The following is a 115,343-nucleotide window of genomic DNA, read 5'->3' as shown; positions in this document are numbered from 1 at the left end:
CGGGGATCCCACTAACAGCTGGTTTCATCGGTAAATACCTGATGTTCCTAAATGTGATGCACGATTATCACTTTTATTTAGTTGCTTTCGCAATTTTGAATGCTTTAGTCGGGTTTTACTATTATTTCAAAGTTATTGTAGCGATGTATTTCAAAGAAGGTACAGAAGTGGAGCTGGAAATGCCTGTGCAGTATAAGGTTGTATTGGCTTTATCCCTGATCATTACAGTTTTCTTAGGGATTTATCCAACTGTAATTTTAAATCTGATATAGTCATTATCTGTAGATAATTATATGTAGTTTTACGAATAATTGAACTATGCAAGATTTCTGGAACTCATTACAGCAATTCATTGATCCTGAAAAACTACTTAAAGAAGGTGGTTTTTATGTTGTAATGTTTGTGATCTTCGCCGAGACAGGTTTGTTTTTTGGTTTCTTTTTGCCAGGGGACTACCTGTTGTTTCTTGCCGGCATGTTCGTCGCTACAGGCAAATTAGACGTCAACCTTTATGTGTTGATTCTAGGATTAATTCTTGCCGCCGTGTCTGGTAATTTTACGGGTTATTGGTTTGGTCGAAAGACGGGCCCAGTCTTGTACGAAAGAAAGGACTCCTTCTTCTTTAAAAAACGCTATTTAAAGGCTGCCGAAGATTATTATAATAAACAAGGCGCCTTTGCACTTATTATGGGACGCTTTGTTCCGATTGTAAGAACTTTTGCACCGATTTTTGCGGGGGTAGTAAAACTAGACTTTAAAAGATTTGCATTATATAACTTTGCAGGTGCAATTATTTGGATTGCTTCCTTAACTTTGCTTGGTTATTTCCTAGGCAAAAGATTTGAAAAAGAAATTAACGATTATTTATTATACATTATTATAGGTTTTATTGTCATCACCACCATTCCACTGGTTTACACGTTTGTAAAGAAGCAAGTGGTGAAAGAAGACAATGACGATATATCAAACACTGAACATTAAAAATGATTAAAGACGAGCGTCATCCGTGGCATTTTGTTTCTCCAGGTGAAAACTTACCTGAAACAGTAAATGCAATTATTGAAATTCCTAAAGGATCTAAAGCAAAATACGAAATCGATAAAGATTCCCACCTGATTAAATTAGATAGGGTACTTTTCTCTTCGGTAATGTACCCAGCTAACTATGGTTTTATCCCACAAACTTATTGTGATGATAATGATCCTCTGGATATCCTTGTACTTTGTTCTGTTGACGTTTATCCAATGTCAATTGTTGAAGCAAAAGTTATTGGTGTAATGCACATGGTGGATAATGGTGAACAAGACGATAAAATTATTGCAGTAGCAAAAAATGATATGTCTGTAAACTATATCAACGATTTAGCAGAATTGCCTCCTCATACTATGAAGGAAATTGTGAAATTCTTCCAGGATTATAAAGCCTTAGAAGAAAAACAGGTTACTATTGAGCACCTTTTAGGCGTTCGATATGCGCATAAAGTGATACAGGAAAGTATCCAACTTTATGACCAAAAGTTTAGAAATCAAACATCTTAATGGAAGGATTCAAGATATTTTTAACTTTCTTCTTAGTAGCACTGAACGGATTTTTCGTTGCAGCAGAGTTTGCAATTGTAAAAGTTCGGGCATCACAAATTGAAATTAAAGCAAAATCAGGTAGCAGGGTAGCCAATATTGCAAAATATATTACCCAGCATCTGGACGGATACCTGGCTGCCACGCAGCTAGGTATTACTTTAGCCTCTCTGGGCTTAGGTTGGGTGGGTGAATCTGTCATGCACAGTCTTATTCACGACATGCTATTGAGCTTTAACTTCTCTGAAGTTCTCATCTCTTCTATCTCTACCGCAATCGCTTTCTTATTGATCACTGTTATGCACATTGTGTTTGGTGAATTGGCGCCTAAATCGATAGCGATTCAGCGCCCTGTAGCGACAACATTGTTTATTGCAGTGCCATTACAGGCATTTTACTTGATCTTCAGACCCTTTATCTGGGTGTTGAACGGATTTGCAAATATGATCCTTAAAATATTTGGGATCTCAACTGTAGGAGGCCATGAGTCTGTACACAGCACTGAGGAACTTCACTATTTGTTAGATCAGGGTAAGGAGAGTGGTGCTTTAGATACTAATGAGCATGAATTGATTAAAAATGTCTTTGACTTCAACGAAAGAGTTGTAAAAAACATTATGGTTCCCAGAACCAAAATATCAGGAATTGAATTGTCTACTCCTCCAGCAGCTGTGATTGATAAAATTATTGGCGACGGTTATTCAAGATTACCGGTCTATGATGGAATTATCGATAAGATCATTGGTATTATTCATGCCAAGGACATTTTACCGCTATTGGCCTCTCATAAGGATTGGGTCTTACAAGACATCATCAGAAAGCCTTATTTCGTTCCTGAGACAAAAAAAATAAACGACTTGCTGAGCGAGCTTCAGCAGAAACGCATCCAAATCGCAATTGTAATCGATGAATTTGGCGGTACCGCAGGTATGGTGACACTCGAAGATATCGTAGAAGAGATCGTTGGAGAAATCCAGGATGAGTATGATGAAGAAAAACCAACAGTAGAAAAAATCTCAGATACTGAATTCATCATTAATGCTTATGCCACTGTTTACGATGTGAATGAGCATTTACCCCACGATCTTCCCGAAGATGAGGATTTTGATACTGTAGGTGGCTTGGTATCCCATGCTTTTGGTAAAATACCAGAGGTAGGAGATAGCGAAGAATGCTATGGGTATTTATTCACTATCCTAAAGAAAACCGAGCAAAATATTGAAACCATAAAGCTTGAACTGGTGATTGATAAAAGCGATATGGTGGACCTCCACTAAATCTGTTAAGCAATGCACGTTTTTTATACCCCTGATATTGATTCGACTGAGTATTCTTTAAATGAAGAGGAAAGTAAACATTGCCTTAAGGTCCTGCGGTTAGGAAAAGGTGATGTTGTCAATCTGATTGATGGAAAAGGAGGCTTTTATGAAGCCGAAATCATAGGTGAAGGAAAGAGAAATGTCCAGCTTCATGTGATCAAAGCAGTTCAGGAGTATCAAAAGCGTAATCACCACCTGCATATTGTGGTTGCACCTACAAAAAATATTGATCGCTTGGAATGGTTTCTTGAAAAAGCAACTGAGATAGGCATTGATGAGATCACCCCAATCATCTGCGAGCGTTCCGAAAGAAAGATCATCAAGGAAGATAGACTGAACAAAGTGATCACATCTGCAGTTAAGCAGTCTTTACAAGCTTATCATCCGGTATTAAATCCACAGGTTTCTTTTACAGATTTTCTGAAGATAGAAAATAACTCTATTAAAATGATTGCGCATTGCATTGATGGAGAACCTCGATTATACATTAGTCAGGTGGCAGAACCGCATCAGAGCTATACCGTTTTGATTGGTCCGGAAGGTGATTTTAGTCCGAAAGAGATCGAACTCGCTTTGCAAAACGGCTTTAAACCCTTAACTTTAGGTAATACACGTCTGAGAACAGAAACTGCTGCATTGGCAGCCTGCTTTGAAGTGAATTATTTAAACAGATGAAATTAAAAGCAGGCTTAGTTGTCGGATTGATATTCTTGTTGTGTGGCTTTAAGCCGCCAACATACAAGATGGCTAAGTTGAAATATAACGGAGGAGGCGATTGGTATGCCAACAGAACCGCTCTTCCTAACCTCATCGAATTCTGCAATAAAAACCTGAATACCAATTTTGCTCCAGAAGATGCCACTGTTGAAGTAGGTAGTGCAGAGCTATTCAACTATCCATTTGTTTATCTTACCGGACATGGCAATGTGGTTTTTAGCGATGCTGAAGCTCTGAATTTAAGAAAATACCTTAGTGGTGGAGGCTTTCTTCATATCGATGATAACTACGGACTGGATAAATTTATCAGAAAAGAGATGAAAAGGGTTTTTCCTGAACTTTCTTTTGTCGAGCTGCCTGCAAATCACCCACTCTATCAGCAAAAGTTTAAATTCCCAAAAGGGTTACCGAAAATTCACGAACATGATGGCAAAGTCCCTCAGGGTCTTGCTTTAATAAAGGAAGGTAGAGTTGTCTGCTATTACACATTTGAGTGCGATCTGGGTAATGGTTGGGAGGATTTTGGAACATACCCGGGGGACACACAAGATAAGCGCTTGAGCGCGCTAAAAATGGGCGCCAATTTGGTTCAGTATGCACTAACACAATAACGATGAAGGTAAAAGTAAATGAGCAATACAATTTCGAAGTAGCGATTTCAGCGCAGGCATTAAAAGTGAATGGGCAAGCGCTTGGGATTGATGCCAAGGCGCTATCAGGCAGTACCCAACATATTATTTACCAGAATAAATCCTATACAGTAGAGGTTGTAGAACGGGAAGAAGGAGGAAAACAAGTGACTATTAAGGTAAATGGAAACTTGTATCAGGTGAACATCGAGGATCAATATGACGAATTATTGAAGCAATTAGGTATGGACAATGCTGCTGCACAAAAAGTTCAGGAAATCAAGGCCCCGATGCCAGGTTTGGTACTCCAACTTGTAGTTTGCGAAGGTCAGGAAGTAGCTAAAGGTGACAGTTTATTGGTCCTGGAAGCGATGAAGATGGAAAACATTATTAAATCGCCTGCTGCAGGTATCGTAAAAAGGATCATGGTGCAAAAAGGTGATAAAGTAGAAAAAAATGGTATTTTAATACAGTTTGCCTAGCTTTCAAAATTCTCTGGTACAAAAAAAGGGAGCGGTTTATTCGCTCCCTTTTTTATAAGTCTGTTTTTTAATTTCTAGCCTTGAATGTCCTTGCTGCTTTCGGTGTAAATTGCGGTTTCCCAGTAGATCTGATCTCTGAGGCACCTAACATCGTCATTGCGCAACGGAACCCGATATCAGCCGTAGATTCGTCTTGTTGTAGGAATCTTCTGGTTGCTGGATTTAACCATAACGCCTGATCATCCCATGATCCGCCTTTATAGACTCTTGATTTATCCGTTACCAGAGTAATTTCTCCATATAAATCATTTGCTTTATCACGAAATCCTCTTTGATCCGCATAAGTATTTATCTTACTCTCTGCAGGCGCTGCTGCTTGTTTCTCTGCCCAGGTTTGTTTCTTGTAAGCTTTCGCATCGGTTAAAACTGGTCTATTATACTTATCTATTTCAATTTTGCCACTGATTGGATCAGCTACCTTCTTGTCTTTGTAATAGTTACCTCTATATGGATTGAAAGCATCTGCAGCTTCAAATGTTTTGGCACGATAAACGTCCGCAACCCATTCATTTACATTTCCAGCCATATTGTATAGACCAAAATCATTAGGCATGTAAGACCTCACCGCAACAGTTAAACCACCTTTATCATTCAGGGAGCCACCAACACCCATATAATCTCCTTTAGTTCGCTTAAAGTTGGCTAAAATCAATCCCCTGGTCTTTCTGCTCGGTGAACTTAAACCCATGCCATTCCATGGATAGATTTTGTTAGCGTTTATGTTTTCATACTGTGTATTGCCAATTAGTCCTAGGGCTGCATATTCCCATTCTGCCTCTGTTGGCAGACGATAAGGTTGTTTGATGATCCCATCTTCCAGTCTAACATTTCTAGTGGCTCCATTTCTACCATTAGCCCCAGCGGTAGCATTACCAGCATTTGATGGATTAAGATCCCTCATTGCTCTTTTTCCTTTGTCGTCATACTGTCCGCTTAGGTAAACGTCAGTGTTAAACGCGCCTTTCGCATTGTTGGTTGATGCAGCAGTTGCTGTATTGGAACCTGTACCATTCAGATCTTTGAAGCTGGTCATGTATCCTTTTTCGCGGAGTAAAAGCTCATTCACACGATCCGTTCTCCAGGCGCAATATCTTTCTGCCTGTTCCCAAGTTACGCCTACTACTGGATAATCCTGGTAAGCAGGATGCCTCAAATAATTATCTACGTAAGGTTCATTGTAAGATAGAGGTCTTCGCCACACTAATGTGTCGGGGAGTTCGTTGTAATAGTATTCGTGATCTGTAGGATAGTTGGTGCGAATCCAGTTCAGGTACTCCAACCAGTTGGTATTTGAAACTTCAGTTTCATCCATATAAAAAGAGGAAACAGTGGTTTCTCTTTTGTGGTTGTAATTGCTAAGCTCTTCACCAGCAACATTAATTGCGCTGCCACTCATTACAAAAACACCGCCTTCAATTTCCACTAATCCTGGTCCAGGGCCGCGTTTAAATTTATTATTTACTGCAAAGCCACCAAACTCGCGCTTGTTATACGCCATTCCTGTCTTCTCAGAAGTTCCTGATTTTGACTTACAGGAAGATAAAGAAGCTACAATTACAATGGATGCAATCGAATAATATAAGTATGATTTTTTCATATTGAGGGATCTCATAGTGCTTTGACTGTTAAAATTACATAAAAAAAGAGTTACTGAGCAAGAAAAAACACGAGTTAGATAAAAAATAATCTTTTGTAAAATATGTTTAGCGCATATCTGAGGCAGGTTTTGCAATAATCTGTTCGGAATTGCTTTGAATTTTTTATCAGATCACACCAAGTAAGTGATATGTTCGGAATTCAACAAGTTTGACTTCGTCTTAGCATATTTGTTCTTGAACAGGGAAAAATTCCTCTGGAAGTACATTATGATTCGCTTTAATGCTTAATTTCGGGGAGATCCGATCAGTAACTAAAAACTGGGAGGTAATAGAGAATAAGTATAAACTAATAGATAAGGAAATGAAGATTAAGGTAGGATTTGGCTTTGATGTACACCAGTTGAAGGATGGCCATCCTTTTATCGTAGGAGGAGTAAATTTAGAACACCATAAAGGAGCTTTTGGTCATTCAGATGCGGACGTGTTACTTCATGCAATTTGCGATGCATTACTGGGAGCCGCAAATCTTCGCGATATCGGTTACCATTTTAAAAATACAGATCCTCGTTGGAAGGGGATTAGTAGTGTGATTCTATTGCAGGAAAGTGTGAAACTGGTAAAAGAAAAAGGATTTGAAATTGGGAATATTGATGCGATGCTTTGTTTAGAAGCACCAAAAATCAATCCACATATTCCGGCGATGCAACAGCACATTGCCACTGCTATGGGAATGGACATAGAAGATATTTCAATTAAAGCTACCACAAATGAGCAAATGGGATTTATTGGTAGAGAAGAGGGGGTTGTTGCTTATGCGGTTTGCCTAATTCAAAAATTATAAAATAAGAAATCGATTAATTGCAATGCCCTCAAAATTTAGATCATTTTGAGGGCATTTTTATAAATGTCTAAAAGCCGCATTATTCTTCTAAATAGCCGAATTTTCCTTGGTTATAATCTGCGATTGCTTGTTGGATTTCTTCTGGTTTATTCATTAAAAACGGCCCGTAATGAGCGATAGGTTCGTTTATGGGCGCTCCGCTTAAAATAAGTACGATGCTATCCTGAAGACCTGTTACAAGGATCTGTTCACCTTCGTTTTTGAAGTGTACCAATGTGTCAGCTTTGGCGATTTCCCGATCATTCACTTTGATTTCTCCTTCAATCACCATAAATGCGGTATTGAAATTTGCAGGGAAATTGAAACTAGCCTCTCCACTTTTATTCAAGCGTAAATTATAGACATGAATTGGTGTAAAAGTATTGGCTGATCCTTTTGTATCGAGGTATTCTCCGGCAATTACCTCTACCTGACCAGAGTTATTCGGTAATTGATGCCTCGCAATTTCCGCATGAGTCAGCGCCTGATATTTCGGTTTGCTCATTTTATCTTTAGCGGGTAAATTGATCCAAAGCTGCACCATTTGGAAAGCACCACCTTTTTTACTAAAAGCCTCTTCATGATACTCCTTGTGTAGAATGCCACTCGCTGCAGTCATCCACTGTACGTCGCCAGGGTAGATTACCCCGGAATTTCCTGCACTATCATGATGTGCAACTGCTCCATGATAGGCAATGGTAACCGTTTCAAAGCCCCGATGTGGATGCACCCCAACCCCTCTAGGTTCATTCCGGGCAGAAAATTGGATTTTAGAATTGTAATCCAATAGGAAAAAAGGACTCATTTTGAGTTTATACCCATTAGGAAAGAAGTTATGAACCCTAAAGCCATCTCCAACCATATGAGGTGCCGGCGGATTTAAAGTTGCCGACACCTGTTTTATATTTTCATTCATTACGTCTCCATTCTAAATTAAGATGGACGTGTTGTTTTTAAGCCTGTTTTACAAACTGTAATTCGCCTAATATTCTTACGTCCTCGCTTACCATCACTCCACCAGTTTCCAAAGCTGCATTCCAGGTTAAACCAAAGTCAGTTCTGTTGATTTTACCACTGATGGTAAATCCAGCCTTAGTATTTCCCCAAGGATCTGTAGCCATGCCACCAAATTCTACATTTAATTTAACAGATTTAGTTGTTCCTTTTATGGTTAAATCACCTTTTAGAACGTAATCACCTCCATCTTTTTCAAAAGAACTAGAAGTAAACGTCATTTTAGGAAATTGTTCCCCGTCAAAGAAATCACCACTTTTCAAATGATTATCCCTATCTGTATTTCCGGTATCAATTGAATTGATATCCGCTTCAAAAGTAACCTTCGCATTTTCAAAATCTTCGGTATCAGAAGTTAAAGAGCCTGTTAACGTGTTCAAGCTACCAGTTACTGTAGTGATCATTAAGTGTTTTACTTTAAACTGTAGTTCACTGTGAGTTGGGTCTAATGACCATTGAGTAGTTGCCATAGTATTGTTGTTTTTAGTTGTTCTTTATTTACAACACAAAATTACGGCCACAAACCCAGGCTTACATTGATGTATGATAAGAAAGTGTTAGACTTTAAAATGCTTGTGCGCGAGGTCTTTACGAACTCTGCTGAGCGATTCTGGGGTGATGCCCAAATAGGACGCAATCATCCATTGTGGCACTCTTAAGGTGAGGTTTGGGTAAAGCTGAATGAAGTTCAAATACCTTTCTTCGGCCGTAGCACTAAGCAACATATTGATCCTTTTATGCATAAAACGAATAGAATTGTTCAGCATGGTGTTATTAAAATCATACATGCATGGAACATGCTTCGCTGCATCATCAATGAAATTTTTTGGCATTACAATAGCTTGGGTAGGCTCAATAGCATCAATAAAAAACTCAGAGGCCTCATTAAACATCCCATTACGATCGGACAGCCACCACTGTTCAGGGGCAAACTGGATGATATGAGTTTTACCTTTAGCATCTATTGAATAGCTGCGTAGTAAACCGTTAAGCACAAAATAACCATGAGGGGAGACTTCCCCCTTCATCAAAATCATTTCATTTTTATCAAAGCTCTTTACTTTAAGCCGACCGGAGATTAAGTCGAACTGTTCATCGGTAATGGCGACTTTTTTCTGTAAATAGAGTTTGAATTGCTCAAGCATAGGTAGTTATATGAAATCTATTTTTTATTAGGTTCGATATTTGAAAAATCTACACCGCATTTGCAGTTCGAAGCACAGCCTCCTTTTTTAGGGGATATTGATCTAATAATCATACGTCCTATATAAAATATAGCAGCGATGAAAAGAATGACAACTAATATGGTTTGAATATCCATGGTTACAAAACTAAGTAAAGCCTGCTTCGTGCAGGTCTGTTCAATGTAAATTTACTTTTCCATTAGGCCAACAGTTCCGCCAACCCAATCAAAATCGTTATTGTATCGGACACCTATCATTTTTCCCCTGCTTAATCGCACAAGACTGATACAAAGTACTGGTTCTTTTTCTTCTGGCCATAAATACATTAGTCTGATCTCCACTTTAATACCGCCATCTGGAGCTTGAACAGCGGGCTCATAATCCACTTTTTTTTGCAGGATCCAATTTTCTGGATCTGAAATATGTTCAATATCCTTCTTTTCAACATCAATAATTACCCCTAGTCCTGCAAAAGAAAATAGAGGTTTTAATACATAGTTTTCTAGATCTTCTGGAATTTCCTTCAAATCGTTAAGGAAATGAGTAGTGGGAACAAAATCGCCTTTTAAAAAGGGCATGGTGTACTTGCTGATCCGATAAAACCAGTTGGGATGTGTAATCCACTCTATATCTAGTGCTTCCCTTGGATCAAAATTATCCCTGAAAACCTCGGTGTTGTCGCCAATCTCATCAAAAATCAATCGGTTATAAATTCTTTTTAAAACCACTTTTTTGCCATCTTCTAGGTAATAAAGATGGTTACCTTCTTTTTTTAAGTCGGAAAGGCTCAATATTTTTAGGCCTAGGTATTTCGCTGTGAGGAGAAAGTCAATTGCCGTTTTCTGCTGAGGGGCATTAATGTCCATCAAGGCAACTTCATGAGGTTTATGTTTTCCAATTATGACCTCTTTGAGTAGATCAAGATAGCTTTGTTCATTAAGCCCCTCGAAATATGGCGTTAGTTCCGATGATAATTTAAAAGATTGCTGAATGGTCTTTGCTAAATGAGACTGAAAACCATATAATGAGGGGAAACCCTGAAGCTCAATTAATTTTGGACTCAGTTTTCCCGATTGATCTTTACAAATTCCAAAGTCGAAAGTTAGGAAATGAGGATGGGCACTCTCATTTGGAACTTTCCATTCCATCGGAATGGATTTCTCAGTCAGACTTTTAAAATTTGGATCTTTAATTATGGCAATGATTTCTGCACCGGCAGCAATAAGTTGATCTTTTAACATGGTGGGAATAAATACAGGAGTCTCTGCTATTCTAAAAGGAATTTCGACAAATCCTTTTTCCAATTCCTTCAAAAACAAGTTGTATTGTTCTTTTGAAAATTGCTCGTTGAAAGAGACCCTATAGCTATTGATCATATCTCATGCAGTTTTTCCGTGTTTTATAGGACAACTTGTTACTTTATGCTTCTTGCAAAGCATTTATGGCCTCGTTTAGAAAGTTCGGTAAAATTAAGCTTTGGGTCAGTGAGATTCTATTTGGATCGTCTACGCTATTCAGCATATCGAGATATTTTTCCTCTCCATGGTTTTCTATAATTGCCTTTTTCTTGTCTTCCTGAAGCAGATATAGCTTCATGCCAACAGGATCTGCTTCCGGGTGAAATTGTGTGCCTACAATTTCTGGAGTAAAGCGAATAGCCATTACACAGCGCTCCAAATCAATATGCGGGCGTTCTTTTTCTATGGCCAACACTTCAGCTTCATGATTAGAAAAGAAAATATCTTCCGGGTTGATGACCTGCCAGTCTCTACTATCCACTGTATAAAAAGGATTTGGGAGCCCATTAAAAATAGGATCATTTTCACCCTCTTCAGTTAGAAATATCGGAAATATGCCGAAGGCAGTAGAACGTCTCTTGATCACTTTACCTACACCAAATTTTCGACAAGCCATTTGGAAAGAATGACAGATTAAGAAAACGTGTTTCTTTTGATGTTCATTTCCCAAATTAAAGGCCTCCAATTCGTCCATCAGTGTGAAAAAATCGTTTTCCCAGGTTGCTCCAATCCCATCAAAGGGACTCCCCGGCCCACCGCTGGAAATGTAAATGTCATAAGTAGCGTCAGGAATTTCACCCTTTAACCTCAAATCAAATATCTCAAATGACAGGCTGTTTGCTGTTTCTTTTTGATAACGAATTAAGATTTCTTGTATCCCGCGCATTCCTTGATTTGCAGCTCCATTATTCATGTCAATTACAGCAACTCTAATGTTATTTTTATCCCTGGTCATTTTATTTGGCACCTATTAATGTTTGTGTGGTAATGTAGTCTACCACTGATTCAAAGTTACCATTTTGTTCGTAAACAGCCAATTGTCGGTCAGCGCCAGTGCCATTGGCGAGGATGGTATGGACATATTTAAGGTCTTCTCTACAACCTAGATCATCTACTACGTCGTCTACAAAATCGAGTAGTTCCAACACCAGATTTCGACAATTTACCTCCATTTCTTTTCCAAAATCAATCAAATTTCCATCAATTCCATATCTGGCTGCCCTCCATTTATTTTCATTAATTAAAGCTCTGGAATAACTGATGAATTTCATGTTCTGCAAACGGAGTTTGTATAATTTAGCACATAGTGCCTGGAATAGGGCTACAAATGCCATCGTCTCATCAATTAGCATCGGACAATCGCAAATTCTGAATTCTATGGTTTCAAAAAAGGGATGAACTCTAATGTCCCACCATATCTTTTTAGCATTATCAATACTGTTGGTTTTGATCAATAATTTAACATAGTTATCATAATCCTCAATGCTATTGAAAATGTCAGGAATTCCTGTCCGTGGAAACTTATCAAATATTTTTGTTCGGAAAGATTTATACCCAGTGTTCCTGCTCTCCCAAAAAGGTGAGTTAGTAGACAAGGCAAACACATGCGGTAAAAAATAACGCACCTGATTGGCAATGTGAATTGCTAACTCTCTGCTTTGGAAACCTACATGCACATGCAAGCCAAAGATTAAATTAGACCTGGCGGCTTCTTGAAGCTCATTCACAATCTCACTGTACCTGGGATGTTCTGTAATCAATTGTTTCTCCCAATGTGAAAAAGGATGGGTACCTGCTGCGCCAATTCGCAATCCTTGTTCTCCTGCCAATTGTGCGACTGTATACCGCAATTGGGAGATTTCTGCACGTGCTTCTTCTGTGTTTCTACAGATGCCAGTCCCAACCTCTACTACAGCTTGATGCATTTCTGCCTTGACCTGGTCTTTATGTATTTTTTGTGCTGCCTCTACAATTTTCTGATCGTGTGAGGTCAATTCGCGGGTTACAGGGTCGACAACCATGTATTCTTCCTCAACACCAAGGGTAAAAATATTCATCGTTTAATTTTTAGCTTTTGATACCTGGTTATTTGCGGCTAAATATTGTGGAGGCAGGTATTTAGCGTTTTCTTTTATACTGTTTTTAAGCTTATACTTTGTCAATTAATGGAATTCCGATAGCTGAAGCTTTGATATACTCACCCCATGTTAGGTTATCCTGACCTGTTACATGTGCTTTTGCGCGGTCTATGGCATATCTGGCTGATGTTTCCACGACCCATTCAAAGTTTTCCAAGCCAACGCTTGATACATCAGCATCCGGGGCGGGATTACAAAAATCGATGGCATAAGGAATACCATTTCTAACAGCAAATTCTACCGTATTAAAGTCATACCCTAAGAATTGATTCAGTTGAATCACGTAGTCATGAATGGTTTTTAAGAGTTTTTCACTTGATGGAGGTGCATCTACTACGTACCTTAAATGCACAGGATTTCTCGGCTCATATTGCATAATTTTCACATATTTTCCACCAATACAGTAACACCTGAAATATTCATCGAAAATGATTTCTTCCTGAAGCATCATGACGGTTTGCTTGGTTTTACTGTGCTTGTCGAAGAAATCTTCTTTGTCCGTTAGCTTATAAACGTCCTTCCATCCGCCACCATCAAAGGGCTTCATGTAAGCTGGGAATCCAGTATATTCAAAAATGCCTTCCCAATCCATTGGAAAAGCAAGGTTGCTAAAAGAGGCATCAGAGGTGTCCTCAGGCTGATCGTATGAAGGTATTAAGGCTGTTTTCGGAACTGGGATGCCGAGTTTTATAGCCAATGCATTGTTAAAGAACTTTTCGTCGGCACTCCACCAAAATGGATTATTGATAACTGCGGTTCCGGTAATTGCTGCATTTTTCATCGCAGCACGATAAAAAGGGACGTCCTGTGAAATCCGGTCAATAATTACCACATAATCTAAAGGGTTGGCTTGAAAAATCTTGTCGATATTTACCGATTCTGCGATGATCTCTTTTCCGTCAATTTCATTTACCCGCTTTATGAAGGCCGCCGGAAAGGATCTTTCCTGCCCAAATAAGATTCCGATTTTTTTCATTCGTTTTTCGTTTTATAGATTTTGTGCTGAAAAAACCTTTTGTTATAAACAATAGAATAATGTTAATGTTCTGTGTTTGTGTTTCTGTGGGAGGGCACTGGGTTTATCCTTAGGTTTTTCCCTTACAATTGGGAAATATATGCTGAAAACATTTCCCGCCAAATGGGCCAGTCGTGATCAGCATTTTCGCGGATATCTAGCCAATGATCGATCCCTTTCGCCATTAATATTTCCGAAAGTCTTTCATTATCCTCTTTACAGGGATCTCTATCTGTTGTCCCCAACGCAATTTTCATATTCCATAGTTCGCGGTTTTGATCATGGGGGAGGAAGTCTACAGGGTTATTAAAATAGACATCATCATTATAAAAGCCGTCCAGCTGACCACGAATATCAAATATGCCACTCATACTAAAAAGATGACTTACCAACCAAGGATGGCGAAAGGCAAAATTTGCCGCATGGTAACCGCCAAAACTACAGCCTGCGGTGATGATTTTTCCCATCCCGGTTTCCTGTGTCGTGATGGGAACAACCTCTTTCAGTAAGAGTTGATCATACCAAATGTGGTTTCTTATGCGATCAGCGGGAGCGATATTTTTATTATACCAGCTAAGCTTGTCGATACTGTCTATACAGTAAATTTTTACTTTTCCTTCTTCTATATATTGTTGTACAGCCCTTATTAAATCGAAATCTTTAGGTTCGAAATACCGCCCCATACTGGTTGGAAATAGTAGTATTGGATAGCCACTTTCTCCGAAGCTCAGTAGCTCAAAATCTGCACTTAAATGCGGACTATACCATTTTTTATAGGATTCAACCATAATAAGGAAATTATCTCCTTTAAGGTATAGAAAACTATTTTCAATCACAAGAAAAAAATGTCATGTCTTTCTGTAAATCTGCTAGTTAAGTAAAAACATTTCCAAGCGCAGGATGTTTTGTGAAGAATGGTACCTTTGTAGGCTATACCCTTGTTATGTTACTTTCCAAAGTTTTTCATTCGCAAAATTCCATTCCTTCTGACATTTTAAAAAGAGAAGTTACACTTGAGATTTTTATTCCCAGGAATCTACTCGGAAATGAAACTTTAAATCTGCTGATTTTAAATGACGGACAGGATGCTCAAGCATTCGGTCTTGAGGAGACTTTGAATGAGCTCTATGAAAAGAACAGGCTGGAACCTTTGGTGGTGGTGGCCATTCATGCCGGAGATAACCGTATTCAGGAATATGGAATTGCAGGGCTACCAGATTTTCTTGGTAGAGGATTATCGGCAAAATTATACAATGGTTTTGTGTTAACAGAGTTGTTGCCTTATATTGAGCGACAGGTGAAAATCCCAGTCAAAGGAAAAAAGGCCTTCGCTGGATGTTCTCTGGGAGGGATTTCCGCATTTGATATCGCTTGGAACAACGCTTTCCAGTTCGACCTCATAGGAGTATTCTCCGGAGCATTCTGGTGGCGAGGCAAAGATCTTAAAGAGGGGTATACTGACGACGATCGTCTGGTTCACAAAATGATTAGGGAAAGCAGGATAAAGCCGGAGCTTAAATTCTGGCTCATGACCGGGACTGAGGATGAAACGGCTGATAGAAACCACAATATGATTATCGATTCTATCGACGATACGATCGATGTCATCAAAGAATTGTTAAAAAAAGGATACAAACGCCCCGAGGATATCAACTATTATGAAATGGTGGGGGGAAAGCATAACGTAGCAACCTGGTCTAAAGTGATGCCCAGCTTTTTATGTTGGGCATTTGGCCGGAAAACCTATTTGTTGTAATTCTTTCCTAGGATAGCCTATTTAAGTGGTATTTGTAGCAATTTTTTCAATCTTATCCGAAGGATAAATAAATACACCTTCATTGTCTTTTAAGGATACTTTTAACATTGCTAATGCTACATTTTCAATTTTTATACTTCTGTATTTACGGAGAGCTCCGATTAAAATAGGGTTTAAAACACGCATAACACCAATCATCAGCCGCTCTGCGCTTCGGTGTTCTTTTCTTTCGCCATCAAGTAACGAGGGTCTATAAATATGGATACTTTGGAAAGGAATACTCTGCAGGTCACGCTCAGTTTCCCCCTTGGTACGTGAATAAAAGATGCTGGAATTTGGGTTGGCGCCTATCGATGAAATCAAATGATATTGCTTGGCTCCGTTTGCCTGGGTAATGGCGGCAGCATCCAAAGGGTATAAATAATCGATTTTACGGTACAGGTCTAAATCTGGTGTTTTACTTTTTGTAGTCCCCAGGCAGCAAAAAACGACGTCACCAGTTATTTCCTTAGCAAAATCATTGAGTCGCTCAAAATCAACAACCAACTGTTTTAGTTTTTGGTGTTCCATGCCCAGTTTTTTTCTGACAATTACTAAAACCGCCTCGTATTCCGGACTGTCAAGCAGTTGTGTTAACAAACTCGATCCGATTAAGCCACTGGCGCCAAGTAGTATTGCTTTTTTTTTCATGCTGAATTTATAGTGAGATAATGGGATACTTGACAAAGTACGAATTCCCCCTTGTAGCTGCAATAAACCTTTATAATAAAACGGACGTAACGATGGCATTATAAAAGACTCGTTATTTTTCATTATTTGGTCTTAACTAATTGATTGATATGTCGATAATAAACTGTATCTTTGCGCAAAAATTTACACGCATTTTATGCAAAAAATAAGAAATATAGCTATCATAGCACACGTTGACCACGGCAAAACTACACTGGTTGATAAGATCTTACACTCTTGTTCAATCTTCCGTGATAACGAGCAATCAGGAGATTTAATACTTGACAATAACGATTTGGAACGTGAACGTGGTATTACCATCGTTTCCAAAAACGTATCTGTTATGTACAAGGATGTAAAAATCAACATTATTGATACCCCTGGTCACGCCGATTTTGGTGGTGAAGTAGAACGTGTATTGAAAATGGCTGATGGAGTATTGTTATTGTGTGATGCGTTTGAAGGTGCAATGCCTCAAACTCGTTTCGTTACACAAAAAGCTTTAGCCCTTGGTCTAAAACCAATCGTTGTTGTAAACAAAGTAGATAAAGAAAACTGTCGTCCGGAAGAAGTTTATGAGCAAATCTTTGAATTGTTCTTCAATCTTGAGGCTACAGAAGATCAATTAGATTTCCCTGTAATCTACGGTTCATCAAAACAAGGATGGATGAGTACAGACTGGCAAAAACCTACTACCGACATCTTCGCATTATTAGATGCTGTAGTAGCGAATATTCCTCCTGCACCAACAAATGAAGGTACATTACAAATGCAAATCACCTCTTTAGATTATTCATCTTTCGTAGGTCGTATTGCAGTTGGACGTGTTCACCGCGGTTCAATCAAAGAAAACCAACCGGTTACTTTGATTAAACGTGATGGTAAAACTGTTAAATCAAGAGTAAAAGAACTATATACTTTCGAAGGTTTAGGAAAAATCCGTGCTACTGAAGTAAAATCTGGTGATATCTGCGCTGTTGTAGGTATTGAAGGATTTGATATCGGTGATACTATCGCTGATTTTGATGCACCAGAGCAATTGCCTGTTATCAAAATTGATGAGCCAACGATGAACATGTTGTTCACTATTAATAACTCACCATTCTTCGGTAAAGAAGGTAAATTTGTAACGTCTCAACGTATCAAAGAACGTCTATACAAAGAAATGGAGAAAAACTTAGCCCTTAAGGTAGTTGAAACTGAATCTCCAGATGCTTATTTAGTATATGGTAGAGGTATTCTCCATTTATCAGTATTAATCGAAACGATGCGTCGTGAAGGTTATGAGCTTCAGGTAGGTCAGCCTCAGGTTATCATTAAAGAAATTGATGGTAAAAAATGTGAGCCTATTGAAACTTTAATCGTTGACGTTCCTGGTGAAGTTGCTGGTAAAGTAATTGAATTGGTAACACAACGTAAAGGTGAATTGTTAATCATGGAGCCTAAAGGTGATTTACAACATTTAGAGTTTGAAATCCCTGCACGTGGTATCATTGGATTAAGAAATAACGTGTTAACTGCTACTGGTGGTGAAGCGATTATGGCACACCGTTTCAAAGCTTATGAGCCTTGGAAAGGTACAATCCCTGGAAGATTAAACGGTGTATTAGTTTCAATGGAAAAAGGTAGTACTACTGCTTATTCAATTGATAAACTACAAGATCGTGGACGTTTCTTCGTTGATCCAGGTGTTGACGTTTATGAAGGTCAGATTATGGGTGAGCACATCCGTGACAATGACTTAGTAGTAAACATCGTTAAAGGTAAAGCTTTAACCAACATGCGTGCTTCAGGTACTGATGATAGCAACCGTATTGCTCCGGCAATTAAGTTCTCTCTGGAAGAAGCTATGGAATACATCCAGGCTGATGAGTACATTGAAGTTACTCCATTGAGCATGCGTCTACGTAAGATTCATTTAACTGAAGCAGCACGTAAAAACAACAAAAACTCATAATTCTTTAGAATTATCAATACATTAAAAAGCCCCTTAACTCCATGTTTAGGGGCTTTTTCTATTTATAAGTCATAAGTCAATTACAGATCCTTCAGTGGGCTTCTTTTTTCTTAGTTTTGTATATTATAAAACCTAAATACAAGATCACATGGAATCATTGAAAGGAAAAAATGCAATCATTACCGGTGCCGGAAAAGGACTTGGACGGGCTGTTGCTATCGCTTTAGCACAAGAAGGTGTGAACGTAGGTTTGGCCGCAAGAACAATAGCTGATTTAGAGAAAGTTGCTGCAGAACTAAAACAATATGGTGTTAAAACTGTAATTGCATCCATGGATGTTTCTGATATCAATGGGGTAAATACTGCAATAGCATCTTTAAAATCAGAGCTTGGTGCAATTGATATCCTGATCAATAATGCCGGAATTGGTGCTTTCGGTTCTTTTATGGAATTGGAACCTGCGAAATGGGAAGAGATTATAAAAGTTAACCTTTTAGGACCTTACTATGTAACCCGTGCCGTACTTCCTGAAATGATAGAACGAAAAACCGGTGATATTATAAACGTGTCTTCTACGGCAGGTAAAAATGGTGCAGCAGTGACAAGTGCATATAGCGCTTCCAAATTTGGACTTATCGGAATGTCTGAATCTTTAATGCAAGAAGGCCGTAAACATAATATTCGTGTCACTACTTTAGTGCCGAGTACGGTAGCTACGGATATGGCAATCGACTTAAAATTAACTGATGGTAACCCTGATCGCGTGATGCAGGCAGAGGACTTTGCAGAACTGGTAGTTTCTCAATTGAAACTAAACCGTAGAGTTTTTGTGAAAGAAGCAGCTTTGTGGTCCACCAATCCTTAATCAAGATATATTAGTAGGGATGAGCCTAAAAACTTATCCCTTTTTTATGTACTTAATCGTTGGTACGACGGTGGCGAATATAATACTGTCCTAAACTAACCGCAATGAAAAGATGGTTGATCACATTGGGAACGAAACCATAATACTTGGTGAATATTTTGAAACGCTCTTTCAGACTCGCCATGTGTTTCTTTTTAGAAATTCCGCCCACCAAATACTTGGCCACATAACTGTGGGTATTGACAATACTTGAAGCGTTTTTAGCCGCTCTGATAATCCAATCGATATCCGCACTATATTTATATTGCAAATCGAAAGGTCCCGCCAGACTCCGTTTCACATAAATTGCCTGGTGACTGATGCACATGCCATACCTAAAGCTTCTCCAGCTAAATGTTTCTGGTGCCCGATGTCTTCTCTGACCTAGACTATGCCAGTTTTCATCGTACATTTCCGTCTCCCCATAGTATATATCCGCAGCAGATGCACTTTCAAAAACCTCAGCAACCGTTACCGGCGCATAAATCTCATCACCAGAATTCATGAACAACACATAATCACCGGTTGCCAAGGCAAGCCCTTTGTTCATGGCATCATAAATCCCTTTATCGGGCTCAGAAATAAACTGCGCTAATCGAGATTTATAATTGTAAATCGTGTCTTTAGTGCCATCGGTAGAGGCCCCATCGATCAAAATGTATTCAATATTCGGATAAGTTTGGTTTAACACAGAAAGCATCGTACGCTCAATATCCTTTACATTATTATAAACGATGGTGATGACGCTGAGCTTTGGTTGCATAGAGTAAATGCTAAAATTAATGTGGGTGTAAATTAATCAGGGATTGATACAATAATAGGTGTTTTTCTGCAATAACCGCTTCTGAGAATTCAGTTAATATGGTTCTTCTCGCTTCTTTTTGAATATCAGGGGCATTTTCATCATGGTACAACCACTCAATTCCGGTAGCGAGGTCTTCTGAGGATCTATAATCTGCTAGATATCCATTCTCAAGATGTTTTACCATATCTGGGATGCCACCAGTTTTAAAGGCCACTACAGGCGTCGCGCAAGCTAGACTCTCCATAACCGTATTTGGTAGATTGTCTTCCAGAGAGGCCGTGATAAAAACATCTGCGGCAGAGTAACATTTGGCCAAGTGGTGGTCATTGTCAATGGTTCCTAAAAATGTGGTCTTGAAAGGGAATTCCGGCATGTCCACGTTGTCTTTATTACCGAAAATCACCAATTCTATGTTTTCTTTTATGATCCCTGGTCTGGTCGCCAGGTCATTTAAAGCCTCAATCAGGTAGGATGTACCTTTGTGTTTATCGTTTTTTGAAGGCATAAAACCACTCATCATCACAAATTTATCCGGATTGATCTTTAATATTTTCTTCGCTTCCGATTTAACATAAGGCTTAAATACCTTAGTTTCTATGGTGTTTGGGATTACGCTAATGGCCCTTGTCCCTAATAAACTGCTCAATTTTACAGAGTCCGCCATCCAATGACTTGGTGCCACGATGTGACAACTTAACTCAGAATAGGCCTTTTTCTTTTTTAACCAATTTCTATGGGAAAAATCATCCTTGCCGCTAAATTTTAGCAGTGGGCAATTCCCACATTCTTTATGATAATTTTCGCAGGAATAACGGACATGACAACCACCAGTAAATGCATTGCTATCATGAAAAGTCCAAACCACTGGTTTATCTAGCTCGTCTAGTTGTGCCAGGAACTTTGGCGACAAAAATCCATGATTGATCCAGTGTAAATGAATAATATCTGCTGCTTTTACTTTTGGGTGATGAATGACAGACCTCCCAAACCATTGTAAGGAAAAAGGAGTTTTTAATGCTTTAGAGAAAGCTTTCGACAAGTAACGCTCAGCAAGAATTTTAAAAATAGCAATTGCTTTCTGAAAAATATTTCGGTTAAAAGCAGTAGTGAGCTTACTTTCTTTAAATTGAAAATAAACCATCACTTCAGAATTTACATCATGTGCATTTAATGCATCATTTAGCCTTAAGCAAGCCCTTCCGGCGCCGCCATTTCCTTCGTATGTATTTAGGTGAACTACTTTCAATCTATCAAAATTAGCGGTTATTGTTAAATTCTTCTGTATTTTCGTTCCAAACTTGAAGAGCTGGTTCGTATGCCGTTAAAATTAATTTAAAAATTGAAACAATCCTAAGCTGTAAGCTTACAAATGGTTTATGATCCTAATATGACAATAAATCAGTTGTTTGAAAATGATTAATTCGGGAACAAACCACTCGTTAAATACTAAGATAGCTAAAAATATCATATGGAAAACCTGTTAACCGACAGACAGTTTTGGGTAAATTATTGGGAAAGTAAGGACGGTTTGACGGTCAATATTCCATCAAATTACTTGTTTCATCAGGAACTTGGCGAAATTATTAATAAGCAGGGGGTAAGAACGGCAATTGAATTGGGCGGTTTTCCCGGCTATTATGCGGTGTTTTTAAAGAAATATTTTAAGCTTGATGTTACGTTACTAGATTATTTCGTACATCAACCAGTTACCAATGCGCTTCTGGAGGCCAATCATTTAAAGCCAAGCGATATAAATATCATCGAAACGGATTTGTTTAACTACCAGCCAATCCAACAATTTGACCTGGTTTTATCTTGCGGATTAATCGAACATTTTAATGATACCACAGACATTATCAATCGCCATATTGCCTTTGTAAAGCGAGGAGGAACCCTATTCATTACCCTCCCTAATTTTAAAGCCCTGAATGGCTGGTTCCAAAAATCTTTTGACCGCGAGAATTACGATAAGCACAACATCGATTGTATGGATCCAAAGCTGTTAGCAGACATTTGTAAGAAAGCAGGACTTGAGGTGGTACAATCCAGGTATTTTGGAAACTTTAGCCTATGGTTAGAAAATGAACAGCAAAAACCGATAGGAATTCGTCTTTTAAAGAAAACCATGTGGTTTGTAGGAAAAGTTTTTACTAAAATATTTCCTTTTAATTCGAAAATGTTATCTCCTTACATTATCTTAGAAGCAAGAAAAATGTAAAGAAATATGGGTTTAAGCTGGGGATACTCGCCAAAAGTTGAAAAATACATACCGCTTGGTGATTACCCGGCAGATCGATACCTCATCATAGCGCAGCAAACCATCGAAAATCTGGGATGGAAACTAAGCCATATTTCCGAATCTGGCTTAATTGCCTATACGGGGATTTCCCTTCAATCTTATGGGGAAGAAATTTCTATTCGTATCAAATTGAATTTTGCCGTTTTCAAAAGCGAATGTATAGGAATACAGCTCCTATTCAATGATTATGGGAAAAATGACTTGAATCTTCAGAAATTTTTTGATGAATTTGAATATGTGCAGTTTCATTTGAAAGATGTTTGGGAAGAACGACTCGCAAAATTCCATGAGCACATTGCAACTCAGGATGACCAGTATTTTGAAAAATCTCCTTTAGCCGTAAAAAATAAAATCAAAAACGTATTGTACCTCTTTATTCCTAGAAAAGGTTATCTGGTAACGCCCATTCTTTTGATTTTGAATATTCTATATTACTTATTGGCTTTTGCCATGCTCAGGAACCTTTATCAGCAAATAGTAGGTGTCTATATGGATCCAATTATGGTTGTAGGAATCAAGGAGAAGGTTTTCTTAGAGCTAGGCGCGAACTCCAGAGCCCCTGTGTTGGGAGGGCAAATCTGGCGGTTAATCAGTCACCAATTTATTCACCTTTCCTACCTTCATCTGTTTTTTAATATGTATGCGCTCGTTTATATCGGGTTGATGATTGAAAATAAACTTGGAAGCTGGAAAACATTCGCTGTTTATCTATTGAGCGGTATCTGTGGTGGATTAATTAGTGTCATTCACCATCAAATTGGCTATATGGCAGGTGCGTCAGGAGCAATTATGGGGATGTTTGGAGCTTTTCTTGCCCTACTCATCAGTAAGGCATTTGAAAAAAATGCAAATAAGGCACTCCTGATCAGTACACTCATTGTGGTTGCTTTTATGCTGCTAAATGGTTTGCTTGGGAAGAATGTCGACAATGCGGCTCACTTTGGTGGATTAATCGCAGGCTTTATATTGGGCTATTTATTATATAATCCAGTTCTTTTTAAGCGAAGCGTTCCCATCTACTGGAGATCTATAACTGCCTTTTTATTGGTGTTTGCCTTTGGTCTTGGTGTGATGCTTTTCTCACCCATTTATCAGGTCAAAGAATACCGCCAACTACAGGAAGAATTTATTAAAAATGAAGACCTTTTTAAAAAGGTCTATAACATCAACTGGGCGATGTCTAAAGAAGAGAAGCTCAAACTTGTAAAAACATGTGCAATTGATTCCTGGAAAGACAACCAGAAAATTCTAGCTAAAATGCAAAAACTAGTTTTGATGGATGAAGATAGGGCTGATCTTAAATTCAGAACCAAGTTAACCAATAGGGGATTACAGATTGGATTGATGATGTATAAAGATTATCAATTGGAAGACAGGCCTTTAAAATATAAAATTCAACAGAAGCTAAATGAGTATGTTACGTTTAAAATGGCAGACAGAGATCAACTGGTTATCTGGGATTAAGACAGGAGAACCCTCATTTGGGTTTAAAGCTAAGCCAGACGCTGCTTAAGGTATCTTTTAATCCTTTCCCAGAAACTACCCTTCCTGGTGGATAAAAAACTCTTAATCGTCTCGTAGGCGGCTTTATTTTCTTTAATCTCCTTTGGGAATTGTTCAATACGTTTAGGATTGATGATCACATTGTAGATGTCATTTATTCCAGAATGAATTCCTGTCCCATCATGTCCGATATTATTAACTAATGACTGTGAAGGATTCAAGGTCAGACCTCCTTTTAAAAAGATGGAAGCATACCAGCGGATAGCCCAGGAATTATTCTTCCCTTTTTTAAAATCTTGCATCTGTTTCCAGAAATTCATTTTGTGTTCAATTGAAAACTCAGATTTCTTCCGCCCATCAAATTGATTCATTAAGGTATCAATATTTGGCTCAAAATGTAACCAGGCACGTTCCCATGTGGCCCATCCCCAACTGGTTGCTGCACGGTAGAAGAACGTTTCAGGTAGCTCGTTTTCTTGGAGTGGGTACATATAAGCGCCAATGTGCATCACTTTATCCTCTGTACGGTAACGGGCTAGCGCATCATTGAAATAGGTCAGTGTATGGGGAGAAGTAATCAGATCATCTTCCATTACAATCACCTGCTGATAATCTTTAACCAGTCTGCTGACACCCGCAATTACTGAATCTGCCAGCCCCATGTTCTCAGAACGTGAGATCACCTCCACAGATTTAAATCCTTCTATGTTTTTTAACAATTCGCGAACTTCCAAAACCTTAGCTTGGTCTTCCAAGGATTTTGGGCCATCAGAAAACACGAATAACCGGCTTTCTGAAGCCAATTGGTTCTGTTTAAGGAATTTTAGCGTACGTTCTGTGTGCTTTGGACGATTGTAAACGAATAAAGCAATGGGTGCAAACACTTGCATAGTTAGAAGATCTCCAGGTTTTGGTTTGATTTTTTACTAAGAACGGTATAGGCGTTCCCAAATTGTTCCCGCTTATTTTTTCCTAGAATATAGCCCAGACTTTTTTTAATACGGTGCTCCAATTCAATTCTTAAAACATTTAGCAGGGTTTTGGGTGTTTTCTTGACCTTAAATTCACAGAATTTAATGGTGTCAATAGGGGTAAGAGAGGTTTTATCGGCTTCAATCACAAAGCCTTCACTTTGTAAAAGGAATCGAATCAATGTAGGCGTGTACATATTGATATGGCCATAATCGAGGAAATGCTTCATCCTACGGTCTACACCAAAACGATAATCCAGGGGTACCTCAATCACCAGATACTTAGCCACCCTTTTTAACTCACGAAGTAGGACGCGTTCATGCTCTACATGCTCTAAAACATGGGCCAGAATCACCAGGTCAAAGCTGTTGTCTGCATAAGGAATGCTATAGCCATCAAAACGGTTAACTTCCTTAAGCTTGTTCAACTTTCGGTTTTTGATCAGTTCAACACCACTATCCGCAATTTCCAACGCATAAAGCTCCTCACCAAAATTCCACTCATTTAAATAGTGTAAAATACTGCCATCACCAGCGCCTACTTCTAATACCTTCTTTGGCTGAATTCCCTGACACACCTCTATCAGGTTTTTTGCTTTGGATTTTGCACCAAGCATACGCCATTCTACATCGCTATCGGTGTAAAAGTCGTTGTAAGAGGCTACAATATCTTCTGTGATGATGGCCATATAATTAATCTTTTATACCGTCAATAATTAAAGAAGAATAGCCTAGTGGCTCATTAAAGCGTTTGTCGAATCTTCTGGATCTTAGAATATGGCCGTCCTCGCTTTTCCAATCTACAAAATGAAACTGTTTATTTTCATCGTAGTATTCCAATAAATTTACGCTGAAACCTGCATTTTCCAACACTTTGGTTAGTTTCTGGTAGTCATATAATAGCTTGTGATCATGTGAGCCCTCACCATGTCCACCGGGTTTTACCTGCTCGATATAGTCTTTATTAGGGTGAAAACCATCTGGAACAGCAATTCTGATATGACCACCCTTTTCCATAAAGGCATAGCAGTTTTTAAGCGCAATTAGTGCATCAGCATAGCTTATGTGTTCAAATACGTGTTCTGCAAGGAATTTTGAGGCTTTCTTATGGCCAAACAAATTTTCAAAAGATTGCTTTTCCAATAAGTTTAAACTTTCAATATTGGTCGGCAACCATTGGTCATAGGCGGTATTCTCTGATCCAATAATGATGTTCAAAGGACCTGTCGAATTTTTAATTTTGGACTTCAACTGCATGAGATCCAGTATGTTTTTTGGTTTTAATACGATTGCTCTTACTACCTTTCTTAAGGAATTCATCTGTAAATATGTGTTTTTTGTAAGATGGAACGGTCATGGTCTCATGTATCGGCTCACCTGTATTGTCTATTTTTATACCTAATCGGTCTTCAGTCATGGAGTCTTTAGCGAAAGGATCACCGAATTTCAGCCAATTTATACCCCATAGCATAACGATATGAAGGAGGTCATTTGAGTGTCAAAGTTAAAATGTTAAATGCAAAAAGCTAATATATCCGTATAATTATTGGGAAAGATAAATTATTTAGCCGCCGGGGTTCTATTTTTGATCTTTTCAACCAGTGTAATCAGGAACAAAGATTTGAGCATCATGAGGCCTTGATGGCGTGTTTTTGGAATGAGTAAAATCATGAAATTGGAACTGGCATAGGCAATTAATGTGGCCACAGCAGCACCGCTAATCCCGTATTTCGGAATCCACCAAATGTTCAAAACAATGTTAACAACTGCGCCTGCCCCAGTACGGAGCATGGAAAGCTTAGTATACCCTTCTGCAATTAAAAATTGTCCGCTGGCAGTGCCTAGAAAAGTGAAAATTCCAGCCCAGATATGTATGGTTAACACATGGGCTGCCGGCCAATATTCAGGGGTATACACTATTCTATAGATAATAGGAGAAGCAAAGCTGATAAACAGTGCGATGCTCATACTGATCCAGACCATTAAATCATACATGTTTTGCATTCTTCGTTGGTACCTTTCCGGATCGTCTCTTTTGGCATTCATAATGGCCGGAAAAACAGCAGTTACGATTGCTACAGGGATGAAATACCAAGCTTCAGAAAGCTGTACTACAGAAGAATAAATTCCTTGTTGCTCGGAGCCTAAGTATCCCTGGATCATGAGCGCATCAATTTTCATGTAGATAGAAATCAGAATCGCAGAGAAGGCGATTGGCCAGGAGTTTTTTAGTAGAAACCGGGCTAAAGGGCTTTTAAATTTCCATTCAAAGATAGAGCCTCCTTCTTTTTGATACACGTAAATGTAGCCTGCAGCAAGTGCAATTACGTCCATTAGCAATGCGGCAATGAACCAATTTAAGCTCATCCCTAATACAATCAAGAGTAGTTTAAAACCGGCGGATAAGAGGTTTCCCATCACCTGTACAGTCATAATGAACTTCCCTTGCGCTTTGGACTGGAAATAGCTGTCGATGATATTAAATGCCTGGACTATTCCAGTAAAGCTAACGACCAGGATATAAGAGAGTGGGGCATCGATGGTGGTGATATCCATCGCGAGATGATAAGCGATATAAACCAGAGGTAGCACAATGATACCACCAATCAGTTTTAAAATGAATGCAGTACCAAGTAATTCGTTTTTCTTTTCAGGGAAACGTAAGAGTTCTCGGGTTACAAAGCCATCTAATCCCAAAGCCGCTGCAGCGATGAAAAACGTAGTAAATACAAGCGGATAGTTGTATATCCCAAATTCTTCGGCGCCTAGGTAGTTGCCCACACATATGCTGGCCACGATTTTTATCGCCAGACTACCCACACGGGCAATCAATAACCAGCCTGCATTTTTTGCGTATTTCTCTATCGCTCCCTGGTCAAAACCAGGAATACTTGGGATTTTCATGGTCGCCTGTTCCTTGCTTAAATTAACTTAATGGTGCACCAACAGGGATCGCGCAGTCGTGACCTGGAAGGCCATGCGCAGGGTTTAACTTTGCTTCAGCTTGATTTACAGGAGCGCTTGGAGCGGTAGCGGGGGCAGTTTGAGGAGCCACAACAGGGGCTCCTGGAGTTGGATTTACATTAACAGGGCCATTAGCCGGTGTTGATGTTTGAGCATTTAATGGCGCGCCAACTGGTAATGCACAATCATGAAAAGGTTGTCCATGTGCTGGGTTGTTCGCTGGTTTTTCTCCGCTGACCATCGTTGGACTAGCAGAAGGGAGACCACCAGGGGTTGGGGTAACCACATTCTGACTCTGTTTAGGTTCACTGTTACAGGCAGAAAGTGCCAGGACAAAACAACTGATATAAAGGATCCTTTTCATATGTTATACATTTATTAACCTTTTAATAGAAATAAAAGATAGGCAAAGATGTGAAATTTGTTGGGTTATCGTTGATAGCTTTGATCAATCCTATGTAATTGTTGCAAATGGTGATTTAGGTGAATTCTAATAAATCGTAACCACTGAAAGGCATTCAGGTAACCGAATCTTGGGTGCGGCATTTTTAAGTCTTTATCCGCGTTTGGGAGTAATAAAACGTCTTTTTCTAATTGTTTAACAAATTGATCCATTAAAGCTATTGCCTCTGTTTTGCCGATTTTTTTAAGTCTTTCTGCCAATCTTCTAGGTGCTTTATACTTTCTTCCGGGGGGAAGACTGCCGATAAACAGAATCAATTTTGCGATAAAGGCGGTAGGTTGCTGCTCCCCTTTGCCCTTAATTGCATCCGACATTTGCTTTAAAGAAAGAATACTGGAATCAAAAATATGAAAGTATACTTCACTGTAAGACCAGCCGCCGATAGGAGGGGTTTCAAGAAAACGATCTTCCTCCAGTTCCACTAATTTCTTTTGATAGGCCGATACGATTTGTTGGATCTTTTGATAGTTTTTGCCAATACTCATTTGTTTAATTATTTTGTTTAGCTATAAAATCAAAGAATGTTGGTTTGTCTAGCGAAAAGCGAAATACATTAGCTATTTTCATCGCATTCTTTTTGTCAGCAATGAAAGGGTAAGCATATTTTGCCAATTCCAACTGATCTCCGCCAAGTTTTAATACCCTCACCAATTCATAAACTTGATCTGTAGTCATCATCGAGTTCTTCAAAGCTATTTTTATTAATTTCAGTTGTTCATCAGCCCAGGTTTCCCTATTTACCATGGACAGTAATTGCTTGAATTCATCAGGAGTCATGACTTCATTAAAGTTTTTAGTTGGACCTTGGCCTGAACCCGGACGGTCATTAAAAATTGCGCGATCCCAATTGTCTAAGGCATATTGTCCACGGTCATATAAATTTAGGGTAGAGATGTTTCTCCAGCCAGCACGGGTAGAGTAACGAGCTAAAAAACGGGCATTTATCGGTAAATTGATGCGCCTGCGGAATACCTCAGCATTGTCTTTCATTACGACCACAGTAGGGGAACTATTGCGAACTTCATAAAAACGGAATCGCCCTTTTGAGGATCCGGCAAATTCATCATCTAGATAAACAACGTAATTTCCCCGGTCTGGAATCTCAATAAATAGTTCTGCAGTACCGCGGGTATTTTGTGCAAAGGAAACTGTGCCTTGTAAGAGGATTATGAATAGGAAAAATAATTTCTTCATTTGATTTTGTTGCTGGTGGTTGTTAATTGCGGCTTATTTTACTTGTTGGTTATTAAGATAAGAAGTAATTCTTTAAAAATGATGCAATAACTCTTCTAAGTGGTTAATTTGCCAGGCCACATCTTCTGGTTTTTCTTTATGCAATGGATTAAAGAAGATCGCTTGAATCCCGAAATCCTGTGCACCACGGATATCTGCTTCCAGGCTATCCCCAATCATGATACTTTCTGGTTTTGTGGCTTTTGCTTTATCCAATGCGTATTCAAAAATGGCTTTGTCGGGCTTGTTCACACCCACATCTTCTGAAATGATCACATTTGTAAAGTAAGGATTTAAACCAGATTTATCCATTTTAGTCAGTGTACTCTCTTTAAATCCATTGGAAATAATATGTAAGGTGTATTTCTCTTTCAGGTAGGTCAACACTTTTTTGGAACCCTCAAATAAATTGGTTCTTATTGGTGTAAGGCGTACATAATCATCTTCAAATTGCGTAGGAATAAGTTCAGGTGCGATACCGAGCTGCTTAAAAGTCTTGCTGAAACGTTCCGAACGTAAAGTCTCTTTACTGATCTTTCCCAGGTGATAATCTGCCCACAATAGATGATTATTTTCGGTGTAAGTAGCAATGAATGCTTGCGGCGACTTTAATCCCAATGCCTCAAGTTCGTAATGATGGTATAGCTCCATTAACGTCTCTTCCGCATTTTTGTCAAAATCCCAAATCGTGTGGTCTAAATCAAAGAAAATATGTTTAATCATAGTGTTGCTTTTTTTGCTGATCATCAATAATGAATAGTAATGCTGATGAGTGTGGCAAAGATAACAACAACCAGAACTTTTAAGTACCGAAGTAATCTGGTGGCCAGTAGATACTGTCTATGAGCATTTTCTGGAGTAATTGGGGTTAAATAATTGAAATATTGAGGAAAATTATTGACCACGGTTAACAAAATATAAAGTGCAGTAGCCACCATTGGGAGGCTATAAATATCGGATCTGTGACCAAAACTATTCGCCGCCCCAGAAAAATTAAAGTGAATAGGGATGTATTTTGGCAATCCCGCATACTGTACATATACGCATAACCACAGAGCCGTTAGCAGTAAAAAGCCGATTCCTTCAATGATTTTATCGAATAAGGATAGCTCAAGTTTAATAACGGGTCTTTTTGTGGTAGTCATGGTTTACTGTTTGACGCCATAAGCGAGGTCTCCTGCATCACCTAATCCAGGTACAATATAAGATTTACTGGTCATTTCTTCATCAATTGCACCAAACCACAGTTTTGCCTTAGGTAGATTGGCTTTCACATGGTTAATGCCTTCTGTGCTGGCAATTGCACAAACAATGTGGAGCTCTTTAATGCGGTATCGATTTAACAGTTCTTTGCAGCAAAGAACCATACTCAAACCAGTAGCCAACATTGGATCGGCTATGATCACAATTTTATCGTTCAAGTCGGGCGAATATATATTCTCCATCTGCACGACAAAATTCCCATTCTTATGTACCTTTCTGTAGGCAGTGATAAAAGCCGACTCCGCCTGATCAAAGATGTTCAATAAACCCTGATGTAATGGAATTCCCGCCCTTAGTATAGTCGCCAATACAGGCTGTTCCTTAAGATGCGCAGTTTTTGCCACGCCCAATGGTGTCTGTGTTTCTTTTCTATCATACTCCAGCGTTTTACTGATTTCGTAGGCGAAAAACTCACCTATTCGCTCCATGTTTTTACGGAATCGCATGGTGTCTTTCTGAATGTTTTCATCACGAAGTTCAGCAAGGAAAACATTGGCAATAGAGTTGGTGGTGTCTAGGTTGAAAATCATCGGGCTAAGCATAAAAAGTGTAAGTATAAGACGGAATTAGGCAATGGACATTGTTTTATGCTGCCAAAGGCTATAAAAACTGCCATTAACTAGTTTCACATGATCCATTAACTCATTAAGTAACAACAAGGGGTCTTTATTAGTTTTCTTTCCTGTAGCAATTCCTGCATAGCTAACCGCAAATGGAAATATTTTCAATTGAGACTGCTTCTCCATTTGCAAGTCATACCAGAAAAAAGGACTGCAAGTGCCTGCCCTAAATCCCGGGGTATCTGAATAATACATGCTATAGTCGCGGTTGATATTTTTTGTGGAAAGCTTTACATAGCTTTTCGGAAGCGTTAATGTTTCTTCCCAATTGGTCCGTTGCTGGGTATTTGGCAGTAGAAACTCAGGCTTTGTTGCATGGCCTGTTTTTTGCATTTCCGCAATCAATTGACGAATGTTTTTAAGCTGCTCCTCTTTTCTTTTTCTGCCAAACCGGTCTTTTACCATTTGATTCATATAACCAATTGCCTGTTTAATTTGATGTACGCCAGGAACAAGATTTGACTGGGCCGCTGTGTCTAATGAATATGCGACCTTAAAACTGAAATCTCTTTTCTGAAATTTAAGGTTTGGAAAGTGAAGATGTAAGATGTTTTTTAAAATGATTGCCCATTCGTCAATTACAGGAGTTTCCAATAATCCAAGTTTATGCTGCAAACTTAAGCTTGCCCGAAATCCTGGTCCTTTCCGATCGTCAAAAGGGAGGTACTCTTCATATCTGCTTAGAAAATAAAAAGAAGCAGCGAAGGGATCAAATGGTAAAGTGCTACCCTCGATGGCAAATGGTACGCTCTGCGATCCAAAAGTTGTGGTTTTGATCTTCTGAGGCTTAATGGAGTGATCGCTGAGCAATCCCGCACTCCTAAAAAACAAGATGTTTTGAACTGGATTCTTTGCATAACAAAGTTTTGGAGCATCGGTGTTGAGGAATTCCTTCAGGTTTCTAGGGTATTCTAATTCCAGGCCTAAAATATCTTTAAACATGAAGTTGAAAATGTATTTGATACGTGGGGTGATTAATGGAGCATAAACCAGAAGCCTCATAGTGTTTGATTTTTAAAAATAACAAAACAATGGCACCTTTCCTTGTGGTCGCGTGGAAGAGGGGAAAGGAACAGACACAATTTAAATGTTAATTAGACACTTGAAATTCCAAATTGTTTTATCTGGTTATATTATTGTATGTTAATGTTTTAAGTATTTGTTTTTGATCGATTTCCTACCTTGATCGAAGCTTAAACTTCTCCTTAATAGAGAGTATGATTGCTGTTTAAAAAGAGGAGTGTCAGCATGGAGTAAAGGGTTTTCGCGTCCTCCTCCTCCGCAAATAATTCCTTATCTTTACATCTTTCGAACTCAATATCACTGATAAATAGAAAATCTACACATGAAGTTTCAGCTTGTATCAGACTATAAACCAACCGGAGATCAACCCAATGCGATTAAGCAACTGGTTGATGGCGTAAATAGCGAAGAGAATTATCAGACCCTTTTGGGCGTAACAGGATCAGGTAAAACTTTTACTATTGCGAATGTGATCGAACAAACTCAAAAGCCAACGTTAATTTTAAGTCACAATAAGACACTGGCTGCGCAACTTTACGGGGAGTTTAAACAGTTTTTTCCTGAAAATGCCGTAAATTACTTTGTTTCCTATTACGATTATTATCAGCCTGAGGCATTTATGCCCAGTACAAATACCTATATAGAAAAAGACCTGAGTATAAATGAAGAAATAGAAAAACTCAGATTACGAACTACCTCCGCCTTAATGTCGGGTCGTAGAGATGTGATCGTAGTTTCCTCCATTTCTTGCATTTACGGTATGGGAAATCCAGAAGATTTTTCGAGATCAGTATTCCGTTTTTCAGTGGGAACCAAAATCTCCAGAAACAGTTTTTTACACAGTCTGGTGGAAATCTTATACGCCAGAACGACTACCGAATTTAAGCGGGGAACATTCCGGGTAAAAGGAGATACCGTAGACATCTTCCCAGCTTACCTGGATGAAGCTTACCGCGTTTCTTTTTTTGGTGATGATATTGAAGAGCTGAGCTTGATTGATCCGGTAACTGGAAAAACATTGGATAAAATGGAAGATATGGCCGTTTATCCTGCCAATCTTTTCGTAACGCCAAAAGATCGTTTTACATCCTCCATTTGGGGAATTCAGGAAGAATTGGAAATCCGTAAAACACAATTGATTTCTGATGGGCACATGCTGGAAGCAAAAAGACTCGAGGAAAGAGTTACTTTCGACATAGAAATGATGAAAGAACTCGGCTACTGTTCAGGAATTGAGAACTATTCGAGATTCTTTGATGGACGTTCTCCAGGAATGAGGCCCTTCTGTTTGCTGGATTATTTTGCAGATGATTACCTGATGGTGATTGATGAAAGCCATGTCACCGTTCCGCAAATCCGTGCCATGTATGGTGGTGATAGGTCGCGTAAGATGTCACTGGTAGAATATGGCTTCCGTTTGCCATCCGCATTGGATAACAGGCCGCTAAATTTTGATGAATTTGAAAACCTTGCGCCCCAAACTATATATGTAAGTGCTACCCCCGCAGATTATGAACTGCAGAAAACTGATGGGGTAGTGATTGAACAGGTTATTCGTCCTACGGGACTATTGGATCCACTGATTCAAGTTAAACCTGCCGTTAATCAAGTCGATGATTTACTCGATGAGATTGATAAAACCATAAAAATGGGAGACCGTATTCTGGTAACTACCCTGACCAAAAGAATGGCGGAAGAGCTTACCAAATATATGGACCGCCTAAACATCAAATGCCGTTACATCCACTCTGAAGTCAAAACTTTGGAAAGGGTAGAAATCCTTCGCGGACTTCGACTCGGTGAATTTGATGTGTTGATTGGAATCAACTTACTAAGGGAAGGGTTGGATTTACCCGAAGTTTCCTTAGTTGCGATTTTGGATGCCGATAAGGAAGGTTTCCTGCGTTCCGATCGGGCCCTAATCCAAACCATCGGAAGGGCTGCACGTAATGATAGGGGGAGAGTGATCATGTATGCCGATCGAATTACGGACTCTATGGAAAGAACGATCAGTGAGACCAATAGACGTCGCGAACGTCAAATTGCCTATAACTTGGAACATGGCATCACCCCTAAAACAGTAGGAAAAAGCAGAGAAGCGATCCTGGAGCAAACCTCTGTATTGGACTTCTCTGGAAACGCTACAAGAGCAAAAGCATATGTCGAAGTGGATGAAGTAAGTATGGCCGCAGATCCAATTGTTCAGTTTATGACCAAAGCGGAAATGCAGAAATCTATTGATAAAACACGTAAAGATATGGCCAAAGCAGCCAAAGAAATGGACTTCCTGATGGCTGCACGATTGCGTGATGAGATGTTTGCCATGGAAAAAGTATTTGAAGAAAGATTTAGTAAATCAGCAACAGCTGATCAATTGAAATAACAATGGACGGAAAAAATAGAAAAGACATATATCCAGGATTGGAAGTAGAAATTATCCTTAAAAAGGACCAAAGAACAGGAAAATTAACCAGAGGGATTGTAGCCAATCTGCTCACTTCATCCGCTTTCCATTCCAGAGGAATAAAGGTGCGTTTGGAAGATGGTCAGGTAGGTCGTGTGGCCGAAATTGTAGAAGATTAAGCCGCTTATTGTAATGAAAAAGCAATAATCTACGGAATTTTGTAATAATGAAATTCTAATTCCGTCTATATTTGTAAATATTAATTTAACACAATGGCATTTTTAAAATTTATTGTAGTCACTTTTTTAGTACTATATCTCCTGCGCTTAATCTTGCGCCTGATATTCCCTATGGTATTGAAAAGTATGTTTAGCAAGGTACAGCGTCAAGCTGAAAACCAAGCCAGACAAGCTCAAGGCCAGGCCAGACAGCAAGACAGCAAGCCTGAGGGCGCGATTACTATCGATTATATGCCGCCTCAAACAAAAGGTGGTAAAACAGATAAACTGGGTGATTTCGTAGATTACGAAGAGGTGAAATAAAGTATTTTATTCTAATCCATAAATTTCCTTCCTAATCTGTATCAATTTTATATTTTTGGGGTTAGTTTAAATCTTAAACAAACCTTAATGAATAATTGGTTAAAAGCGAATGGCATCCACCTGGCCATCATTGGATTTTTTGTGATCATCTGTTTTGTCTATTTCAGTCCTGTAATGCAAGGAAAAGCCCCTGCACAAAGTGACGTCATCCAGGCAAAAGCTACTGCTAAAGAAATTATGGATTATAAGGCTAAAGATGGCAAAGGCCCTCTTTGGACGAATCAAATGTTTGGCGGTATGCCTGCCTATCAGATTTGGGTGCAACACCCAATGAATGTAGGAACATATGTGATCTCGACAATTAAAGCCGTTTTCCCTGATCCTGTAGACGCAGTTTTATTGTACCTGGTTGGTGCATATCTACTATTTTGTGTACTTCGGGTAAACCCATGGCTAGCCGCTGTAGGCGCTATTGCTTTCGCCTTTACCTCCTATAATTTTATTATTATCGCCGCCGGACATAGCAATAAGGCTTTAGCCATTGCTTTTATTGCGCCAATTATTGCAGGTGTAATCCTCACATTAAGAGGACGATATTGGTTGGGAGGAAGCTTAACCGCTCTATTCATGGCGCTGGAAATCAGAGCCAACCATATCCAGATGACTTATTATCTGATGATCGCATTATTGATTTTCATCGGTATCGAAATTTATCATGCCGTTAAAGAGAAGAAATTAGCGGCGTTCGGTAAGTCAATGACGTTCTTAGGCATCGCCTTAGTGGTTTCACTCATGGTAAATGCAGGTAAACTATGGACGACTTATGAATACGGATTAGAGTCTAACCGTGGAAAATCTAACATCACCACAGATAAATCTGAAGAAAAGAATGGCTTATCAAAAGAATATGCTTACGGATGGAGCCAAGGAGTAGGAGAAAGTTTCACCTTCCTGATTCCTAACCTTTATGGTGGTGCAACAAGCATTGACCAGATGGTGAAACCGGAAAGTCATACTTATAAAGCATTACAAGGAATTACCGGTGGAGACCCTACTCAGGCAATCCAACAATTGGCAGGACAAATTGGTCTGCAACAATATTGGGGCGAAAAACCTGGTACTTCAGGTCCTTATTACTTCGGTGCTATCGTATGTTTCCTTTTTGTATTCGGTTTATTAATCGTTAAAAGCAGACTGAAATGGTGGATCGTGGGTACTACAGTGCTCTTCATGCTACTATCTTTCGGTAAGAATGCACCGTTCGTGTCCGATCTATTCTTCGAATACTTCCCGATGTACAACAAATTTAGAGCAGTAGAATCTATTCTTGCCCTGGTTGGATTGTTGGTGCCAATATTGGCTGTTCTTGCGATTAAAGAAGCTCAAGAAGGAAGTTACGACCAAAAAACATTGACTAAAAAGCTAACCATTGCCGCTGCAATTACCGGCGGTTTTGCATTGCTAGTTGCGATTATGCCTACCGCTTTCTTTAGCTTCACTTCTTCTTCGCATCCTCAAATGCTACAGGCATTGACTCAAATGTTGGAGAATAACCGTGGCGTAGCAGAAAGCATCACCAATGCTTTAATTCAGGATCGTGCAGATATCGCACGGGCCGATGCTTTACGCTCGTTAATATTGATCCTGATCGGTTATGCACTGGTGTGGGCTTTCATCAATAAAAAGCTGAACGCACAAACGACGATAATTATCTTAGGTTTAGTAATCTTGACTGACCTTTGGCAGGTAGATCGTCGTTATTTAAACAATAACAATTTCGCAAGTAAAAGCGATTTAACTAACCATTTTCAACCTCGTGATGTAGATACATTTATCATGGCAGATAAAGACCCTAACTTTAGGGTACTTGATTTGACCATTTCTACTTTCTCTGATGCGAGTGCTTCACAGTTCCATAAAACAATTGGAGGTTATCACGCTGCTAAATTGAAACGTTATCAGGAGTTGATTGATAATCAGCTGACAAAGAGCGTAAATCAGGATGTGTTGGATATGTTGAATACAAAATATATCATCACACAAGATCCGAAAAATGGTTCGTATAAAATGCAACGCAACCCAACGGCTGCGGGTAATGCCTGGATCGTTCAGAATGTGCAATATGCACAAAATGCTGACGAAGAGATGAAAGCCATCAGTAGCTTCGATCCTAAGAAAGAGGCGATTGTGGATATTAAATACAAACCTTTAATTGATACTAAACGTTTGGGTGCAGATCCTTCTGCCTCGATTAAATTAGATAGCTATCATCCAGATCACCTGGTTTATTCTTACAGTGCGCCAAGAGATATCATCGCTGTATTCTCCGAAATCTACTACGATAAAGGATGGAATATGTATGTAGATGGGGTTAAAAAGCCTTATTTCAGAGCAGATTACGTATTACGTGCAGCACAGTTAGAGGCAGGAAATCATAAAGTGGAATTTAAGTTTGAGCCGGTTTCTTACTATATGGGCGAGAACATCTCTTTAGTAGGGTCAATCTTACTAATTGCTGGTTTAGGTTTCGCTTTCTACTCAGAAAATAAAAAGAAAAAAGCAGCTTAACGCTTTTAAAATGTATATGAGGCCCGATGTTGAAAAGCATCGGGCCTTTTTTATGCTTGTTCTTTTGCAGATTATCATAGATAATGATTTCTTAACAGTCTCTTCATCTTGGTGTTGCATTTTTGTATCATAAACTGTTAAACCTATGCAGGAACTATTGTTGATCATTTGTTTAGTCGTTGGGATTGCTTTCTTTTTCAGTCCTTACGATCTCTGGTTGGAGGAAGATGATGTCTAAAAGAGCAGTGGATATCGTGGTCATCTCCGACGTTCATCTTGGAACGTATGGCTGTCACGCTAAAGAACTCTTGAAATACCTGAAAAGTATCAAACCAAAGCAGATTATCCTCAATGGCGATATCATTGATATCTGGCAATTTAGCAAACGCTATTGGCCAGAAACACACATGAAAGTACTGCGGAAGCTCATGAAATTTGTGGTGGAAGGCGTTCCTGTCTATTACCTGACTGGCAACCATGATGAGCTGTTAAGGAAGTTTGCGGATATGCACTTGGGTGCTTTTCACCTGCAGAATAAACTTGTTTTGGAGCTTGACGGTAAGAAAGCATGGTTCTTCCATGGCGATATTTTCGATGTCACCATGCAACATTCGAAATGGTTGGCCAAACTCGGCGCCGTTGGTTACGATTCCCTGATTCTTATCAATAGTTTCGCCAATTGGTTCCTGGAATTTTTTGGAAGGGAGAAAATGAGCTTCTCAAAAAAAATTAAAGCAGCCTTTAAAGATGCCGTTAAATTCATCAATAGCTTCGAAAGTACAGCTGCCGAACTGGCCATACAAAACGGTTATCAATATGTGGTATGCGGACATATTCATCAGCCGGAAATGAAGATCATTTCCAGCGAAGAAGGAGAAGTATTATACTTAAACAGTGGAGATTGGGTAGAAAACCTGACCGCATTGGAATACTCCGAAAAAGAATGGAAGATCTTTAAATATGATCCGAAAGATTTTGAAGAAGAAGAACTGGAGGAAGGCGAATTGTCCGACAGTGAAGATCTCCACAGCAAACTGGATATCAATGTCCTGCTCCAAAAGATTAAATTAGAAATTGTCTAAAGCGTAAAAATTGTAGATATTCGGTGCGGATGAAAATACTATACGCTATTCAGGGTACAGGAAATGGACATATTAGCAGAGCAAGGGAAATCGTTCCACTATTGCAGCAATATGGCGATGTAGATTTACTGATCAGTGGTACTCAAGCAGATGTTCAATTGGTGCAAAAGGTGAAATATCAGCTGCATGGATTCAGTTTTGTTTTTGGTAAAAAGGGTGGAGTAAATCATTATGAAACCTGGAAATCTATGAATCTCCCTCGTTTTTTAAAAGACATGAAGACCATTCCTTTGAAAGAATACAACCTGATTCTGAATGATTTTGAGCCGGTAACGGCATGGGCTTGTCGGTTGCAAGGGGTGGAAAGCGTTGGCTTAAGTCACCAAGCCTCTTTTCAATCTAAAAAAGTTCCTAAACCTAAAAGTATCGACTGGGCACAGTTGGTGATGAAATATTACGCACCAGCAAGTCATTATGTAGGGTTTCATTTTGAACGCTACGACGATTTTATTTATACACCAGTTATCCGTGCAGAAATCCGAAACATGAAGGTCAGTAACCTTGGCCATTATACCGTTTACCTGCCTGCAATTGACGATAAATATTTGGTGCCTATCTTGAAACAGATTCCCCAAGTGAAATGGCAGGTGTTTTCCAAGCATACCAGACTTAGCTATATTGATGGTAACGTAGAAGTTAGTCCGATTAATAACGAGTTGTTCAATAAAAGTTTGGCCTCTTGTACAGGATTATTTACCGGAGGTGGTTTTGAAGGTCCCGCAGAAGCTTTGTTCCTGGGAAAAAAATTACTGGTTGCTCCGATGAAATTTCAATACGAGCAGCAGTGTAATGCTTTCGCTTTGAAGAAATTCGGACTGCCAGTGATCTGGGCTAGCAATAGGAATTGGCTACCCATCATCAAAGACTGGGTACAACGACCTCAGGAACATCAGTTCCATTTCCCAGACGAAACCGCTGCGGTTATTGAGAAAGTAGTAAAGGATTTTGCCAGATAAATTGCTTTACTTTGCCCTAATATACAGGCATGATCAATCAATTTAGAAATTTAAACCCTATTAACCTGCTCCTGTTATTCGCATATACTTTTTTTATGCGTATGGCGATTTTTGCAGACCCGCCAGAACACCTGAATTTTGAATTCCTGGAACCTTATACTAAGTTCTTTATTCAGATTCCGGTTCAAAATACTTTTTCACCAATTGGTAATGCATTTTTTGCAGCCATTATCATTTATATCCAGGCGATTTTATTCAATAGGGTAGTGAATAACCATGGTTTGTTGAATAAACCAAATTTCTTACCTGCGCTGATGTATGTGACTGCTGCAGGTTTATTCATGCCCTTTTTGGTCTTAAGCCCAACGTTGATCTGTAACTTTTTGTTGATCTGGATTATGGATAAATTGCTGAAAGTCGGCAAGTCTCCAAATGCTTTAATGATCATGTTTGATATCGGAATGCTCATTGCGATCGGTACGCTCATCTATTTTCCTTTCATTGTCATGTTGGCTATGATCTGGTTTACGCTACTTTTATACCGTTCTTTTAACGGGAAAGAGTGGATTGCAGGTCTGGTAGGCTTTCTAACAATATTTTTCTTTGTCTGGGTATTCTATTATTGGAATGATAGTCTTTCCATGTTTTATAAAATCTGGCTGCCTTTAGGGAATAAATTTCCTTCCGTATTCAAGATCAATTACAATGATTATCTGGTATTAGTACCGGTATTGGTGATGATGGTTCTGGCGATTATTCAGTTGCGGGAGAATTTTTTTAGAAGTTTTATCAGCACTAGAAAAGCATTTCAGATGTTGTTTATCATGTTTGTGCTGGCCATCCTCAGCTTTTATACCAAGCCGGATTTCAGGCTTTATCATTTCCTGCTTTGCGTACCACCGGGATCGGTGTTGCTAGCCTATTATTTTTCAAATGCGAAAAAGCGTTGGTTTTATGAGAGCTTATTCCTGATTTTGGTTTTGGCAATCCAGTACTTTTTGTTTGTTTAACTTTTTTTAACAATTTGAACCCTTGAAACTTGCTAAAGATTAATAGCTTTGTGGCATGAAGGTTGGAGTCGGAGCTCAATTATTAGAACAATTATTTGGTGCATAATCTGGTTATAGATATCGGTAATACAAATAGTAAGGTTGCTGTTTTTGACGACAGGACGATTCTTCATACTCAGGTATTTAAAACGCTTGATCCGGAAGTCTTGTTCGATTTGATTGCAAAATACCAGATCGATTATTCCATCATTTCCAGTGTAGGCCCCGAATTAGAAGAAGTGATCCAGGTGTTGAAAAATAAGACCGTTTACATTCCCTTTTCTACCGCAGTGAATACCGGAATAAAGAATTTTTACCAAACTTTAGCTACCCTGGGACTGGATCGATGGGCAAAAATCATTGCTGCTAATCATTACCACCAAGGGGAGAATTGTTTCATCATAGACGCAGGAACTTGTATTACCTACGACCTGCTGAACGCCAAAAGTGAATATTTTGGAGGTAGCATCAGTTTGGGAATAGATATGCGTTTTAAAGCATTAAACCATTATACCGGGCGTTTGCCATTGGTAGATTGGGATCGGGAAGAAGGGATAGTGCCGGATGGCACCGATACAACTACCGCCATTCAGAATGGAGTTTTACAAGGAGTAATTAATGAAGTGGAGGGCTTTATCGCTCAACAGAATAATAAAAATAAAGACCTTAGGGTACTGATCACAGGGGGTAATGGGGCTTTTTTGCTGAAACAATTAAAAAACAGCATCTTTGCGCCTCAAATTATTCACGATCCGTATCTGGTTATTAAAGGATTAAATGAAGTCATTGCTTTCGAATATGTACAAAAAAATTAATTATATAGCAGCGGTATTGGTATTGTTTACCGGAATTACTGCCCAGGCACAGATTACATCTCAATCTCCATATTCTAGATATGGCCTTGGAAATGTGAAACAATTAGTGCTTCCTCAATTAAGGGCAATGGGTGGGATTTCTGCCGGTGTGTATAAGCCGAATGGATACAGTAATATCAATATGCAAAATCCCGCTTCTTATGTGGGAATTTCCATGACTACCGCTGATATGGGAATATCTGGTACATTTAATAACTTAAGCCAGGGCAATCTTTCAGAAAAAAGCTTTAACGGCTCTTTAAGTCATATCGCATTTGCATTCCCTGTGGTACAAGGAAAAACAGGACTGAGCTTTGGCTTGATGCCATTTACCCAAGTAGGTTATGATTATAAAACAAGCAGCACATTAGATACCGTAAATGCCATCAGTACATTTACCGGACAGGGTGGTTTGTCGAAAGCTTATTTAGGGATAGGTCAGGCAATTGGTGATAACTTCAGAATCGGTGCTAACGTAGAGTATATCTTTGGGGATCTGCAAAATACAAGCACCTATGAATTGCAACGATTGAATGCCGTTTATTCAAGAGAACAAGATAAAAACAGTGTAGGTGGCGTAAGTTTCTCTTATGGTGCACAATATGAGATTAAATTAGGTAGTAAAAAGAGAATCACTTTAGGGTACTCTGGATCAGCGTCTTCCAATATCAACTCTACAAGAACTTTTATTGCTTCGCAATTTGTTAGGGCAGCTGACGGCGAAGATTCTGGAGTTTCAGATACTCTTTCTATCGTGAATGGTGCAAAAACAAAATTAAAACTTCCATTAACACATAATTTCGGCTTTACTATCCAAAAGGACAATAAATGGATGTTCGGTGCCGATTATAGAATGGGTGGTTGGAAAAAACTAACGATTGCGGGTGTGAATCAGGGATTACAAGACAGCTGGGGAGTTTCTGCCGGTGGTCAATACACCCCGGATATCTCTTCGATCAATAACTATTTTGCCCGTGTAGATTACCGTTTAGGTTATACTTACGACAAAACCTACATTCAAAAAGGTGGTCAGGACATTAAACAGCAAGCCGTTACTTTCGGTTTAGGTTTACCAATGTCTTCCAGCAGATACTCAATTTATAAGATGAATGTCACTGCTGAAGTTGGACAAAGAGGTACCCTGTCAAATGGTTTAGTAAAGGAAAATTATGTTAACGTCCACCTGGCGTTCACACTTAACGATACCTGGTTCATTAAAAACAAGCTTTATTAAGCAGCGAATGAAATCCTTAGGCATCACCACTGGTCTGGCTGTACTTTGCTTATTCCAGCTTTGCTTGAGTTCCTGCGGGGATGACGACTTGAAAAAAGCCGCTCCCCTGGCTAAAAATGAACTGATCAAGAATCGGGACCGTACCATCGGTGTAGAAATCATTTATAGTGATTCCGCTGTGGTGAAAGCAAAAGGTACGGCACCCATCATGGACAAGATTACTCCTAAAAATGGTGCCACCTATCAGGAGATGCCAGAAGGAGTAAAAATCAATTTCCTAAATGATAGCTTGAAGGTCAAAGGCTCCATCGTTTCCGATTATGCCATCTCCAAAGACGTAGAAAAAATTATCATCTTTAAGCGGAATGTTGTGGTCGTAGATGAACAAATGACCTTCAATACCGAAGAACTTACCTGGGATCAAAACAAGCATATGTTTTACTCGCCAAAAGGCGTGATCACGAAACCTGATGGCACGGTAATCAATGCCGTAAATTTCAGCGCCAAGCAGGATTTTAGCGTTTTTAACTTCGAACAAGGCTTCGGAGAGACTTACGTTGACAAAAATTTCGGCGAATAATCTGCCCTTTTAAAAGCCCATATTTCCTTAATTTTTAAATACTTAATCAAAAACAATTTTATATTTTCTTTTTTTAGCAAAAGTTGTATCTTGCGACCTCTTAAAAAAGAATTATAAATAAGGATATTATGGGATTAATGACATTTTTGCGGAATCGCGCAGGGTACATTTTGATCGGTGCCATCGGTTTTGCAATTGTTGCATTTTTAGTTGGTGATGCAGTTAACGTAGGTAAGCCTTTCTGGGCGGAATCTCAAAAGGTTGTCGGATCGATTGACGGTGAAGATATTAGCATTGATACTTTTGGTCCTAAAGTAGACCAGAGTTTAGCGCAGTTTAAACAACAATATGGTGGCTCAGGAAATGCCCAAATGCAGGCAATGGCTGTAGACAACGTATGGAACGGTGAAATTGCAACTGTTCTTTTAGGTAAAGAGTATAGCCGTCTTGGTTTGACGGTATCTGGTGATGAATTATTTGATTTATTGCAAGGTAGTAACCCAAGCCCACTGATCGTTCAGTACTTTGGTAACCCTCAGACTGGTCAGGTAAACCGTGCTGAAGTAATCGCTTCTCTTAAGCAACAAGCAAAAAACCCTCAGTTGAAACAACAATGGGATATGTTGCAAGCAGAAATCGAAAAACAAGCTTTACAACAAAAATATACGAACCTGGTTCGTAATTCAGTATATGTTACCACACTGGAAGCAAATGACGAATATATCAACCGTAATAAATTGGCGAACTTCAAATATGTAGCCCTTGATTATGCTGGTATCCCTGATGCAAGTGTGAAATTAACAGAATCAGATTACTCTGATTATTACAATGCCAATAAAGCGCGCTTTGAAAGCCCTGCAGAAACTCGTTCATTCGAGTACGTAACTTTCAGCGTTAACCCAACAAAAGACGATTCTGTTGCGGTAAGAACTCAGGTAGAGAAATTAGCCGCAGATTTCAAAACTGCTGCCAATGATTCTTTATTCGCTGCATTAAATTCAGATGTTAAAGTTCCTTATACCTATATCACAAAAGGTAAATTAGATCCAGCACTAGATTCAGTAGTTTTTAATCTTCCTGCAGGTAGCTATTATGGCCCTAAATTCTCTGGTAACTCTTATAAATTGGTAAAAGTTGTTGATACTCGTTTCTCTCCAGATTCAGTAAAAGCAAGTCATATCTTAATCGATCCAGCTAAATTAGGTGGTGTTGATAAAGCCATCAAATTAGCAGATTCGTTAAAAGGATTGATTCAAGGTGGTGCGAACTTCGCAACATTGGCTAAACAATACAGTGTTGATGGTTCAAAAGATAAAGGTGGTGACCTTGGTACTTTCAGCCGCGGACAAATGGTTCCAGAATTTGAGAACGCTGCCTTCAATGGTAAACCAGGTGATCTTAAAGTGGTAACTTCTCAGTTCGGTGTTCATTTGATCAAAGTAGAGAAACAAGTAGGTAATTCGAAAGTTGCTAAATTGGCTTACATCGAGAAAAACCTTTCTCCAAGTAATAAAACTAAAGATGCAGCTTACAAAAAAGCTAGTGGTTTCCTAGCCGAAGTGAAAGAAAATAACTTCAGCGAGTTGGCACAGAAAAAAGGTTACACTGTTGGCGTAGCCGATAAAGTAACTTCTTCTCAAGGTTTCGCTCCAGGTTTAGACAATCCTCGTCAGTTGATCCGCGATGCATATGCTGCTGATAAAGGTGATATCCTAAAAGAAATTTACCAAATGGATAACGCTTTTGTTGTTGCCCGCGTAACCGGTGTAAATCCTAAAGGTACGCTACCATTAGAAGCGGTTAAAAAAGAAATCGAGCCATTGGTTCGTAATGCTGTAAAAGCAAAACTATTGACAGAAAAAGCAAATGCAGCTGTAACAGGTGCAGGAAATATTGATCAGGTAGCACAGAAATTAGGTAAACCGGTAAACCCAGTTCAAAATATCGTGTTTGCTAACCCAATCATCCCAGGTGGTGGACAGGAAAATAAATTGGTAGGTTCCGTATTCGGTTCTCAACCAGCTAAAGTTTCTAAACCAGTAGATGGTGAGCGTGGTGTTTATGTATTCTCAGTAGATAATTTCATCAATCCAGCGCCTTTAGCGAATACCTACAAACAAAAAGAAGCAATGATGCAAGCAATTGCACAACGTTCTTTAGGTTCAGCTTTCCAGGCATTGCAGGATAAAGCCAAGATAAAAGACAATAGAGTGAAATTCTATTAATCTTATTTTACGTAATTTTGTAACCGGAAGTATTTTTGCTTCCGGTTTTTTTATTTTATAAGCATGGACATTCAAGAAAACTTCGTTAATAAAGTAGCTGCAAGTGGCTTGATCACCTTCAACCTGGAAGAATACTACCATTCTGGCGAAAGGGTGGTTTATGATATCAAAGAAAATCTCTTTCATGGCCTGATGTTGAGAGAGAAAGATTTTAGAGAGTTTATTAAAACCCACGACTGGGCCAGTTATACCGGGAAAAATATCGCAGTGATCTGTAGTGCAGATGCAATCGTCCCTACATGGGCCTATATGCTATTAGCCAATAAATTAAAACCTTATGCCAATGAAGTGGTATTTGGAAGTTTGGAAACGCTGGAATCGGTATTGTTTACCAAGGCCCTGGCTAAAATAGACCTGAATGCCTTCGCAGATGAACGTGTAGTAATCAAAGGTTGCGCAGATATCGATGTGCCTATCTCTGCCTATGTGGAGATTACAAGCCTGCTAACGCCGGTGGTGAAAAGTATCATGTATGGTGAACCTTGCTCTACTGTGCCGATTTATAAGCGAAAGGATTAAGTTTGGAGTGTTTTTTGATTAAACCCTGATATGAAGAAATCATTATTGATCATCATTATTGTATTGTTAAGCTTCAGGGGTATGGCTCAAGAGCTTCCTTTTGTGAAAGAACCTGTTTTTCAAGTGGGGGAAGTGCTGAAATATAAACTCAGATATGGCTTCATTACCGCCGCTGAAGGCACACTAAAAGTGTTGGATTCTGATCTGAAGTTTGATGGTAAACCGACTTACCGTTTATCTGTAGATGGCGAAACCTCTGGTTCCTTCGATATTTTTTATAAGATAAGAGACCATTATGATTCGTATATCGATCAGGTAAACCTTAAACCTTATTTCTATCAGGAGAAGATTCGTGAAGGAAGCTATCGCAGAGAAGATAAAGCCAGGTTTTTTCAGAATGAACAAAAGGTAGTCGCCACAAAAGGGACTTTTAAAACGCCTGATAAACAAACATTTGACCTGGTATCTACCTATTATTTTGCCAGAAGCCTGGACATCACTAAGCTGAATCCTGGTGATGAGGTTAAGTTGAACTACTTTTTAGGCGACGAAATCAATCAGTTGCAAATACAGTTTGTTGGCCGAGAAGTCGTGAAAACAAAGATGGGCAAGATAAGGTGTTTAAAATTTAGTCCTTCTATTAAGCCAGGAAGGATCTTTAGAAAAGATAGTAAATTATACCTGTGGATTACAGATGATGGAAACAGGGTGCCTGTAAAGGCGCAAGTTGAGATCTTAGTGGGCGCAGTGACAATGGAAATTAAATCAGCCGAAGGATTGAAGTATCCTTTAGCGATCGTAAAATAAATAAAATGATAGAAGTACAAAATACACTCGTTCACGAGGACCTGATCAGCGAAAGCTTCGTCTGTAACTTAAACAAGTGTAAAGGCATTTGCTGCGTCGAAGGTGATGCAGGTGCCCCTTTGGATGTCGCAGAAACCGCTATTCTTAAGGATATTTATCCTAAGATTAAACACCTGCTCGAAGAAAAAGGAATCCAGGCCATCGAAGAGCAGGGGACTTCAGTGGTGGATGCTGATGGTGACCTCACTACGCCTTGTGTAGATGGGAATAAAGAATGTGCCTATGTGACTTTCGAAAACGGAATTACTAAATGTGGTATTGAAAAAGGTTATGAATTAGGCCTGGTAGAATGGCAAAAACCGATTTCCTGCCATTTGTACCCGATCCGAATTACGCAATACCCGGAATTTGAAGTGTTAAACTACGATAGATGGCACATTTGTCATGATGCTTGTTCTTTCGGTAGGGAGCTAAAAGTACCAGTATATCAGTTTCTGAAAGGTCCGCTGATTAGAAAGTATGGTGCAGAATGGTATGCTGAACTGGAAAACAGTGTAGCGGAAAATAAAGAAGGCTAATTGGCCTTGAATTTTGTTGAAGATTGATCTAAACATATAATTACAAAAACCAAAACGAATTGAAAGGAATAATTTTAGCAGGAGGAAGCGGGACTAGACTGCATCCTCTAACTCTGGTAATGAGTAAGCAAATGATGCCGGTTTATGATAAGCCGATGATCTATTATCCACTGTCGACTTTAATGCTTGCAGGGATCAGGGAAATTCTGATCATTTCTACGCCACATGATTTACCGAACTTTAAAAAGTTATTAGGTGATGGTAAAGAGCTGGGTTGCGAATTCTCCTATGCAGAACAAGCTGTTCCTAATGGTTTAGCACAAGCATTTATAATCGGTGCAGATTTCATCGGTACAGACAAGGTAGCCTTGGTATTGGGAGATAATATCTTCTACGGTGATGGAATGTCAAACCTGTTACAAGCAAGCTCCGATCCTGATGGTGGGGTGGTATTTGCTTACCGTGTTTCTGATCCGGAGCGTTATGGTGTGGTAGAATTTGACGAGAATAACCACGCCATTTCTATTGAAGAGAAACCAGTAGCGCCTAAGTCAGATTATGCGGTCCCTGGACTTTATTTCTACGACAATAGTGTAGTGGAGATTGCCAAAAATATTCAGCCTTCTCCTCGCGGTGAGTATGAAATCACAGATGTGAATAAGGTCTATCTGGAGCAAAATAAACTGAAAGTTGGCGTGTTGAGTAGAGGTACAGCCTGGTTAGATACCGGAACTTTCGCTTCTCTAATGCAAGCCGGGCAGTTTGTTCAGGTTATAGAAGAACGTCAGGGATTGAAAATTGGATGTATCGAAGAGGTCGCTTACCGCATGGGCTTTATCGATAAAGAACAGTTACGTAAAGTAGCTACACCTTTAGTGAAAAGTGGTTATGGCGCGTATTTGTTGAAAATGATCAAGTAATTCCACAGCTGAAATCTATAAATTTAAGGCTAAAATGAAGGAATATTGATTTACAATATACTTTAGAATAAATAAGAAACCTGGCAATAGCCGGGTTTTTTTATGTCCATTATTGTCGCCAACGAGGTTAGGTAACATTTTTACTGTTGCCAAAATCGTTTAGTCTTTTGACAAATACATCAAGTTTTCTCGCTAACAAACTGCTTTCTTTGACTTTAGGTGCTTTTAGCTATCTTAACCGGCTAATACGCCTCCTGAAACCAAATAATAAATCAAATGACAAGTAAAAAGAAATCAGGGTTATTGCTACTCCTGCTCGTTTTATGTAGCAGTGTTAGTTTTTCGCAACATGATCCTAAAGCATTGAAAGCCTGGCAAGATCAGAAATATAGTATGTTCATCCATTATGGAATTTATTCTGTGTTAGCTGGGGTATGGGAAGGGAAAGAGATTAGCAAAGGTTTAAGCGAACAGATTCAGGCCCATGCAGGGATTTATAGCGATACTTATGCAGGAGTTGCTAAAAGGTTTAATCCTAAGGATTGGAATGCAGATTCCATCGTCTCTTTAGCCAAAAAAGCAGGTATGCGCTCTATTGTGATTACCTCCAAACATCATGATGGCTTCTGTATGTTCAAGACGGCAACAACTGATTTCAATGTGGTAGACGCAACACCTTTTAAAAGAGATATTTTGAAAGAACTTTCGGAAGCCTGTAAGCGTGGCGGACTGCGGTTCGGGTTATACTTTTCCCTGATCGATTGGCATTATCCGCAAGCATCGCCGATTTCGAGTAGCAATTCCGATTACATCACGCCGGAACATGTACAATACAACAAGAAACAAATCACAGAATTGCTGAGTAATTACGGTCCGATCTCCGAATTGTGGTTCGACATGGGTTCTCAAAATGCTGCTGAAAGTAAAGAGCTGAGAGATTTGGTTCATAAACTACAACCAGATTGTATGATTGGCAGCCGTATTGGGAATGATATGGGCGATTTCAATGTGATGGGCGATAACCAAGAGCCAGATTATGCGATTGGTGTACCTTGGCAGTCGCCAGCTTCTTTCTTCGATGATACCTGGGGCTATAGGTCATGGCAGGACAGAGGGAGTGAAGCCGATAAAACCAAAGAGAAATTAACGAGTCTGATTCGTGTAGTGAGTAGAGGTGGTAACTTTTTGTTGAATATCGGTCCGAAAGGAGAGGGCTCGGTAGTCGGCTTTGAAAAGGATGTTTTACTCAACATCGGAAAATGGCTAGATAAAAACGGAGAAGCAATTTATGGTACAGATGCAGATCCTTTTCATATTGCTTTCAAATGGGGCAGCTTAACTTCAAAACCAAATAAACTTTATTTACAGGTGATGAGTCATCCAGAAAATGGACAGATCATGTTGCCTGGGCTCAAAGGAAAGATTAAAAGTATAGGGGTATTGGGAGAGAAAATCCAAAAGATCAGCTTTAGCCAAAGCGATCAAGGGGTTAAAATCAATGTGCCATCTAGTATAAATCCAGATCAAGAGTTTAAGGTAATTGCGATTACTTTTGTAAATGGTTATACGGTACCTCCCGCCAATGTGATCCCAATGTCTGCAGCGGTTTTAAACCTAAATTCTCACAATGCTTTTAAACATTATAGCAGCTCTGGCGTAGATTATAATACCCGGTTCCAAAGCACAGTTAAAGAGTCCTGGACGGTAAAACCTTCGCAAACGGGAAATTATATCCCTGGAATTTATTATTCTACACAGGAAAAAGGAAAGTCTATAGATCTGGAACTGAATGGTAAAGTGATTCCGCTGTCTTTATCCGGAGGTAAAGCAGCCGCCATAAAACAGGTTGGAAGCCTGAACTGGGGCCCTATCTATTTGACCGATGCTCAGGAAACCGGAATTGAAGGTTTTCCAGGGGAGATAAAAGACATAGATCCAACACAAGCATGGGGCAAAAGAAGACCCTTAACCTGGACGAGGAAAGCCGATTGGAAAAACAATGAAAAGTATACCTTGGAGGCAGATCGGAGTACTGCAGTTTACCTGCTACAGGAAATTATCGCTACCGAAGACCAACCTTTCCTGGCCGGATTCACAAGTACCGATGGGGTAATGGTGGTACTCAATGGCGAGGTATTGGCAAAACACAATAATCCTTTCAAAGAAAATCAGTTAAATGATCTGATTTTACTGTCGCTAAAGAAAGGTAAGAACCAGTTACTAGTTAAGCTTTATAATGGTTATCAAAAAAAGATAGACCTTGGAATTCAGACCGGACAACCACAGGAATTATTCTATAAAGAACTTCCTGCTATTTCTTTTGAAAAGGGTAAATATTATCCCTTCAGCTGGCAGCTCCATAAACCGAATTCTCCACATAGTACGCTAGGATTGTCAAATGTTACCCTGGTTTTTACCAAAAACTAGCCAAAATCATTTAATGATATGATAATATCATAAAATAAAATGTAAGAGAATTCGCGTCCTTTGGGTAACCAAATAAACTAAACCAATGACTAAAAATAAATACCTGTTTCCGTTTATCATGATTACGTCCCTCTTTTTTATGTGGGGCTTCGTTCATAATCTAGATCCGATTTTAATTCCCCATCTGAAAAAGTCTTTCAGCCTTTCAACTCTGCAAGCTTCTTTGGTCGATTCAGCAGTATTTATTGCCTACTTCGTAATGGCTTTGCCTGCAGGTTTCCTAATGAAAAAGTTCGGGTATAAATCCGGAATCATCATGGGACTCCTTTTGTTCGCCTTAGGCTCTTTTTTATTCATTCCAGCAGCAAATATGCAATCTTATGTTTTCTTTTTGATTGCACTTTTCATCATTGCCTGCGGGTTAACCATTCTGGAAACAGCCGCAAATCCCTATGCTTCCTTACTAGGACCTGAGGAGACTTCCACCTTCCGTTTAAATTTTGCGCAATCGTTCAATGGTTTAGCGGCTACTTTAGCCCCTATTATCGGTGCTAAAATCATTATGACCAAGGGAAATACCGAAGAAGAATTGAATGCCATGACGGCCTCAGCCAGAGAAGTTGCCTTAGCTTCCGAAGCCTCCAGCGTGAAAATGCCATACCTGATTCTTGGTAGTATCATCCTGGTGATTGCCATTATCTTTGTCTTCCTGAAACTTCCTGAAATTAAAGAAACAGAACAAAAGAAAGGGGAAAAAACAGGGATCATTCATGCTTTAGCACATAAGCACCTCAGCTGGGCAGTAGTCACTCAGTTTTTCTATGTAGGCGCACAAGTATGCGTGTTCAGTCTTTTCATCTTATATGCCACTAAAGCGGCCGGAATTGATGAGCAGGAAGCGGCAAATTATGCTGGCGTTGGCGTAGGAATGGCCTTCATGATCGGTAGGTTCTTTGGAACATTCCTGATGAAGTTTATTGCCCCTCCAAAATTGCTGTCGATTTATGCGGCAATTTGTATCCTGCTATCCGCGGCAGCAATGACAGTTACCGGTATGATAGCCGTTTATGTCGTAATTGGTATCGCATTTTTTATGTCAATTATGTTTCCGTCGATTTTCTCGCTGGGCATCAGAGACCTGGGTAAAGACACAAAATTTGGAAGCAGCCTAATCATTATGTCTATCGTTGGTGGAGCCATTCTACCATTAGGAATGGGGCATATTGCAGACCTTACCCACAACATTCAACTTGGATATGTCGTTCCTTTAATATGTTTTGTAGTGGTATTCCTTTTTGGTATCAAAGGCCATAAAGTAGTTCCAATTAATGCAGCTAGTTCAAATTAAATTTATGAGTAAAAAGTACTATTTAACGCTGGATTTAAAAGCGGATGATCAATTGATCGCAGAATATGAAGCGATGCACAAGGCGGTATGGCCGGAAATTATAGAAAGTATCACCTCATCAGGTATCGAGGATATGGAGATCTATAGGGTAGGAAACCGCCTTTTTATGATCATGGAAGTAAATGACGACTTTAGCTTTGCGCAAAAAGATGCCATGGATGCCTCCAATGAAAAGGTACAGGAATGGGAAACACTGATGTGGAAGTATCAACAAGCTCTTCCAGGGGCTAAACCTGGAGAAAAATGGATGATGATGGATAAAATATTTCAATTATAAAGGTCGATGTCAGCAAGCAATAACAACAGTTTCTTACAAATCCATCCGGATGATAATGTGCTGGTAGCCCTACAGGATTTACCAAAAGGACAGACCATCGAATGGAACAACTCGCAAATTATCTTACAAGATGATATTCGCGCTAAACATAAATTCTTTATCCAGGATATGAAAGTGGATGATGAGGTTCTGATGTATGGTGTTCTAGTAGGCAAAGCAACCACTCCAATTTTAAAAGGTGGATTGATGACTACAGATAATATCCACCACGCTTCTCAGGACTATAGTTTCAGAGACGTCAATTATCAATGGGAAAAACCGGATGTTTCCAAATTTGTCAATCGTACTTTTAATGGTTACCATCGTAAAGACGGCAGAGTAGGCACCGCAAATTACTGGTTGTTTATTCCTACCGTTTTCTGTGAGAACAGAAACCTGGATGTAATTAAGGAATCTTTATACAACACCTTAGGTTATGCAGTAACCGATAAATACAGGTCTTTTACAGACCAATTACTGACTGCCTTCAATGAAGGTGCAGCATTAGAATCCTTCCAGCTTGACCATATTGCTTCCGCAGAACCTGTGAAAAACAGGGTGTTTAAAAATGTAGATGGCATCAAATTCCTGAATCATCAAGGCGGATGTGGTGGTACAAGACAAGATTCGGCTTTATTAAGCAATTTATTGGCTGCTTATGCAGACCACCCAAATGTTGCAGGGATCACGGTATTGAGCCTGGGTTGTCAGCATTTACAAACACAAGACTTGTTGAATGATGTTAAAAAGAGAAACCCTGCTTTCGATAAAAATATCCTGATCTTCGAACAACAACAAAGTCAGAGTGAAGAGCAATTGATTAAAGAAGCAATTCTGAAAACATTTGTGGGCCTAACAGAGATTAATAAGATGGAACGTGCACCAGCGCCATTAAGCGAATTGTGTGTAGGGGTGAAGTGTGGTGGTAGCGATGGCTTTAGCGGGATTTCTGCAAATCCTTCTGTCGGTTATACATCCGATTTACTGGTCGCATTGGGCGCTAAAGTCCTGCTGGCAGAATTCCCGGAATTGTGTGGCGCAGAGCAAAATATTATCGACAGATGTGTGGATAAAGCTACCGCAGATAAGTTTATTCGCCTGATGCAGGAGTATGATGCACAGGCACATGCCGTAGGCTCAGGGTTTCATATGAACCCTTCCCCAGGCAACATTAAAGATGGCTTGATTACCGATGCGATCAAAAGTACAGGTGCAGCAAAAAAAGCAGGTACTTCGCCAGTAGTCGATGTACTCGACTATACCGAGCCAGTAACCAAACCTGGATTAAGCCTGGTGTGTACGCCGGGAAATGATGTGGAAGCAACTACAGGAAAGGCCGCAAGTGGTGCTACTCTGATTTTGTTTACAACCGGTTTAGGGACACCAACGGGAAACCCGGTTTGTCCGGTGATAAAAATCGCCACCAATACAGCGCTGGCGACCAGAATGGGAGATATCATCGATATCGATACCGGTGCCATTATCCGCGGAGAGAAAACAATCGAAGAAATGGGTATAGAAATCCTGGAATATTGTATCAAAGCAGCAAGTGGTGAAATCACACCAAAAGCAGTATTATTGAATCAGGATGATTTTATCCCATGGAAAAGAGGCGTTTCATTATAAAATATTAGAATTTATCATCATATGTTTAGTTTAAAAGGAAAATCAGCAATTATTACAGGTGGAGGCAGTGGAATCGGAAAAGCAATTTCCATGCTCTTTGCTAAACAAGGGGCAAATGTGCACATCATTGAATTAAATGCGGAAGCCGCAGCAGTGGCAGTAGCAGAAATCCAGATCGCTGGTGGAAACGCTGAAGCGCATGGTTGCGATGTGAGTAACCAGGAAGCCGTAGTTGGTGTTTTTCAAAAGATCGGTGCAATTGATATCCTGGTGAATAACGCAGGTATTGCACATATCGGGAAAGCAGACACGACTTCTGAAGAGGATTTCACAAAAGTATTCAACGTAAATGTAAAAGGAGCATATAACTGTTTGTATGCAGGTATCCCGGCATTGAAAAAAAGCAGTTCTGCTGTGGTACTAAATATGGCCTCTATTGCCGCTGTAGTTGGGATTACAGATCGTTTCGCCTACTCAATGAGTAAAGGTGCAATCTTCGCAATGACGCTTTCTGTAGCGCGTGATTATATGGCAGATGGTATTCGTTGTAACAGTATTTCACCAGCGAGGGTACATACACCTTTCGTAGATGGATTCATCGCTAAGAATTACGCCGGACAAGAAGCAGAGATTTTTGAAAAGTTATCGAAAAGTCAGCCGGTAGGTCGTATGGGTAAACCAGAAGAAGTAGCCGCTTTAGCACTATATCTGTGCTCTGAAGAAGCTGGATTTATTACCGGTAATGATTACCCGCTTGATGGTGGTTTCATTAAATTGAATAATTAAAACGCCATACAGAAAATATGCCAATGCCCGACTCAGCTAATTTTATAAATTAGCGAAAGCAAGCAATAATAAAATTGAGTACACACAATATATAGATAAACAGCAATGAAATTAATCAGATGGGGAATGCCGGATCAGGAAAAGACCGGTGTAATTATAAACGATATTTGGTATGATACTTCTGCTTTCGGAGCAGATTATAATGAAGTGTTTTTTCAAAATGACGGCCTGACAAAGCTGGCTGATTTTGTAAAAGAAAATGAAGGTAAACTGCCTGTTATTCCTGCTGATACCCGCTTGGGATCTCCTGTAGCACGTCCTTCGAAAATTGTTTGTATCGGATTAAACTACGCAGATCATGCGAAAGAAACCAATGCACCAATGCCACCAGAGCCTGTGATTTTTATGAAATCTACAACTTCACTGACAGGCCCTAATGATAATATTACCATCCCTAAAAACTCTGTAAAGACGGATTGGGAAGTGGAATTAGCGATAGTAATCAGCAAAAAAGCTTCTTATGTAGACGAAGCTGATGCACTGGATTACGTAGCCGGTTATGTTTTACACAATGATGTGTCAGAACGTGAATTCCAACTGGAAAGAAATGGTACCTGGGATAAAGGAAAAGGTTGTGATACTTTCGCACCATTAGGCCCATTCCTTGCCACTCAGGATGAGATTGCTGATGTAAATAACCTTCGCCTGTGGCTTACCGTTAACGGTAAAAAAATGCAGGATGGTAATACCTCGAACTTTATTTTTAATATCCCTTTTGTGATTTCTTATGTAAGTCAGTTTATGACTTTACTGCCAGGGGATGTGATTTCTACAGGTACGCCTGCAGGTGTTGGCTTAGGCTTTAACCCTCCGGTATACTTGAAAGCGGGTGATGTTGTGGAGCTTGGTATTGATGGCCTTGGTACTTCAAAACAGCTGCTTGTAGACTATGTTAAAAATTGATTCACACCAACATTTTTGGAACTATGATGAGGTAAGGGACAGCTGGATCACGGACGATATGGACGTGCTTCGAGATGATTTTCTCCCACAACACCTCAAGTGTATTCTTGAGCATTATGGCTTCAATGGTTGCATCGTAGTACAGTCTGACCAAAGCCCGGAAGAAAACGATTTTCAATTGAATCATGCCGCTGCCCATCCCTTTATCAAAGGGGTGGTCGGCTGGGTAGACCTTCAAGTCGAAGATATCGATACTCAATTGCATAAATTGAGTAAAAATGAAAAGTTAAAAGGGTTCAGGCACATCCTTCAAGGGGAGCCTGATCCTGCTTTGATGTTGAAACCAGCCTTTTTAAATGGAATCAGTAAATTAAGTGCACACGGCTTTACCTACGATATTCTCATCTATCCCCATCAGCTGAAATATGCGGAAGAACTAGTCTCCATGTTTCCTGAGCAACAGTTTATCTTAAACCACCTCGCTAAACCAAATATTAAAGATGGACTGATCGAGGAATGGAAAGCGCAAATCATCGCTTTAGCAAAACATGAAAATGTAGCTTGTAAGGTGTCAGGGATGGTTACTGAAGCAGATTGGAAGAAATGGAAAGTGAAGGATTTTACACCCTATCTAGATGTAGTCTTCGAAGCTTTTGGCTCAAAAAGAGTGATGTATGGCTCCGATTGGCCAGTATGCCTGCTTGCCGCAGATTATGGAAGGGTAGTCAGCCTGATCGAAAACTATACCGAAAAACTCCCAAAAGAAGCTCAAGAAGACTTCTGGGGAAACAATGCAAAGAACTTTTATAACCTAAAATAAGCAGTCAATGGATTTGCAATTAAAAGATAAGGTAGTCATCGTAACCGGTGGAGCCAAAGGTATTGGCGAAGCAATTGTCAGAGTCCTGGCAAAAGAAGGTGCAATACCCGTAATCGTGGGAAGAAATGCAGTCGATAACCAAAAATTGGCAGATGATATTACTGCTGACGGGGGAAAGGTGTTTCAGTTGGTCGCCGAATTAACCAACCCGTCAGACAGTGAAACAGCAGTGAAAACCGTGCTGGATAAATATGGTAGAATTGACGGCCTGGTCAATAATGCAGGAGTAAATGATGGTGTCGGACTGGAAAGCGGAAACTATGAGCGCTTTGTAGAAAGTCTGCATAAAAATGTAGTACACTATTACCTGATGGCACATCATGCCCTACCAGCATTGAAAAAATCTAAAGGTGCAATTGTCAATATCGGTTCTAAAGTAGCTGATACAGGACAAGGGGGAACCTCCGCCTATGCTGCCGCAAATGGTGGTAGAAACGCGCTCACCAGAGAGTGGGCAGTGGAACTTTTGCCGTATGGGATCAGAGTGAACTCCCTGATCGTTGCAGAATGTTATACGCCACTTTACCAGACCTGGATCAATTCAATTCCAAATTCAGAAGAGAAATTAGCAGAAATTAAAGCGAAAATCCCTTTGGAGAATAGAATGACTACAGCGGAAGAGATTGCAAATACGACAGTGTTTTTGCTTTCTGAAGTGTCAAGTCATACGACTGGTCAACTGGTCTATGTCGATGGTGGTTATGTGCATTTGGACCGCTCAATTAGTCCAATTTAAAAAAAGAAAATCCTTCTCCTCCTCAAATGTTTTGAAGGAAACATTTGGATGTCGTCTAAGGACATTTCTTTTTTACTAATTGCCCACAGACCTCGCGAGTCCAATAAGTTTGTGGAGGGAAAAGGGAAAAGGGAAAAGGGAAAAGGGAAAAGGGAAAAGGAAAAGAGAGAAGAGAAGAGAAGAGAAGAGAAGAGAAGAGAAGAGAAGAGAAGAGAAGAGAAGAGAAGAGAAGCAATAAAAAAGGGAGAAATGAAGGGCAAAACGCCTTTTCTTTCTCCCTTCCTTTTTTTTGCATTTTCCAAAGAAAAATGAGTTTTGTAGGAAAAGACATAGGAAGTTTTGCCTTCTTCAAGGCAAAAGATTCCAGTCGCAGACTATAAACTCTTTTTTCTTCTATATCTTAAATGAACTCCATTAAACACTGGATGCTACTTAAAAATAGCCTTAGTATATGCTTTCAGCCATTTCGCTTCTTCAGCATCTAAACTCGGGCTCAATCTTTCGAATACCATCGCATTATAGCTATTCAACCAGTCGATTTGATTTTGTTCCAACAACTCCGTTTTTACAATTTCAGTACTGATTGGGGCAATCGTTAACGACTCAAATGCGTAGAACTCGTTAAATTCATTGCTCACATCTGTGATGGTGTTTACCAGGTTTTCGATTCTTACACCATGTTTTCCAGGACGGTAAACGCCTGGTTCAATGGAAGTAATCATTCCTAGTTCTATGGATACAGGTGTTGCCGTTGGGTTGAATACCTGAGGGCCTTCATGAACATTTAGGAAATAACCAACGCCATGTCCGGTACCGTGACCGTAATTAATCGCATAGTCCCAAAGTGGCTTACGGGTAATGGCATCAATTTGGTAACCACAGGTTCCCTTAGGAAAGCGGGTTTTACAACCGTCAATCATGCCTTTTAAAACCAGGGTGTAGTCGGTTTTTTCTTCGCCGGTATTATTCCCCATAGGGATTGTACGGGTGATGTCAGTAGTTCCGTAATTGTATTGACCGCCAGAGTCTACCAGGAATAATCCTTGTGCTTTTACTTCTACATCGCTTTCTGCAGTCGGACCGTAATGTGGTAAGGCGCCATGGGCAGCGTAAGCACTGATGGTATTGAAACTGTCACCAACAAAGCCTTCTTGAGCAGCCCTGAATTTACGTAGCTCAGCAGCAGCAGATAGTTCGGTGATTTTAATTTTCCCAATGTTTTCTGATAACCATTTCAAGAATCTGGTGATTGCTACACCATCTTTGGTCATCGCAATACGGGTATTTGCCAATTCCGTCTCATTCTTAATCGCTTTTAAGCTGGTAGATGGATTGGTCTCTTTGATCACTTTTACTGAGGCTGGTAATTGCTTGGCAAAAGCGAAACAATTGCGTTTAGGATCAATAAAAATGCTGTTATTTTCCGGGATTGTAGCCAATGCAGCTTCAATCTCTTCGTATGGCTTTACCTGTACACCACTAGCCAATAAGGAAGCTGTCTCTGCCTCACTAAGCTTTTTAGGGTTGATGAAGATGCTGGCTTCCGATTGTCCGATTAAGGCAAAGCTCAAGACCACGGGATTATAGTTAACATCATTGCCGCGGATGTTAAACAACCAGGCCATATCATCTAAAGAAGAAATTAAATGATAGTTAGCCCCTTTATTGCTTAGCTCAGCTCTTACTGCAGCAAGTTTTGAGGATACCGATTGACCGATGTGTTTTTCGTCGATCAGGTAGGCTTTTTCTGCAGGTAGTGCTGGTCTGTTTTCCCAGATTGGACTTAAATAATCTTTATCAGCTAACACAAGACCCTTGAAAGAGAATTGTTGCGTTAGTAAATCTCCAAGAAGGATGGAAACTAGTTTTTCATTGCTGGCCACAATAGCCCCTTTTTCAAGTTTGCTACCCAACCATTGTATGTATTCCGGAGCATGTTGTATTTTTTGTTTTACCAGCTCAAAACCGCTGTTTTCCAACTCTTCTGCCGCTTGTTCAAAATAACGGAAGTCGGTCCATAGACCAGCAAAATCAGGAGTGATGACCAATGTTCCGGCCGATCCAGTGAATCCGGAAGCAAAAGGAATGCATTTATAATGATCTGGTAAGTATTCGCTAATGTGTGGATCTGCGGATGGGATGATATAGGCCTGTACATTGTCGGCCTTCATTTGAGAACGTATCGCGCTTAATTTTTCCTGATATGTCATGGTTTAGCTTTTTTATGTCTATCGAGTTAACGCAAATCTATGGATTTTAATTCCTCTACAAAATGAGGGAAAAGGAATGTAGGTTGGTAAGGGAAGGAATACAGGCCAGGCGGCAGCAATAAATACTGGAATTATCTTATTTTTACGCTAAAATGAAGAAAACGGCAGTTCATTATCAGGGAATAATTAAACCGGAAGAAGATAACCCATTAGCGGTAATGGTCTTTTCTGAGCAAGATTTTTCCAAGAGAATTGTAGTCGGTGAGGTGTATAAAGCAACTTATTTCGCGGTGCTCATCATCACCAAAGGTTCTATGATTGTAAAACATAACCTGAGGGAATTTTGGGTAAAAGAAAATTCGCTATTTTTTATTATGCCCTCCACCGTTTATGAGTTTAGTGACATTAGTCAGGATTTTAAAGTGCAAGGCTGTGTTTTTTCTATAGATTACTTGAGTCAGACTGGTGTGGTATTGAGTACACCCAGTGTTGTAGAAGTGATGACCGGTGCATATCAACCTTATTATGCGATTAATGTCGAGGAAACAAAACTGCTATTAAATCTTTATGAAGTACTGAAAAAAGCATTAGCCGAAGAACAGGCTGTTGCCTTTATCGGAGAGCTGAAAAAGTATAGCTTCCTGTCGCTATTTTACCATTCGGCCTCTATCTATGCAAGATATAATGTCTCCTATAAGGTGAAGTTGAACAGACGCGAAGAGCTGACTATCGGTTTCTTGAGACTGCTGTCGAAACACTATAAAGAGGAGCGAAGCGTGCAATTTTATGCAGACCAACTCTTTGTCACGCCGAAACACCTGACGCAAATGCTGAAAGAGGGCACAGGAAGAACCACAGGTTCATTCATTGACCGTGCTGTAATTGTTGGCGCTAAGTTATTACTCAAGGATCGATCACTAAATATCGCCCAGGTTGCACAAGAATTGAATTTTACCGACCAGTTTACCTTTGCCAAGTATTTTAAGAAACATACCGGAATTACCCCTTCACAGTTTCGTGCGGACCATTAAGGCCCATATTACGCCATCCTGACATATTTCCCTGCTATACGGACATGGTTAGGCCTCCTGGTGTTGCCGACCTTTGTTCTGTGAAAAATATATTAATTTTTGTGAGTGCTGTCTTCACAGCATGCTACACCCAAAGCGCCTCTGCACAGGATACACTTTATAAAAAGCTAAGTGTTCCTGAGTTGTTTAAGCTGGCTGAAACCAACAATCAGCAGTTGAAAATTTCCAGAACAGGAATGACTATCGCAGAACAACGTACAGCAGTGGTTAAAACGCAAAGAAATCCAATACTAACTGCTGCGGCTACCGCTTCCTATATTGGAGATGTCACTGTGTTTAATAACGACTTCTCCGGAAAAACAACAGTACCAATGCCTCATTTCGGCAATTCTTTTACCCTGCAAGCCAGTCAGACGATCTTTAAAGGTGGAGCTATCAATAACAATATTGCTATTGCCGGTTTACAAGAGCAACTGGCCGGATTGGCATATGAGAAGAATAACCTGGACTTGAAAATCCTGCTTGCCGGAAACTATTTCGACCTGTTCAAGATGTACAACCAAAGGGAGGTATATCAGGAAAATATCAGGCTCGCACAATTACGTCTATTCAACATCAATAAGATGTATAAAAGTGGTATGGTGACCAAGAATGATGTGATTAGAAACGAATTGCTGATCACCAATTTGGGTACTGCCGTGCAACAACTCAACAACAACATCGATATCTTAAGTCAGCAGTTGAGCATTGCGCTTGGTTTGTCAGACCAGACTTATATTATGCCTGATACTTCGATTTTAAGCAATAAGCCCCAAGTGAATGGCCTTCAGGAATATTTAGATCTTGCTTATCAACAATATCCAGAACTGCGTTCCGCAGCATTGAGCAACCGCATTGCCGCACGTCATGTAGACCTGGCAAAAGCCGATCGTTTACCAAGCATACAGTTGAACGCAGGAAATTCTATGGTAAGGCCATTAACCAGCTCTATGCCTGCACGCGACATGTATAGCAATGGTTGGCAAGCTGGAGTAGGTGTAGCTTTCAACATCTCCTCCCTGTACAATGCACCGAAAAATATCAACCTTGCTAAAACACAGCAACGCCAGCAACTGGAAGCCACAGAACAATTGCGCCAAAACACGGAAATTTCCGTAAAAGCAGCGTTCATCAAGCATAGAGAAGCCAAACAACTGCTGCAATCAGCGGATAAAAGTTTGCAACTCGCTACAGAAAATTTCAGGATTGTGGAGAAAAAATACCTGAACCAAATGGCCTTATTGACAGACCTGATGGATGCTACAAACGTCAGGTTAGCGGCAGAACTTCAGCAGAAAAATGCAGAAATCAGCATCATTTACACCTATTATCAATTACAAAAAACAACAGGAAACTTAAATTAATTCGCATCAAATTCATATGTCACATCAAAAGAAACCATTACATAAAAAACATTTCAGCATCATCAACACCCTGCTTATCCTGATGGTTAGCGGCGGACTGATTTGGGCCGGTGTCGTTTATTTTAAGCTCGATAAATCCGAATATACGAACGATGCCCAGGTGGAAGAATTCATTACACCCATCAATACCCGCGTTGCTGGCTACATCAAAAAGATTTATTTCATAGAACATCAAGCTGTAAAAAAGGGGGATACGCTGATAGTTATAGACGATAGAGAACTAAATATCGCCCTTGCACAAGCTGAGGCGGCCTATATGAATGCCCAAGCGGCAAGAAATGTGACCTCTTCAGGAGTAAATACGGTGAAAAACAATGTTGCCGTGTCCGAATCCAATATCGCGGCCACCAGAGCCAGGTTGTTAAACGCAGAGAAAAATTATAAGCGTTATGCTGCTTTGTTGAAAGATGAGGTGGTAACACAACAACAGTATGAACAGGTGCAAACAGAATATGACGCGTTAAAAGCGCAATATCAAGCCCTGCAACATCAAAAAGGAACAACGGAATTGTCGGCTGTAGAAGCAGGTTCCAGAATCGGTGTGAATGAAGCAGAATTGAAACGTAGTAAAGCCGCCCTGGATATGGCCAGGTTAAACCTTTCTTATACTGTAATTACAGCGCCTTATGATGGGGTTGTTGGGAGGAGGACTTTGCAGGAAGGTCAGCTGATCCAAGCCGGACAATCTTTACTTTCATTTGTCAGCGGGGAACTGAAATGGATTGTCGCAAATTATCGCGAAAAACAACTCCATAAGATCAGCGTCGGACAAGAGGTTCTGGTGAAAGTAGATGCTCTGGGAAGTAAATCTTACAAGGGAAAAATCACGGCAATTTCTCAGGCCACTGGCGCAAAGTTATCCACAGTTCCTGTGGATAACTCTACAGGTAATTTCGTTAAAGTGCAGCAACGCATACCGATACGAATTGAATTCACTGTTGATAACAAGCCAGAAGACCTAAAGTTATTAAGAGCGGGTATGAATGTAGAAGTAGAATCTATCTAATATGCAGACCTATAAATTAGGATTATTTCATGATTGGGTGCCCAGGCCAGTGCAGTTGCTGCTGATCATTTTGCTGACCATTCCGATCCTCGGAATTAGCGGAGTGTACAGTACCAATATCGGTGATATGATGGGTAGTCAAGGAATGCTCACGGAGGATCTAATGATGGCCAGCTATGCCTCTGCCCTTGGAATGGCACTCGTCTTTCCACTGGCGCTGCGGACCAAACAACTTTTTAAAACAAGGCACATCCTGTTGGTTTCCCTCAGTAGCCTGATTTTAGGGAGTTTTATTTGTGCCACAACAGATCAGGCATGGGTACTGATTATCGCGAATATGATCATGGGGATGATTAAGGCCTTCGCCATGATGGAGGTTATCCTGCCCATCATGTTTATCATTAGTCCAACTGGCGATAGACCTAAGTTTTACTCGGTATTTTATCCACTTTCTATTGCGCTGGCTCAGATAGCCAGTTATTTTGCTACAAAGCTTTCATTTGAATATAACTGGCATCTCGTCTATTACTATACGATGGGGATACTGCTGTTTTGTTTGTTGTTGGTACTGATCTTTGGACACAATTATAGGGGCTCTAAAAAGGTTCCTTTTTACCAGATCGACTGGCTCAGCTTTGCGTTGATCCTGACTTCCATGATGCTCTTGAATTATGTGCTTTCTTACGGAAGAATCCTGGACTGGTGGAACGATCATAGCATCAAATTTTCAACTTTTGGTTTCATACTACTCGGTACCTGGTTTATTCAGCGTCAAATGATACTGAAAAGACCTTTCCTAAGCCTGGATGTATTTAAACGTAAAAGCGTATGGATGTCGATCGTGTTTATCTTTTTAATGGGAATCTTCTTTGGGAGTTCCGGGATACAAAGTGCTTTTACCACTGGAGTGCTGAAATATAGTGCCTTAAGTAATGCAGAAATCAACTTGATGATGGCTCTTGGAGCTGTTGCTGGTGGAGTGTTTTGCTTTGCCTGGTTCCGTAGAAAATGGAGCTTAAAAGGGTTAGTATGCTCGGGATTTGGCGCTTTTATCGCCTACCACCTGATCCTGTTTTTTCTCTTTAGCCCGGTAATAGAAATCAATGACCTGGCCTTCCCGGTTTTCTTGAAAGGCTTGGGGTTGACAATTTTATACATCGCTATTGGGGTGTATTGTGCAGATAAGTTATCGCTTACAGAATTGCTTGCCGCAGTATCAATTTTGATCCTTTTCCGCTCTTTTATCGGCCCGGCCTTTTGGAGCGCAGTGTATTCCTATGAGTTGTATGCTGGTCAATTAAAGCATACTGCTTTCATCGTTCAGCATATGGATGCCAATGATCCTTTGCTCACAGGGCGTTTAAATCCCCTGATTCAGGGGGCAATGTCGCAAGGGAAAAGTATAGAAGCCGCACAGTCGATGGGGGTCTCCAGTGTTTGGGCTATGGTGCAGGCACAGGCAACTATGGCTGCAGCTAAAGAAATCTTTGGATGGATTGTGGTCAGCGGCGGATTGGTGATTTTATTCGTGTTGAGCTACAGATTTGTACCAGTGAATTTCAGGAAATTAGTTAATATCCGGAGGAGGTTTCGTGGACAGGAGATTCTGAAAAGGGAAGAAGAAATGCTTGCTGCAATCGCGCCTTAATACATCTATGACCTCGGTTCCTCGTTAAAAAATCGGCTTGAACGCTTCAATTCTGGATTATTAAATTGCTTCCTTGAGGGAAGAAATTTGATAATCCTAGGAATCTCCGCGTCTAAGCCGATTTTTTATAGGAAGGTCCGGTTGGACACTGAACCGAGAATGTGCCGATGTATTTGCGTCTTAATTTAAATTAAAGGCATATAGGGGGCATTTGGTTTTTCTCCTTGTTGTGTTGATAAAGGGTACTGGTTTGTGGGTTATGCCACAGTTATTAACATTTTTTGTGGATAACCCTGGGGATAGCATTGTTAATTAACAGTAATTCAGTTTAATCTGGATTTATTTTGATGTGGATAAGAAACCAGAATAGTTACCAACTTTTGCTGTGGATAACCTTGTTGATTAAATTGTTAATTGATAGATATACAGAGTTTTATGTTGTTTGTTTTTGTGTGGATAAAGCATGTTTATCTAGGGACTCACAGCTTTCAATGGCTTGAATTTTCTATTGCCATGTAATCCTATTGCTATTGGCTGCCTAATGGTTGGAATGTGGATTTCAACAAAAGGATGCTGCCCAGGAAAGCGTATCGTGATTAGCTGAAAATCCTTTGATGGGAGCGCATTTAAATCAGAAGAGCAGTCATGCAGGTCTGCTTTTAAACAATAAGGCCTGAAAATTCCAGATAAAATTAAATATCTGGAATTTTCAGGCCCTTTATTTTTAGATGTTTTGCTTGGGATTTAGCTTAATGTAATGAATTGATCACCTACTTTTAAGCCGATTGCGCACATTTTCTTTCCGCTAAAAATACCTTCCATAGTTCCTACAACATTCAGTAATAACAATGATTTATCAGAAGTCAGTACCATTGGGCCATGTTCAGGGTCGATGTGGAAAACTGTTCCTGGTGCTACTTGTGCAGGATCAAATTCACCGGTAACTGAAGTAACTTCAAAAATCCTTACTTGTTGTCCGCCGATATAGGTAATTGCACCTTGGTACAGTGGGTTTGCAGCATTTACCAAATGTTCGATCTCGGTAGCGGTGTGTGTATCCCAGTTGATGGTCAGGTCATTTATTTCCGGAATATGGAAAGAACTCTCAATATCCTCATCGCCAACATACAGGTATTGTTCTGCTTTGATTCTTTCTAGAATCTGTGGCATACTTTCGCCAAGTAAAGCGGTTAAACGGGCTTTAGCCAGGCCATAATTCTCTCCTGGATACAATTGTAATTCCTGTCTGAAAACCATAGGTCCGCTGTCTACATTAGTCGTCATCCTATGGATAGTTAGGCCGGTTTCTTTAGCTCCGTTTTTCATTTGCCAGAAAAGCGGGGCAGATCCTTTATAAGAAGGAAGTTTGCTGAAATGCACATTGAAAAAGCCTTTTTCAGTTGATTTTAGCAGATGCTCAGGAATGATAAATGGGAAAGTCATCACCAATACGGCTTCAACCTGTAGTTCCTGAATCCAGGAAGCTACTTTACCACCTTGTTCAAGGTCAGATTTAGCAATTTTTAACAAAGGAATTCCTCTGTTTTCGGCATAAGCAATCGTGCCTAGAAGTTCATAGTTTAGTTCCTCAGGAATCACAATTCCTGCAACTTCGCAGTGCTCCTGAATGCTTAAAGCGGTATTTAAATATAAAGCGCTATTTGTAAAAATTAAGGTTTTCATAAAAAAGATTTTGGAAGAGGTATTTCCGTTTCCGGAAAAATCAGGAAATGTAAACACCCTCGCTTAGCTATTAAAATTATATATGTTTGTGCTAAATGTAGTGCAAAAAAATATAATTTATTAAAAATAAAACAGGTATTATAATATGTTTTGTCTGCAAAAAAGCTTGTTAAGCTACAATTTCGAAGATAGCCCTCGACTGAAGTAATAATTCTAGAGAATGGGGCGTCTGGGTTGTTTTTAAAAATGGTTGTTAAATAAGCTACCTGCTGGATAAATCGGTCGCAAAGAAACGAAGATAGGTACACCAATCGCTAAACAAATAAGCTACCTGCTGGATAAATCGGTCGCAAAGAAAGGAAGATAGGTACACCAATCGCTAAACAAATAAGCTACCTGCTGGATAAATCGGTCGCAAAGAAACGAAGATAGGTACACCAATCGCTAAACAAATAAGCTACCTGCTGGATAAATCGGTCGCAAAGAAACGAAGATAGGTACACCAATCGCTAAACAAATAAGCTGCCTGCTGGGTAAATTGGTCACAAAAAAAGAGAATAGGTACACCAGCTGCTAAACAATTAAACTGCCTGCTGGATAAATCGGTCGCAAAAAAAGAGGATAGGCTAGGACAAGGCCTAGGAGGATTTTGATACTCCCTTAAAAGAGTATCAAAATATTCCAGCCTTGGAGTAGTTCCTGCCTCTTTTTTTAACAAATCCTTCAGCCCCCTATAACTTCTTGTCCCTTCCCAACCTTCACCATTAAAAACGAATACAAGCTATCCAGACTTTCTTCTAAACTCATCACATCCGTTTCAATGACTAATCCTGCTTGCTCAGGAATTTCAAAAGTATCATTTACTCCAGTCAGGTTATATATTTTATCCGGATGTCCATCAGGTAAATATGCTTTAAAATACAAACCTTTTGTATCTCTTTCCCTCAGCGTTTCCAAGCTACATTTGATCCAGACCAGTTCTTCAGCATTTCCGGTAGCAGCCCTTCCTTCTTCAAAGGGATTGATCAATGCCATAATGATCAGGTCATAACCAGCATGCAGATTTACTGCTTCTTCCTTGATTCTGCGCACATTTTCCAGCCTATCAGCTTTACTAAAACCCAGGTCCTTACAGAGCGACTGGCGATAATGATCCCCATCCATGACCAGTACTTTCAGTCCTTCTGCTATCATTTTTGAGGCAATAGCGACTGCCAATGTGGTCTTTCCTGCGCCTGAAAGGCCACAAAACGGAATGATGATACCCATTTTACAAGGTGCTATAACTTACATACTGCACAAATCTCGGCAAGTCAGAATAATTTACACTTGCAGCATGCGGACAAGTATTGCGCCATAAGATTAAATCGGCTTTTGACCCAGGAACAAGTACTGGTTTTCCGGTAATCCGGATGTAATCATGCGCCCTTTCTAAGCTGGAAAAATCTTTTATCCACTCCTCAAAATCATGGTGAAATCCTGGGATAATTTGTAGTGGACCGCGGTTTTCAGGAACCTCATCCAGATATACCATCCCTTGAATATGAAATTTAATAGGCTGATCGATATCCAGATCAAAGTGTAATTTTGTCTGTCCAGGTACCCAGTTCTCTGTTTGAGGAGGGTTATATCCTAACTTTTCCGGAATCGCAACCAGGTGATTCGTTTGATAAAGTTCAGCAAAAATCTGCCTGATGTATGGCGATTGTCTGACCAGCTCTATATCTTCATTTTGATAAATCTGAAGCATGGTTCCTTGCCAATCAGGATGCGGAGTATACCAGGTTTCCGGATAATCCATATGCAGGTTAAGGTGTTTACAAATCCGTGTTTTCAGACGATCGCAATGTGCTGCTTCTACAACATTTGGAATCCTTAAGTAGCCATTTTCTTCCCAGAATTTCAGCTGTTCCTCGCTGAGGACTTTTGTAACAGGAGCTTCGGAAACCAAGGGAGCATCTTTGTTTCCCTGCCAGTTCTGAAAGTCCAGACTTGCTTTGTGGATAAAATCTGCGCCTTTTAATTCCGTTGCCCAGGTTATAAAATGGGAAAAATCGCGACTATGGCCATAGATAAAGGAATAAGTCTCAAATTTTCCGAGGCCATAAATACTGAGCCATATATCTTCGGTTTGGTAAAAATCTTCAGGTAGCGGTGTGGTTTTTCCTGTTTTGATACTTTCGTGATGTTGGTAAAATAAACTACTGAAATTACAGTCTTTCATGATGATCTCTTTATGTTTTCATAAGCCTCCATACAGTCCGGGTACTGGTGCCTAAGCTCCGGTTCCTGCTCTTTCTGATAGGGCAATATATTTGATTTACTATGGTAATTTAAACGATTTTGAAGTTGTTCCTGACCTCTGATGTGAACTCCGGAAAATCGGGAAAACCGATCGATCATGGTAGATATCCCTTCCCCGTAATCTGCAAATGCATTCTTGGGATGCTGTAGCTGTTGAATGCTGCTCATCTGTTGATAAAAGCCTTTTAAAACGTCGGCTGTAAACCTACTAAAATTGCCGCCATAATCTACTTGCGGATCGATTTTAAGTAGCTGTTTGTTAACCAATCCAGGAACGGTATGAATTCCTGCGCGTTTCTCATGAGATGCCAGTACCTCATCAGGTTTGCGCGACAAAAAGAAAAACGGAGTATTAGGATACCAGCTGCGCAAGATGTCATAAAAATGCAAGTGCCAGCTGTCTAGCTTAACGATATAAGCAGACTCATTCCCATTTCTAAGTTGTCCCATCAGTTGTACTGCTGCCATGAACCATTGCTTCCTTTTCTCCTCCGTAATCTCCTTCTTTTCTGAGGCTCTGAGAATCTCATCCAGTAAAGGAGCTTCTGCGATGATGATGTTTTCAGAATCAAGGGTAAAAGCCTGGCTCAGCAAGGTCGAGCCACAGCGTGATACATGAAACACAAATGCAGTAGGAGGAAGGTGTGGAATTCCGGCAGCAACTTCCGACAAGAAATCTGTGGTACTCAGACTAGGCAATCGTCTTTTGTCCTTGCGGCGGCAGCTGCAAATGTTAATCGTTTCATCAAAAAAAGGTTCCATGATGTGCCGATCCTCAAGATCCATCCAATGGAGCATCCATTCCTCATCTGACGAAATGCTGAGTCGGTGGGGGATCCAGTTTGTTAATGGTGATTTGTTCATCATGCCTCTGTATTTTTGTTACTTCTCATCTCACTGATCAGACTTCTGGCGATATCGGTATCCATAAGTTCCAGCTGCGCGATGATTTTAAGTTTAGTTTCCTCATCATAAGAAGGACCTTTAGGCTCCATTTCAATTGGATAACCTTGTGCCTTGAACAACTCATCGGTCCAGTCATTTCTAATTCCATCTATAATCAGGTGAACCCTGGTCTCATCTCCTTCGTTCAGAATGCTATGCGTTTCATTAAAATCCAGATACCAGCATTCACCTTCCTGCAAGTGTAAGTACTGTTCGTTAATTATAAAATGAACTCCAGGATTGGTTACAATGGGAATATGTATTCTAAAACTTCCTTCGGAATAGGAACAACCACGATCCTTATGTGGCTTGATGACACTCCCCGGAGCCAGAGCCAGGAGGCGGACAGCCTCTTTTTCACATTTCCAAGACTCAATAATACTACTGAAATATGGGCTGTTTTTTAATAATGGCGTGTCCTGATAACTGCCAGTATGCGCATAAATATCATTGCTGCGACCGGATATAGAGCGCAAGGAGATACTTCTCCAGTCCCCATTGAAGTCTTTGGTATTGAAATGAATAGGCCATTCCTGTTGCAAGCAATAATCCAATTCCTGTTGTAGCTGATGCCGGTCGTAATTAAAGTCGAATTTGAGATGAGTTGGGAGCATAATTTTAAGATTCTAAGCTAAACAAAATAGGAGATTAAATCAATCTCCTATTTTAAATGATCATTAAATATTTTTTAAAATGGTATCAGCGATTCAATGCGAATCCCGGCTACTCAGCGCTAACCATGACCGCTGGGTTTTTCTTTAGCCTCTAAGAAAGGGAATCGGCTAACCATGACCGCTGGGTTTTTCTTTAGCCTCCCAAAGAAAGAGGATAGGCTAGGACAGGGCCTGGGAGGATTTTGATGCTTCCTCTAGGGAAGCATCAAAATAGTCCAGACCTGGAGTAGTTCCTGCCTCTTTCCAGTTCCTGCCTCTTCCCCCATTTTTCCCTTACTTCGATAAGTTCAACCTCAGATTCAGTTCAAAACTACCATTCGTATAGCTGCTTAAGGCCGAAGTCTGCGTCGTATACGTCCCGGAGATCAGGTATTTATTTCTAAAATCCATCCCTAAACCAAAGGTCGCATTTTCTGTGCTGTGGTATATCCCGGTCAGGAACACCTGTTTGTTGGCGATGGCGAGTTGCGCACCTGCATCCCAAATGTTATCATAACCTTGCACGCCTCTATACGCTACCTTCGGCTCCAGGTCGAAACCATTTACGCCTTCTGATAACTTCAGTCTATAACTTGCTGCGGCATAAAATGTAGAGACATCAGCCAGTTTGATCACATCCTTTTTAAGCACGCTTTTCAAATTTGGAACAGAAGCCTGAACCGTCAGTTTTTCTGTGGTGTAAGCTACCCCAAAATCACCATCAAGGTAAGTTTTTCGGTCGTTATACTGACCCACTCCCGGATCATTCGGATTGCCATAAATGTCACTGTTCTCCAGTCGCTGGCTCATAAAACCTAAAGACACCCCAAAATGAAGTTGGTTGCTTTCCTCGTTCATTTTCAAATGATAAGCATATGTTCCTACCACACGCGTTTGTTTTTGCAAACCCGCGCTTTCATTGTAGACATTCAAACCCAGCCCGACTTTATTAAAACCATAATCGGCAGTAATATTCTGGGTCAGTGGAGAACCTGGAACATTGCTCCATAATTTGCGGTAGGCGGCATTCAATTTCAATCCCTGATCTGTACCTGCCATCGCCGGATTGATCAGGTATTGATTGGTATAATACTGTGCGGTTAAAGGATTAAGCTGTGCTTTAGTGGTACTACTTATGGCGAAAACCATAAGTAGCCCTAAGCCATATTTATAAATATTTTTCATTTTGCTAATGTTTAATGGGGCTGATTCTAAAAGGTTCAATACAAACGGAGTTAAGGTCTTCATTAGTTCTCTCTGATAATCGTGATGAACCCTTTGATTATCCGATGATTTTTACCAAAATCAATGACATAGTAATAAGTGCCTTCACTCAGTGGCATACCATTTAGCGTACCATCCCAGCTGTTGTCATAACTTTTTTTGCTGTACACCATTCTTCCTGATCTGTCAAAGATTTTCACCTCATTATTCGGGTAGAAATCAATGTTTTCGATGATCCATTTGTCATTGTATCCGTCACCATTTGGCGATAAGATATTGGTGGCTTTGATCTTCTCCATATCATCAAGTACATTCACGGTAAAGCTTTTCTGTTCAGAACAACCATTCGCATTGCTTACCGTAACGGTATAGGTAGTCGTTTCTCTTGGTCTTACTGTTAGTATTCCAGAGTTCTGACCACTGATTACACTGTTGTGGAGGGCCCAAACATAATTGCTGCCACCGCTAGCGGTCAATATTACGGTCTCTCCTTTACTTACTGAGGTACTGTTGGCATTGTTGTTCTCGCCTGTGTTGGCACTAATCGCAACTACCGGTAATGCATTTACGGTCAAGACAAACGTTCTGCTATAAGTGTCTACACCACCATTGTCGATACCACCGTCATCTTTTACAGTAACCGTGATCGTACTCAGTCCTGAAGCGCCATTTTTAATGCGGTAGCTAATGGTTCCTTTAGCAGATCCTGATTGGGCAACTGTTAAGCTTTGTAACAATGCATCATTGCTTCCTGTAACCGTAATTTTGGTGTTTTGTCCAAGTTCCGGACCAGCGCTGATTCCTGTTAAATCGATCGTCTGACCGGTTGTGGTATAGCAAATGGTTTTATTGGCAATGGCATCCAGTGTTGGAATTTCATTGACATCGCTCAGGTTGATGCTAAAGCTTTTGTCTAATGAGAAGCCATGTTGAGTAGTACTTCTTACCACAACACTATAAGTCTTTTTATTTTCATAATCCAGACTTGCTGCGGTTACCAGTTGATCATTAACGATGCGGAAAGCCGCATTGTCTGTGTCCCCGGATCCGCCTACTAAACTATAGGTAAATGTTGCATTTGGATCTTCTGAAGTACTGCTTAAAGTACCAGCTGGAGTTCCGGAAGCCTGATTTTCATATAGCGTAATCGCTGCCAGTGCCACCGCTGTTGGAGCACCTGGTTTTACAGTCAGTACCCCATTTACAGGTGTAATTGTGTAGTTCAATGCCGTTGCTCCGGAAGGAACAATCGGATAGGTTCCAATCGGACTGGCAATTGTTGCAACAGAGGTATATACTGCCGGACTAGTCAATACGGAAGTATCTTCCCCGTTTACAAAACCTGCATATTGGCCGGTAAACACTGGGTTTGCGGTGCCTACAAATTTCGATTTTGGATCCGCAGTTAAAGTTAATGGAGCTGGGTTAATCGTTAAATTAGCAGCTGTAAAGCTGAGGTCATAATTCGAACCAGCGCTTAAGTTACCTGGAGTAGTAGCATAGGTTCCTTTATTTTCTCCTGGAGCTCTACCTAGCGTTCCATTAAACACATTCCCATTGAGTAATGCTGGCGTAGGGGTATAACTGAACACCGGATCAGCAGTACCATAAACTTTAGATTGCGCATCAGCAGTTACCAGGATTGATTTTTTGTTGATGCTCAGCTGAGTACCAGGGTTTAAAGTCAGGGTATAGTTTTCGCTCACTTTTAAACTACCCAAAGTAAGGGCATAGTTACCTACATCTTCTCCACTAACTCTTCCTAACAGACCGGTAAATTGATCTCCGGAAACTAATGCCGGAGTACCGGTATAAGCGAACACAGGATCAGCATCACCATAAGTTTTCGAATTGCTTACTGCGGTAATGGTTACTGCTTTCTTGCTGATGCTGAAATTAGCAGGCTCATAAGTGATGGCATATTTATATGGATCTAAACTGAACGTGTTTTGCTGGATTTCATAGGTTCCTGTATTTTCTCCGGTCTCTCTTGCCAATGCACCTGTGCTGACATCTGTGCCAATTAGTGCAGGTGTAATCGTTGGGGCAGCTAATGCCGGTTCCGGATCATTAAACACTTTCGATTGTGCGGTAGCTGTTACTGTAACTGGTTTTGGTGTGATTTGCAATGATAGGGTCAGTTCTGGAGCAGCAAAATAATTTGCATTACCTGGCTGATTTGCAGAGATAGATACGGATTGCGAAGGATCTGCACCTACTATGGTTACCGTGTTTCCTGAAATTGTCGCCACTGAAAGGTCATTTGAGGTAAAAGTAACTGGTAAACCAGAACTGCTATTGGCATTAAGGGTAAATGTGCTGCCGTATTCTGCGGCTGCTGGTTGATTAAAAGTAATGGTCTGCCCATTTAAAGGTTTTGCATTTACCGTGATACTTTGGTTTGTATTACCTGCAGCATCTGTGACCACAAGGGCATAGTAATAGGTCGTGAAATTCGTCAAACCTGTCTGCGTGAAGCTCATTGGATTGGAAACGTTCGCTGCAGTAAAGGTAGTCAGAACATTATTTCCTAAACCTATAGGAGCTCCACCGATCAATTCATACTTTGCAACGTCCGGGTTCATAGCCCAGGCTAATGTATTTTGCATGTCCCCCGGTACTACAGCCAGGAAGTTAGGAGTAACTGGAGGTGTTCTATCATAAGTTACGGAAGTAGCATTATCTGTAGTGCTGACTGCAGTACCGCTATTTCCTGCTAAATCGGAATAAGTGATGTTGAAAGCAACAATGCCTTCTGGGTCTGTCGGGCCTGCGGCATAGGTTGCCCTCCATAAATTATTTCCCACTGAACTCACCGTGGCGGTTTTACTTCCAAAAAAAGTTACGATTGGGGTATTGACCGCTTCTGAAGAAGCAAAAGTTAAGCTGATCACATCTCCGGCTTTTGTTAAAGCAGAATTTGGATTGTTACTGCTGATACTCACATTGCTTAGTGTTGGTGTCGTTTTATCTAAAGTAACCATTGAGCCTGTACTGACTGTGGTTACAGGTATTCCAATATTTCCAAATGTATCTTTGAAACTAATGCTGAAAGGGATTTCACCCTCAGCCATAGTAGTAGGGATCGCATACATGGCCATCCAGTTAAATCCGCCAGCTGGAAGTGCGGTAACCGTGGCAGCTCCAATAGTAACTGTAGGAGAAGGAATGCTCTCCGAAGCTGTAAACGTTAAGGTCAGCAGATCGCCAACTTTTGCATATGCAGGGTAGGAAATATTATTACTTGCAATCGTTACCGGACTTAGGGTTGGAACCGTTTTATCAAAGGTTACGACAGTAGCATCGGTTGTTGTTGTTCTTGAAGTGCCTGTATTTCCAGCAAGATCGGAATAACTGATGCTGAAAGGAATCGCTCCATTGTTGTCTGTAGCTAGCATGGTATACGTGGCTACCCAGTTGTTTCCAGTTGGATTTGTGACTGTTGCAGGGTTTCCACTGATGGTTACGGTAGGAGCATTAATCGTTTCAGAAGCACTGAAGAAGAGCGTAATGGTTTCACCAGGGATGGCAATACTACTATTGCCAAAACGACTAGAGCGTATGCTTGCCGTTGGTATAGTAGGGAGGATTTTGTCTATGGTATAGCTTTCACTTGGGCCAAATCCAGTCAGAATAGGATTTGAAGCCAGATTGGCAATCCCTGTACCACTGGTTCTTAAATTAAAGGCTACCGTACCATTTCCAACTCCTGTGTTTACAGTAACGGTGTAGATTGCTCCTGATCCTACAACTCCGTTAACGGAGGATACCGGTGTTGAACCAAGACTCATTTGAAAATCTGATACATCAACTCCGGATACCGGTTCGCTAAAGGTAAGGGTATACTCTACGGAATTGGCGTTGGTCATTTGAGTTGCCGGGGTTTTTCTAATGATGCTCAGTACGGTTGGTGTAAATCCATTGATGACTATGGTTTTTCCATCTGCCAAAGATCCCGTTCCTCCCGGAGCAGGAAGGGTAAGTGGCGCAGAAATGTCATTCTGGTCGTTAATTGTTGCTCCTCCGGTTAAGGTTAATGCAGTGCTGCTGGTATAGTCCAGTTGTGCAGTGTTTTGACTGGAAGCGACGGTATAATTGAAGTTTAGAATGGCTGATCCGGTACCGCCCGAATAAGTTGCGTTACCACCTGAATTTAATGCAATTCTTGGTGTGCCAGTTACGGTTACAGGCTCTGAGAAAGTCACCGTGATCGGCAGGGTTACGCCAATACCATGAGGGCCATTACCGGCGGTAGTACTCACTGAGGTAATAGTGGTTGGGATATTATCCACTGCCACTTTAGTTGCGTTAGTAGTTGTGGTACGCTGTGGGGCTACGTTTCCAACCAGATCTGTAAAATTAATGCTAAAGGTGATCTGACCTTCCGGATCAGCCATACTTACCGGATAGCTGGCCGTATAAGAAAACCCGGAAGTGTTCGTTGCGGTGACCGGAGTGGAGTTGATGGTCACTGAAGGAGGGTTTATCGCTTCATCTGCGGTAAAGGTAAGCGTTACGATATCTCCATTTCTTGCGATTTGCGTATTGCTATTGTTCGAAGCAATGCTGACTGACGACAAGGTCGGAAGAGTTCTATCCACGCTATAGCTTTCACCGCTGGTATATCCGGCAGCAATCGCATTTCCTGAAGCGCCTACAATTCCGGTACCTGAATTATTTAAGTCCAGACGTAGGGTACCGGTTCCATTGGTAGTTCCTGTGCTTACGGTTAAGGTATAGGTAGTTCCTGATCCAGTAACGCTTGAGATACCAGGAGCAATTAAAGTTCCCGAAGAAGTAATGACGAAATCTCCTAAATCTACGCCGGATACCGCCTCAGAAAAAGTAACTGTGTAATTCACTGAAGTACTTTTGGTTAGTGCTGGGGCTCCGGCTGTTCTAACAATGCTTGCTACAGTTGGGCGAATACCATTGATATTTAAGTCAGAATTCCAAGCTAGTGATCCTGAGTTGTTTGGAGTTGGTAGTGTTAGCGTTGCAATATTCCCAGCAGCATCATTAATGCTTCCGCTATTTAAGCTAAGGGAATTTGTAGCGCTATAATCCAGGTCAGGATTAGCCTGGCCTGCTAGTACAGTATAATTGAAAGTTAGGATCGATGTTCCGCTGCCACTAGTATAACTGGCAGTAGCGGCAGGACCAACTACACTTAAACTAAGCTGTGGCGTACCGGTTACCGTGACATTTTCACTAAAAGTCACCCGTATCGGAGCGGTTGTCCCAATATTATAAGTCCCGTTGGTACCGCTAACGCCGGTAATCGTTGGGAAAGTAGTGTCTATGATGATATTGGCATTGGCGCCTAAAGATCCGGCTGCTCCTGGTGCAGGGAGTGTGAGTGTTGCATCATTTCCTGCGGCATCTTTGATGCTTCCACCGGTTGCGGCCAATGCAGTTGTACTTGCATAATCAAGATCCGAGGTGTTTTGACCAGGGAGAACGGCATAAGTAAATGTTAAACTGTTGGTTCCGGTACCAGATGCATATGTAGCGGTTCCAAGGGTATTTAAACTAAGCACTGGTGCACCAATAACGGCTACCGGCTCAGTGAAATTTACTTGAATGCTGATGTTTTGTGTGGCAGAATAACTACCATTAGGCGTTACTGCGGTTACAGTGGAAATGGTTGGTTTAAGGGCATCAATTTTTAGATTGCTACTGCCACCCAGGGATTCTGCCGATCCAGGAAGAGGAAGGCTGAGTTGAGCATTCTGACTTTGTAGATCTGTAATGCTACCTCCATTGAGCTCAAGGGAATTGATGGTGCTATAATCAAGGTCGTCGCTGCTGTCTCCATCTGCTACTGTATAAGTAAAAGTGAGGGCTTTGCTATTACTTCCTGAGGTGTAATTTGCATAGGCATTGATGCCTGAATTGAGTTTAATTCTTGGGGAGTTGGTTACATAGACATTCTCACTGAAATTAACCGTGATAACGATCGCAGCGTTGAGACCTTTAGTTCCTGTTGAGGGATTAGAAGTTACACTCAGAACGCTGGAAGCCAGTTTGTAAATAGGTTGAGTTCCTGGAAAAGCACCGCCTGTTGCGCCTGGAGTAAGGTCTTTTACCTCCGCGGTATTGTCTGTCGTTGTCCAAGCCGTTGGAGTCTTAATCAGGTCGAGTAAACTTGATTTTGAACCCGTAAATGAACCGGCATAAGCGTTAAAATCACGTTGTTTGTCTACGGTTTTATAGGAATTTAAGGAGGTATAGGCGCCTGCAGTCTTTAAGGCAGTTGGCAGTGTAGAGCTCTGGTTTTTTGGTGTTTTACCATCCTTTGTCCAGCCCGTACTTTCGTCAATTTCGTCAAGATCCGGGTTTTTGGCATTGGTAAAACCATAAATGAAATCCGGACTGGTTTTAGTACCTGTGTATAAGAACCAGGTATCTCCGGCATTGAGCGGAATAGGAGCTGCAACCTCATGCGACCAACTTATAGCATCCAGGTTTATAGTTCCATAATTACCAGGTAGTATGGATACCGTTGGACTGACCCCACTTTTTATCGTCACGGTAAATACCGTTCCTGCAGGCACCTTAGTGCTTACGGTCCAGTTGGCAGTCCCATCAGGACTGGTGGTTCCAGGAGGGACCGGTGCCAGGACAAAAGCGCTGCCTGTATAGCCAATATCTGTCAGGTGAACTACCGTTCCCGAAGGAATTTCGGTTAAAGCAACGAAGGAAATGGTTGCCCTTGGGGTAGCAGTAACCGTTGGTTCTGCATTTACACCAATGATGGCCAGATCGCCGGCAACCAGTTGTGCATTACTGGTTTTTGCAGAAAAGCAAAATAAACAAAATATAATAAATAGGGTAACCTTCTGTAGGTATGATGTTTTCATAGGGAGAACGTTAATTTTAAGTTTGAGAGCGCTTTTTTAAGTTTTAGGGTTAGTTTCTGCTAGGGAATACACCGGTTGTGGCAATGCAGTAATTCAGTGCCAGGGTTGGCTGCATGATCGATATTGGTATGTTAGCCCCAGTTATGGAGTTGGTATTGGTATTCAAGGCTACTGTAGGTGCAGCGGTAGAATAGCTCAATATTTTATTGACACTGGTGTCAACCATGGCAGCTAGTGAATTACCGGTAACCGGGTCAGCTACACTTCCTTCCTGGGTACTTACTTTGGCAATATGAGTGTGCGCTGGCATATTGTTTATCGAAATTGAAATGTTTTCAGTACCTGAGACTTCTCCTTGTACGTAATCGCTTAAGCCTGGGCCTTGTCCGAAACCAATTGCTGCCCTGCCTCTAAGATCTGGCAAACCAAAAGTAGTGGTTCCATTCCCACCATATTGCGTTCCTAGAAGTGAAAATAATGCCGTGTTTGCTTGTATTGCTATTATTTGTCCATTACAAACTGCCCATCCACGAGGAGGGAAAGTAAAACCGAATAATCTAATTTCTCCTACGAAATTTTCCATAATAAATTGTGTTGAATATAATTGTTAAATTGATTTGAGAAGCGATAAGTATTTCCTGAATTTGAGCCAGAGGCATTGCCATGCCTCAGCTGTTTAAGAAAAATTAGGAAAAATGGAATGTCCATGAGACAATTAGAATGAGAGGTTAATTATCAAATACTTAGAGTAAAATTATATAAAAAATATTAAGTTGGATGTGTATGCGGAAATTTCTATTTTAAGTTATTTTTATTTCAAATAACTCTTATTAAAAATAAAAACCCAAGAAAAATACTATGTTTTTTATGATTTTTTATTGACAATAATTGAATCTTAGCTTTGATTGTTGCTTCCGGTTCTTTTGTAAACCTGCTTGATTAAACTCGGATTGGAGACCATAATCAGGATTTTAATGACAACAAAACAGGGATTAAATTAATCCCCTGCATTGATAACATCAACTGGTATTTATCTTTTTAAAGGCCGGATAGGCTAACCACGACCGCTGGGTTTTTCATTAACCTCCTCAAGAAAGAGAATCAGGAATACTTAGCGCTAACCACGACCGCTGGGTTTTTCATTAACCTCCTCAAGAAAGAGAATCGGGAATACTTAGTGCTAACCATGACCGCTGTGTTTTTCATTAACCTCCTCAAGAAAGAGAATCAGGAATACTTAGCGCTAACCATGACCGCTGGGTTTTTCTTTAGTCTCTCTAAGAAAGAGAATCGGGAATACTTAGCGCTAACCACGACCGCTGGATTTTTCTTTAGCCTCCCCAAGAAAGAGGATAGGCTAGGACAGGGCCTGGGAGGATTTTGATGCTTCCCTAGAGGAAGCATCAAAATAGTCCAGACCTGGAGTAGTTCCTGCCTCTTTCCAGTTCCTGCCTCTTCCCCCATTTTTCCCTTACTTCGATAAGTTCAACCTCAAATTCAACTCAAAACTACCATTCGTATAACTGCTTAAGGCAGAAGTCTGCGTCGTATACGTCCCGGAGATCAGGTATTTATTTCTAAAATCCATCCCTAAACCAAAGGTCGCATTTTCTGTGCTGTGGTATATCCCTGTCAGGAACACCTGTTTGTTGGCGATGGCGAGTTGTGCACCAGCATCCCAAATGTTATCATAACCCTGCACCCCTCTATACGCTACTTTCGGCTCCAGGTCGAAACCATTTACCCCTTCTGATAACTTCATCCTATAACTTGCTGCGGCATAAAATGTAGACACATCGGCCAGTTTAATCACATCCTTTTTCAGGACGCTTTTCAAATTAGGAACAGAAGCTTGTACCGTCAGTTTTTCTGTGGTATAAGCTACCCCGAAATCACCATCCAGGTAAGTTTTCCGGTCATTATACTGACCTACTCCCGGATCATTTGGATTGCCATAAATGTCACTGTTCTCCAGTCGCTGGCTCATAAAACCTAAAGACACCCCAAAATGAAGTTGATTGCTTTCCTCATTCATTTTCAAATGATAAGCATAAGTTCCCACCACACGTGTTTGTTTTTGCAAACCTGCACTTTCATTGTAGACATTTAAACCCAGCCCCACTTTATTAAAACCATAATCGGCGGTAATATTTTGGGTCAGGGGAGAACCTGGTACATTGCTCCATAATTTACGGTAGGCAGCATTGAGTTTCAATCCCTGATCTGTACCTGCCATCGCCGGATTGATCAGGTATTGATTGGTATAATACTGTGCGGTTAAAGGATTAAGCTGTGCTTTAGTGGTACTACTTATGGCGAAAACCATAAGTAGCCCTAAGCCATATTTATAAGTATTTTTCATTTTGCTGATGTTTAAATCTGTATGGCCCATTAGTTCTCCCTGATAATCGTGATGAACCCTTTGATTATCCGGTGATTTTTACCAAAATCAATGACATAGTAATAGGTGCCTTCAGCTAATGGCGAACCATTCAGCGTACCATCCCAGCTGTTGTCATAGCTTTTTTTGCTGTACACCATTCTTCCTGATTTGTCAAAGATTTTCACCTCATTATTCGGGTAGAAATCAATGTTCTCGATGATCCATTTGTCGTTGTATCCATCACCATTTGGCGATAAGATATTGGTGGCTTTGATCTTCTCCATATCATCAAGTACATTCACGGTAAAGCTTTTCTGTTCAGAACAACCATTCGCGTTGCTTACCGTAACGGTATAGGTAGTCGTTTCTCTTGGTCTTACTGTTAGTATTCCAGAGTTCTGACCACTGATTACACTGTTGTGGAGGGCCCAAACATAATTGCTGCCACCGCTAGCGGTCAATACTACGGTCTCTCCTTTACTTACTGAGGTACTGTTGGCATTGTTGTTCTCGCCTGTGTTGGCACTAATCGCAACTACCGGTAATGCATTTACGGTCAGGACAAACGTTCTGCTATAAGTGTCTACACCACCATTGTCGATACCACCGTCATCTTTTACAGTAACCGTGATCGTACTCAGTCCTGAAGCGCCATTTTTAATGCGGTAGCTAATGGTTCCTTTAGCAGATCCTGATTGGGCAACTGTTAAGCTTTGTAACAATGCAGCATTGCTTCCTGTAACCGTAATTTTGGTGTTTTGTCCAAGTTCCGGACCAGCGCTGATTCCTGTTAAATCGATCGTTTGACCGGTTGTGGTATAGCAAATGGTTTTATTGGCAATGGCATCCAGTGTTGGAATTTCATTGACATCGCTCAGGTTGATGCTAAAGCTTTTGTCCAGTGAGAATCCATGTTGAGTAGTACTTCTTACCACAACACTATAAGTCTTTTTATTTTCATAATCCAGACTTGCTGCGGTTACCAGTTGATCATTAACGATGCGGAAAGTCGCATTGTCTGTGTCCCCATTACCACTTACTAAACTATAAGTAAAGGTCGCATTCGGATCTTCCGAAGTACTGCTCAAAGTACCTGCTTTAGTTCCGGTAGCCTGATTTTCATAAAGCGTAGTTCCCGCAAATAGTACAGAAGTTGGGGCACCTGGATTTATAGTCAATACGCCATTAATAGGGGTAATTGTGTAGTTCAGTGCCGTTGCTCCGGAAGGAACAATCGGATAGGTTCCAATCGGACTGGCAGCTGTTGCAATAGAAGTATATACTGCCGGACTCGTCAATACGGAAGCATCTTCGCCATTCACAAAACCTGCATATTGGCCGGTAAACACCGGGTTTGCGGTGCCTGCAAATTTCGATTTTGGATCCGCAGTTACGGTTAAAGGCGCAGCGTTAATGGTTAAATTAGCAGCAGTAAGGTTTAGACTATAATTAGATCCTGCGCTTAAGCTACCGATAGTGGTAGGGTAGGTTCCTTTATTTTCTCCTGAAGTTCTACCTAAGGCACCGCTAAATACATCATTATTCAGCAATGCTGGTGTTGGGGTATAACTGAACACCGGATCGGCGCTGCCATAAACTTTAGATTGCGCATCAGCAGTTACATTGATTGGCTTTTTGTTGATGCTCAGTTCAGCACCAGGGTTTAAAGTCAGGGTATAGTTTTCGCTCACTTTTAAACTACCCAAAGTAAGGGCGTAGTTGCCAATATTTTCTCCGCCAACTCTTCCCAACATACCGCTAAAACTATCTCCGGAAACTAATGCCGGAGTACCGGTATAAGCGAACACAGGATCAGCATCACCATAAGTTTTCGAATTGCTTACTGCGGTAATGGTTACTGCTTTCTTGCTGATGCTGAAATTAGCAGGCTCATAAGTGATGGCATATTTATATGGATCTAAACTGAACGTGTTTTGCTGGATTTCATAGGTTCCTGCATTTTCTCCTGTCTCTCTTGCTAATGCACCTGTGCTGACATCTGTGCCGATTAGTGCAGGAGTAATCGTTGGGGCAGCTAATGCCGGTTCCGGATCATTAAACCCTTTCGACTGAGCAGTAGCGCTTACCGTAACTGGTTTTGGTGTGATTTGCAGCAGTCGGATAACCGGTGGCGCATAAGAATAATTCGCATTACCAGGTTGTGTGGCGATGATAGAAACCGATCGTTGGTTATTCGCACCTACAATGGTAACTGTATTGCCCGAAATTGTGGCAAGAGCAGGCTCGTTGGAGGTTAAAGTAACGGGTAAGCCTGAACTACTGGTGGCATTTATAGTAAATGAACTGCCATATTCTGCCGGTACTGGCTGACTAAAAGTGATGGTCTGGCTATTTAAAGGGATTCCATTTACCGCGGTACTGGTATTGGTATTACCTGCTGCATCAGTTACCCGAAGGGCATAATAATAGGTCGTGAAATTCGTCAGACCTGTCTGCGTGAAAGTCATTGGATTAGTAGCATTAGCCGCCGTAACGGTAGTTAGCACATTGTTCCCCAAAACTAAAGGAACTCCACCAATCAATTCATATTTCGCATAGTCTGCGTTTAAGAACCAGGTCATTGTATTTTCGGTGTCTCCAGCGGTTACTCCCAGGAAATTAGGAGCAGCAGGAACCGTCCTGTCATAAGTAACGCTAGAAGCGTCATTGGTAGTGCTGACGGCAGTACCTGCATTTCCTGCAAAATCAGCATAACTGATACTGAAATTGACTGGGCCTTCAAGGTCTACCGGACCCAGGGTGTAAGTCCCAGTCCATACATTGTTGCCTTGTGCGGTAACAGTAGCTAATGTGTTTGTAAATAATGTTACGGTTGGATTGCCGATACCTTCTGAAGCGGTAAAAGCTACAGTGACCACATCTCCTGCTTTCGCTAAAGCAGGATTTGCGTTATTGCTGCTGATGCTCACATTACTGAGTGTCGGTGTCGTTTTATCTAGAGTAACCATTGAGCCTGTACTGACTGTGGTTACAGGTATTCCAATATTTCCAAATGTATCTTTGAAACTAATGCTGAAAGGGATTTCACCCTCTGCCATATTCGGAGGGATCACATACATGGCCATCCAGTTAAATCCGCCCATTGGTAGTGCGGTAACCGTGGCAGCTCCAATAGTAACTGTAGGAGAAGGAATGCTCTCTGAAGCCGTAAACATTAGGGTCAGCATAGCCCCTTCTTTTGCATATGCAGGGTTGGAAACATTATTACTTGCAATCGTTACCGGACTTAGGGTTGGCACCGTTTTATCAAAGGTTACGACGGTAGCATCGGTTGTTGTTGTTCTTGAAGTGCCTGCATTTCCAGCAAGATCGGAATAACTGATGCTGAAAGGAATCGCTCCATTGTTGTCTGTAGCTAGCATGGTATACGTGGCTACCCAGTTGTTTCCAGTTGGATTTGTGACTGTTGCAGGGTTTCCACTGATGGTTACCGTAGGAGCATTAATCGTTTCAGAAGCGCTGAAAAGGAGCGTAATGGTTTCACCAGGGATGGCAATACTACTATTGCCAAAACGACTGGAGCGTATGCTTGCCGTTGGTATAGTAGGGAGGATTTTGTCTATGGTATAGCTTTCACTTGGGCCAAATCCAGTCAGAATAGGATTTGAAGCCAGATTGGCAATCCCTGTACCACTGGTTCTTAAATTAAAGGCTACCGTACCATTTCCAAGTCCTGTGTTTACAGTAACGGTGTAGATTGCTCCTGATCCTACAACTCCGTTAACGGAGGATATCGGTGTTGAACCAAGACTCATTTGAAAATCTGATACATCAACTCCGGTTACCGGTTCGCTAAAGGTAAGGGTATACTCTACGGAATTGGCGTTGGTCATTTGTGTTGCCGGGGTTTTTCTAGTGATGCTCAGTACGGTTGGTGTAAATCCATTGATGACAATGCTTCTTCCATTTGACAAAGAACCCAGTGTTCCGGGAGCAGGAAGTGTCAGGGGAACTGTAGTGCCAGCTAGATCATTCACTGTTCCGCCGTTTAAATTCAATGCGGTAGTACTGCTATAATCGAGTCCAGTGCTGCTTTGATTCTGGGCTACACTATAGCTGAAGTTAAGGACAGTTGTTCCGCTGCCAGAAACATAATTGGCAGTAGCGCCGGCACCAGCATTTAAAGCGAGTACAGGTGATCCGGTTACCATTACAGGCTCTGAGAATGTTACAGCGATTGGAATTGCAGCAGCCAGACCATGTGGTCCATCTGTAGCGGTAGAACTGATGGAAACAAGGGTGGTAGGTACATTATCCACCACAACTCTACTCGCGTCGCTGGTTGTGCTGCGCTGGACGCCCGAATTTCCAGCCAGATCACTATAATTAACAGTAAAGGTGATCTGACCTTCTGCATCAAGGGCACTTACCTGATAGCTGGCGGTATAAGAAGAACCGGAAGTGTTCGTTACGATTACCGGAGATGCGTTGATGGTTACTGATGGAAGGTTAATTGCTTCAGAGGCCGTAATGGAAAGTGTGACTACATCTCCTGTTCTTGCGATTTGCGGATTGCTATTGCCCGAAGCAATGGTAAGTGTTGGTATGGTAGGAATAGTCCTATCTACGGTATAGGTTTGACCACTGGTATATCCAGTAGAAATTGTGTTTCCTGAAGCTGCAGTAATTCCGGTACCTGAATTATCTAAGTCCAGACGTAAGGTGCCGGTTCCAGTTGAAATTCCTGTGATTGCAGTGACGGTATAAGTAGTGCCTGATCCGGCTATGGTTGATATACCTGGAGCTACTAAATTTCCAGTAGTAGTAAGCACAAAATCCACTAAATCTACACCGGATACTATTTCAGAGAAGGTAACCGTGAAGCTTACAGAATTGGCATTGGTAACAGCTGCGGCTCCAGCTGTCCTAACAATACTAGTTACTGTTGGGCGAATTCCATTGATGGCGATATTCGAAAGGGCTCCTAAAGAACCTGGCGCAGCTGGAGCTGGGAGTGCGAGTGTCAGATTGTTTCCTGCAAGATCTGATAGTGATCCACCATTTAATGAAAGTGCAGTTGTGCTTGTATAATCGAGATCAGCACTACTTTGATTATCAGCTACAGTATAATTAAAAGTCAAGGTGGCTGTTCCGCTTCCGCTCACATAAGATGCGAATCCGGCAGGACTTACATTTAATGCCAGTTGAGGAGTTCCGGTCACATTGATGGCTTCGGAAAAATTCAGGGTGATCGGTACGGTTGATCCAATATTATAATTCCCATTGGTACCGCTTACGCTGGTTACTGTTGGGACAGTGGTGTCTACGATGATGTTGGCATTGGCGCCTAATGATCCGGCAGTCCCTGGTGTAGGGAGTGTGAGTGTGGCGTTGTTTCCTGAAATATCTTTGATCGTTCCGCCAGTCAGGGAACTCACCGTGCCATAATCAAGGTCTGAAGTATTTTGATTGGCTCCAATGTTATAACGGAAGGTTAAGGTAGTACTTTCAGCTCCGCTAATATAAGTTGCAATTCCTAAGGTGTTTAGACTGAGTGTTGGTGTGCCGGTAATTGATACCGCCTCAGAAAAATTCACGTTGATATCGATGGTTTGTCCGGCACGATATCGGCCATTTGCTGTAACCCCAGTTACAGAGGTTACAGTCGGCGCAATGCCGTCAATCACAATGTTGGTGCTTCCGCCAAGGGAGTTTGCTGTCCCTGTGGCTGGTAAGGTAAGTATGGCATTTACATCACTTGTATTCTTTATTGTTCCGCTCTCCAGGGTTAAGGAGTTGGTGGCTACATATTCGAGGTCCGCACTGGTTTGTCCGGCGGCTACCGTATAGTTAAAGGTTAAGCTGGAATTCGTGCTTCCAGAAGCATAATTGGCATAAGAAACAGGATTGGTATTGAGGGCTAATCTCGGTGTTCCGCCAGTGGTCACCACTGTCACGTTTTCACTGAAATTAACGACGATGGGTATGACATCGCCTATCTTTTTAGTACCGCTTGCGGTTGAAGTTACGCTGCTTACGGTTGGGCCTTCAACAATGGTATAAATAGGTTGTGTGCCTGAAAATGCACCACCAGATGTTCCTGGTGAAAGGTCTTTTCCAATTGAAGGTGGTTCTTCCTTTACCCAAAGTGCCGGGTTTTTGATTTTGTTTAATAAGTCCGTTTTTGTTCCGGTAAATGTATCGTTATAATAATTGAAATCGTTGCTCAATGTTGGGCCAGCTGGGTAGGTCACCATGGAATTGTATGCATTCGTCCCTACCAATTGTGATGGAAGGACAGAGGATTGGCTTTTTATCAGGGGATCTTGTAGGTTCCAGCCAGTTGAAGTATCATACTTATCTGTGGGTATGTAATTGGTATTTATAAATCCATAGATGAAATTTAGACTGTTATCGGGATTTTTGGTATAGATCAACCAGGCATCCCCATTGCCGTCAATTGGGCGGATAATGTTATTTGACCAGCCAACTTTGGTCACTCCACCATATTGTGAAGGTGAGATGACCGGATTATTGGTGTCGTTGGTACACTCAATAGAGAACACCGTGCCTTTAGGAACATTCTGACTCAATATCCAGGTCATCTGAGCATCTGCAGAACGTGCAACAAAAATAGTCCCATTATAGGCCTCATCTGTAATGTAGATGGTAGTTCCCGAAGGGATGTCCACCAGGGATACAAAAGCGATTGTTGCCTTAAATGGAAATGTTGCTGGTGATCGGGTTTCGCCATTAACCCCTATTATGGCCAGATCTCCTGGTTGTAGCTGTGCCTGACTGGTTTGACTGGAGAAAAGGCAGAAACAAATGATAAAGAACAGGGCAACTTTGTGTAGTATAAAATTTTTCATAAAAGTGAGCGCGTTAATTCAAAGAATTAAAGATTAGTTTCTGCTAGGGAATCCACCCTCTATGCAAATAATGTAAGTGATTGCGAGCGTTGGCTGTAATATAGAGATCGGCAGACTACCACCAATCACGGCATTAGTTGTGGCTATAGTTGCGCCTCCAAGTGCAATGGTTGGTGTCTTGGTGGTATAACCAATAATCTGATTCGCTCCAGTGTCAATCATTGCTGCCAAAGAATTTCCGGCAACCGGGACAGCAACATCCGCTTCCTGGTTACTGACATTTAAAGTAAAGGTTGTAGCGGCTGCGTGGGTGTGAGCTGGCATGTTGTTGATGGTAATTGAGGTGCTTTCTGCACCTAATTTTTCACCTAGTACGTGGTTGGTTGGTAAACCTGACCCTTGTCCTGTTCCAATCAGAGATCGTCCTCTAAGGTCTGGAAGACCAAAAGTGGTTTGTCCATCTCCTCCATAATTAGTGCCTAAAAGCGCAAAAAGAGTAGAGTATTGTTGAATTGGGAGTAACTGTCCATTACAGCCCAGGTACCCTCTTGGTACAAAAGTTCCAGCAAAAGCTTTGATCATTCCTATGTATTCATCCATAATAAAAATTGTGTTTTATATTAATAATTGTTTGATTTGAGCAGCGAAATAAAATCCCCGGTTTGATCCATAGCAATGGGATCACCTTTGAATTAAAATCAAGAAATTTTATTAGAGAATTGAGGGTGTGTTTAACCCCTAAAGGAGCAAATCCGGAAATTTGTTCTTTTAGCAATTTGCCTTTAATAGAAAAGGAAATGTTCATGAGACAATTAGGTTGAGGCGTTAATTATCAGTTACTTAAAGTAAATCTATGTAAATAAAATCAAGATAAATGGAAAAGTTGTGAATTATAGCTTAAGTCATTAAAGATGACTTTAAGTTGATATTTGTCTGTGTTTTTGAAGGTTATTATTTTTTAAATAAAAAATTTTGACCATAAGATTTTAACTCGGATTTTTTGGAAATCCGGCATGGGAAATAAATTCTTAAATTTTTTAACCCCTAAAGGGTTTCTTGTATTAGACAACCTTTTTTTTGGATTGAATTTTATGTGTCAGGTTATCAGTGTTTTAAAGGTTGTCTGGGTTGTTTCTTACAACTATCTTTTTTTTTAATGCTTGTTGCCATAAATGAATTGATGTAAGGAGTTGGTCGTTGTTTTTAAATCGGTGGTTAAGTACCAGATGTTGTCAATTCTCTTCCCAACACTTTCTTTATCAAGCGGAAACCTGGCTTGTTCAATCGTTTTATTTTTCGAATTTAAAATACTTCCTGCAAAAGAGAACAGCGTTAAATTGTTCATGCTGGTTTCCAGGTTAGGGAGGACTTCTGTGGCAAAAACGGGAAAAATTTCCTTACCTAAAACCTTCATTTTGTCGAATATAGCGATGAGTACCAGGCGTTGACGTTCCGTTCTTTGGGCATCACCATGACCTACCGCTCTGATTCTGGAGTAGGCAACAGCCTGCTTTCCGCTGAGCTTTTGTAAACCCGATTGGCTCAGGGGAATCGCCGGAATTTTATCATAAATGGACAGTTCATTCAGGTAAGTATTCAGGTAAGGAAGCTCCTCTGCTTTTACCGGAATCGGCACTCCACCCAGGGCATCTACAATTTTTGCTGCTCCATAAAAATCAACATTGATATAGTCTCTGATGTCCAGGTCAAAGTTTTGATTGATGGTTTTAATGGCTAGCTGCGGACCACCAATCGCGAAGGCTGCATTGAGCTTATTCATGCCATTCCCTTCGATATTCACATAAGTGTCCCTCATAATCGAAGACATTTTTATTTTTCCACTGAGCTGATCAATGGAGATCACCATCACCACATCGGAGTTTCCCGCCTCCGCTTCCGTCCGCCTGTCTACCGCAAATAGGGCAAGATTGACTGCTGGATTTGCTGTGTTTTTTTGTCTGGCCCGGGCCTTTGCGGAAATCCCCAAAGCCGCATCTGATCGGTTTAACTGAGCTACTTTTTTTGCTGCTGGCGGAACGGTAAAATCTAGATTGTTCCTGGTGCTGTCCTGCGCTTTTAGCTGGAACAATCCTATGCTCAAGAGGAAGATCGTTAAGGCAATAGTTTTCATTTTTTCCGATTGGAGTTAAATACTAGCTACAAGTATTTCAATAACCGTACCTATGAACAATTAAAATTCTTTCTACCTTTAAAACGTTCTAGAAATTCGGTTGGAAAAAAAGGTGTTTATGGATAAAGCGTATAAAATTGCGATCATTGGTTTAGGTTATGTGGGATTGCCGCTCGCTATTGAATTTGCGAAAAAGTACCCTGTACTTGGTTTCGATATTGATGAACTCAGAATTCAGGAACTTTCCAAAGGAGAGGACCGGACCAGAGAGGCCGATCTGGAAGAACTGCAGCAAGTACTGCGATCAGAAATACCAAATGCCGGACTGGAATTTTCTTGTAACACGGCAGACCTGGAATCTTGCCAAATTTATATCGTAACCGTTCCTACGCCCATTAACAGCTTTAAAGCACCGGATTTACAACCTTTATTGAAAGCTTCGGCAATGATTGGCCGCGTGTTAAAAAAGGGAGACATCGTAATTTATGAGTCTACCGTTTATCCCGGCTGTACGGAAGAAGATTGTGTACCCGTGTTGGAGCAATATTCCGGCTTGAAATTTAACCAGGATTTCTTTTGTGGCTATTCTCCGGAAAGGATCAATCCCGGTGATCGGATCAATACTTTAACAAAGATTAAAAAGGTAACTTCAGGCTCTACACCTGAAATTGCGGAACAAATAGATCAATTGTATGGGCAAATCATCACTGCTGGTACACATAAAGCACCCAGCATCAAAGTGGCTGAAGCCTCAAAAGCCATTGAAAATGCGCAAAGGGATGTCAATATCTCTTTTGTCAATGAATTGGCTTTGATTTTCGACCGCATCGGTATCGATACCACAGACGTAATTGAAGCTGCGGGAACAAAATGGAATTTCCTGAAGTATAAACCTGGATTGGTGGGTGGTCATTGTATTGGGGTAGATCCCTATTATCTGGCTCATAAAGCGGAATCATTAGGTTATCACCCACAAGTCATCCTTTCCGGAAGAAGGGTAAATGACAATATGGGTATGTTTGTGGCCAATAAGGTTGTCAAATTGATGATTGCTAAGGGCTACGCGGTTAAAGGGGAGAAAGTACTGATCCTGGGTTTCGCCTTTAAAGAGAATTGCCCGGACATCAGAAATACCAGAGTTATCGATATTTATCAGGAATTGCAGCAGTTTGGCATGGAAGTCAGTGTTTATGATCCATGGGCAGATCCGGAATTGGTGAAACAGGAATATGGTTTCCATATTGATCAAACCTTGATCGATAAAAATTATAAAGCCATTATTGTAGCGGTTTCCCATCAGGAGTTTTTAACCATCGATTACGGAAAATACCAGGAGGAAGGCGCCATCATTTTTGATACCAAATCTTTTATTCCCCGTATGTTTACCGACGCCAGGCTTTAATCCCAAGCCCTTGTGGTTCTTAATATTGTGGCACGTTTTTGGTTATCTTCTGGAAAATCATACCATTCCATGCTCTGTAATACACCAAGCGAAGTTTTTCAATTTAAAAATGTCATTTTTAATCTAAATGTTGGTCTAAAATGACGACATTAATTAAAAAAAAACACTTCGACATCATTGGTGTAAAAATCAAGTATCTATTGTATTGCTTTGTAAATTATTGCTGTATTTTTGCGGCTCAATTAAAATCCGTGGGGGAAAATTAATGAAAAAACAATTACTTATTCTAGTGCTGCTATTATCTGGAGGGACAGCTGTCGCTCAAATGAATTCAGACTACAACTATTCTATTACTGTTAGAGGTTATGGCCTCGTCCAATTGCCAAAAGTATTCAATGAAACAGATCCGGTTAAGTATACCAGTACCTCTTTCTCTGGTCTTACGGTGAAATTTAATGACAACCAGATCAACTACCGTTTGGGTGGAAGTTACATTAAACAATCTAAAACATTTTATAACAATTGTAACAATTGTGAGGTAGTCAAGGGGGATATTACCGATTACAATTTTAAAGTGGGTTTTGAAAAGAACATGAATTTCTCGATGGTACAACCTTATATCGGTGCAGATATCGGATACCGTTCCAGTCGTTTTGTGGGGGTTTCACAAAATGTAAACACTCTAAAGGCAGACGTATCAGGAGCGGTGATACCGCCTGTTAAAATGGAAACTTCAAAAAATGGATTTATAATTTCGCCGGTAGTAGGTATTAAAGTTCATCCGCTGCCGCAATGGAGTATTTTTGTAGAAAGTAGTCTTGATTTCTTCTATTCTTATGAACGACAAGAAGGAGTGGTAGAGGATGCAGGCAATTATCGCTCTTTTACGCGGACTAATAAATCAGAATTTCTGTTAAACCCTGTTTCCGTTGGTGTAAGCTTTCATTTAGGGGGCAATAAATAAAAATTAATTTTATACTTTTGCGCTTTATTTAGATTAAATTCAAATAGGGTACAAGGGGATGATCAGAAGATTTTTACTGCTGAGCTTATTGGTTTTACCAATTGGTGTGTTTGCACAGCGTGTCATTAATGGACAAGTAACGGACAAAAAAGGGAGTCCGCTTTCAAATATCGTATTAACGCTGAAAGGAAACTTTCAAGGAGCTGCACAGGCGCGTTTGCAGGCACAAGATAAAACCAGTCAGACCAACCTGACTGGTTTTTATTCGTTTAAGGGTTTGGATAGCGGAAGTTATGTTTTAACCGCTTCAGGAGTTGGTTACCAGGCCGTTTCTAAATCGGTAGTCTTGAGTGGAACACAAGAAATTACAGTCAATTTCACAATTTTTAGTGCTGCGGGCGATTTGAATGAGGTGGTGGTTACTGCTTCCAGGAATGCGGAGACCTTGAAAGATGTACCTTCATCGGTTAGAATTTTGAATTCGAAACAGATTGAGATGCAACGAGGTATTTCCACAGATTTGAACCAGATTTTAACCTATAATATTCCGGCATTAACCTTGGGGACCAATACCGTGGTTAATAAAGGGCAAACGTTAAGAGGTAGAAATGCATTGGTAATGATTGATGGAATCCCGCAATCTACTCCTTTGAGAAATGGCGAACGTGATTTTAGAAGTATTGATCCTTTTGTAATTGATCGGATTGAGGTGATTGAAGGATCTACTGCTATTTATGGCAATGGTGCCGATGGTGGAATCATCAACTACATCACCAAAAAAGCAGATACCAGTAAAAAATTCAGTTCTTTGTCGGAACTTTCTTCCATGGGTTCTTTAGTGAGTCCAAAGCATTCTATTGGAACACGTTTTTCACAGTTGTTTACCGGGAAGGTAAACCAGCTGGATTATGTATGGAGTGGTACTTATGAAAAAACCGGTGTCAATAAGGATGCAGATGGAAAGGTAGTTTCTCCTTTTCAGTCGCTCAGTGAAACCACCAGCAAAAATCTGTACGCAAAATTGGGTTATAACATCAACCCAAAGAACCGCATTGAAGTGATGTACAACTATTACCATACCCTGCAAAATAGTAGCTATGTGGATTCTGCAGGAATTTATGGTGTTCGCCCGATTACCGGAAAACCAGGTACACCAATCGGCGATAAACAAGGTACTCCTTATAACCACAATGCTTACATTCAGTATACCAACCAAGAGCTCTTCAAAGGAACTTCTCTAAATGTGAACCTTTACCTACAGGATTTCTATTCCATCTTTGAATATTCTGATTTTTATAAGCCTGCAGGAAATTCTGCAATTGCCTCTAAGAAAAAAGGATTGAGGTTTAATTTTAATACGCAGTACCACATTCTGGATCAGTTAAAAGGAGATGTGACCTATGGTTTAGATATGTTAAATGATGTGACCAAGCAAAACCTGACCGATGGAAGGGAATTTGTTCCGGAAATGAATATGAAAAATTATGCGCCTTATGCACAACTGCGGACTTTCCTTTTCGAGAATCTTGTATTTAAAGCAGGAGCGCGATATGAAAATATCCAACTCGGTGTCCCTGATTATACCACCATTCCTTTTGGAAATTATGCTGGTGGGGTAGCGGTTAAAGGTGCTGATTTGAGCTACCATACTTTAGTCTACAATGCTGGATTAAGATATAGTAAATGGAATTTGTTTAACCCATTTGTAAGTTTCTCTCAGAGTTTTTCTCTGTACGATCTGGGTAGAACGCTACGCCTAAGTGCGGTAGATGATGTGAGTAAAATTGAAACCAAAGCGATCATCACCAATAATTATGAGCTAGGTTTTAGCAGCAATTGGGAACGCCTAAATGTGACAGGTGCTTATTATGTGAGTACCTCAGCTTTAGGATCGAGCTTAAAAGATGTGAATGGGGTGGCTGTTCCAGAAAGAGCACCAGAGCGTGTGACTGGTTTTGAAGCTACTGCAAACTATACGTTTTTGCCTAACCTTTCCATGTCTGTTGGGTATTCTCATTTGCAAGGTACCAAAGAGGTGAATGGAAAGAAACTGCCTTTGCCAACCACCAGAATTGGCCCTGATAAATTCACGACCAGTCTGAGCTATGCTCCAATAAAAGCCTGGGACCTGAGTTTATTCTGGATCTATTCGGGCTCAAGAAAAGAGTTTACTCCTGATGCAAAAGGAAATTATGCGCTTGGTGAAGGTCCAGTGAATTCCTTTAATTTCTTCAATTTATATACGGCCTACCATTTCACACCTAAGGCGACCTTGAAATTGGGGATTGATAATTTGCTGAATGCAGACTATTACCCGGTATTGTCGCAAGGAAAGGTGCGTACAGATTCTTATATTAAAGCAAATGGTGCACGTTATAACCTAACTATGGCTTATGCGTTTTAAATCCATTGCTGCCTTTATACATTTATGGGCTGGTTTGTTGATCGGCTCGCTGATTGTCGTGATTTCCATTACCGGTTGTATCACGGTGTTCAACGAGGAGTTTTTCGATCTTTTTCACCGCGATTTGGTAAGGCTGAAGGTTGAGGCTGGAAATCCATTAAGTTTATCTGTGCTCACAGAAAAAGCAGAGCAGGCTTTGCCAGAAGGCAATAAAATCAGTAACATAGAAATCTATGCTGCGGATAAAAGTTATGTGTTCATCGCACAGAAGGCCAATAAAAAAGCGAAGGGACTGACCTATTTTGATCAGGTAAAGTATTTCAGAAAAGTATATGTGAATCCATATACCGGTGAGGTGCTTGGGCAAATCAATGCCAAGTATGAATTTTTCAATGTGGTGCTCCAGCTGCATAAATATCTGCTACTGAAAAAAGCAATTGGAAGTCTGGTGACTGGTGTTACGGTATTGTTGTTTCTACTGATGTTGATCACTGGATTGATCATTTGGCTGCCTAAAAAGATCCGAAACATCGGTAAAAAGATGAAAATCGATTTGTCAGGCAAGTTTAAAAAGCTGAATTATCAGCTGCATACCGTTTTGGGCATCTATGTACTGCCTTTTGCATTGCTCATTATTTTCACCGGATTAACCTGGGCCTTCAAATGGTGGGAATCAGGAATGTTGAAAGCATTGGGGGGAAACACAAAGGTCACATTGGCTAATGTTCAACCAGTACCGGCGATCGCACCTTTGCATGGGATTGCATTGGATGAAGCTTTTTTGGCACTTAAAAAGCAAGCGAGTGGAAACTTTGAAAGCATTCGTATCCATATTCCTGCAGAAACAGAAAAATCTGTTGCTGGTTATATCACGCTACGCGATAGTGGTGATGGCTGGTTAGGCATGAGCTACTATTCTATAGACCAAAATTCCGGAGCAATCTTTGACCAAATTATTCATAAGGATAAAGCGACTGCCATGAAATGGCGGAACTCAAATGAGGCGATTCATACGGGACGTATATATGGCTGGCCAACGCAAGCGCTTGCATTTTTTGCCAGCTTTATCTGTGCGACTTTACCGGTTAGCGGGTTTTTAATCTGGCTTCGGAAGAGGAAAAAGTAGGGGTTAAGGATTTATAAGAGTCAAAGGGATTGCGGTTTTTCCGAAAGGCTGATGTTGTGAATCTCTTCTGGGGTTAATCCTGTTATTTGAACTATTGATAAGATAGGGAACCCTAATTCTTTCATTTTAAATACAGTTTTAAAAAGAGCCTTTCTTTCTCCTTTTATCTCTCCTTTTTTTTCTCCTCTTTTAAAAAAAGGATCTTTCTCTTCTACATAAAAATTTGCTACTTCGTCCATAATGTTTTCTAGTGTTGGTCCCAGGTCCCTTAATTGGGCCAAGGCTTTTAATTGATTAATATATTTCCCACGAGCAAGCTCTTCAACAACTACACTTTGGATCTCCAGGACTAACTCCTTCATTACTGCTTTCTCGTCTACTTCGGATAAATCAGCCAGTATGGTCAATAACTTCATTTCTACCACCTCATGATGCAGGAACAATTTGTAATCAATGCTACTTATAGTTTTTGCATCATAGGAGAACTTAAAGTTCGTCGTATCGATCTGGGTTGGCATGTTTAACTTCTCTTTACCTAAATAAATCATATGCTGACTTACTGGTAATTTATACCTCCTTTGTAGCATTACGCTGTATTCTGCCATTCGGTAAGCCATATTTTGATCATTTTGACGCTGATATTCTATATGTAAGATATACGAACGACCAGTTTCATCCTGCACCTTTTTTAGCAAATCCGGTTTTCTCTCCTTAGTATGTTGTAAATCATCAGAAATCTCTTCGCTTGTCGTAATTTTTAAGCTCAATACCTGTTCAACAATTCCGCTCAGATTGGCTTCCATATTCTCTTTAAGTATTTTATCATACATACCGCCTTGCCTGGGATCATTGGGCTTCATATCTTTTTTAGCTTGCCTGTCTAATATCGGTAGATAAATTAACTAGAACAATAAAACTAGACTGAATATTTCTTTTTATGATTTTTTTTATGAGGCTTGAAAAGCGTGATTATGATTTCCAGATCATCAGGACCTGGCATTTTTCCTTTGCGCTTTATGTTGATGAGCCTGAATTTTATGGGCTGGTCTAACTTCTGTATTTTAATCTTAAAAACGTAATCCTGTTTTAGTAATATTTTATGGTAATTTTTATTGCAATAATGCGAGGTGTAGATTGCTTTTAAGTGTTATTTGCTCTATTAAATTGGTGTTTTTTTACAGACAGATGCGGTCAATTTCTACAGACAGTATTTTTAATTAGGATTTTGATAATTATAGATGACTATTTGTATTAATCAAATATATCGTTTGAGTAATATAAATTTTTTATGGAAAAATATCATTTTCTCATTAGTTGGAATGTAGATTGGGTTGCAGGGCATTGTCCCATTGGAAAGAATATTGAAGTTCAGTTGATTAAGTTGATTGCCCGGGAGTATAGACGTGAAAATTACCCGAAAGACTTCATGATGCCCTCTGTGAGGATTCTTGCTAAAGTTTTAGGCGTTCCCCGATACCTGGTAGAACGGGCTTATGCGTATTGGATTAAAAGGGAGGAAATCCTTTATTCTCTAGATCGTCAGGGTACTTTTATGTATTGCCGGCCTGCAATAAAGACGAGAATCATCGTTGCAAGTGCTGCTCAGTTTACTTACCACCGAAAACCAGCACTGCATTCAGAATACCTGGAACATCAAAGATTGAACATGCTGACCTTGGGTGAACACTATCCTGTACAGCCTGCTGCCGGGAATTTCCATTTCAAGCCATCTTCTTTTCTTAAAGACGCATTGGGGATTCTCCGAAAAAGGAAGCTCATCAGCAATCAAAGGCAATTTTGTGTCATTCCAAATGGGAGGGCCGTATACAAAGTATTAGAAATGATCACCAGTGCAGCAGATCTGATGGTGATGACCTCCATAGATGACTTGCACCTGGTACAGTTGGCGACGCAACTTCAGTTGAATCTAGCCTTCAGCGGTACAGATGAACAGGGGATGTCGGCAGTAAGACTGGAAGAGATTTGTCAGAAAAGACCAGTTAAAGTCGTATTCATCAGACCGGAACCTGACTTCCCTATTCCGATTCGCATGACGAGCACAAGGTGGAAGGACCTGGTCGAATTGTCTGAAAAATATGGGTTTTGTCTATTGGTTTTGGACGAGGATTATGAGTTTCGTAGTAAAAAGGTCTCCCAACTTCCCATTTCTTTGGCGGAAGGAAGGGTGATTTACATTACACCTTTCAGCAAAATAGAGGCTGTCCTTCATCGGGTCGGTCTGGTTGCTGGTCCGGAAGATTTTATTGCTGCGCTTAGCCTAAAGGCAAAAGGGGTGGTCAAGATCTGGAATCAGTCTGCGGAAAAATCAGGAATGCGCTATTTATCCAGATCTGAACTGTCGCTGCATTTAAAAAAAAGCGCTCAATGTCGTAAAAGAGGATGCTTTATCTTAGAAATGATGGTCAATAATTATTTGATGGGCCTCGCCACTTTGATCTATCCCGGTTGCGGAACCTTTGCTTTTTTAAAATTTAAAACACCACTTCATGGTGCCCTGGCTTCCAATTTCATGGAACATCCACTTTTTCATGAGGAAGAAAACTATGCTTTTGATCCGAATGAGCCGATTCATGGCTTTCGAATCAGCTTGTTTATAAAAGACTGTGCTTCCATAGAATTTTCCATGAAAATGATCCGGAGCATGTTGGTTGGAAAATGTAGGGAAGAAGAGGGGTTGTAGTCGGGAAGAGTGGCAGGTTGGAATAGGGTCTGGTAGGATGATCCCTACAGTTGCCGATGAGTTGCTGTAGTATTTTACTACCCGGACCCTATCCAGACACTTACTCAACCCTTATGATGGTCAACGTTCTTCCCCACTGGTTCAGCCAGTATTCATCAATAAATATCATTTATAAAAAAAATATTTTTCAATTATGGCAACATTAAAAAATGGTCACATGCAAGGCAAACTTGGTCGGACTACCACGTATCTTTTAAACGGAAAGCTCGTTACCCGAACGATTGGTCAGTCTAAAAAACCACCCAGTATCCTGCAGAAAGCAGTGAGACAACGCACTAAGGTGATTACCAAATTTTCAAATTCTATTGCGGAGTTTCTTTTTGTGGGGTATGGACTGGAAGCCAGGCGATTGGGGCAGCATCCTCAAAATCCTTCCTTTGCTTATAACTGGAAACATGCCACAAGGGGAGTGTTCCCCAGCATTAGAATAGATTTTACAAAGGTGCTACTCTGTTTTGGCGAGATGCCTGTTCCCGAGGGTCTTTCCGTTGTGGCAGTTGAAGGCGGATTGACTTTTAGCTGGGCACAACAGGATCATGTGTCTGGTACGCATTGGTCGGATCAGGTGATGCTCCTGGCTTATTTTCCGAAATTGAAAAAAGCGGCTTATGTGACATCTGGAGCGGCCAGGTATAGTGGTACAGCGCTGCTACCCATATTTGATATCGCACATGGCCTGCTTGCTGAAACTTATATCGCCTTTATTTCTAACGATGGGAAAAGCATTTCTAATAGTGTGTATACTGGAAAGGTAACCTGGTAATGGCGACGCTTAATTCGCTACTGCATACCCTCCGGCAGCTGTTAAAAATACAGATGGATCAGCTCGCGATCTTATCGAAACTGGTTCCGGCTGAGTTGCCGGTAAAGGAGGAAGAGGTCTGGTTGCATACTGAGGAGGTCATGGAGATCTTCAAGAAGTCCCGGAAGACAATTTATAACTGGCGAAAAACGGGGCAGCTTCGGTTTAAGATAAACGGGGGCACCTGCTATTACTTGAAGGCAGATATCTATTCCAGCGTAGAAGAGTGTGATCGCGTTGGAGGTAACCTCAGGTAATCTGGAAGGAAAGTGGGGTAAAGTCGGGTAGTATTGTGCTGATAATTAGTGTGTTGATTTTTGCGACACTACATTCGTTCAACAAATCCAAGGTACCGGTATACAATTGATTTGAATAAACAGAATAATTAAACCTTTTAAATTTTAAAATTATGGGAACGTATAAACCTGGTGTTTTTGGACCATTCAATGGAAGAGTTGGCGATGTAGTTGCTGCAAGATGGAAAGACCTCAATGTCGTAAAAAATCGTCCGGCCAAATCGACTAAGCCGGCAACATTGACGCAGAAGGATCAGCGTGCAAGATTTGGGCTGGGAACCACTTTTGCAGGAAAAGCTGCCGATATGATCGCGATCGGATTCAGAGGAATGGCTGGCAATGTAACACCAACAAATATTGTAGCAAAACAACTGTTGAAAGATTGCATTACAGGTACTTATCCGGATTACGTATTGGATTATCCCAATATCAGTTTGAGTAAAGACGGAAATCTGGATCTGGGTACGAAACTAGCTGTTCAGGTACTTGCAGAGCAAACGGTGCAGGTGAGCTGGGTGATGGACACCAAGCCTGGGAAACTGACGGATGCAACAGATGAGGTGTATATCCTGCTTTACAATTCGGATAAACATAGGGTCATCAAATCAGGAGCTGGCTTGGTTAGGGGAGATAGTCCGGTAACCATGTATGTTCCTGGCTCTTTTATCGGTGATCAGGTGCATTGCTGGTTGTTTTTTGCCTCGGTGAAAAATAAGGAGGTTTCTCCTACGGCCTACCTTGGTGTGGTCACCATTTTAGCTTAATGTCTAAGAAACCCGGCAGTGTTTATGAGGCCCTGTCGGGTTTCTTTAATCTTTACTCACCTAAAAAATAAATCATGAATACAAAAAAGATAAAGTTGCCGGTCTTCCGATGGGAGGAGCCTGCAGGAGTTTTCATCTTGTTGATGATCTTATGGACTTTCGGTCCAATCGTTCTTCGGGGGATGGACGATACGACCGGCAGTATAGATCAAAGCATCTGGTTGCTGGTTTTACTCAGTCTCATTAGTTTTTTATTAATCATTGGTTTGTCCTGGTGGATTTTAAACCGGTTCTGGGCAGCCATCGCGCTACCACCAATTTCATTAATGGTTTCACAATTTAATACCCTTCTCTTATGGCAGCAAGTTCGTTTTTTTCTGGCCTCATTTGGATTGCTTTTGTTGGTAGCTACTGGTTGCCTGATCGCGGTGTGCTAAAATCAAGCTCCAAAGGATGGTCTAAAGCTGAGCAGGTTGAAGACCGTAAGTATCGTTTATTGCTGGTCAAGATTGCTCAGGGCGAACTGGGCCTGAGGGAAAAAACGGGTCGGAATGATGGAAAACGAATTGCGGAGTTTTTAGTCAGCGTTGGTTTGAAGCGACCTGAACCCTGGTGTGCTGCTTATGTCAGTTGGGTTTTTGCCCAGGCGGGTTTTGCAAAACCAAGATCGGGCTGGTCGCCGGATTTGTTCCCTGAATCAAGGTTAGCCAGATCGGCATTGCCCGGAAATCTGATCGGGATTTACTTTCCGGAGAAAAAACGGATTGCACATGTTGGATTGATTGAAAAGCAGGATGGGGATTGGCTGGTTTCACTGGAAGGCAATACCAATGTTACTGGGAGTAGGGAAGGTGACGGGGTATATCGAAAGCGGAGACATCGAAGAACGATTTATAGGATTGCAGACTGGGTAAGCAATGGGAGAAGAACGCTATGAGTCGCTTGTTTTTTATCCTGATGTTGTTGTTTTTCGGGGTTCTGATATCCGATTGTGGTCTTTTTAAAAATACGTCGAAAAGTTCGAAGGAGGTACAGGCGGAGGCTTCGGTGTTCCGGTTTTATGGAGATTCCAGTAGCTATGAGGAGGAGGTTTTGATTTGGCCGAAAGGGACATTCAGTTATTCGCCTGGGACAGGTTTTTTCGGGGAGGCGGAAAAGGTTCAGCTTAAAGAAAAAGGACGTAAGACCGTTTTGGCTGCGGAGATGAGCAATCTGCAGTACTCAGCGAAGGAAAAGTTGTTGGTCAAGGAATCAAATCTGGATTGGATGTTCTGGGTGTTGATTTGTGGCTTTGGTATTTATTTAGCTTTTAAATTTTATAAAAAATGGCAAGTGTAAAAAAAATAGTTTTGGAAAAGGGATCAGGAAAGCCTGGATCCACGGTAGCGGAGGCTAAAAATGGGGAAAACCCGGTTACTGACCTGGCGGATGTTTTGGCGCTGAAGAAGCCGCTGACGAAAGGTCAACGATTGCAGCGGAAAAAAATGCGGGATTTACAGTATTTCTTAAAACCCTTTTCGGCAGTGTTGAAAGTAGGGTTTAAAAATCAGGCCGCCGGTGTGAGTCCTAAAACGAAAGCGTTATCCGTCAATATTCCTAAAATATTTGTCGGCAGTGATAAAAAGAGTATGATTGATATGGCTGATGTTCAGTTGAGTGAAGGTTATGCCGCGCAATTGAGTAATTTGAAAGTGGTAAAAAAGGATGGCCGTCTTATGGGCCTAACCTGGGATCAGTGTGATCACATTTTGGGTAAGTACAATGTGCTCTCGCTGGTGCTCTATGACGAGGATCAGCGTAAGGTTTTTTATATTCCTAATCTTGGTCCTGTGAGTCGCCAGGAGGCAGAATTTCTGTTTGAAGATTTCGTTGGGCTTTGCCTGCACATGTTTGTATTTACCGTCGGTATGCTCAAGGGTGTTAAAAATTCGAATTCTAATACCCAGTATTTAGGAATGGCATGTGTTAGTTGATTTTGTAGCCATGGCGTTTGGGGGGCGTCATGGTTTGTGCTTTGCTTCTGCTCGATACGGAGCGGATTTACTCATAATTTTAATAAATTTCGTGTGTTTTTCAAATTTCTTCAATTTTTCTACGACAACAAAATTCTGATATCGAATGAAGTGGGGTCTGGACTATGTATTTTGCAATTCCGATTGTCATGAATTTCCAACAATTCAAATAAAATCCTATATATTTGCTTCTTACACCTATACACACTAATAATAAATGAAAGTTGCATTAATAACAGGCGTCACAGGACAGGATGGAGCATATCTTGCTGAATTTTTACTGAAAAAGGGATATTTTGTGCATGGGTTGAAAAGACGTTCTTCTTCATTTAATACAGAGCGTATAGATCATTTGTATCAGGATCAACACGAAAAAAATCTGAACTTCAAATTGCATTATGGCGATTTAACAGATTCGACCAACCTGATCAGAATCATCCAGGAAACTCAACCGGATGAAATTTACAATCTTGCGGCAATGAGCCATGTGAAGGTGAGTTTTGAAACACCAGAATATACCGCTAATGCAGACGGTATTGGCCCATTGAGGTTATTAGAGGCCATCAGAATTCTAGGCCTTGTCGAAAAAACAAAGATTTACCAGGCTTCGACCTCGGAATTATATGGATTGGTACAAGCCGTTCCACAAAGTGAAACTACGCCTTTCTATCCGCGTTCTCCGTATGCTGTAGCAAAAATGTATGGTTATTGGATCACTGTGAACTACAGAGAGGCTTATAATATGTATGCTTGTAACGGAATTTTATTTAACCATGAGAGTCCGGTAAGAGGGGAAACTTTTGTGACGCGTAAAATTACCCGTGCCGCTTGCAAAATCGCTTTAGGTTTACAGAATTGCTTATACCTGGGTAACCTATCAGCACAGAGAGACTGGGGACATGCAAAAGATTACGTGGAAGCCATGTGGTTGATCCTTCAACAGGAAAAACCGGAAGATTATGTGATCGCAACCGGAGTAACCACTACGGTTCGTGATTTCGTGAAAATGAGCTTCGCGGAATTGGGTATCGAAGTGGAGTTTAGCGGGAAAGATCAATATGAGCGCGGAGTGATTATCGATGTTGACCAGGAAGTTATACAAAAATTAGGTTTAAATGATGAGTTTTTAAAACCGGGTACGGTTGTTGTTCAGGTGGACGAAAAATACTTCAGACCTACAGAAGTTGATTTGTTGTTGGGAGATCCAACAAAGGCAAATACGCAGTTGGGTTGGACACCTAAGTATGATTTACCGGCATTGGTTCAGGATATGGTTCATTCAGACCTTCATTTGATGAAGAAAGATGAATACTTGAAACAAGGTGGATTTAAGACTTTGAATTACTTTGAATAAAATTTAAAATAGTACAATACGATTTTACTATATGAACGTTAGAAATACCATTACCGCTGTTCTTTTCTTTTTTACAGTGTTGATTGCACAAAGTGCTTATGCGCAAAATAACTATGCTGATGTTAAAGTTGATGACCTGACGGATGCGCAAGTGAGACAAATGATCGAACGTGCGGCATCTATTGGTTATAATGATGCACAGTTAGAGCAGATGGCGGCGGCTCAAGGTATGAAGCCTGCAGAAGTTCAAAAATTGAAGTTGCGTGTTGAAAAAATACGTAAAGAAGGCAATAATTCTACAGGTTCTTCTAAAGATGGCATCAAGAAAAATGAGGTTAATGGAACTTCAGATCCAGGAAGAAGCTATCAGAATCAGAAAGATTCTACTGATAAATCTTTAAAGATTAAAACGCTGGAGGAACAGCGCAAAGAAGATATGGCCAATATATTTCTGGATTTAAAGCCTAAAATATTTGGTGCAGAGCTGTTTAAGAATTCCAATATTACTTTTGAGCCGAATTTAAGAATGGCTACGCCAAGAAGTTATGTCATTGGTCCTGATGATGAATTACTAGTTGATTTAAGTGGTGATAACGAAGCCAGTTATAAGCTGAAAGTAAATCCAGAAGGAATTATTAATCTGCAGTATGTAGGTCCTGTGGCTGTTGGTGGCCTTTCCATTGAACAGGCAATTTCAAAGGTAAAGGCTAAGATGTCTGGTACCTACCCTGCTTTGAAAAGCGGAAGAACCAATCTGGCGATTAATCTTGGGAATATTCGAAGCATTAAAATCACCTTATTGGGTGAAGTAGTAAAGCCAGGTTCTTATACCTTATCTTCTTTATCTACGGTTTTCAATGCTTTAAATGCATCTGGTGGGCCTAATTCAAATGGTTCCTTCCGTAAAATTCAGGTGATCAGAGGAAATAAGGTGGTTTCTACTGTTGATGTTTACGATTTCTTGTTAAATGGAATTCAAAAAAACAACATCAGGTTACAAGATCAGGATGTGATTAATATTCCGGTTTACCAAAGTCGCGTGGAGATGTCAGGTGAGGTAAAACGCCCTGCTCTTTTTGAGGTATTGAGTACTGAAAGTCTGGAAGATGTGATCAGGTTTGCTGGTGGTTTCTCCGATAAAGCTTATACCGCGCAGATCAAAGTATTGCAAAACACCAATAAGGAACGCAAAATTACTGATGTATCTGCGGAACAATTTGGTACGTATGGTCCATTAAATGGAGACAAGTATATTGTAGAGAGTATTCTGGATCGATTCGAGAACAGAGTAGAGATCGTTGGCGCTGTATTTCGTCCCGGACAATTCGAATTGGATAAAGGACTAACCTTAAAAGCTTTAATTGCTAAAGCTGATGGAGTTAAAGAAGATGCCTTCTTGAACAGGGGATATATTTCCAGGTTGAATCCTGATAACAGTTTGGCATTAATTTCTTTTGATGTGGATAAGGTGTTAAAAGGTACCGAAGCCGATATTCCTTTGTTCCGTGAAGATAAAGTAACCATTTCTTCAATTTTTGATTTGCGTGATGAATATAAAGTAACTGTTCAAGGTGAAGTAAGAGCACCGGGGACTTTTGAATACGCAGAAAACATGAGACTGGAAGATGTAATTCAAATGGCTGGTGGTTTTAAAGAAGGAGCTACTCCAAATCGTATTGAAATTTCCAGGAGGATTAAGAATAGTGATGCCATGTCCGCATCTGCATCAATAGCAGAGGTGTTTAATGTGAGTGTTGATCCAAATCTTAAGTTGGTAGATAAAGACTTTGTTTTGAAACCATTTGATGTGGTTTCTATTCGTAGTGCAGAAGGTTATCAGGTTCAAAAGCAGGTAAAGTTGGAAGGAGAAGTTTTGTATCCTGGGACTTATACTATTATGCAGAAAAATGAAAGAATTTCTGATCTGATCAAAAGAGCAGGTGGTTTAACGCATACCGCTTATCCTGATGGTGCTTCATTAAAAAGACCAGGCGCAGAGAAGGTGAACCCAGGTGATAAGAACGCTATTAATAATAGGGAAGAGGAAGATAAGAAGTTTTTAAGCTTGAAGCGTGCACAGGAAGTTGGCGCAAAGGATACTGTTAAGGCAGATGTTGAACAGAAATTGATTCAGTCTGATTTAGTGGGGATTGATTTAGTCCATATTCTTAAGAAACCTCAATCAAGGTATGATTTGATTGTAGAGGACGGAGATATTATTAGAGTACCTAGACAGCTACAAATTGTTAAAGTGACTGGAGAAGTACTGAATCCTAATGGGATTGTTTATTTGCCTAGTAAAAACTTTAAGCAATACATCAATGGTGCCGGTGGATATACTGCTAATGCTTTAAAGAAAGGTACTTATATTAAATATGCGAATGGGTCAGTAGAAGCAGCAAGAAAGTTCTTGTTTTTCAATAACTATCCGAAGGTGAAACCTGGAGCAGAGATTATGGTGCCTAAGAGAGCAGAGAGAGAGCGTATGACCGCACAGAGCTGGATTGGATTGGGTACTGCTATTGCTTCTATGGGAGCTATCATTGTTTCTTTACTGAGATAAATACACAGTTTTATATCGAATTTGTCTTAATTAAATGGATTTAGAAAATTTAAATAACAAACCAGCAGTCACAGATGATATTTCTATTGGAGAGCTGGCATTTAAAATAAGAGAGTGGTATAGGTATATGCTCTCCAAATGGATTTATATAGTCGCTTTTGGCTTTATTGGTGGGGTCTTAGGCTTTGTTAAGGCTTATTATACGAAACCTATTTACACCTCTGTAACCACCTTTGTTTTAGAAGATGGCGCAAGTAGTGGTGGTGGCCTTGGTGGTTTAGGCGGACTTGCTTCCATGGTTGGTGTTGGCGGCGGCGGCGCAGGAGGTGGGATCTTTCAGGGAGATAATATTCTTGAATTGTACAAATCCAGAAAAATGATTGAAAAGACCTTATTGTCTGAAGTTCAGGAGGGAGGGTCGAAATATTTACTAGTAGATAAATATATTGAATTTAATAAACTTAGAGAAAACTGGGAGAAAAGACCTGAACTAAAGAAGCTCAAGTTTGAAGCCATTAATTCCGGATCACCAATAACCAAGCCGAATCGACTGAAAGATAGTATTTTAGGTGCAATCGTCTTTGATATCAACAAGAATTATCTTGTTGTGGCTAAACCGGATATGAAATTGAGTATCATAAAAGCAATGGTTAAAGCCCCTGATGAATCATTTGCAAAAGCTTTTAATGATGAGATGGTTGATAATGTAAATGATTTTTATATAAAAACGAAGACTAAGAAGTCGCAGGAAAATATAAGCATACTACAACAAAAAACTGATTCGGTAAGGACCGTAATGAACGGTGCAATTTATACTGCTTCAGTGGTTTCTGATGCGACACCAAACTTAAACCCAACGCGTCAGGTTCAAAGAACCGCACCGATTCAAAGATCTCAATTCTCTGCTGAAACCAATAAAGAAGTTTTAGGAGAACTTGTAAAGAACCTGGAAATGTCGAAAATGGCTCTTCTCAAAGAAAAACCATTGATACAGGTTTTGGATCAGCCAATTTTACCTTTAAATAAAGAAAGAGCCAGTAAAATTAAGACGGCACTAATTGGCGGCATATTAGCTGGTTTTTTAGTCGTTTTTGTATTTACAATGAAGTTGATTTTTAAAAATATCCTAAAACAAAACTAATGTTAGATTTAAAAAATAAGAGTATTTTAATAACCGGTGGAACTGGTTCCTTAGGTAAAGCGTTAACAAAAGAAATTTTGGCTAATCATCCGGAAGTAAGAAGGATCGTTATCTTTTCAAGAGATGAGCAGAAACAATTCCAGATGGCTCAGGATTATCCTGAAAAACAGTACCCGCAATTAAGATTTTTTATTGGTGATGTTAGAGATGAGCAAAGATTGATCAGAGCCTTTAGAGGAGTTGATTATGTGATTCATGCCGCTGCAATGAAGCATGTGCCTATCGCGGAGTATAATCCGGATGAATGTATTAAAACCAATGTAATTGGTGCGCAGAATGTGATTCATGCTTGTTTTGAAACTAATGTTCAAAGGGTAGTGGCTTTGTCTACTGATAAAGCATGTGCGCCTATTAATTTATATGGGGCTACGAAATTAACATCAGACAAACTTTTTGTAGCAGCCAATAATATTAAAGGAGATAGCCCAATTGTATTTTCTGTTGTGCGTTATGGAAATGTTATGGGTTCAAATGGCTCTGTAATTCCTTTCTTTTTAAAGAAAAAAGTAGAAGGTATATTGCCAATTACCGATCCTAATATGACCAGATTTAATATCTCGTTGCAAGGTGGTGTAGACATGGTGATGCATGCTTTAGGAAATGCCTGGGGTGGAGAAATATTTATTCCTAAAATACCATCCTATAAGATTACTGATGTTGCTGAAGCAGTTGGTCCAAATTGTGAACAAGTTGTTGTCGGAATTCGTCCAGGTGAAAAGGTACATGAAGAAATGATAACGCCTTCTGATTCGTTTTATACTTATGATTTAGGGAAATATTACACCATTTTACCTGCTACTCATAAATGGAGTCTGGATGAGTTTAAAGCTAGTTTTAAGGCTGAGCTGGTAAAAGAAGGATTTGCCTACAATTCTGGAAGCAATGAGGAATGGGAAACCGTTGATTCATTGAGAGCATTGATAAAGCAACATGTAGACGATACTTTCGATATATAAATGGAAAATAAATCAATTCCTTATGGAAGGCAGAATATCACTCCTGAAGATATTCAGGCTGTAATAGAAACGCTTCAGTCAGATTATTTAACTCAAGGGCCAAAAATATTAGAATTTGAGCAAAAGTTCGCTGAATATTTGGGTTGTTCCTATGCGGTTGCTGTTGCAAATGGCACCGCTGCATTACATTTATGTGCCTTGGCACTGGATGTGAAGGAAGGAGATAAAGTAATAACTACTCCAATAACTTTCGCGGCATCAGCAAATTGCATTCGCTATTGTGGTGGCGAAGTGGTGTTCTCTGATATTGATCCTGAAACTTATCTTTTAGACGTTAATAAAGTTCGTGCGTTATTAGAATCTTCTCCTATTGGAACCTATAAAGGGATTATTCCAGTAGACTTTGCAGGAAATGCAGTAGACTTTGAAGCGTATAGAGCACTAGCTGATGAATTCGGTCTATGGCTTATAGAGGATGCTTGTCATGCTCCGGGAGGCTACTTTATAGATAAAAGTAACCAACAACAAAACTGTGGTAACGGACAATTCGCTGACTTAGCGATATTCTCTTTTCATCCGGTTAAACATATAGCCTGCGGTGAAGGTGGTATGATCACCACTAATGATGAACAACTCTACCGTAAACTATTGCAATTAAGAACACATGGTATTGTAAAGTCAGAAGACTCCTACCTTAATTCTGTCGATTTTGCAAATGGAACCGATGTAGCTACCGGTTACCCGGGATGGTACATGGAAATGCAAACTTTAGGGTTTAATTATCGCATTACTGATTTCCAGGCTGCTTTAGGGATCAGCCAGTTAGAAAGAGCCAATCAGGGTATTATCAGAAGAAGGGAGATCGCTGAAAAGTATGCTGCTGCCTTTGTTGACAAGCCTTTTGTGATTGGACAATCAGGCGCTGTTGAGGGCCATGCTTATCATTTGTATGTGCTGGAAGTTGAAGATAGATTAGGCCTGTATAATTATTTGAAGAGCAAGAAGATTTTTGCTCAGATCCATTACATTCCTTGTCATTTAATGCCTTATTACAGGCAATTTGGATGGAAAGAAGGCGATATGCCGCATTCGGAAATGTATTATAAAGGATGTATTAGTTTACCGATGTATCCTACTTTGACCGACGAAGAACTTCAATTTGTAATCTCAACAATTATTGAATATTATGGATAACAAAAAACAAAAAGATGCTTTCATTGAATATGAAGCAGATGCCTGGTTTGATCGTAATAAGAATATCCTACTCAACTATTCTAAAGATAGGGATAGGGTAATTAGTTTGATTCAGGATTATGATCTGAAACCAAAAAATGTTTTGGAGATAGGTTGTTCAGCCGGGTACCGACTTAACGGAATTAAAGAGTCACTTGGAGATTGTGCTGTATTTGGATTGGAACCTTCAAAGGAAGCAATTGAATACGGAGAAGCACATTTTCCAGAGGTCAATTTTGTTCGCGGAACGGCCGATAATTTATCTGATTTTGCAGATGAATCCATGGATGTCGTGATTGTCGGTTTTGTTTTTTATGTCATTGATAGAAACATCTTTTTTAAAGTTGTCTCGGAAATTGATAGGGTGTTAAAAAATGGAGGCATTTTAATCATTGTCGACTTTTTCTCAGAAACAGCCTTAAAGAATGTGTATCAACACATTAAAGAATTTAGTGCTTTTTCTTTTAAGCAAAATTATGATGAGGTTTTTACAGCATCTAAATTATACTACCTATTGGATAAATCCACCTGGAACCACTCTGAAAAGGTATTAGATGCTTCTGAAAACTATTATGATAAATATAGTGTCTCATTGTTAAAAAAGGATATTAGTGCCAGCTATAAGTAAGATTATTTTAGGAACAGTACAATTTGGATTGGACTATGGTATTAACAATAATGAAGGCAAACCTGGTCAGGAGCAAGTAAACGAAATGCTGACCTATGCCTATGATGCAGGTGTTCAGTGTTTAGATACAGCAGAAGCTTATGGAAATGCACATGGGGTAATAGGGCAATTTCATCAAAGGTATCCTGATAAGAAATTTGAGGTGATCACTAAATTGCCCCACCAGTTGGCTGGGGATTTGGGGATGAAAATCGATGACTATATCAAAGAGTTAGCTGTTTCATGCCTTCATGGGCTACTATTTCATAGTTACCAAACCTATAAAGACAACCTTGGACTAATTAAGGTTTTAAATGAATATAAAACGAATAACAAGGTAAAACACCTGGGTGTTTCTGTTTACACCAATGAACAGTTTGCTGATGTTATCGAAGATGATAATATTGATATTATTCAACTCCCTTTCAACTTATTTGATAATTACAATCTGCGTGGTCAGTTGTTGGAAAAGGCAAAAGAAAGAGGTAAAATAATCCATACACGATCTGCTTTTTTGCAGGGGTTGTTTTTTACATCGATTGAAAAGGATAACAAAATAATTAAAGCATTAATAAAAGAGCTTGGCTATATCCAGGAACTTAGTAAGGTTTCTGGAATACCCTTGAATAAGATGGCATTGAACTATTGTTTGCAACAAAACCATATTGATGCTGTTTTAATAGGGGTTGATAACATTAGTCAATTGAAACAGAATTTGAACGATGGCGATGGTAGCCTGTCAAAAAATCAGCTGGAAATGATTAACAAAATTGAGGTAAAAGACGTTGAATTATTAAACCCTGCTTTATGGAATCTGTAAAGACAGTTTTGATTACTCAAGCGCGTACGGGAAGTACTCGTTTGCCAGGCAAGGTGCTATTAAAGGTACAAGGGCAGGAACTTTTAAAAATACATTTAGATAGATTACAGCAATGTAAGCTTATCGATCAGATAATTGTTGCAACCACCATTTCTGCGGAAGACGATGCAATAGCACAGCTATGCGTAAGTTGGGGTATTGATTTTTCGAGAGGAATGGTTGATGACGTATTAGATAGATTTTATACTTCAACAAAGAATATCAGGCCAGACTGGATTGTTCGGGTTACTTCAGATTGCCCTTTAATTGACCCGCGCTTGGTTGATGCAGTTGTTGCATTTGCGCAAACGAATAATGTTGATTATGCTTCAAACGTATTGTTAGAGCATTTTCCAGATGGTCAGGATGTGGAAGTAATGAAATTTTCGGCACTGGAGAAGGCCTGGAAAGAATCTGTTTTGAAGTCAGATAGAGAACATGTTACGCCATTTATTAGAAATAATTCCTCCTTTAAAGGCGGGATGCTTTTTTTGTCCATGAATTTCCCTTGCGTTGCAGATTATTCAGCGGTAAGAATGACTGTTGATGAAGCAAAGGATTTTGATCTGATCGAAAGAATAGTCTCAGACCTTGGAGTGGATCAAAGCTGGATGACATACACAAACTATATTATCGATAATCAACTTGATAAAATTAATTCAAATATTATAAGAAATGAGGGAATGATTAAATCCCTAAAAAACGATTAGTATTATGGGCAAAGGACAAGAATTGTATAAAAAGGCTAAGGCATTAATCCCGGGTGGAACAATGCTTTTGTCAAAAAGACCGGAAATGTTTTTACCTGATCAGTGGCCTTCTTATTTTTCAAAAGCTAAAGGCTGTAAGGTTTGGGATCTGGATGGAAAGGAATTAATCGACATGTGTATCATGGGGATTGGAACCAATACATTAGGTTATGGTAATGATGAAGTAGATGCGGCTGTCCTTGAAACTGTAAAGAGTGGAAACATGTCCACTTTAAGTTGTCCAGAAGAAGTCTATCTCGCTGAAAAGCTAATAGAGATTAATCCCTGGGCAGATATGGTACGATTTGCACGTAGTGGTGGTGAAGCCAATTCTATTGCAGTACGGATCGCAAGGGCCGCTTCCGGGAAAGATAAGGTGGCAATATGTGGCTATCATGGCTGGCATGATTGGTATTTGTCTGCTAATCATAACGGAGGGGATGACCTTTCAAGTCATTTATTACCAGGTTTAAGTGCAAAAGGTGTTCCTAAGAATTTAAAGGATACCGTTTACCCCTTTCATTATAATAATTATGAAGAATTACTTTCAATCGTTGAAAATAATGAAATTGGAGTAATTAAAATGGAGGTAGTAAGAAATTTTGGACCGGAAGATAATTTTCTACAGAAAGTTAGAGATTTGGCTACCAGAAAGAATATCGTTCTTATTTTTGATGAATGTACCTCAGGTTTTAGAGAGACTTTTGGTGGGATTTATAAAAAATATGGCGTAGAACCAGATATTGCGATGTATGGTAAAACGATTGGTAATGGCTACGCATTAACTGCGGTAGTAGGTCGAAGATCAGTAATGGAAGCCGCGCAAACGACTTTTATTAGTAGTACTTTCTGGACCGAAAGAATTGGCCCAACGGCTGCCCTTGCGACACTTAATGTGATGGAAAAGGTAAAGTCATGGGAAACCATTACGAAAATCGGTAAGAAAATTCAAAAAGGATGGAATGACCTGGCTGATGCACATCATCTTTCTATTACACTTGCAGGGATTCCAGCACTAACCACTTATAGTTTTAATAGTGACAATGCTTTAGAGTATAAGACTTTAATTACACAAGAGATGTTAAAAAAGGGCTTTTTAGCTAGTACTAGTTTTTACGCCTGCACTAAGCATTCTGATGAAATGATTAATAGTTATTTTGATGCACTAGATGCTGTCTATTCAGACATTTCTAAATGTGAAGTAGGCGATAAAAACATTGCAACGTTATTGGATGGGCCAGTGTGTCATTCAGGTTTTAAACGTTTAAATTAATTGGTAAAGCGCAAAATATATATTAGAGCGGATGGCAGTTCCCAAATTGGTTTAGGCCATCTGGTCCGCTGTTTAGCCTTGGCCCAAATGCTGGAAAGGGATTTTGATTGCGTTTTCTTTTGTAAAGAAATTCCGGGAGAGTTGAAACTTCAGATTCAAGAAAATGGATTTGAAGTTTCAATTATTAGTTCAGAAGATGAATTTATAGGACTATTAACTAAGGATATTATTGTTGTCCTTGACCATTATAACTTAGATTCAGATGATCAAAAAAGAGTTAAAGATCAAGGATGTTTGTTGGTTTGCATAGACGATTTACATGATAAAGCGTTTTTTGCAGATTTAATTATTAATCACGCCCCTGGAATCCTTTCCTCCGATTATGTCGCAACTGCTATTACTCAATTTGCCCTGGGTCTAGAATATGTTTTATTACGTCCTACATTCTTAATTCAAACGGGGGATACTCCAATTCAAAAGGAAGCAGATTCTGTGTTTGTTTGTTTTGGGGGTTCTGACAAGAAGAATATTACTCAAAAAGCGGTTCACATTCTTCTTGCTGACGACAGATTTAAAAAGATAGTTATTGTTACGGGCACTGCTTACGATTACCTGCAAGCCTTAGAAGTTTCTATGACTGGTGATCAAAGATTTCAGCACTATGGTTCTGTTTCCCCAGAGGTCATCAAGAGCTTAATGGAGGCTTCAGAATTGGCTATTGTACCGGCTAGTGGAATATTACAGGAAGCTCTTGCGCTAGGATGTAAGGTCATTTCCGGGATGTACATTGAAAATCAGAAAAACATATTTGAGAAGTATAGGACTCTGAATTCTTTTATTAGTGCAAATGAGTTTTCAAATGAAGATTTAAAGAATGCAATTGATACTTTTTATACCGGAGCATTTCAATTTGGTCCTAGATTGATCGATGGTAAATCCGGAATCAGAATACTGAAATATTTTAAGCAGTTCCAAAAGGAGGAAGAAACCACTTTAAGAAAAGTGGAAGAAAGAGATTTATTAAAGACCTTTGAATGGGCGAATAATGCCGGGATCAGGAGTTTTTTCTTTAATAAGGACCAGGTTAAGTTTGAAACCCATAAAAATTGGTTTGAGCGGAAATTAAGCAGTAAAGATTGCTCCTATTATATCGGAGAATTGGAAGGAAATGTTTTTGGTTCAATTAGGTTTGATATTGAAGCCGATAAAGCTAGTATTAGCTATTTGGTGGATCCTGAATACCAAAACCAAGGCTTAGGTACTATCTTATTGAAAAAGGGACTAGAGGTTTTTAGAAAGGAATTAAGTGAAGTTAAAATGGTCTGTGGTGAAGTGTTTCTTGAAAATTTAGCTTCACTAAAAGTTTTTCAAAAATTGGGTTATACGACCGAAGTGGATAAAAAATCTAATCTTATTACTTTCTATAAAGAAATTTAAATTAATCATCTGAAAAATGAAAAATATAGTTGTTGCAAACTGTAATGAAGGGTTAAATGATATTCAGTCGGAATTGATTGCCAAGTACAATGCTGTAGGATTTCAAAACAAAGAAGATTTGACCCCTGAAAATCTGGATCTGATTAAACCTGATTATATTTT

General features: G+C 40.2%; 102 protein-coding genes (2 of these 102 cut by a window edge). 64 read left to right on the top strand and 38 right to left on the bottom strand.

From position 1 onward, the window contains the following. The 7 genes in view from GM920_RS13960 to GM920_RS13930 are tightly spaced (at most 46 nt apart) and all read left to right on the top strand, a layout consistent with a single transcriptional unit that may run on beyond the window. Positions 1 to 272 carry the end of an NADH-quinone oxidoreductase subunit N gene (locus tag GM920_RS13960; RefSeq protein WP_182958379.1) on the top strand. The gene continues 1,102 nt to the left of window position 1, outside the view, so 272 of the gene's 1,374 nt are visible here — the last part of the coding sequence; its start codon lies off the left edge, out of view; its stop codon occupies positions 270 to 272. 46 nt (positions 273 to 318) lie between these two features. Next, positions 319 to 981: a DedA family protein gene (locus GM920_RS13955; protein WP_182958376.1), complete on the top strand. Its 663-nt coding sequence runs from the start codon at positions 319 to 321 to the stop codon at positions 979 to 981. A gap of 2 nt (positions 982 to 983) precedes the next feature. Continuing rightward, positions 984 to 1,538, top strand: a complete 555-nt coding sequence (locus tag GM920_RS13950; protein WP_182958374.1) for an inorganic diphosphatase — start codon at positions 984 to 986, stop codon at positions 1,536 to 1,538. After that, positions 1,538 to 2,854 (top strand): hemolysin family protein, encoded by a 1,317-nt coding sequence (locus tag GM920_RS13945; protein ID WP_182958371.1) that lies wholly within the window; start codon positions 1,538 to 1,540, stop codon positions 2,852 to 2,854. Before GM920_RS13950 ends, GM920_RS13945 begins: the two co-directional genes overlap by 1 nt. A gap of 12 nt (positions 2,855 to 2,866) precedes the next feature. After that, positions 2,867 to 3,571, top strand: coding sequence for a 16S rRNA (uracil(1498)-N(3))-methyltransferase (locus tag GM920_RS13940; RefSeq protein ID WP_182958369.1), 705 nt, complete (start codon positions 2,867 to 2,869; stop codon positions 3,569 to 3,571). Then, positions 3,568 to 4,224: a DUF4159 domain-containing protein gene (locus GM920_RS13935; RefSeq protein WP_182958366.1), complete on the top strand. Its 657-nt coding sequence runs from the start codon at positions 3,568 to 3,570 to the stop codon at positions 4,222 to 4,224. Before GM920_RS13940 ends, GM920_RS13935 begins: the two co-directional genes overlap by 4 nt. A 2-nt stretch (positions 4,225 to 4,226) precedes the next feature. Beyond that, complete coding sequence (locus tag GM920_RS13930) at positions 4,227 to 4,724, top strand: biotin/lipoyl-containing protein (RefSeq protein ID WP_182958363.1); 498 nt, start codon at positions 4,227 to 4,229, stop codon at positions 4,722 to 4,724. Positions 4,725 to 4,791: 67 nt separating this feature from the next. Here the strand turns inward: GM920_RS13930 and GM920_RS13925 are convergent, their stop codons facing one another. Further along, complete coding sequence (locus GM920_RS13925; RefSeq protein ID WP_182958361.1) at positions 4,792 to 6,381, bottom strand: SUMF1/EgtB/PvdO family nonheme iron enzyme; 1,590 nt, start codon at positions 6,379 to 6,381, stop codon at positions 4,792 to 4,794. A 362-nt stretch (positions 6,382 to 6,743) separates the two neighbouring features. Between GM920_RS13925 and ispF the strand changes: the two genes are divergently transcribed. Then, complete coding sequence (ispF, locus tag GM920_RS13920; RefSeq protein ID WP_182958342.1) at positions 6,744 to 7,223, top strand: 2-C-methyl-D-erythritol 2,4-cyclodiphosphate synthase; 480 nt, start codon at positions 6,744 to 6,746, stop codon at positions 7,221 to 7,223. A gap of 79 nt (positions 7,224 to 7,302) precedes the next feature. Here the strand turns inward: ispF and GM920_RS13915 are convergent, their stop codons facing one another. The 9 genes from GM920_RS13915 to GM920_RS13875 all read right to left on the bottom strand — a co-directional run bounded on the left by GM920_RS13915 (position 7,303) and on the right by GM920_RS13875 (position 14,699). Beyond that, complete coding sequence (locus GM920_RS13915; RefSeq protein WP_182958340.1) at positions 7,303 to 8,178, bottom strand: pirin family protein; 876 nt, start codon at positions 8,176 to 8,178, stop codon at positions 7,303 to 7,305. Positions 8,179 to 8,215: 37 nt separating this feature from the next. Further along, positions 8,216 to 8,746: a YceI family protein gene (locus GM920_RS13910; RefSeq protein ID WP_182958336.1), complete on the bottom strand. Its 531-nt coding sequence runs from the start codon at positions 8,744 to 8,746 to the stop codon at positions 8,216 to 8,218. Between the two features lie 87 nt (positions 8,747 to 8,833). Continuing rightward, positions 8,834 to 9,421 (bottom strand): Crp/Fnr family transcriptional regulator, encoded by a 588-nt coding sequence (locus GM920_RS13905; protein ID WP_182958333.1) that lies wholly within the window; start codon positions 9,419 to 9,421, stop codon positions 8,834 to 8,836. A gap of 17 nt (positions 9,422 to 9,438) precedes the next feature. Next, positions 9,439 to 9,597, bottom strand: coding sequence for a FeoB-associated Cys-rich membrane protein (locus GM920_RS13900; RefSeq protein WP_182958331.1), 159 nt, complete (start codon positions 9,595 to 9,597; stop codon positions 9,439 to 9,441). 51 nt (positions 9,598 to 9,648) lie between these two features. Then, positions 9,649 to 10,836 carry an ATP-grasp domain-containing protein gene (locus GM920_RS13895; protein WP_182958329.1) on the bottom strand — a complete coding sequence of 396 codons (1,188 nt, stop codon included), beginning with the start codon at positions 10,834 to 10,836 and terminating at the stop codon, positions 9,649 to 9,651. Between the two features lie 43 nt (positions 10,837 to 10,879). Continuing rightward, on the bottom strand, positions 10,880 to 11,713 hold the full coding sequence (locus GM920_RS13890) for a type 1 glutamine amidotransferase (protein WP_182958326.1): 834 nt from the start codon (positions 11,711 to 11,713) through the stop codon (positions 10,880 to 10,882). Between the two features lies 1 nt (position 11,714). Beyond that, a complete protein-coding gene (locus GM920_RS13885) occupies positions 11,715 to 12,815 on the bottom strand; it encodes a carboxylate-amine ligase (protein ID WP_182958323.1) in 1,101 nt (366 codons plus the stop codon). A 91-nt stretch (positions 12,816 to 12,906) separates the two neighbouring features. After that, positions 12,907 to 13,872 (bottom strand): ATP-grasp domain-containing protein, encoded by a 966-nt coding sequence (locus GM920_RS13880; RefSeq protein WP_182958320.1) that lies wholly within the window; start codon positions 13,870 to 13,872, stop codon positions 12,907 to 12,909. A 122-nt stretch (positions 13,873 to 13,994) separates the two neighbouring features. Next, positions 13,995 to 14,699 carry an esterase family protein gene (locus tag GM920_RS13875; protein ID WP_182958317.1) on the bottom strand — a complete coding sequence of 235 codons (705 nt, stop codon included), beginning with the start codon at positions 14,697 to 14,699 and terminating at the stop codon, positions 13,995 to 13,997. Positions 14,700 to 14,854: 155 nt separating this feature from the next. Between GM920_RS13875 and GM920_RS13870 the strand changes: the two genes are divergently transcribed. Continuing rightward, positions 14,855 to 15,667: an alpha/beta hydrolase gene (locus tag GM920_RS13870; protein ID WP_182958315.1), complete on the top strand. Its 813-nt coding sequence runs from the start codon at positions 14,855 to 14,857 to the stop codon at positions 15,665 to 15,667. Between the two features lie 21 nt (positions 15,668 to 15,688). Here the strand turns inward: GM920_RS13870 and GM920_RS13865 are convergent, their stop codons facing one another. Continuing rightward, positions 15,689 to 16,357, bottom strand: coding sequence for an oxidoreductase (locus tag GM920_RS13865; protein ID WP_182958312.1), 669 nt, complete (start codon positions 16,355 to 16,357; stop codon positions 15,689 to 15,691). A 196-nt stretch (positions 16,358 to 16,553) separates the two neighbouring features. Between GM920_RS13865 and typA the strand changes: the two genes are divergently transcribed. Both typA and GM920_RS13855 read left to right on the top strand, forming a co-directional pair. Next, on the top strand, positions 16,554 to 18,353 hold the full coding sequence (gene typA / locus GM920_RS13860) for a translational GTPase TypA (RefSeq protein ID WP_182958310.1): 1,800 nt from the start codon (positions 16,554 to 16,556) through the stop codon (positions 18,351 to 18,353). Positions 18,354 to 18,501: 148 nt separating this feature from the next. After that, positions 18,502 to 19,218 (top strand): 3-ketoacyl-ACP reductase, encoded by a 717-nt coding sequence (locus tag GM920_RS13855; RefSeq protein ID WP_182958307.1) that lies wholly within the window; start codon positions 18,502 to 18,504, stop codon positions 19,216 to 19,218. A 52-nt stretch (positions 19,219 to 19,270) separates the two neighbouring features. Here the strand turns inward: GM920_RS13855 and GM920_RS13850 are convergent, their stop codons facing one another. Next, entirely contained in the window at positions 19,271 to 20,020 is a 750-nt protein-coding gene (locus tag GM920_RS13850; RefSeq protein ID WP_182958304.1) for a glycosyltransferase family 2 protein, read from the bottom strand. A 16-nt stretch (positions 20,021 to 20,036) separates the two neighbouring features. Further along, positions 20,037 to 21,308 (bottom strand): glycosyltransferase, encoded by a 1,272-nt coding sequence (locus GM920_RS13845; protein WP_182958301.1) that lies wholly within the window; start codon positions 21,306 to 21,308, stop codon positions 20,037 to 20,039. A gap of 222 nt (positions 21,309 to 21,530) precedes the next feature. Here GM920_RS13845 and GM920_RS13840 point away from each other — a divergent pair, with 222 nt between their 5' ends. Next, the gene (locus GM920_RS13840) at positions 21,531 to 22,280 is read left to right on the top strand and encodes a class I SAM-dependent methyltransferase (protein ID WP_182958299.1); all 750 of its coding nucleotides are present in this window, start codon (positions 21,531 to 21,533) and stop codon (positions 22,278 to 22,280) included. Between the two features lie 6 nt (positions 22,281 to 22,286). After that, positions 22,287 to 23,825, top strand: a complete 1,539-nt coding sequence (locus tag GM920_RS13835; RefSeq protein WP_182958296.1) for a rhomboid family intramembrane serine protease — start codon at positions 22,287 to 22,289, stop codon at positions 23,823 to 23,825. A gap of 29 nt (positions 23,826 to 23,854) precedes the next feature. On the opposite strand, the gene GM920_RS13830 is transcribed toward GM920_RS13835, so the two are convergent. The 11 genes from GM920_RS13830 to GM920_RS13780 all read right to left on the bottom strand — a co-directional run bounded on the left by GM920_RS13830 (position 23,855) and on the right by GM920_RS13780 (position 32,380). After that, positions 23,855 to 24,754 (bottom strand): glycosyltransferase, encoded by a 900-nt coding sequence (locus GM920_RS13830; RefSeq protein ID WP_182958294.1) that lies wholly within the window; start codon positions 24,752 to 24,754, stop codon positions 23,855 to 23,857. A 2-nt stretch (positions 24,755 to 24,756) separates the two neighbouring features. Further along, the gene (locus GM920_RS13825; protein ID WP_202986113.1) at positions 24,757 to 25,524 is read right to left on the bottom strand and encodes a class I SAM-dependent methyltransferase; all 768 of its coding nucleotides are present in this window, start codon (positions 25,522 to 25,524) and stop codon (positions 24,757 to 24,759) included. 4 nt (positions 25,525 to 25,528) lie between these two features. Beyond that, positions 25,529 to 26,155, bottom strand: a complete 627-nt coding sequence (locus tag GM920_RS13820; RefSeq protein WP_182958290.1) for a class I SAM-dependent methyltransferase — start codon at positions 26,153 to 26,155, stop codon at positions 25,529 to 25,531. 240 nt (positions 26,156 to 26,395) lie between these two features. Continuing rightward, positions 26,396 to 27,739 carry a flippase gene (locus GM920_RS13815; RefSeq protein WP_182958288.1) on the bottom strand — a complete coding sequence of 448 codons (1,344 nt, stop codon included), beginning with the start codon at positions 27,737 to 27,739 and terminating at the stop codon, positions 26,396 to 26,398. Between the two features lie 22 nt (positions 27,740 to 27,761). Further along, positions 27,762 to 28,163: a RodZ family helix-turn-helix domain-containing protein gene (locus GM920_RS13810; RefSeq protein WP_182958285.1), complete on the bottom strand. Its 402-nt coding sequence runs from the start codon at positions 28,161 to 28,163 to the stop codon at positions 27,762 to 27,764. Positions 28,164 to 28,228: 65 nt separating this feature from the next. Beyond that, the gene (locus GM920_RS13805; RefSeq protein ID WP_182958283.1) at positions 28,229 to 28,747 is read right to left on the bottom strand and encodes a DinB family protein; all 519 of its coding nucleotides are present in this window, start codon (positions 28,745 to 28,747) and stop codon (positions 28,229 to 28,231) included. Between the two features lie 4 nt (positions 28,748 to 28,751). Next, entirely contained in the window at positions 28,752 to 29,456 is a 705-nt protein-coding gene (locus GM920_RS13800; protein WP_182958281.1) for a DUF4476 domain-containing protein, read from the bottom strand. Between the two features lie 72 nt (positions 29,457 to 29,528). After that, complete coding sequence (locus tag GM920_RS13795; RefSeq protein ID WP_182958278.1) at positions 29,529 to 30,218, bottom strand: YjjG family noncanonical pyrimidine nucleotidase; 690 nt, start codon at positions 30,216 to 30,218, stop codon at positions 29,529 to 29,531. Between the two features lie 23 nt (positions 30,219 to 30,241). Continuing rightward, complete coding sequence (locus GM920_RS13790; RefSeq protein ID WP_182958275.1) at positions 30,242 to 30,640, bottom strand: DUF1648 domain-containing protein; 399 nt, start codon at positions 30,638 to 30,640, stop codon at positions 30,242 to 30,244. Positions 30,641 to 30,643: 3 nt separating this feature from the next. After that, positions 30,644 to 31,288, bottom strand: coding sequence for a uracil phosphoribosyltransferase (upp, locus tag GM920_RS13785; RefSeq protein ID WP_182958272.1), 645 nt, complete (start codon positions 31,286 to 31,288; stop codon positions 30,644 to 30,646). A gap of 36 nt (positions 31,289 to 31,324) precedes the next feature. Further along, on the bottom strand, positions 31,325 to 32,380 hold the full coding sequence (locus GM920_RS13780) for a DUF7033 domain-containing protein (protein WP_182958270.1): 1,056 nt from the start codon (positions 32,378 to 32,380) through the stop codon (positions 31,325 to 31,327). 343 nt (positions 32,381 to 32,723) lie between these two features. Between GM920_RS13780 and uvrB the strand changes: the two genes are divergently transcribed. The 24 genes from uvrB (at position 32,724) to GM920_RS13660 (ending at position 58,293) form a co-directional block, all read left to right on the top strand. Then, on the top strand, positions 32,724 to 34,784 hold the full coding sequence (gene uvrB / locus GM920_RS13775) for an excinuclease ABC subunit UvrB (protein WP_182958268.1): 2,061 nt from the start codon (positions 32,724 to 32,726) through the stop codon (positions 34,782 to 34,784). A 2-nt stretch (positions 34,785 to 34,786) separates the two neighbouring features. Next, positions 34,787 to 34,984: a YwbE family protein gene (locus tag GM920_RS13770; RefSeq protein ID WP_182958266.1), complete on the top strand. Its 198-nt coding sequence runs from the start codon at positions 34,787 to 34,789 to the stop codon at positions 34,982 to 34,984. A 93-nt stretch (positions 34,985 to 35,077) separates the two neighbouring features. Then, a complete protein-coding gene (locus GM920_RS13765; RefSeq protein WP_182958264.1) occupies positions 35,078 to 35,347 on the top strand; it encodes a DUF4834 family protein in 270 nt (89 codons plus the stop codon). Between the two features lie 87 nt (positions 35,348 to 35,434). Beyond that, positions 35,435 to 37,915 (top strand): glycosyltransferase family protein, encoded by a 2,481-nt coding sequence (locus GM920_RS13760; RefSeq protein WP_182958262.1) that lies wholly within the window; start codon positions 35,435 to 35,437, stop codon positions 37,913 to 37,915. A gap of 230 nt (positions 37,916 to 38,145) precedes the next feature. Then, positions 38,146 to 38,997 carry a UDP-2,3-diacylglucosamine diphosphatase gene (locus GM920_RS13755; protein ID WP_182958517.1) on the top strand — a complete coding sequence of 284 codons (852 nt, stop codon included), beginning with the start codon at positions 38,146 to 38,148 and terminating at the stop codon, positions 38,995 to 38,997. Between the two features lie 29 nt (positions 38,998 to 39,026). Next, the gene (locus tag GM920_RS13750; RefSeq protein ID WP_182958260.1) at positions 39,027 to 40,013 is read left to right on the top strand and encodes a glycosyltransferase family protein; all 987 of its coding nucleotides are present in this window, start codon (positions 39,027 to 39,029) and stop codon (positions 40,011 to 40,013) included. 29 nt (positions 40,014 to 40,042) lie between these two features. Further along, positions 40,043 to 41,023 carry a DUF6427 family protein gene (locus tag GM920_RS13745; RefSeq protein WP_182958259.1) on the top strand — a complete coding sequence of 327 codons (981 nt, stop codon included), beginning with the start codon at positions 40,043 to 40,045 and terminating at the stop codon, positions 41,021 to 41,023. 98 nt (positions 41,024 to 41,121) lie between these two features. After that, positions 41,122 to 41,877 carry a type III pantothenate kinase gene (locus GM920_RS13740; RefSeq protein ID WP_182958256.1) on the top strand — a complete coding sequence of 252 codons (756 nt, stop codon included), beginning with the start codon at positions 41,122 to 41,124 and terminating at the stop codon, positions 41,875 to 41,877. Continuing rightward, the gene (locus GM920_RS13735; protein ID WP_182958514.1) at positions 41,861 to 43,150 is read left to right on the top strand and encodes a porin family protein; all 1,290 of its coding nucleotides are present in this window, start codon (positions 41,861 to 41,863) and stop codon (positions 43,148 to 43,150) included. The genes GM920_RS13740 and GM920_RS13735 overlap by 17 nt, the downstream gene beginning before the upstream one ends. A gap of 7 nt (positions 43,151 to 43,157) precedes the next feature. After that, positions 43,158 to 43,730 carry an LPS export ABC transporter periplasmic protein LptC gene (lptC, locus tag GM920_RS13730; protein ID WP_182958253.1) on the top strand — a complete coding sequence of 191 codons (573 nt, stop codon included), beginning with the start codon at positions 43,158 to 43,160 and terminating at the stop codon, positions 43,728 to 43,730. Between the two features lie 128 nt (positions 43,731 to 43,858). After that, positions 43,859 to 45,955 (top strand): peptidylprolyl isomerase, encoded by a 2,097-nt coding sequence (locus GM920_RS13725; protein WP_182958251.1) that lies wholly within the window; start codon positions 43,859 to 43,861, stop codon positions 45,953 to 45,955. A 63-nt stretch (positions 45,956 to 46,018) separates the two neighbouring features. Further along, positions 46,019 to 46,534, top strand: a complete 516-nt coding sequence (locus tag GM920_RS13720; protein ID WP_182958248.1) for a DUF2480 family protein — start codon at positions 46,019 to 46,021, stop codon at positions 46,532 to 46,534. A 30-nt stretch (positions 46,535 to 46,564) separates the two neighbouring features. Beyond that, a complete protein-coding gene (locus GM920_RS13715; RefSeq protein ID WP_182958246.1) occupies positions 46,565 to 47,341 on the top strand; it encodes a DUF3108 domain-containing protein in 777 nt (258 codons plus the stop codon). A gap of 5 nt (positions 47,342 to 47,346) precedes the next feature. Next, positions 47,347 to 47,919, top strand: coding sequence for a DUF3109 family protein (locus GM920_RS13710; protein WP_182958243.1), 573 nt, complete (start codon positions 47,347 to 47,349; stop codon positions 47,917 to 47,919). 59 nt (positions 47,920 to 47,978) lie between these two features. After that, positions 47,979 to 48,839 (top strand): glucose-1-phosphate thymidylyltransferase RfbA, encoded by an 861-nt coding sequence (rfbA, locus tag GM920_RS13705; protein ID WP_182958240.1) that lies wholly within the window; start codon positions 47,979 to 47,981, stop codon positions 48,837 to 48,839. 276 nt (positions 48,840 to 49,115) lie between these two features. Next, positions 49,116 to 51,266 (top strand): alpha-L-fucosidase, encoded by a 2,151-nt coding sequence (locus GM920_RS13700; protein WP_182958237.1) that lies wholly within the window; start codon positions 49,116 to 49,118, stop codon positions 51,264 to 51,266. Positions 51,267 to 51,351: 85 nt separating this feature from the next. Continuing rightward, on the top strand, positions 51,352 to 52,614 hold the full coding sequence (fucP, locus tag GM920_RS13695) for an L-fucose:H+ symporter permease (protein ID WP_182958235.1): 1,263 nt from the start codon (positions 51,352 to 51,354) through the stop codon (positions 52,612 to 52,614). Positions 52,615 to 52,618: 4 nt separating this feature from the next. Next, on the top strand, positions 52,619 to 52,951 hold the full coding sequence (locus GM920_RS13690) for an L-rhamnose mutarotase (RefSeq protein ID WP_182958233.1): 333 nt from the start codon (positions 52,619 to 52,621) through the stop codon (positions 52,949 to 52,951). A 6-nt stretch (positions 52,952 to 52,957) separates the two neighbouring features. Then, positions 52,958 to 54,616, top strand: coding sequence for a UxaA family hydrolase (locus tag GM920_RS13685; RefSeq protein ID WP_182958231.1), 1,659 nt, complete (start codon positions 52,958 to 52,960; stop codon positions 54,614 to 54,616). Between the two features lie 21 nt (positions 54,617 to 54,637). After that, complete coding sequence (locus GM920_RS13680) at positions 54,638 to 55,402, top strand: SDR family NAD(P)-dependent oxidoreductase (RefSeq protein ID WP_182958229.1); 765 nt, start codon at positions 54,638 to 54,640, stop codon at positions 55,400 to 55,402. 105 nt (positions 55,403 to 55,507) lie between these two features. Beyond that, the gene (locus GM920_RS13675; protein ID WP_182958228.1) at positions 55,508 to 56,365 is read left to right on the top strand and encodes a fumarylacetoacetate hydrolase family protein; all 858 of its coding nucleotides are present in this window, start codon (positions 55,508 to 55,510) and stop codon (positions 56,363 to 56,365) included. Further along, positions 56,352 to 57,185: an amidohydrolase family protein gene (locus GM920_RS13670; protein ID WP_182958226.1), complete on the top strand. Its 834-nt coding sequence runs from the start codon at positions 56,352 to 56,354 to the stop codon at positions 57,183 to 57,185. The genes GM920_RS13675 and GM920_RS13670 overlap by 14 nt, the downstream gene beginning before the upstream one ends. A 7-nt stretch (positions 57,186 to 57,192) precedes the next feature. Further along, the gene (locus GM920_RS13665; protein WP_182958225.1) at positions 57,193 to 57,981 is read left to right on the top strand and encodes an SDR family oxidoreductase; all 789 of its coding nucleotides are present in this window, start codon (positions 57,193 to 57,195) and stop codon (positions 57,979 to 57,981) included. 48 nt (positions 57,982 to 58,029) lie between these two features. Beyond that, positions 58,030 to 58,293, top strand: coding sequence for a hypothetical protein (locus tag GM920_RS13660; RefSeq protein ID WP_182958224.1), 264 nt, complete (start codon positions 58,030 to 58,032; stop codon positions 58,291 to 58,293). Between the two features lie 116 nt (positions 58,294 to 58,409). Here the strand turns inward: GM920_RS13660 and GM920_RS13655 are convergent, their stop codons facing one another. Then, positions 58,410 to 60,191 (bottom strand): aminopeptidase P family protein, encoded by a 1,782-nt coding sequence (locus GM920_RS13655; protein ID WP_182958221.1) that lies wholly within the window; start codon positions 60,189 to 60,191, stop codon positions 58,410 to 58,412. 152 nt (positions 60,192 to 60,343) lie between these two features. Between GM920_RS13655 and GM920_RS13650 the strand changes: the two genes are divergently transcribed. From GM920_RS13650 to GM920_RS13635, 4 genes are all read left to right on the top strand, one after another. After that, positions 60,344 to 61,222 (top strand): AraC family transcriptional regulator, encoded by an 879-nt coding sequence (locus tag GM920_RS13650; RefSeq protein WP_182958219.1) that lies wholly within the window; start codon positions 60,344 to 60,346, stop codon positions 61,220 to 61,222. 80 nt (positions 61,223 to 61,302) lie between these two features. Beyond that, complete coding sequence (locus tag GM920_RS13645) at positions 61,303 to 62,625, top strand: TolC family protein (RefSeq protein ID WP_182958217.1); 1,323 nt, start codon at positions 61,303 to 61,305, stop codon at positions 62,623 to 62,625. A gap of 16 nt (positions 62,626 to 62,641) precedes the next feature. Beyond that, positions 62,642 to 63,691 carry an HlyD family secretion protein gene (locus tag GM920_RS13640; RefSeq protein ID WP_182958215.1) on the top strand — a complete coding sequence of 350 codons (1,050 nt, stop codon included), beginning with the start codon at positions 62,642 to 62,644 and terminating at the stop codon, positions 63,689 to 63,691. Position 63,692: 1 nt separating this feature from the next. Beyond that, positions 63,693 to 65,339 carry an efflux MFS transporter permease gene (locus GM920_RS13635; protein ID WP_182958213.1) on the top strand — a complete coding sequence of 549 codons (1,647 nt, stop codon included), beginning with the start codon at positions 63,693 to 63,695 and terminating at the stop codon, positions 65,337 to 65,339. Between the two features lie 744 nt (positions 65,340 to 66,083). Here the strand turns inward: GM920_RS13635 and GM920_RS13630 are convergent. The 12 genes from GM920_RS13630 to GM920_RS13575 form a co-directional block, all read right to left on the bottom strand. Beyond that, positions 66,084 to 67,022 (bottom strand): methionyl-tRNA formyltransferase, encoded by a 939-nt coding sequence (locus GM920_RS13630; RefSeq protein WP_182958211.1) that lies wholly within the window; start codon positions 67,020 to 67,022, stop codon positions 66,084 to 66,086. Between the two features lie 723 nt (positions 67,023 to 67,745). Beyond that, entirely contained in the window at positions 67,746 to 68,291 is a 546-nt protein-coding gene (locus GM920_RS13625; RefSeq protein ID WP_182958209.1) for an adenylyl-sulfate kinase, read from the bottom strand. A 1-nt stretch (position 68,292) separates the two neighbouring features. After that, positions 68,293 to 69,246, bottom strand: a complete 954-nt coding sequence (locus GM920_RS13620; RefSeq protein ID WP_182958208.1) for a phytanoyl-CoA dioxygenase family protein — start codon at positions 69,244 to 69,246, stop codon at positions 68,293 to 68,295. Continuing rightward, positions 69,243 to 70,193, bottom strand: coding sequence for a nucleoside/nucleotide kinase family protein (locus GM920_RS13615; protein WP_182958206.1), 951 nt, complete (start codon positions 70,191 to 70,193; stop codon positions 69,243 to 69,245). The genes GM920_RS13620 and GM920_RS13615 overlap by 4 nt, the downstream gene beginning before the upstream one ends. Continuing rightward, on the bottom strand, positions 70,190 to 70,885 hold the full coding sequence (locus tag GM920_RS13610) for an aspartyl/asparaginyl beta-hydroxylase domain-containing protein (protein WP_182958204.1): 696 nt from the start codon (positions 70,883 to 70,885) through the stop codon (positions 70,190 to 70,192). The genes GM920_RS13615 and GM920_RS13610 overlap by 4 nt, the downstream gene beginning before the upstream one ends. Positions 70,886 to 71,218: 333 nt before the next feature. Next, positions 71,219 to 72,109 (bottom strand): PorP/SprF family type IX secretion system membrane protein, encoded by an 891-nt coding sequence (locus tag GM920_RS13605; protein WP_182958201.1) that lies wholly within the window; start codon positions 72,107 to 72,109, stop codon positions 71,219 to 71,221. 62 nt (positions 72,110 to 72,171) lie between these two features. Then, positions 72,172 to 79,011 carry an MBG domain-containing protein gene (locus tag GM920_RS13600; RefSeq protein WP_182958199.1) on the bottom strand — a complete coding sequence of 2,280 codons (6,840 nt, stop codon included), beginning with the start codon at positions 79,009 to 79,011 and terminating at the stop codon, positions 72,172 to 72,174. A gap of 49 nt (positions 79,012 to 79,060) precedes the next feature. Further along, positions 79,061 to 79,594, bottom strand: coding sequence for a phage tail protein (locus tag GM920_RS13595; protein WP_182958196.1), 534 nt, complete (start codon positions 79,592 to 79,594; stop codon positions 79,061 to 79,063). An 888-nt stretch (positions 79,595 to 80,482) separates the two neighbouring features. After that, a complete protein-coding gene (locus tag GM920_RS13590) occupies positions 80,483 to 81,373 on the bottom strand; it encodes a PorP/SprF family type IX secretion system membrane protein (protein ID WP_182958194.1) in 891 nt (296 codons plus the stop codon). 29 nt (positions 81,374 to 81,402) lie between these two features. Further along, a complete protein-coding gene (locus tag GM920_RS13585) occupies positions 81,403 to 88,227 on the bottom strand; it encodes an MBG domain-containing protein (protein ID WP_182958191.1) in 6,825 nt (2,274 codons plus the stop codon). Positions 88,228 to 88,260: 33 nt separating this feature from the next. Continuing rightward, positions 88,261 to 88,827: a phage tail protein gene (locus tag GM920_RS13580; protein WP_182958188.1), complete on the bottom strand. Its 567-nt coding sequence runs from the start codon at positions 88,825 to 88,827 to the stop codon at positions 88,261 to 88,263. A gap of 553 nt (positions 88,828 to 89,380) precedes the next feature. Next, positions 89,381 to 90,358 (bottom strand): LCP family protein, encoded by a 978-nt coding sequence (locus GM920_RS13575; protein WP_182958186.1) that lies wholly within the window; start codon positions 90,356 to 90,358, stop codon positions 89,381 to 89,383. A 118-nt stretch (positions 90,359 to 90,476) separates the two neighbouring features. Between GM920_RS13575 and GM920_RS13570 the strand changes: the two genes are divergently transcribed. The 4 genes from GM920_RS13570 to GM920_RS13555 all read left to right on the top strand — a co-directional run bounded on the left by GM920_RS13570 (position 90,477) and on the right by GM920_RS13555 (position 96,254). Next, complete coding sequence (locus GM920_RS13570) at positions 90,477 to 91,760, top strand: nucleotide sugar dehydrogenase (protein WP_182958183.1); 1,284 nt, start codon at positions 90,477 to 90,479, stop codon at positions 91,758 to 91,760. 265 nt (positions 91,761 to 92,025) lie between these two features. After that, positions 92,026 to 92,724, top strand: coding sequence for a hypothetical protein (locus GM920_RS13565; protein WP_182958182.1), 699 nt, complete (start codon positions 92,026 to 92,028; stop codon positions 92,722 to 92,724). Between the two features lie 58 nt (positions 92,725 to 92,782). Then, entirely contained in the window at positions 92,783 to 95,128 is a 2,346-nt protein-coding gene (locus GM920_RS13560) for a TonB-dependent receptor (RefSeq protein WP_182958180.1), read from the top strand. Further along, a complete protein-coding gene (locus GM920_RS13555; RefSeq protein ID WP_182958178.1) occupies positions 95,118 to 96,254 on the top strand; it encodes a PepSY-associated TM helix domain-containing protein in 1,137 nt (378 codons plus the stop codon). The genes GM920_RS13560 and GM920_RS13555 overlap by 11 nt, the downstream gene beginning before the upstream one ends. A 20-nt stretch (positions 96,255 to 96,274) precedes the next feature. On the opposite strand, the gene GM920_RS13550 is transcribed toward GM920_RS13555, so the two are convergent. Continuing rightward, positions 96,275 to 97,114: an Rpn family recombination-promoting nuclease/putative transposase gene (locus GM920_RS13550; RefSeq protein ID WP_182958176.1), complete on the bottom strand. Its 840-nt coding sequence runs from the start codon at positions 97,112 to 97,114 to the stop codon at positions 96,275 to 96,277. A 428-nt stretch (positions 97,115 to 97,542) separates the two neighbouring features. Between GM920_RS13550 and GM920_RS13545 the strand changes: the two genes are divergently transcribed. The 19 genes from GM920_RS13545 to GM920_RS13460 all read left to right on the top strand — a co-directional run. Next, the gene (locus GM920_RS13545) at positions 97,543 to 98,955 is read left to right on the top strand and encodes an aminotransferase-like domain-containing protein (protein WP_182958174.1); all 1,413 of its coding nucleotides are present in this window, start codon (positions 97,543 to 97,545) and stop codon (positions 98,953 to 98,955) included. 193 nt (positions 98,956 to 99,148) lie between these two features. Beyond that, positions 99,149 to 99,778 (top strand): DUF6266 family protein, encoded by a 630-nt coding sequence (locus GM920_RS13540; protein WP_182958172.1) that lies wholly within the window; start codon positions 99,149 to 99,151, stop codon positions 99,776 to 99,778. Then, complete coding sequence (locus GM920_RS24005) at positions 99,778 to 100,074, top strand: helix-turn-helix transcriptional regulator (RefSeq protein ID WP_394367962.1); 297 nt, start codon at positions 99,778 to 99,780, stop codon at positions 100,072 to 100,074. Before GM920_RS13540 ends, GM920_RS24005 begins: the two co-directional genes overlap by 1 nt. A 152-nt stretch (positions 100,075 to 100,226) precedes the next feature. After that, positions 100,227 to 100,877: a DUF6266 family protein gene (locus tag GM920_RS13530; RefSeq protein WP_182958168.1), complete on the top strand. Its 651-nt coding sequence runs from the start codon at positions 100,227 to 100,229 to the stop codon at positions 100,875 to 100,877. 74 nt (positions 100,878 to 100,951) lie between these two features. Beyond that, positions 100,952 to 101,314: a hypothetical protein gene (locus GM920_RS13525; protein ID WP_182958166.1), complete on the top strand. Its 363-nt coding sequence runs from the start codon at positions 100,952 to 100,954 to the stop codon at positions 101,312 to 101,314. Further along, positions 101,233 to 101,814 (top strand): C40 family peptidase, encoded by a 582-nt coding sequence (locus tag GM920_RS13520; protein ID WP_235964524.1) that lies wholly within the window; start codon positions 101,233 to 101,235, stop codon positions 101,812 to 101,814. Before GM920_RS13525 ends, GM920_RS13520 begins: the two co-directional genes overlap by 82 nt. Beyond that, a complete protein-coding gene (locus GM920_RS13515) occupies positions 101,811 to 102,215 on the top strand; it encodes a hypothetical protein (protein WP_182958164.1) in 405 nt (134 codons plus the stop codon). Before GM920_RS13520 ends, GM920_RS13515 begins: the two co-directional genes overlap by 4 nt. After that, positions 102,203 to 102,850 carry a DUF6266 family protein gene (locus GM920_RS13510; RefSeq protein WP_182958161.1) on the top strand — a complete coding sequence of 216 codons (648 nt, stop codon included), beginning with the start codon at positions 102,203 to 102,205 and terminating at the stop codon, positions 102,848 to 102,850. Before GM920_RS13515 ends, GM920_RS13510 begins: the two co-directional genes overlap by 13 nt. 256 nt (positions 102,851 to 103,106) lie before the next feature. Continuing rightward, entirely contained in the window at positions 103,107 to 104,243 is a 1,137-nt protein-coding gene (gene gmd, locus GM920_RS13505) for a GDP-mannose 4,6-dehydratase (protein ID WP_182958158.1), read from the top strand. Between the two features lie 31 nt (positions 104,244 to 104,274). Further along, the gene (locus GM920_RS13500; protein ID WP_182958155.1) at positions 104,275 to 106,806 is read left to right on the top strand and encodes an SLBB domain-containing protein; all 2,532 of its coding nucleotides are present in this window, start codon (positions 104,275 to 104,277) and stop codon (positions 106,804 to 106,806) included. A 34-nt stretch (positions 106,807 to 106,840) separates the two neighbouring features. Next, a complete protein-coding gene (locus tag GM920_RS13495) occupies positions 106,841 to 107,947 on the top strand; it encodes a lipopolysaccharide biosynthesis protein (protein WP_182958153.1) in 1,107 nt (368 codons plus the stop codon). Further along, a complete protein-coding gene (gene pseB / locus GM920_RS13490; RefSeq protein ID WP_182958150.1) occupies positions 107,947 to 108,963 on the top strand; it encodes a UDP-N-acetylglucosamine 4,6-dehydratase (inverting) in 1,017 nt (338 codons plus the stop codon). The genes GM920_RS13495 and pseB overlap by 1 nt, the downstream gene beginning before the upstream one ends. Then, complete coding sequence (gene pseC, locus GM920_RS13485; protein WP_182958148.1) at positions 108,964 to 110,157, top strand: UDP-4-amino-4,6-dideoxy-N-acetyl-beta-L-altrosamine transaminase; 1,194 nt, start codon at positions 108,964 to 108,966, stop codon at positions 110,155 to 110,157. Then, complete coding sequence (locus tag GM920_RS13480) at positions 110,150 to 110,824, top strand: class I SAM-dependent methyltransferase (RefSeq protein WP_182958145.1); 675 nt, start codon at positions 110,150 to 110,152, stop codon at positions 110,822 to 110,824. The genes pseC and GM920_RS13480 overlap by 8 nt, the downstream gene beginning before the upstream one ends. Further along, the gene (locus GM920_RS13475; protein WP_182958142.1) at positions 110,808 to 111,683 is read left to right on the top strand and encodes an aldo/keto reductase; all 876 of its coding nucleotides are present in this window, start codon (positions 110,808 to 110,810) and stop codon (positions 111,681 to 111,683) included. The genes GM920_RS13480 and GM920_RS13475 overlap by 17 nt, the downstream gene beginning before the upstream one ends. Then, positions 111,671 to 112,432 carry a cytidylyltransferase domain-containing protein gene (locus GM920_RS23620; protein ID WP_202986111.1) on the top strand — a complete coding sequence of 254 codons (762 nt, stop codon included), beginning with the start codon at positions 111,671 to 111,673 and terminating at the stop codon, positions 112,430 to 112,432. Before GM920_RS13475 ends, GM920_RS23620 begins: the two co-directional genes overlap by 13 nt. A gap of 4 nt (positions 112,433 to 112,436) precedes the next feature. Next, positions 112,437 to 113,744, top strand: coding sequence for an aminotransferase class III-fold pyridoxal phosphate-dependent enzyme (locus tag GM920_RS23615; protein WP_202986110.1), 1,308 nt, complete (start codon positions 112,437 to 112,439; stop codon positions 113,742 to 113,744). Beyond that, the gene (pseG, locus tag GM920_RS13465; RefSeq protein WP_182958139.1) at positions 113,745 to 115,181 is read left to right on the top strand and encodes a UDP-2,4-diacetamido-2,4,6-trideoxy-beta-L-altropyranose hydrolase; all 1,437 of its coding nucleotides are present in this window, start codon (positions 113,745 to 113,747) and stop codon (positions 115,179 to 115,181) included. A gap of 16 nt (positions 115,182 to 115,197) precedes the next feature. Beyond that, a protein-coding gene (locus GM920_RS13460) for a formyltransferase family protein (protein ID WP_182958136.1) crosses the window boundary here: on the top strand, positions 115,198 to 115,343 show its beginning. It continues 529 nt past the right edge of the window; the window shows 146 of its 675 coding nt (coding positions 1–146); it begins with the start codon at positions 115,198 to 115,200; its stop codon lies beyond the right edge, outside the window.

The organism is Pedobacter gandavensis, assembly GCF_014172405.1.
Classification (GTDB): Bacteria; Bacteroidota; Bacteroidia; order Sphingobacteriales; family Sphingobacteriaceae; genus Pedobacter; species Pedobacter gandavensis.
The sequence above is the reverse complement of the archived record's forward strand: the minus strand, read 5'-3'. Positions and strand labels throughout refer to the sequence as shown.

What these genes read in the sequence shown, in the direction of transcription:
- GM920_RS13955 (WP_182958376.1), top strand. Translation starts at nt 319, where the DNA reads ATGCAAGATTTCTGGAACTCATTACAGCAATTCATTGATCCTGAAAAA.
- GM920_RS13950 (WP_182958374.1), top strand. Translation starts at nt 984, where the DNA reads ATGATTAAAGACGAGCGTCATCCGTGGCATTTTGTTTCTCCAGGTGAA.
- GM920_RS13945 (WP_182958371.1), top strand. Translation starts at nt 1,538, where the DNA reads ATGGAAGGATTCAAGATATTTTTAACTTTCTTCTTAGTAGCACTGAAC.
- GM920_RS13940 (WP_182958369.1), top strand. Translation starts at nt 2,867, where the DNA reads ATGCACGTTTTTTATACCCCTGATATTGATTCGACTGAGTATTCTTTA.
- GM920_RS13935 (WP_182958366.1), top strand. Translation starts at nt 3,568, where the DNA reads ATGAAATTAAAAGCAGGCTTAGTTGTCGGATTGATATTCTTGTTGTGT.
- GM920_RS13930 (WP_182958363.1), top strand. Translation starts at nt 4,227, where the DNA reads ATGAAGGTAAAAGTAAATGAGCAATACAATTTCGAAGTAGCGATTTCA.
- GM920_RS13925 (WP_182958361.1), bottom strand. Translation starts at nt 6,381, where the DNA reads ATGAAAAAATCATACTTATATTATTCGATTGCATCCATTGTAATTGTA.
- ispF (WP_182958342.1), top strand. Translation starts at nt 6,744, where the DNA reads ATGAAGATTAAGGTAGGATTTGGCTTTGATGTACACCAGTTGAAGGAT.
- GM920_RS13915 (WP_182958340.1), bottom strand. Translation starts at nt 8,178, where the DNA reads ATGAATGAAAATATAAAACAGGTGTCGGCAACTTTAAATCCGCCGGCA.
- GM920_RS13910 (WP_182958336.1), bottom strand. Translation starts at nt 8,746, where the DNA reads ATGGCAACTACTCAATGGTCATTAGACCCAACTCACAGTGAACTACAG.
- GM920_RS13905 (WP_182958333.1), bottom strand. Translation starts at nt 9,421, where the DNA reads ATGCTTGAGCAATTCAAACTCTATTTACAGAAAAAAGTCGCCATTACC.
- GM920_RS13900 (WP_182958331.1), bottom strand. Translation starts at nt 9,597, where the DNA reads ATGGATATTCAAACCATATTAGTTGTCATTCTTTTCATCGCTGCTATA.
- GM920_RS13895 (WP_182958329.1), bottom strand. Translation starts at nt 10,836, where the DNA reads ATGATCAATAGCTATAGGGTCTCTTTCAACGAGCAATTTTCAAAAGAA.
- GM920_RS13890 (WP_182958326.1), bottom strand. Translation starts at nt 11,713, where the DNA reads ATGACCAGGGATAAAAATAACATTAGAGTTGCTGTAATTGACATGAAT.
- GM920_RS13885 (WP_182958323.1), bottom strand. Translation starts at nt 12,815, where the DNA reads ATGAATATTTTTACCCTTGGTGTTGAGGAAGAATACATGGTTGTCGAC.
- GM920_RS13880 (WP_182958320.1), bottom strand. Translation starts at nt 13,872, where the DNA reads ATGAAAAAAATCGGAATCTTATTTGGGCAGGAAAGATCCTTTCCGGCG.
- GM920_RS13875 (WP_182958317.1), bottom strand. Translation starts at nt 14,699, where the DNA reads ATGGTTGAATCCTATAAAAAATGGTATAGTCCGCATTTAAGTGCAGAT.
- GM920_RS13870 (WP_182958315.1), top strand. Translation starts at nt 14,855, where the DNA reads ATGTTACTTTCCAAAGTTTTTCATTCGCAAAATTCCATTCCTTCTGAC.
- GM920_RS13865 (WP_182958312.1), bottom strand. Translation starts at nt 16,357, where the DNA reads ATGAAAAAAAAAGCAATACTACTTGGCGCCAGTGGCTTAATCGGATCG.
- typA (WP_182958310.1), top strand. Translation starts at nt 16,554, where the DNA reads ATGCAAAAAATAAGAAATATAGCTATCATAGCACACGTTGACCACGGC.
- GM920_RS13855 (WP_182958307.1), top strand. Translation starts at nt 18,502, where the DNA reads ATGGAATCATTGAAAGGAAAAAATGCAATCATTACCGGTGCCGGAAAA.
- GM920_RS13850 (WP_182958304.1), bottom strand. Translation starts at nt 20,020, where the DNA reads ATGCAACCAAAGCTCAGCGTCATCACCATCGTTTATAATAATGTAAAG.
- GM920_RS13840 (WP_182958299.1), top strand. Translation starts at nt 21,531, where the DNA reads ATGGAAAACCTGTTAACCGACAGACAGTTTTGGGTAAATTATTGGGAA.
- GM920_RS13835 (WP_182958296.1), top strand. Translation starts at nt 22,287, where the DNA reads ATGGGTTTAAGCTGGGGATACTCGCCAAAAGTTGAAAAATACATACCG.
- GM920_RS13830 (WP_182958294.1), bottom strand. Translation starts at nt 24,754, where the DNA reads ATGCAAGTGTTTGCACCCATTGCTTTATTCGTTTACAATCGTCCAAAG.
- GM920_RS13825 (WP_202986113.1), bottom strand. Translation starts at nt 25,524, where the DNA reads ATGGCCATCATCACAGAAGATATTGTAGCCTCTTACAACGACTTTTAC.
- GM920_RS13820 (WP_182958290.1), bottom strand. Translation starts at nt 26,155, where the DNA reads ATGAATTCCTTAAGAAAGGTAGTAAGAGCAATCGTATTAAAACCAAAA.
- GM920_RS13815 (WP_182958288.1), bottom strand. Translation starts at nt 27,739, where the DNA reads ATGAAAATCCCAAGTATTCCTGGTTTTGACCAGGGAGCGATAGAGAAA.
- GM920_RS13810 (WP_182958285.1), bottom strand. Translation starts at nt 28,163, where the DNA reads ATGAAAAGGATCCTTTATATCAGTTGTTTTGTCCTGGCACTTTCTGCC.
- GM920_RS13805 (WP_182958283.1), bottom strand. Translation starts at nt 28,747, where the DNA reads ATGAGTATTGGCAAAAACTATCAAAAGATCCAACAAATCGTATCGGCC.
- GM920_RS13800 (WP_182958281.1), bottom strand. Translation starts at nt 29,456, where the DNA reads ATGAAGAAATTATTTTTCCTATTCATAATCCTCTTACAAGGCACAGTT.
- GM920_RS13795 (WP_182958278.1), bottom strand. Translation starts at nt 30,218, where the DNA reads ATGATTAAACATATTTTCTTTGATTTAGACCACACGATTTGGGATTTT.
- GM920_RS13790 (WP_182958275.1), bottom strand. Translation starts at nt 30,640, where the DNA reads ATGACTACCACAAAAAGACCCGTTATTAAACTTGAGCTATCCTTATTC.
- upp (WP_182958272.1), bottom strand. Translation starts at nt 31,288, where the DNA reads ATGATTTTCAACCTAGACACCACCAACTCTATTGCCAATGTTTTCCTT.
- GM920_RS13780 (WP_182958270.1), bottom strand. Translation starts at nt 32,380, where the DNA reads ATGAGGCTTCTGGTTTATGCTCCATTAATCACCCCACGTATCAAATAC.
- uvrB (WP_182958268.1), top strand. Translation starts at nt 32,724, where the DNA reads ATGAAGTTTCAGCTTGTATCAGACTATAAACCAACCGGAGATCAACCC.
- GM920_RS13770 (WP_182958266.1), top strand. Translation starts at nt 34,787, where the DNA reads ATGGACGGAAAAAATAGAAAAGACATATATCCAGGATTGGAAGTAGAA.
- GM920_RS13765 (WP_182958264.1), top strand. Translation starts at nt 35,078, where the DNA reads ATGGCATTTTTAAAATTTATTGTAGTCACTTTTTTAGTACTATATCTC.
- GM920_RS13760 (WP_182958262.1), top strand. Translation starts at nt 35,435, where the DNA reads ATGAATAATTGGTTAAAAGCGAATGGCATCCACCTGGCCATCATTGGA.
- GM920_RS13755 (WP_182958517.1), top strand. Translation starts at nt 38,146, where the DNA reads ATGTCTAAAAGAGCAGTGGATATCGTGGTCATCTCCGACGTTCATCTT.
- GM920_RS13750 (WP_182958260.1), top strand. Translation starts at nt 39,027, where the DNA reads ATGAAAATACTATACGCTATTCAGGGTACAGGAAATGGACATATTAGC.
- GM920_RS13745 (WP_182958259.1), top strand. Translation starts at nt 40,043, where the DNA reads ATGATCAATCAATTTAGAAATTTAAACCCTATTAACCTGCTCCTGTTA.
- GM920_RS13735 (WP_182958514.1), top strand. Translation starts at nt 41,861, where the DNA reads ATGTACAAAAAAATTAATTATATAGCAGCGGTATTGGTATTGTTTACC.
- lptC (WP_182958253.1), top strand. Translation starts at nt 43,158, where the DNA reads ATGAAATCCTTAGGCATCACCACTGGTCTGGCTGTACTTTGCTTATTC.
- GM920_RS13725 (WP_182958251.1), top strand. Translation starts at nt 43,859, where the DNA reads ATGGGATTAATGACATTTTTGCGGAATCGCGCAGGGTACATTTTGATC.
- GM920_RS13720 (WP_182958248.1), top strand. Translation starts at nt 46,019, where the DNA reads ATGGACATTCAAGAAAACTTCGTTAATAAAGTAGCTGCAAGTGGCTTG.
- GM920_RS13715 (WP_182958246.1), top strand. Translation starts at nt 46,565, where the DNA reads ATGAAGAAATCATTATTGATCATCATTATTGTATTGTTAAGCTTCAGG.
- GM920_RS13710 (WP_182958243.1), top strand. Translation starts at nt 47,347, where the DNA reads ATGATAGAAGTACAAAATACACTCGTTCACGAGGACCTGATCAGCGAA.
- GM920_RS13700 (WP_182958237.1), top strand. Translation starts at nt 49,116, where the DNA reads ATGACAAGTAAAAAGAAATCAGGGTTATTGCTACTCCTGCTCGTTTTA.
- fucP (WP_182958235.1), top strand. Translation starts at nt 51,352, where the DNA reads ATGACTAAAAATAAATACCTGTTTCCGTTTATCATGATTACGTCCCTC.
- GM920_RS13690 (WP_182958233.1), top strand. Translation starts at nt 52,619, where the DNA reads ATGAGTAAAAAGTACTATTTAACGCTGGATTTAAAAGCGGATGATCAA.
- GM920_RS13685 (WP_182958231.1), top strand. Translation starts at nt 52,958, where the DNA reads ATGTCAGCAAGCAATAACAACAGTTTCTTACAAATCCATCCGGATGAT.
- GM920_RS13680 (WP_182958229.1), top strand. Translation starts at nt 54,638, where the DNA reads ATGTTTAGTTTAAAAGGAAAATCAGCAATTATTACAGGTGGAGGCAGT.
- GM920_RS13675 (WP_182958228.1), top strand. Translation starts at nt 55,508, where the DNA reads ATGAAATTAATCAGATGGGGAATGCCGGATCAGGAAAAGACCGGTGTA.
- GM920_RS13670 (WP_182958226.1), top strand. Translation starts at nt 56,352, where the DNA reads ATGTTAAAAATTGATTCACACCAACATTTTTGGAACTATGATGAGGTA.
- GM920_RS13665 (WP_182958225.1), top strand. Translation starts at nt 57,193, where the DNA reads ATGGATTTGCAATTAAAAGATAAGGTAGTCATCGTAACCGGTGGAGCC.
- GM920_RS13660 (WP_182958224.1), top strand. Translation starts at nt 58,030, where the DNA reads ATGTCGTCTAAGGACATTTCTTTTTTACTAATTGCCCACAGACCTCGC.
- GM920_RS13655 (WP_182958221.1), bottom strand. Translation starts at nt 60,191, where the DNA reads ATGACATATCAGGAAAAATTAAGCGCGATACGTTCTCAAATGAAGGCC.
- GM920_RS13650 (WP_182958219.1), top strand. Translation starts at nt 60,344, where the DNA reads ATGAAGAAAACGGCAGTTCATTATCAGGGAATAATTAAACCGGAAGAA.
- GM920_RS13640 (WP_182958215.1), top strand. Translation starts at nt 62,642, where the DNA reads ATGTCACATCAAAAGAAACCATTACATAAAAAACATTTCAGCATCATC.
- GM920_RS13635 (WP_182958213.1), top strand. Translation starts at nt 63,693, where the DNA reads ATGCAGACCTATAAATTAGGATTATTTCATGATTGGGTGCCCAGGCCA.
- GM920_RS13630 (WP_182958211.1), bottom strand. Translation starts at nt 67,022, where the DNA reads ATGAAAACCTTAATTTTTACAAATAGCGCTTTATATTTAAATACCGCT.
- GM920_RS13625 (WP_182958209.1), bottom strand. Translation starts at nt 68,291, where the DNA reads ATGGGTATCATCATTCCGTTTTGTGGCCTTTCAGGCGCAGGAAAGACC.
- GM920_RS13620 (WP_182958208.1), bottom strand. Translation starts at nt 69,246, where the DNA reads ATGAAAGACTGTAATTTCAGTAGTTTATTTTACCAACATCACGAAAGT.
- GM920_RS13615 (WP_182958206.1), bottom strand. Translation starts at nt 70,193, where the DNA reads ATGATGAACAAATCACCATTAACAAACTGGATCCCCCACCGACTCAGC.
- GM920_RS13610 (WP_182958204.1), bottom strand. Translation starts at nt 70,885, where the DNA reads ATGCTCCCAACTCATCTCAAATTCGACTTTAATTACGACCGGCATCAG.
- GM920_RS13605 (WP_182958201.1), bottom strand. Translation starts at nt 72,109, where the DNA reads ATGAAAAATATTTATAAATATGGCTTAGGGCTACTTATGGTTTTCGCC.
- GM920_RS13600 (WP_182958199.1), bottom strand. Translation starts at nt 79,011, where the DNA reads ATGAAAACATCATACCTACAGAAGGTTACCCTATTTATTATATTTTGT.
- GM920_RS13595 (WP_182958196.1), bottom strand. Translation starts at nt 79,594, where the DNA reads ATGGAAAATTTCGTAGGAGAAATTAGATTATTCGGTTTTACTTTCCCT.
- GM920_RS13590 (WP_182958194.1), bottom strand. Translation starts at nt 81,373, where the DNA reads ATGAAAAATACTTATAAATATGGCTTAGGGCTACTTATGGTTTTCGCC.
- GM920_RS13585 (WP_182958191.1), bottom strand. Translation starts at nt 88,227, where the DNA reads ATGAAAAATTTTATACTACACAAAGTTGCCCTGTTCTTTATCATTTGT.
- GM920_RS13580 (WP_182958188.1), bottom strand. Translation starts at nt 88,827, where the DNA reads ATGGATGAATACATAGGAATGATCAAAGCTTTTGCTGGAACTTTTGTA.
- GM920_RS13575 (WP_182958186.1), bottom strand. Translation starts at nt 90,358, where the DNA reads ATGAAAACTATTGCCTTAACGATCTTCCTCTTGAGCATAGGATTGTTC.
- GM920_RS13570 (WP_182958183.1), top strand. Translation starts at nt 90,477, where the DNA reads ATGGATAAAGCGTATAAAATTGCGATCATTGGTTTAGGTTATGTGGGA.
- GM920_RS13565 (WP_182958182.1), top strand. Translation starts at nt 92,026, where the DNA reads ATGAAAAAACAATTACTTATTCTAGTGCTGCTATTATCTGGAGGGACA.
- GM920_RS13560 (WP_182958180.1), top strand. Translation starts at nt 92,783, where the DNA reads ATGATCAGAAGATTTTTACTGCTGAGCTTATTGGTTTTACCAATTGGT.
- GM920_RS13555 (WP_182958178.1), top strand. Translation starts at nt 95,118, where the DNA reads ATGCGTTTTAAATCCATTGCTGCCTTTATACATTTATGGGCTGGTTTG.
- GM920_RS13550 (WP_182958176.1), bottom strand. Translation starts at nt 97,114, where the DNA reads ATGAAGCCCAATGATCCCAGGCAAGGCGGTATGTATGATAAAATACTT.
- GM920_RS13545 (WP_182958174.1), top strand. Translation starts at nt 97,543, where the DNA reads ATGGAAAAATATCATTTTCTCATTAGTTGGAATGTAGATTGGGTTGCA.
- GM920_RS13540 (WP_182958172.1), top strand. Translation starts at nt 99,149, where the DNA reads ATGGCAACATTAAAAAATGGTCACATGCAAGGCAAACTTGGTCGGACT.
- GM920_RS24005 (WP_394367962.1), top strand. Translation starts at nt 99,778, where the DNA reads ATGGCGACGCTTAATTCGCTACTGCATACCCTCCGGCAGCTGTTAAAA.
- GM920_RS13530 (WP_182958168.1), top strand. Translation starts at nt 100,227, where the DNA reads ATGGGAACGTATAAACCTGGTGTTTTTGGACCATTCAATGGAAGAGTT.
- GM920_RS13525 (WP_182958166.1), top strand. Translation starts at nt 100,952, where the DNA reads ATGAATACAAAAAAGATAAAGTTGCCGGTCTTCCGATGGGAGGAGCCT.
- GM920_RS13520 (WP_235964524.1), top strand. Translation starts at nt 101,233, where the DNA reads ATGGCAGCAAGTTCGTTTTTTTCTGGCCTCATTTGGATTGCTTTTGTT.
- GM920_RS13515 (WP_182958164.1), top strand. Translation starts at nt 101,811, where the DNA reads ATGAGTCGCTTGTTTTTTATCCTGATGTTGTTGTTTTTCGGGGTTCTG.
- GM920_RS13510 (WP_182958161.1), top strand. Translation starts at nt 102,203, where the DNA reads ATGGCAAGTGTAAAAAAAATAGTTTTGGAAAAGGGATCAGGAAAGCCT.
- gmd (WP_182958158.1), top strand. Translation starts at nt 103,107, where the DNA reads ATGAAAGTTGCATTAATAACAGGCGTCACAGGACAGGATGGAGCATAT.
- GM920_RS13500 (WP_182958155.1), top strand. Translation starts at nt 104,275, where the DNA reads ATGAACGTTAGAAATACCATTACCGCTGTTCTTTTCTTTTTTACAGTG.
- GM920_RS13495 (WP_182958153.1), top strand. Translation starts at nt 106,841, where the DNA reads ATGGATTTAGAAAATTTAAATAACAAACCAGCAGTCACAGATGATATT.
- pseB (WP_182958150.1), top strand. Translation starts at nt 107,947, where the DNA reads ATGTTAGATTTAAAAAATAAGAGTATTTTAATAACCGGTGGAACTGGT.
- pseC (WP_182958148.1), top strand. Translation starts at nt 108,964, where the DNA reads ATGGAAAATAAATCAATTCCTTATGGAAGGCAGAATATCACTCCTGAA.
- GM920_RS13480 (WP_182958145.1), top strand. Translation starts at nt 110,150, where the DNA reads ATGGATAACAAAAAACAAAAAGATGCTTTCATTGAATATGAAGCAGAT.
- GM920_RS23620 (WP_202986111.1), top strand. Translation starts at nt 111,671, where the DNA reads ATGGAATCTGTAAAGACAGTTTTGATTACTCAAGCGCGTACGGGAAGT.
- GM920_RS23615 (WP_202986110.1), top strand. Translation starts at nt 112,437, where the DNA reads ATGGGCAAAGGACAAGAATTGTATAAAAAGGCTAAGGCATTAATCCCG.